The 110430-nt window shown below is 67.9% G+C and carries 113 protein-coding genes and 2 tRNA genes (2 of these 115 cut by a window edge); 78 read left to right on the top strand and 37 right to left on the bottom strand.

Annotation, left to right across the window (positions count from 1 at the left end):
• Together EL288_RS16360 and EL288_RS16355 are read right to left on the bottom strand one after the other, a co-directional pair.
• Positions 1-341, bottom strand: the 5' portion of a protein-coding gene (locus EL288_RS16360) for a YbaK/EbsC family protein (protein ID WP_033458846.1). 202 nt of this gene lie to the left of the window's left edge; the window shows 341 of its 543 coding nt (coding positions 1-341); it begins with the start codon at positions 339-341; its stop codon lies beyond the left edge, outside the window.
• Positions 342-385: 44 nt separating this feature from the next.
• Positions 386-2218, bottom strand: coding sequence for an ABC transporter ATP-binding protein (locus tag EL288_RS16355; protein WP_033447642.1), 1833 nt, complete (start codon positions 2216-2218; stop codon positions 386-388).
• A 398-nt stretch (positions 2219-2616) separates the two neighbouring features.
• On the opposite strand from EL288_RS16355, the gene EL288_RS16350 reads away from it, so the two are divergent.
• The 3 genes from EL288_RS16350 (at position 2617) to EL288_RS16340 (ending at position 3792) form a co-directional block, all read left to right on the top strand.
• Positions 2617-3276, top strand: coding sequence for a thiopurine S-methyltransferase (locus EL288_RS16350; protein ID WP_003809767.1), 660 nt, complete (start codon positions 2617-2619; stop codon positions 3274-3276).
• 93 nt (positions 3277-3369) lie between these two features.
• Positions 3370-3516, top strand: a complete 147-nt coding sequence (locus tag EL288_RS16345; protein ID WP_162835026.1) for a hypothetical protein — start codon at positions 3370-3372, stop codon at positions 3514-3516.
• Between the two features lie 108 nt (positions 3517-3624).
• Positions 3625-3792: a hypothetical protein gene (locus EL288_RS16340; RefSeq protein WP_003809770.1), complete on the top strand. Its 168-nt coding sequence runs from the start codon at positions 3625-3627 to the stop codon at positions 3790-3792.
• 11 nt (positions 3793-3803) lie between these two features.
• On the opposite strand, the gene EL288_RS16335 is transcribed toward EL288_RS16340, so the two are convergent.
• Positions 3804-4484, bottom strand: coding sequence for a DUF3313 domain-containing protein (locus EL288_RS16335; protein WP_003809772.1), 681 nt, complete (start codon positions 4482-4484; stop codon positions 3804-3806).
• A 281-nt stretch (positions 4485-4765) separates the two neighbouring features.
• On the opposite strand from EL288_RS16335, the gene EL288_RS16330 reads away from it, so the two are divergent.
• Complete coding sequence (locus EL288_RS16330; protein ID WP_003809774.1) at positions 4766-5482, top strand: flagellar brake protein; 717 nt, start codon at positions 4766-4768, stop codon at positions 5480-5482.
• A 15-nt stretch (positions 5483-5497) separates the two neighbouring features.
• Here EL288_RS16330 and EL288_RS16325 read toward each other — a convergent pair whose 3' ends face one another.
• On the bottom strand, positions 5498-6799 hold the full coding sequence (locus tag EL288_RS16325) for a phospholipase A (protein WP_033458836.1): 1302 nt from the start codon (positions 6797-6799) through the stop codon (positions 5498-5500).
• Between the two features lie 134 nt (positions 6800-6933).
• Positions 6934-8436, bottom strand: coding sequence for an L-piperidine-6-carboxylate dehydrogenase (gene amaB / locus EL288_RS16320; RefSeq protein WP_010926191.1), 1503 nt, complete (start codon positions 8434-8436; stop codon positions 6934-6936).
• 181 nt (positions 8437-8617) lie between these two features.
• Here amaB and EL288_RS16315 point away from each other — a divergent pair.
• The 22 genes from EL288_RS16315 to EL288_RS16210 all read left to right on the top strand — a co-directional run bounded on the left by EL288_RS16315 (position 8618) and on the right by EL288_RS16210 (position 32073).
• Positions 8618-8694, top strand: a tRNA-Arg gene (locus tag EL288_RS16315).
• Between the two features lie 260 nt (positions 8695-8954).
• Positions 8955-11843, top strand: coding sequence for an HD domain-containing phosphohydrolase (locus EL288_RS16310; RefSeq protein ID WP_003809780.1), 2889 nt, complete (start codon positions 8955-8957; stop codon positions 11841-11843).
• A gap of 223 nt (positions 11844-12066) precedes the next feature.
• On the top strand, positions 12067-13419 hold the full coding sequence (locus tag EL288_RS16305; RefSeq protein WP_003809783.1) for an MmgE/PrpD family protein: 1353 nt from the start codon (positions 12067-12069) through the stop codon (positions 13417-13419).
• A gap of 28 nt (positions 13420-13447) precedes the next feature.
• Positions 13448-13960, top strand: coding sequence for an acetyl-CoA carboxylase biotin carboxyl carrier protein (accB, locus tag EL288_RS16300; protein WP_010928404.1), 513 nt, complete (start codon positions 13448-13450; stop codon positions 13958-13960).
• On the top strand, positions 13957-15411 hold the full coding sequence (locus EL288_RS16295; RefSeq protein WP_003819989.1) for a carboxylase: 1455 nt from the start codon (positions 13957-13959) through the stop codon (positions 15409-15411). The genes accB and EL288_RS16295 overlap by 4 nt, the downstream gene beginning before the upstream one ends.
• 34 nt (positions 15412-15445) lie before the next feature.
• Positions 15446-15754 (top strand): DUF4286 family protein, encoded by a 309-nt coding sequence (locus EL288_RS16290; RefSeq protein ID WP_003809789.1) that lies wholly within the window; start codon positions 15446-15448, stop codon positions 15752-15754.
• A 45-nt stretch (positions 15755-15799) separates the two neighbouring features.
• Positions 15800-16675 carry an amidohydrolase family protein gene (locus tag EL288_RS16285; RefSeq protein ID WP_003809791.1) on the top strand — a complete coding sequence of 292 codons (876 nt, stop codon included), beginning with the start codon at positions 15800-15802 and terminating at the stop codon, positions 16673-16675.
• 25 nt (positions 16676-16700) lie between these two features.
• Positions 16701-17756 (top strand): SDR family oxidoreductase, encoded by a 1056-nt coding sequence (locus tag EL288_RS16280; protein ID WP_003809793.1) that lies wholly within the window; start codon positions 16701-16703, stop codon positions 17754-17756.
• A 12-nt stretch (positions 17757-17768) separates the two neighbouring features.
• On the top strand, positions 17769-18560 hold the full coding sequence (locus tag EL288_RS16275; protein ID WP_003809795.1) for a GntR family transcriptional regulator: 792 nt from the start codon (positions 17769-17771) through the stop codon (positions 18558-18560).
• Between the two features lie 32 nt (positions 18561-18592).
• The gene (gene accC, locus EL288_RS16270; RefSeq protein ID WP_003809797.1) at positions 18593-19963 is read left to right on the top strand and encodes an acetyl-CoA carboxylase biotin carboxylase subunit; all 1371 of its coding nucleotides are present in this window, start codon (positions 18593-18595) and stop codon (positions 19961-19963) included.
• Between the two features lie 15 nt (positions 19964-19978).
• Positions 19979-21514 (top strand): acyl-CoA carboxylase subunit beta, encoded by a 1536-nt coding sequence (locus EL288_RS16265; protein WP_003809800.1) that lies wholly within the window; start codon positions 19979-19981, stop codon positions 21512-21514.
• 45 nt (positions 21515-21559) lie between these two features.
• Entirely contained in the window at positions 21560-21781 is a 222-nt protein-coding gene (locus tag EL288_RS16260) for an acetyl-CoA carboxylase biotin carboxyl carrier protein subunit (RefSeq protein ID WP_003809801.1), read from the top strand.
• On the top strand, positions 21778-22503 hold the full coding sequence (locus tag EL288_RS16255; protein WP_003809803.1) for an acetate--CoA ligase family protein: 726 nt from the start codon (positions 21778-21780) through the stop codon (positions 22501-22503). Before EL288_RS16260 ends, EL288_RS16255 begins: the two co-directional genes overlap by 4 nt.
• Before the next feature lie 7 nt (positions 22504-22510).
• Positions 22511-24007: an acetate--CoA ligase family protein gene (locus EL288_RS16250; RefSeq protein ID WP_010926194.1), complete on the top strand. Its 1497-nt coding sequence runs from the start codon at positions 22511-22513 to the stop codon at positions 24005-24007.
• Between the two features lie 38 nt (positions 24008-24045).
• A complete protein-coding gene (locus EL288_RS16245) occupies positions 24046-25053 on the top strand; it encodes a TRAP transporter substrate-binding protein (protein ID WP_003809807.1) in 1008 nt (335 codons plus the stop codon).
• A 102-nt stretch (positions 25054-25155) separates the two neighbouring features.
• A complete protein-coding gene (locus tag EL288_RS16240; protein ID WP_003809809.1) occupies positions 25156-25713 on the top strand; it encodes a TRAP transporter small permease in 558 nt (185 codons plus the stop codon).
• Between the two features lie 17 nt (positions 25714-25730).
• Entirely contained in the window at positions 25731-27017 is a 1287-nt protein-coding gene (locus EL288_RS16235; RefSeq protein WP_003809811.1) for a TRAP transporter large permease, read from the top strand.
• A gap of 12 nt (positions 27018-27029) precedes the next feature.
• Positions 27030-28268 (top strand): MFS transporter, encoded by a 1239-nt coding sequence (locus EL288_RS16230; protein ID WP_033451983.1) that lies wholly within the window; start codon positions 27030-27032, stop codon positions 28266-28268.
• Positions 28269-28368: 100 nt separating this feature from the next.
• On the top strand, positions 28369-29601 hold the full coding sequence (locus tag EL288_RS16225; protein ID WP_003809817.1) for an NAD(P)/FAD-dependent oxidoreductase: 1233 nt from the start codon (positions 28369-28371) through the stop codon (positions 29599-29601).
• A gap of 104 nt (positions 29602-29705) precedes the next feature.
• The gene (locus tag EL288_RS16220) at positions 29706-30110 is read left to right on the top strand and encodes a nuclear transport factor 2 family protein (RefSeq protein WP_226376534.1); all 405 of its coding nucleotides are present in this window, start codon (positions 29706-29708) and stop codon (positions 30108-30110) included.
• Between the two features lie 26 nt (positions 30111-30136).
• Positions 30137-30946 (top strand): 2-oxo-hept-4-ene-1,7-dioate hydratase, encoded by an 810-nt coding sequence (hpaH, locus tag EL288_RS16215; protein WP_003809822.1) that lies wholly within the window; start codon positions 30137-30139, stop codon positions 30944-30946.
• Positions 30947-31128: 182 nt separating this feature from the next.
• On the top strand, positions 31129-32073 hold the full coding sequence (locus EL288_RS16210) for a LysR family transcriptional regulator (RefSeq protein WP_003809824.1): 945 nt from the start codon (positions 31129-31131) through the stop codon (positions 32071-32073).
• On the opposite strand, the gene EL288_RS16205 is transcribed toward EL288_RS16210, so the two are convergent.
• Positions 32070-32969, bottom strand: coding sequence for a DMT family transporter (locus EL288_RS16205; protein ID WP_003809826.1), 900 nt, complete (start codon positions 32967-32969; stop codon positions 32070-32072). The genes EL288_RS16210 and EL288_RS16205 overlap by 4 nt on opposite strands.
• A gap of 184 nt (positions 32970-33153) precedes the next feature.
• Here EL288_RS16205 and EL288_RS16200 point away from each other — a divergent pair, with 184 nt between their 5' ends.
• From EL288_RS16200 to EL288_RS16145, 12 genes are all read left to right on the top strand, one after another.
• The gene (locus EL288_RS16200; protein WP_003809828.1) at positions 33154-33477 is read left to right on the top strand and encodes a non-heme iron oxygenase ferredoxin subunit; all 324 of its coding nucleotides are present in this window, start codon (positions 33154-33156) and stop codon (positions 33475-33477) included.
• A 121-nt stretch (positions 33478-33598) separates the two neighbouring features.
• Positions 33599-34462, top strand: coding sequence for a fumarylacetoacetate hydrolase family protein (locus EL288_RS16195; RefSeq protein ID WP_003809830.1), 864 nt, complete (start codon positions 33599-33601; stop codon positions 34460-34462).
• A gap of 11 nt (positions 34463-34473) precedes the next feature.
• The gene (locus tag EL288_RS16190) at positions 34474-35472 is read left to right on the top strand and encodes an ornithine cyclodeaminase family protein (protein ID WP_003809832.1); all 999 of its coding nucleotides are present in this window, start codon (positions 34474-34476) and stop codon (positions 35470-35472) included.
• 27 nt (positions 35473-35499) lie between these two features.
• Entirely contained in the window at positions 35500-36618 is a 1119-nt protein-coding gene (locus tag EL288_RS16185; RefSeq protein ID WP_003820013.1) for a cupin domain-containing protein, read from the top strand.
• 28 nt (positions 36619-36646) lie between these two features.
• On the top strand, positions 36647-37144 hold the full coding sequence (locus EL288_RS16180) for an aromatic-ring-hydroxylating dioxygenase subunit beta (protein WP_033458834.1): 498 nt from the start codon (positions 36647-36649) through the stop codon (positions 37142-37144).
• 15 nt (positions 37145-37159) lie between these two features.
• A complete protein-coding gene (locus tag EL288_RS16175; RefSeq protein ID WP_003809837.1) occupies positions 37160-38401 on the top strand; it encodes an aromatic ring-hydroxylating dioxygenase subunit alpha in 1242 nt (413 codons plus the stop codon).
• A 74-nt stretch (positions 38402-38475) separates the two neighbouring features.
• A complete protein-coding gene (locus tag EL288_RS16170; protein WP_003809839.1) occupies positions 38476-39696 on the top strand; it encodes an ABC transporter substrate-binding protein in 1221 nt (406 codons plus the stop codon).
• A 67-nt stretch (positions 39697-39763) separates the two neighbouring features.
• Entirely contained in the window at positions 39764-40627 is an 864-nt protein-coding gene (locus tag EL288_RS16165; protein WP_003809840.1) for a branched-chain amino acid ABC transporter permease, read from the top strand.
• Positions 40628-40650: 23 nt separating this feature from the next.
• Entirely contained in the window at positions 40651-41631 is a 981-nt protein-coding gene (locus tag EL288_RS16160; RefSeq protein ID WP_223851092.1) for a branched-chain amino acid ABC transporter permease, read from the top strand.
• Positions 41628-42371: an ABC transporter ATP-binding protein gene (locus EL288_RS16155; RefSeq protein ID WP_003809845.1), complete on the top strand. Its 744-nt coding sequence runs from the start codon at positions 41628-41630 to the stop codon at positions 42369-42371. Before EL288_RS16160 ends, EL288_RS16155 begins: the two co-directional genes overlap by 4 nt.
• Positions 42371-43066 carry an ABC transporter ATP-binding protein gene (locus EL288_RS16150; protein ID WP_003809848.1) on the top strand — a complete coding sequence of 232 codons (696 nt, stop codon included), beginning with the start codon at positions 42371-42373 and terminating at the stop codon, positions 43064-43066. Before EL288_RS16155 ends, EL288_RS16150 begins: the two co-directional genes overlap by 1 nt.
• Before the next feature lie 8 nt (positions 43067-43074).
• The gene (locus EL288_RS16145) at positions 43075-43818 is read left to right on the top strand and encodes an SDR family oxidoreductase (protein ID WP_003809849.1); all 744 of its coding nucleotides are present in this window, start codon (positions 43075-43077) and stop codon (positions 43816-43818) included.
• A gap of 35 nt (positions 43819-43853) precedes the next feature.
• Here EL288_RS16145 and ggt read toward each other — a convergent pair whose 3' ends face one another.
• Both ggt and EL288_RS16135 read right to left on the bottom strand, forming a co-directional pair.
• On the bottom strand, positions 43854-45449 hold the full coding sequence (gene ggt / locus EL288_RS16140) for a gamma-glutamyltransferase (RefSeq protein ID WP_003809852.1): 1596 nt from the start codon (positions 45447-45449) through the stop codon (positions 43854-43856).
• Between the two features lie 22 nt (positions 45450-45471).
• Positions 45472-46443 carry a Bug family tripartite tricarboxylate transporter substrate binding protein gene (locus EL288_RS16135; protein WP_003809854.1) on the bottom strand — a complete coding sequence of 324 codons (972 nt, stop codon included), beginning with the start codon at positions 46441-46443 and terminating at the stop codon, positions 45472-45474.
• A gap of 187 nt (positions 46444-46630) precedes the next feature.
• Here EL288_RS16135 and EL288_RS16130 point away from each other — a divergent pair, with 187 nt between their 5' ends.
• Complete coding sequence (locus tag EL288_RS16130) at positions 46631-47287, top strand: GntR family transcriptional regulator (protein ID WP_003809856.1); 657 nt, start codon at positions 46631-46633, stop codon at positions 47285-47287.
• A gap of 115 nt (positions 47288-47402) precedes the next feature.
• Complete coding sequence (locus EL288_RS16125; RefSeq protein ID WP_010926196.1) at positions 47403-48680, top strand: hypothetical protein; 1278 nt, start codon at positions 47403-47405, stop codon at positions 48678-48680.
• 1 nt (position 48681) lies between these two features.
• On the opposite strand, the gene EL288_RS16120 is transcribed toward EL288_RS16125, so the two are convergent.
• The 5 genes from EL288_RS16120 to EL288_RS16100 form a co-directional block, all read right to left on the bottom strand.
• Positions 48682-49245, bottom strand: a complete 564-nt coding sequence (locus EL288_RS16120; RefSeq protein ID WP_003809859.1) for a hypothetical protein — start codon at positions 49243-49245, stop codon at positions 48682-48684.
• A complete protein-coding gene (locus EL288_RS16115; protein WP_015039308.1) occupies positions 49242-49823 on the bottom strand; it encodes a hypothetical protein in 582 nt (193 codons plus the stop codon). The genes EL288_RS16120 and EL288_RS16115 overlap by 4 nt, the downstream gene beginning before the upstream one ends.
• The gene (locus EL288_RS16110; protein WP_003809863.1) at positions 49820-50410 is read right to left on the bottom strand and encodes a hypothetical protein; all 591 of its coding nucleotides are present in this window, start codon (positions 50408-50410) and stop codon (positions 49820-49822) included. Before EL288_RS16110 ends, EL288_RS16115 begins: the two co-directional genes overlap by 4 nt.
• A gap of 172 nt (positions 50411-50582) precedes the next feature.
• Complete coding sequence (locus EL288_RS16105; protein WP_003809865.1) at positions 50583-51959, bottom strand: RidA family protein; 1377 nt, start codon at positions 51957-51959, stop codon at positions 50583-50585.
• 70 nt (positions 51960-52029) lie between these two features.
• Positions 52030-53094: an alkene reductase gene (locus EL288_RS16100; protein ID WP_033447663.1), complete on the bottom strand. Its 1065-nt coding sequence runs from the start codon at positions 53092-53094 to the stop codon at positions 52030-52032.
• Positions 53095-53193: 99 nt separating this feature from the next.
• Here EL288_RS16100 and EL288_RS16095 point away from each other — a divergent pair, with 99 nt between their 5' ends.
• On the top strand, positions 53194-54120 hold the full coding sequence (locus tag EL288_RS16095) for a LysR family transcriptional regulator (protein WP_010926200.1): 927 nt from the start codon (positions 53194-53196) through the stop codon (positions 54118-54120).
• A gap of 241 nt (positions 54121-54361) precedes the next feature.
• Positions 54362-54817 carry a CesT family type III secretion system chaperone gene (locus EL288_RS16090; RefSeq protein WP_033450449.1) on the top strand — a complete coding sequence of 152 codons (456 nt, stop codon included), beginning with the start codon at positions 54362-54364 and terminating at the stop codon, positions 54815-54817.
• Positions 54818-54853: 36 nt separating this feature from the next.
• On the opposite strand, the gene bscF is transcribed toward EL288_RS16090, so the two are convergent.
• Genes bscF through bopN form a run of 8 tightly spaced genes read right to left on the bottom strand, consistent with a single transcriptional unit; the run spans position 54854 to position 61074 of the window.
• Complete coding sequence (bscF, locus tag EL288_RS16085) at positions 54854-55120, bottom strand: type III secretion system protein BscF (protein WP_003809869.1); 267 nt, start codon at positions 55118-55120, stop codon at positions 54854-54856.
• A complete protein-coding gene (gene bscE / locus EL288_RS16080) occupies positions 55110-55409 on the bottom strand; it encodes a type III secretion system protein BscE (protein ID WP_003809870.1) in 300 nt (99 codons plus the stop codon). The genes bscF and bscE overlap by 11 nt, the downstream gene beginning before the upstream one ends.
• A gap of 40 nt (positions 55410-55449) precedes the next feature.
• Positions 55450-56730, bottom strand: coding sequence for a SctD family type III secretion system inner membrane ring subunit BscD (bscD, locus tag EL288_RS16075; RefSeq protein WP_033456420.1), 1281 nt, complete (start codon positions 56728-56730; stop codon positions 55450-55452).
• On the bottom strand, positions 56727-58826 hold the full coding sequence (gene bcrD, locus EL288_RS16070) for a SctV family type III secretion system export apparatus subunit BcrD (RefSeq protein WP_010926201.1): 2100 nt from the start codon (positions 58824-58826) through the stop codon (positions 56727-56729). Before bcrD ends, bscD begins: the two co-directional genes overlap by 4 nt.
• Positions 58823-59191: a hypothetical protein gene (locus EL288_RS16065; protein WP_033458832.1), complete on the bottom strand. Its 369-nt coding sequence runs from the start codon at positions 59189-59191 to the stop codon at positions 58823-58825. Before EL288_RS16065 ends, bcrD begins: the two co-directional genes overlap by 4 nt.
• Positions 59188-59598, bottom strand: a complete 411-nt coding sequence (gene sctX / locus EL288_RS16060; RefSeq protein ID WP_033458830.1) for a type III secretion apparatus assembly protein SctX — start codon at positions 59596-59598, stop codon at positions 59188-59190. Before sctX ends, EL288_RS16065 begins: the two co-directional genes overlap by 4 nt.
• Positions 59599-59602: 4 nt before the next feature.
• Entirely contained in the window at positions 59603-59980 is a 378-nt protein-coding gene (sycN, locus tag EL288_RS16055) for a type III secretion chaperone SycN (protein WP_003809878.1), read from the bottom strand.
• A complete protein-coding gene (bopN, locus tag EL288_RS16050; RefSeq protein WP_003809880.1) occupies positions 59977-61074 on the bottom strand; it encodes a SctW family type III secretion system gatekeeper subunit BopN in 1098 nt (365 codons plus the stop codon). The genes sycN and bopN overlap by 4 nt, the downstream gene beginning before the upstream one ends.
• Before the next feature lie 163 nt (positions 61075-61237).
• Between bopN and bsp22 the strand changes: the two genes are divergently transcribed.
• Genes bsp22 through bscC form a run of 21 tightly spaced genes read left to right on the top strand, consistent with a single transcriptional unit; the run spans position 61238 to position 76856 of the window.
• Complete coding sequence (bsp22, locus tag EL288_RS16045; protein ID WP_003809882.1) at positions 61238-61855, top strand: type III secretion system needle tip complex Bsp22; 618 nt, start codon at positions 61238-61240, stop codon at positions 61853-61855.
• Positions 61856-61877: 22 nt separating this feature from the next.
• Complete coding sequence (gene btc22 / locus EL288_RS16040; RefSeq protein WP_003809883.1) at positions 61878-62153, top strand: type III secretion system chaperone Btc22; 276 nt, start codon at positions 61878-61880, stop codon at positions 62151-62153.
• A gap of 15 nt (positions 62154-62168) precedes the next feature.
• The gene (gene bcrH1, locus EL288_RS16035; protein WP_126621987.1) at positions 62169-62654 is read left to right on the top strand and encodes a SycD/LcrH family type III secretion system chaperone BcrH1; all 486 of its coding nucleotides are present in this window, start codon (positions 62169-62171) and stop codon (positions 62652-62654) included.
• A gap of 47 nt (positions 62655-62701) precedes the next feature.
• Positions 62702-63643 (top strand): type III secretion system translocon subunit SctB, encoded by a 942-nt coding sequence (gene sctB / locus EL288_RS16030; RefSeq protein WP_003809886.1) that lies wholly within the window; start codon positions 62702-62704, stop codon positions 63641-63643.
• Between the two features lie 23 nt (positions 63644-63666).
• Positions 63667-64875, top strand: coding sequence for a type III secretion system translocon subunit BopB (gene bopB / locus EL288_RS16025; protein WP_010928432.1), 1209 nt, complete (start codon positions 63667-63669; stop codon positions 64873-64875).
• 23 nt (positions 64876-64898) lie between these two features.
• Entirely contained in the window at positions 64899-65360 is a 462-nt protein-coding gene (gene bcrH2, locus EL288_RS16020; RefSeq protein WP_003809889.1) for a SycD/LcrH family type III secretion system chaperone BcrH2, read from the top strand.
• Positions 65361-65364: 4 nt separating this feature from the next.
• Positions 65365-65892, top strand: coding sequence for a type III secretion system protein Bcr4 (bcr4, locus tag EL288_RS16015; protein ID WP_033450435.1), 528 nt, complete (start codon positions 65365-65367; stop codon positions 65890-65892).
• A complete protein-coding gene (sctI, locus tag EL288_RS16010) occupies positions 65889-66317 on the top strand; it encodes a type III secretion system inner rod subunit SctI (RefSeq protein WP_003809891.1) in 429 nt (142 codons plus the stop codon). Before bcr4 ends, sctI begins: the two co-directional genes overlap by 4 nt.
• The gene (gene bscJ / locus EL288_RS16005; protein ID WP_010928434.1) at positions 66314-67138 is read left to right on the top strand and encodes a SctJ family type III secretion inner membrane ring lipoprotein Bsc; all 825 of its coding nucleotides are present in this window, start codon (positions 66314-66316) and stop codon (positions 67136-67138) included. Before sctI ends, bscJ begins: the two co-directional genes overlap by 4 nt.
• Positions 67131-67793, top strand: coding sequence for a SctK family type III secretion system sorting platform protein BscK (gene bscK / locus EL288_RS16000; protein ID WP_033451990.1), 663 nt, complete (start codon positions 67131-67133; stop codon positions 67791-67793). Before bscJ ends, bscK begins: the two co-directional genes overlap by 8 nt.
• Positions 67763-68401, top strand: a complete 639-nt coding sequence (gene bscL / locus EL288_RS15995; protein ID WP_080561917.1) for a SctL family type III secretion system stator protein BscL — start codon at positions 67763-67765, stop codon at positions 68399-68401. The genes bscK and bscL overlap by 31 nt, the downstream gene beginning before the upstream one ends.
• 4 nt (positions 68402-68405) lie before the next feature.
• A complete protein-coding gene (gene bscN, locus EL288_RS15990) occupies positions 68406-69740 on the top strand; it encodes a SctN family type III secretion system ATPase BscN (protein ID WP_003809898.1) in 1335 nt (444 codons plus the stop codon).
• On the top strand, positions 69740-70249 hold the full coding sequence (bscO, locus tag EL288_RS15985; protein WP_010926206.1) for a type III secretion system central stalk protein BscO: 510 nt from the start codon (positions 69740-69742) through the stop codon (positions 70247-70249). The genes bscN and bscO overlap by 1 nt, the downstream gene beginning before the upstream one ends.
• Complete coding sequence (gene bscP, locus EL288_RS15980) at positions 70246-70794, top strand: type III secretion system protein BscP (protein WP_003809901.1); 549 nt, start codon at positions 70246-70248, stop codon at positions 70792-70794. The genes bscO and bscP overlap by 4 nt, the downstream gene beginning before the upstream one ends.
• Entirely contained in the window at positions 70791-71870 is a 1080-nt protein-coding gene (bscQ, locus tag EL288_RS15975; protein WP_010928436.1) for a SctQ family type III secretion system cytoplasmic ring protein BscQ, read from the top strand. Before bscP ends, bscQ begins: the two co-directional genes overlap by 4 nt.
• On the top strand, positions 71867-72538 hold the full coding sequence (gene bscR / locus EL288_RS15970) for a SctR family type III secretion system export apparatus subunit BscR (protein WP_003809905.1): 672 nt from the start codon (positions 71867-71869) through the stop codon (positions 72536-72538). The genes bscQ and bscR overlap by 4 nt, the downstream gene beginning before the upstream one ends.
• A gap of 5 nt (positions 72539-72543) precedes the next feature.
• Entirely contained in the window at positions 72544-72810 is a 267-nt protein-coding gene (gene bscS, locus EL288_RS15965; protein ID WP_033447679.1) for a SctS family type III secretion system export apparatus subunit BscS, read from the top strand.
• Positions 72811-72821: 11 nt separating this feature from the next.
• Positions 72822-73622, top strand: a complete 801-nt coding sequence (gene bscT, locus EL288_RS15960) for a SctT family type III secretion system export apparatus subunit BscT (RefSeq protein ID WP_003809909.1) — start codon at positions 72822-72824, stop codon at positions 73620-73622.
• A complete protein-coding gene (gene bscU, locus EL288_RS15955) occupies positions 73619-74668 on the top strand; it encodes a SctU family type III secretion system export apparatus subunit BscU (protein WP_003809911.1) in 1050 nt (349 codons plus the stop codon). Before bscT ends, bscU begins: the two co-directional genes overlap by 4 nt.
• Positions 74665-75063, top strand: a complete 399-nt coding sequence (bscW, locus tag EL288_RS15950; protein ID WP_003809913.1) for a type III secretion system protein BscW — start codon at positions 74665-74667, stop codon at positions 75061-75063. Before bscU ends, bscW begins: the two co-directional genes overlap by 4 nt.
• Positions 75054-76856: a SctC family type III secretion system outer membrane ring subunit BscC gene (bscC, locus tag EL288_RS15945; RefSeq protein ID WP_033447666.1), complete on the top strand. Its 1803-nt coding sequence runs from the start codon at positions 75054-75056 to the stop codon at positions 76854-76856. The genes bscW and bscC overlap by 10 nt, the downstream gene beginning before the upstream one ends.
• A gap of 19 nt (positions 76857-76875) precedes the next feature.
• Here bscC and EL288_RS15940 read toward each other — a convergent pair whose 3' ends face one another.
• Both EL288_RS15940 and bspR read right to left on the bottom strand, forming a co-directional pair.
• Positions 76876-77478 (bottom strand): RNA polymerase sigma factor, encoded by a 603-nt coding sequence (locus EL288_RS15940; protein WP_003809919.1) that lies wholly within the window; start codon positions 77476-77478, stop codon positions 76876-76878.
• 174 nt (positions 77479-77652) lie between these two features.
• Positions 77653-78351: a type III secretion system regulator BspR gene (gene bspR, locus EL288_RS15935; RefSeq protein ID WP_010928439.1), complete on the bottom strand. Its 699-nt coding sequence runs from the start codon at positions 78349-78351 to the stop codon at positions 77653-77655.
• 36 nt (positions 78352-78387) lie between these two features.
• Here bspR and EL288_RS15930 point away from each other — a divergent pair, with 36 nt between their 5' ends.
• Positions 78388-79872, top strand: coding sequence for a glutamate-cysteine ligase family protein (locus tag EL288_RS15930; protein ID WP_003809921.1), 1485 nt, complete (start codon positions 78388-78390; stop codon positions 79870-79872).
• A 41-nt stretch (positions 79873-79913) separates the two neighbouring features.
• Here the strand turns inward: EL288_RS15930 and EL288_RS15925 are convergent, their stop codons facing one another.
• Together EL288_RS15925 and EL288_RS15920 are read right to left on the bottom strand one after the other, a co-directional pair.
• Positions 79914-81101, bottom strand: a complete 1188-nt coding sequence (locus EL288_RS15925) for an ABC transporter substrate-binding protein (RefSeq protein WP_003809924.1) — start codon at positions 81099-81101, stop codon at positions 79914-79916.
• Positions 81098-83119 (bottom strand): SpoIIE family protein phosphatase, encoded by a 2022-nt coding sequence (locus tag EL288_RS15920; RefSeq protein WP_003809926.1) that lies wholly within the window; start codon positions 83117-83119, stop codon positions 81098-81100. Before EL288_RS15920 ends, EL288_RS15925 begins: the two co-directional genes overlap by 4 nt.
• An 84-nt stretch (positions 83120-83203) precedes the next feature.
• On the opposite strand from EL288_RS15920, the gene EL288_RS15915 reads away from it, so the two are divergent.
• Positions 83204-85651, top strand: coding sequence for an MFS transporter (locus EL288_RS15915; RefSeq protein ID WP_126621986.1), 2448 nt, complete (start codon positions 83204-83206; stop codon positions 85649-85651).
• On the opposite strand, the gene alr is transcribed toward EL288_RS15915, so the two are convergent.
• Both alr and EL288_RS15905 read right to left on the bottom strand, forming a co-directional pair.
• Positions 85648-86811 (bottom strand): alanine racemase, encoded by a 1164-nt coding sequence (gene alr / locus EL288_RS15910; RefSeq protein WP_015039330.1) that lies wholly within the window; start codon positions 86809-86811, stop codon positions 85648-85650. The genes EL288_RS15915 and alr overlap by 4 nt on opposite strands.
• An 83-nt stretch (positions 86812-86894) precedes the next feature.
• Positions 86895-87323: an ATP-binding protein gene (locus tag EL288_RS15905; protein WP_003809933.1), complete on the bottom strand. Its 429-nt coding sequence runs from the start codon at positions 87321-87323 to the stop codon at positions 86895-86897.
• A 143-nt stretch (positions 87324-87466) separates the two neighbouring features.
• Between EL288_RS15905 and EL288_RS15900 the strand changes: the two genes are divergently transcribed.
• Positions 87467-87817, top strand: a complete 351-nt coding sequence (locus tag EL288_RS15900; protein WP_003809935.1) for an STAS domain-containing protein — start codon at positions 87467-87469, stop codon at positions 87815-87817.
• On the opposite strand, the gene EL288_RS15895 is transcribed toward EL288_RS15900, so the two are convergent.
• Positions 87814-89271, bottom strand: coding sequence for a phospholipase D-like domain-containing protein (locus tag EL288_RS15895; protein ID WP_033447682.1), 1458 nt, complete (start codon positions 89269-89271; stop codon positions 87814-87816). The genes EL288_RS15900 and EL288_RS15895 overlap by 4 nt on opposite strands.
• Positions 89272-89429: 158 nt before the next feature.
• Between EL288_RS15895 and EL288_RS15890 the strand changes: the two genes are divergently transcribed.
• Positions 89430-89505, top strand: a tRNA-His gene (locus EL288_RS15890).
• A 170-nt stretch (positions 89506-89675) separates the two neighbouring features.
• On the opposite strand, the gene EL288_RS15885 is transcribed toward EL288_RS15890, so the two are convergent.
• Positions 89676-90143, bottom strand: a complete 468-nt coding sequence (locus EL288_RS15885; RefSeq protein ID WP_033453850.1) for an acetyltransferase — start codon at positions 90141-90143, stop codon at positions 89676-89678.
• A 153-nt stretch (positions 90144-90296) separates the two neighbouring features.
• Between EL288_RS15885 and bapA the strand changes: the two genes are divergently transcribed.
• Together bapA and EL288_RS15875 are read left to right on the top strand one after the other, a co-directional pair.
• Positions 90297-93008, top strand: a complete 2712-nt coding sequence (gene bapA, locus EL288_RS15880; RefSeq protein WP_033453852.1) for an autotransporter BapA — start codon at positions 90297-90299, stop codon at positions 93006-93008.
• 262 nt (positions 93009-93270) lie between these two features.
• Positions 93271-93543, top strand: a complete 273-nt coding sequence (locus tag EL288_RS15875) for a hypothetical protein (protein WP_003809939.1) — start codon at positions 93271-93273, stop codon at positions 93541-93543.
• 69 nt (positions 93544-93612) lie between these two features.
• Here the strand turns inward: EL288_RS15875 and EL288_RS15870 are convergent, their stop codons facing one another.
• The 3 genes from EL288_RS15870 to ypfJ form a co-directional block, all read right to left on the bottom strand.
• Positions 93613-94377: a hypothetical protein gene (locus tag EL288_RS15870; RefSeq protein ID WP_003809941.1), complete on the bottom strand. Its 765-nt coding sequence runs from the start codon at positions 94375-94377 to the stop codon at positions 93613-93615.
• On the bottom strand, positions 94374-94973 hold the full coding sequence (locus EL288_RS15865; RefSeq protein ID WP_015039333.1) for a hypothetical protein: 600 nt from the start codon (positions 94971-94973) through the stop codon (positions 94374-94376). The genes EL288_RS15870 and EL288_RS15865 overlap by 4 nt, the downstream gene beginning before the upstream one ends.
• 104 nt (positions 94974-95077) lie before the next feature.
• Positions 95078-95929, bottom strand: a complete 852-nt coding sequence (ypfJ, locus tag EL288_RS15860) for a KPN_02809 family neutral zinc metallopeptidase (RefSeq protein ID WP_010928448.1) — start codon at positions 95927-95929, stop codon at positions 95078-95080.
• Between the two features lie 61 nt (positions 95930-95990).
• Between ypfJ and EL288_RS15855 the strand changes: the two genes are divergently transcribed.
• The 4 genes from EL288_RS15855 (at position 95991) to bamC (ending at position 99451) form a co-directional block, all read left to right on the top strand.
• Positions 95991-96617, top strand: coding sequence for an L-threonylcarbamoyladenylate synthase (locus tag EL288_RS15855; protein WP_126621985.1), 627 nt, complete (start codon positions 95991-95993; stop codon positions 96615-96617).
• Positions 96618-96673: 56 nt separating this feature from the next.
• Positions 96674-97321, top strand: coding sequence for a site-2 protease family protein (locus EL288_RS15850; protein WP_033447056.1), 648 nt, complete (start codon positions 96674-96676; stop codon positions 97319-97321).
• An 85-nt stretch (positions 97322-97406) separates the two neighbouring features.
• Entirely contained in the window at positions 97407-98312 is a 906-nt protein-coding gene (gene dapA / locus EL288_RS15845) for a 4-hydroxy-tetrahydrodipicolinate synthase (RefSeq protein WP_003809954.1), read from the top strand.
• Positions 98313-98323: 11 nt separating this feature from the next.
• The gene (bamC, locus tag EL288_RS15840; protein WP_003809956.1) at positions 98324-99451 is read left to right on the top strand and encodes an outer membrane protein assembly factor BamC; all 1128 of its coding nucleotides are present in this window, start codon (positions 98324-98326) and stop codon (positions 99449-99451) included.
• An 87-nt stretch (positions 99452-99538) separates the two neighbouring features.
• Here the strand turns inward: bamC and EL288_RS15835 are convergent, their stop codons facing one another.
• From EL288_RS15835 to mutS, 4 genes are all read right to left on the bottom strand, one after another.
• A complete protein-coding gene (locus tag EL288_RS15835) occupies positions 99539-100165 on the bottom strand; it encodes a fimbrial protein (protein WP_003809958.1) in 627 nt (208 codons plus the stop codon).
• Positions 100166-100409: 244 nt separating this feature from the next.
• A complete protein-coding gene (locus tag EL288_RS15830; RefSeq protein ID WP_049806325.1) occupies positions 100410-100622 on the bottom strand; it encodes a hypothetical protein in 213 nt (70 codons plus the stop codon).
• A gap of 280 nt (positions 100623-100902) precedes the next feature.
• The gene (locus tag EL288_RS15825; RefSeq protein WP_010926219.1) at positions 100903-102090 is read right to left on the bottom strand and encodes a ribosomal protein uL16 3-hydroxylase; all 1188 of its coding nucleotides are present in this window, start codon (positions 102088-102090) and stop codon (positions 100903-100905) included.
• Positions 102087-104738: a DNA mismatch repair protein MutS gene (gene mutS / locus EL288_RS15820; RefSeq protein WP_408609281.1), complete on the bottom strand. Its 2652-nt coding sequence runs from the start codon at positions 104736-104738 to the stop codon at positions 102087-102089. Before mutS ends, EL288_RS15825 begins: the two co-directional genes overlap by 4 nt.
• Positions 104739-104938: 200 nt before the next feature.
• Between mutS and EL288_RS15815 the strand changes: the two genes are divergently transcribed.
• The gene (locus EL288_RS15815) at positions 104939-105154 is read left to right on the top strand and encodes a dodecin (protein ID WP_003809966.1); all 216 of its coding nucleotides are present in this window, start codon (positions 104939-104941) and stop codon (positions 105152-105154) included.
• 455 nt (positions 105155-105609) lie between these two features.
• Here EL288_RS15815 and EL288_RS15810 read toward each other — a convergent pair whose 3' ends face one another.
• The gene (locus EL288_RS15810; protein ID WP_003809968.1) at positions 105610-106164 is read right to left on the bottom strand and encodes an NADPH-dependent FMN reductase; all 555 of its coding nucleotides are present in this window, start codon (positions 106162-106164) and stop codon (positions 105610-105612) included.
• A gap of 266 nt (positions 106165-106430) precedes the next feature.
• Between EL288_RS15810 and EL288_RS15805 the strand changes: the two genes are divergently transcribed.
• The 4 genes from EL288_RS15805 to EL288_RS15790 all read left to right on the top strand — a co-directional run.
• Positions 106431-106991 (top strand): antibiotic biosynthesis monooxygenase, encoded by a 561-nt coding sequence (locus EL288_RS15805; protein WP_080561920.1) that lies wholly within the window; start codon positions 106431-106433, stop codon positions 106989-106991.
• 111 nt (positions 106992-107102) lie between these two features.
• The gene (locus EL288_RS15800) at positions 107103-108407 is read left to right on the top strand and encodes an imelysin family protein (RefSeq protein WP_010926278.1); all 1305 of its coding nucleotides are present in this window, start codon (positions 107103-107105) and stop codon (positions 108405-108407) included.
• Entirely contained in the window at positions 108404-109915 is a 1512-nt protein-coding gene (locus EL288_RS15795) for a di-heme oxidoreductase family protein (protein ID WP_003809974.1), read from the top strand. Before EL288_RS15800 ends, EL288_RS15795 begins: the two co-directional genes overlap by 4 nt.
• Before the next feature lie 29 nt (positions 109916-109944).
• Positions 109945-110430, top strand: the beginning of a protein-coding gene (locus EL288_RS15790) for an imelysin family protein (protein ID WP_126621984.1). Its footprint extends 603 nt past the window's final position; 486 of the gene's 1089 nt are visible here — the first part of the coding sequence; its start codon is at positions 109945-109947; its stop codon lies beyond the right edge, outside the window.

Below are 110430 nucleotides of genomic sequence, written 5' to 3'. Positions count from 1 at the left end.
TCTTCGCGCCCGGCGAACGACAGGCGCTGCGCGCCCAGCCGGGCCTTGACCGCGCCGTTGACATCCAGCCGCCGGTCGCCCAGCGCGACCACGGCCGCGTAGTGTTCGCCCCCGTCCTTCCTGTAGCGCAGCACCAGGGTGTTGGCGCAGTCCTGCAGGCCGAAGCCGTAGCGTTCGCTGAACTGCGCGGTGTCGGAGTGCGCGTCGTCCACCGCGAACACCAGCAGGCCGTCGGGCAGCCCCGCGGCCACGCAGGCCGGCAGGCGCGCGGCGCGCTGCTCGGCGGCGATGATGTCGAAGCTGAACTTCTCGGCGTGGTCGGACAGGGACATGGCGCGCATCGATACCAGGAAACAACGATGCGCGCCATTGTAGCGGCGCGGCGCTAACTGGCCGCCGCGCCGCCCAGCTCCCATTGCGACAGGCCGCGCGTCAGCTCCAGCGCCTGGCGTTCGAACAGGCGCCGGTACACGCCGCCGTGCAGGCGGATCAGCGCTTCGTGGCTGCCTTCCTCGATGACGCGGCCCCGGTCCATGACCAGCAGGCGATCCAGCGCGCGGACGGTGGACAGGCGGTGCGCCACCACCAGCGTGGTGCGGCCCTCCATCAGGCGCTCCATGGCCCGCTGGATGAGCACCTCGCTTTCGCTGTCCAGGCTGGAGGTGGCTTCGTCCAGGATGAGGATGGGCGCATCGGCCAGGAAGGCGCGCGCGATCGCCACGCGCTGGCGTTCCCCGCCCGACAGCTTGACGCCGCGCTCGCCCACCAGCGTGTCGTAGCCCTTGGGCAGCGCCATGATGAAGTCGTGCGCGCTGGCCAGCCGGGCGGCGCGCTCGATCTCGGCCTGCGTGGCCCCGGGCCGCCCGTAGGCGATGTTCTCGGCCAGCGAGCGGTGGAACAGCACCGGGTCCTGCTGCACGATGGCGATCTGGCTGCGCAGCGACGCCTGCCGCACCGCGGCGATATCCTGCCCGTCGATGGTGATGCGCCCGCCGTCCACGTCGTACAGGCGCTGGATCAGCTTGATGAACGTGGTCTTGCCCGAGCCGGAGTGGCCGACCAGGCCGACCCGTTCGCCCGGCGCGATGCGCACCGAGAAGTCGCGGTACAGCGGCTGCTCGTGCGGGCCATAGCGGAACGTGACGTTCTCGAAGCGGATCTCGCCCGCGCCGATGTCGATCGGCCCGGCGCCGGGCAGGTCCTCGACATCCAGCGGCTGGCGCTGCAGCGAGACCAGCTCCTCCATGTCGTTGATCGAGCGCTGCAGGTTGCGGATGTTCATGCCCACGTCGCGCAGGTAGCCCTGCAGCATGAAGAAGGTCGTGAAGGCGAAGGTCACGTCGCCCACGCTGGCCTGGCCGCGCTGCCACAGCAGCAGCGCCACGCCGAGGATGGCCGCCTGCATGGCCACCAGCATCGCGCCCTGCACGCCGCCGTTGATGGTTCCGCGCACCCACCCGCGCCGGGTGCGGTGGCGCCATTTGCCGGTGACGCGGGCCAGCCGGGCTTCCTCGCGCCATTCGGCGCCGAAGGCCTTGACCACGGCGTTGCAGCTCACCGCGTCGGCCAGCGCGCCGCCCATGCGGGTATCCCACGCGTTGCCCAGGCGCGCCGCGGGCGCCACGTAGCCCAGCGACAGCGCCATCGTCACCGCCACGTACAGCAGCGAGCCCAGTCCGACCACCAGCCCCATGAGGGGCCAGTGCCAGCCCAGCAGAGCGGTGGCGCCGGCCAGCATGGCCAGCGAGGGCAGCAGGGCGATCAGCAGCGTGTCGTTGAGCAGGTCCAGCGCCCACATGCCGCGCGTGATCTTGCGCACGGTCGAGCCGGCGAAGGTGTTGGCGTGCCAGTCGGACGACAGCCGCTGCACCTGGTGGAAGGCCAGGCCGGCGATGTCGTGCATCATCTTCAGCGTCAGCGCGATGATGTTCATGAAGATGGCCTGGCGTAGCAAGGTGGCGCCCACGCCCAGCGCGATCAGCAGCCAGAAGGCGCCGAGCGCGGCGTTGCGCGCCACCGTGTCGGCGGGCGCGCCGCCGGCCACGGCGTCGATCAGCCGGCCGACATACAGGGGCGTGAGGATGTCGGCCAGCGCCGAGAGCAGCGCCAGCATGGCGATGAGGCCGATGCGCCAGGGTTGCCTGGCCCAGTGCCTGAAAGTAAAGCCGAGAACGGCCTTGAACGCGGATCCGCGCAAGTCGAGTTTATTGCGAGCCATTTGCCAGGGTCCGGCCACGCGGCGCGCGCCAGGACGTCAGTAGAAAGTGAATGCCAGCCAGCGCGGGCCGCCCATGGGGGGCCGGCAGGCTACGGATTGCGTAGGGGAGGGCGCGTGGGCCGCGATGCGGCCCGGCGCGGGCTGCGACCTAATGGCGCGGCGGGGTCACGCGCGGAGTGGCGATGTGCGGTACGAGCATGGGGCGCCTCCGGGTGAGTGATCGTGGATGGGAACGAGGGCCCGTGAGCAGGGCCCGAAGTGCGATCCTAGCAGCGAGCCCGGAGCGCGCGCAAGATTCGCCGCCGCCGGCGTTGCGTAATCGACACGGAAGGCGCGTGCCGGGCCGGGCGCGCCGGGTCTCTACAATATGTCCCGACATGATCGATGGAGGATGAGGCATGGACGCGGATTTCTGGCTGGATCGTTGGCGCGAAGGGCGCACGCATTTTCACCAGACGCGGGTGACGCCGCTGCTGCAAAAATACTGGCCGGCGCTGGACGTGCCGGCCGGCGGCCAGGTGCTGGTTCCGCTGGCGGGCAAGTCGCTCGACATGGTGTGGCTGGCCGGGCAGGGGCTGCGCGTGCTGGGCGTGGAGCTGTCGCAACTGGCGGTCGAGCAGTTCTTCGACGAGAACGGCCTGCGCCCAGAGATCCACCAATCGGCGCAGGGCCGCCACTATGTGGCGGGCAACCTCGAACTGATCTGCGGCGACGTGTTCGCGCTGGAAGACGCCACGCTGGCCGCCTGCGCCGGCGTGTACGACCGCGCCGCGCTGGTGGCGCTGCCCGAGCCCATGCGCAAGCGCTATGCGCGCGAGGTCTATGGCCGCCTGGGCCGGGGCTGCCGGGGCATTCTCATCACGCTGGACTATCCGCAGGACCAGATGGAAGGTCCGCCCTTTTCCGTGGACGACGCCGAAGTGCAGGCGCTGTATGCCGGCCATACCGAGGCCCGCCTGATCGACCGGCGCGACATTCTCGACAAGGAGCCCAAGTTCAACCAGCGCGGCGTGGCGCGGCTGGACACGCTGGTATACCGGCTCGAACGCCTGGGCTGAGCGCGGCGATGCTGCGCCTTGTTACCGACATCCATGCCTGGTTGCGATGGGCGGGCCTACACTTGCGCCGTCTCCCACAACAGGAATATGGGCATGAAATCGATACTCGGGCTGTTGCTTGCCGCGGCGCTGCTGGGCGGCTGTGCCGTCTATACCCCGCACGGCGCGGTCGTGGTGGATCCGCCCGACCGCGGCGGCGGCTTCTGTCCGCCCGGCCAGGCCAAGAAGGGCAACTGCTGACTGCGCACGGCTGAGCGCGGCGCGCCGCATGCGCGGCGCCGAAATCGCTACACTGGACGTACGGGCGCGCGTCGGCGCATCGGCCGCGCCGCGCCCAAGGAGGCGATCATGAAATTCTGCATGGCGACATTGATGCTGGCGGCCAGCCTGGCGCTGGCCGGCTGCGCGGGCGGGCAGGGTTCGCAGCCGGGCCCGCCGCATCCCGGCGCAGTCAACCCCTACAGCAGCGGCGGTTTCCACGACGCCGGCCCGGACTACCCCGATACCGGCCGTTGAACCGCGCGGCCTTATTTGCTGCGCACGTAGTTGCGTATTTCACGCGCGACGTTATCGGTCCATTCGTCGATCAGCGGCTTGAGCGCCGAGGCCGGCACCGAGGCCTGGCCCTGGGCGATGGCGCGCACGCGCTCGCCAGTGCCCCCGCGCACCGACGCCCACAGCAACTGGCCTGTCTGGCTGTCGGTGACCTTGCTTTCGATCGCGATGGTGGCCTGCTGCGGCCGGCCGCCTTCCAGCACGGCCCTGGCGCCGGTGATGGCCAGCGCCACGGGGATGTACTGGTAGGCCGCCAGCGCCTCGCTTTCGCTGCCGACCGCCGTGATTGCGATGCGCGCCTTGGCCACGCCCGGGCCGGGGCCGTTGACCAGGCGGATCTCGCGGCCGATCTTGCGGCGCAGCGACTGGTCCAGGTAGTTCTGCAGTTCGGTCAGCGTTTCCATCGACACCTGCGCCGACGGTTGCGGGCTGGGATAGTACTCGACCGGCGACAGCCACATGGCGGTGTACTGGCGCGGCTTGAGCGCGGCGTCGCGGTAGATCAGCCGCGCGCCGCCGGGCACTTGCTCCTCGCGCAACTGCGAGTAATCGCCGAGAAAGCCCGACTCCTTCGGGGCGCGCTGGCTGGCGCAGCCGGCCAGCAACAGGGCAGCGGCGCTGAGCGCTGCGATTCGATACAGGGACGACTTCATAGCGGGTTTCCCTACAAAAGAGACGTTGGCCTAGGAGACGGGTGGCCCAGCATACGCGGCGCGGCACCCCCCTGCAACGCGGGCACGCACGCAACGGCGCCGCTCATCCGTCGGGACGGCTGCCGATGGCCGAGCCCGGCCAGGCCCGGCGCCGGGATCCGCGGCATGGTCTGGTAAAATAATAAAGATTTCGTAACAAATCGGCAATTTTCGGCGCTGCCCGGCGCCCCGCCAGCTTCCCGGCTGCGTGCCGGCAGTCCTGCCTTGCCCCGACATTCCCTATGCCCGATGCTCACGACCCGTACCTGGTAAGCGGCAGGTTCGAAATCGCCAACCTGCTGCAGACGCTCCAGGCCCGCCAGTGCCTGCTGCTCATGCGCATCCCGGGCCGCCCCTTCAACAGCGTGACCTCCGTGCTGCACGTGGATGCGCAGGCAGGCCAGGTCGTGCTGGACGCGGCCCAGGACGACACCCTCAATCAGCGCCTGGCCGATGCCGGCGATGTGGCTTTCGACACCTCGCTGGATAACATCAGCATTTCGTTTGCCGCCGCGCGCGTGACGCGCTGCGAGTTCGAGGCGCGGCCGGCCCTGCTGGTCGATCTGCCCGAAACCCTGACCAGGGTGCAGCGGCGCGATACGTTCCGCATCGCCGTGCCGGTGGCGCAGCCCGCGACCTGGGTGCGCGAGGCGGGCGGGGCCGAGCCGCTGGCGCTGTGCGACATCAGCCCGGGCGGCCTGGCGCTGGCCGACCCCCAGCAGACGCTGGACCCGGCGCCGGGCAAGATCTACCGCGGCGTGCTGGCCTTGCCGGAGCTGGGCGCGTTCGCCGCGGCGATCCGCGTGGTCCATCACCTGGACGAGGTCCTGGCCAAGGGCAAGACCAGCCGGCGCATCGGCTGCGCGTTCGTCGAGCTCGACAAGGGCACGGGCATCCGCATCCAGGCCTATGTCAACGCCTTGCAGCGCGACCAGATCGCGCGCCAGCGCGGCCTGTAGGCCCGCCGCGCCCGCTCAGGGCACCAGCGACAGGCCGATGCGGAACTGCGAGTCGTGGCGCTGGTCGTAGCCCAGCAGCGTCTCGCCGTAGCCGTTGAAGTACTGCAGGTGCAGGTAGCCGTTCATGTCCAGCCAGGTCCGCTTCAGCGGCCAGGCGAAGTCCAGCTGGGTGGTGCGCCGGCTGCTGGCGCCCTGGCGGTACATGGCCGACACCACCGCGCCGCCGTCCTGCGCCCAGCGCAGGTTCCAGTCCACATAGCCGGCATAGTCGGCGTAGTCGCGGTTTTCGCGCGCCACGCCGAAGTAGGTCTTGACCTTGGGCGCGAAGGTCAGCGTGCTGCCGCTGTCGAAGCGGTAGTTCAGCGCCGGCTGCACGTAGGCGTCGTTGAGCGAGCGCGAGTCGTTGCCGCTCTTGCCGTTGGACTGGTGTTCGACGCCGGTGTTCAGGCCGACGCGCCAGTTCTGGCTGGCCGACGACCAGATATTGTCCGATAGCCAGAATGCGCTGGGGTTGAAGGTGGTGTCGATGAAAGGCTTGGAGTCGCCTTCCAGGTCCCACAGCGAAGTCTGGGTGTAGCCCAGGTAGAAGTTCTCGCCGAAGGTGGCCGGACGGTCGCCCTTGGGCGAGAACAGCCGGTATTTGGCGCTGATCTGGAAGCGCGCGGTGGTCTGCTCGCGCGTGCCGATGTCGAAGTACATCGGCTGGTACTCGCTGATGGCGCTGCGGAACACATCGAACGCGCTGGCCGGCTGGAAGGTCTGGCTGACGGCCACCTGCGCCGGCGCCGGGCCGGAGTCGGGCGAGACGCCGGCCGCCGTCACGGCCGCCGGCGGCAGGGGCTGCCCGGTGCGCGCATCGGTCACCGGCATATCGGCCGGCGTGCTGGCCAGCGTATCCTGCTCGCGGCCGGTGGCGTCCAGCGCCAGCATGGTGGACTCGCCCTCGATCGACACCGCCTGCAGGCCGCGCGCGTGCACCGGCACCACGGCGTCCCAGCTCATGCGGGCGAAATTGTTGACGGGGATGTTCAGCGCCGCCTCGCCCGCGGGGCGCTGCGCCAGGCTGCGTATGGTCTGGCCGTCGGCGCCGCGCCACTGCAATACCAGCTGCTGCGGCGCGTTCCACGCCGCGCTGGCCGAACCATCGTTGAAGAACACGGCCTCCAGGCGCACCGTCTCGCCCGGCGCCGCCGCGGGGCGGTCGAGCCGGTAGGAAATGCCGGCGAGAGCGGGAAGCGACATTCCCGCCAGCGCCAGCGCGAGCGCGCCAGCCAGGGCGGGGCGAATGAACGGGGATCGGGGGTCCGGCACTTGCATAGGAAACGACCAGCTATGGTGACGGCGAACTGTAGCATTCGACGCTGTAGCCGTTGAAACGCCATGTAAGGCAGGCTTGCATGCCGCTGGTGAAAAGGCCGAGCCGCCGCGGGCAGGCGGCGGGCTACAAGCGGTTACTCGCCGAACCGGATGCCTTGCGCCAGGGGCAGCGCGCGCGAGTAATTGACGGTGTTGGTGGCGCGCCGCATATAGTGCTTCCAGGCGTCCGAGCCGGATTCGCGGCCGCCGCCGGTTTCCTTCTCGCCGCCGAAGGCGCCACCGATCTCCGCGCCCGAGGTGCCGATGTTCACGTTGGCGATGCCGCAGTCCGACCCGGCGGACGACAGGAACGCCTCGGCTTCGCGCAGGTCGTTGGTGAAGATGGCGGACGACAGGCCTTGCGGCACGCCGTTGTGCATGGCCAGCGCCGCCGGGAAGTCGCCGTAGCGCATGACATACAGGATGGGGGCGAAGGTCTCGTGGCAGACCACGTCGGTCTGGCCCGGCATTTCGACGATGGCCGGGCGCACGTACCAGGCGTCGGGATATCGCTCGGCCAGCAGGCGCTCGCCGCCGCTGACCTGGCCGCCCTGTTCGCGCGCGGCCGTCAGCGCGGCCTGCATGGCGTCGTACGCAGCGCGGTCGATCAGCGGCCCGACCAGGGTGCCGGGCTGCAGCGGGTCGCCCACCGTCGCGCTGGCGTAGGCCTGCTTCAGGCGCGCGACCAGGGTATCGGCGATATCGGTGTGCGCGATCAGGCGGCGCGTGGTGGTGCAGCGCTGGCCGGCCGTGCCGATGGCGCCGAACACGATGCCGCGCGTGGCCATCTCCAGGTCGGCGCTGGGCGCGACGATGATGGCGTTGTTGCCGCCCAGCTCCAGCAGGACGCGGCCGAAGCGCTGCGCCACGCGCGGGCCCACCTGCCGGCCCATGCGGGTCGAGCCGGTGGCCGATACCAGCGCCACGTCATGCGAATCGACCAGCGCCTCGCCAAGCTGGCGCCCGCCTATCAGTACTTCGGCCAGCCCGGCCGGCGCTTCGCCGTAATCCTGCAGGGCGCGCGCCAGCAGCGCCTGGCAGGCCAGCGCGGTCAGCGGCGTTTTTTCGGAAGGCTTCCAGACCACGGCATTGCCGCACACCAGCGCCAGCGCGGCGTTCCAGGACCAGACCGCGACCGGGAAGTTGAACGCGCTGATCACGCCGACCACGCCCAGCGGATGCCAGGTTTCCATCATGCGGTGGCCGGGGCGCTCGGACGCGATGGTCAGCCCGTACAACTGGCGCGACAGGCCGACGGCGAAATCGCAGATATCGATCATCTCCTGCACTTCGCCGGCGCCTTCGGCGAGGATCTTGCCGGCCTCCAGCGAGACCAGCCGGCCCAGCGCCTCCTTGTGCTCGCGCAGCACGTCTCCGAACCGGCGCACCAGCTCGCCGCGCCGCGGCGCGGGCACGTCGCGCCATTGCTGGCTGGCCTGGCGCGCGCGGGTGATCGCGGCATGCGCCTGCGCCACGCTGTGCTCGGGAACGCGGGCCAGCAGCGCGCCGTCGATGGGGCTGCGGGCCCGCAGGCTGCCCTGGGCCAGGGCGGCGGGGTCCAGCCCCAGCTTGCGCAAGAGATCGGAAGGCGTATCCATGATTGCTCCTGTAAGCGTGGCAACGGCGGCATTGAAGCCGGAAAAACAGACACCGTACTACGTCGCCGGCATGCCGTGGGCATCGATCGGCGGGGGCGATTGGGCCGGCCTGCGCCTTCCGGGGTAAAATGCGCGCCCGGCCATGCGCCCGCCGGCATCGCCGCGCCGCGCGCATTCCGTACCGCCCTTAGCTCAGTTGGATAGAGCACAGGTCTTCTAAACCTGGGGTCACAAGTTCGAATCTTGTAGGGCGGGCCACAGCTTTCCCGCGCATTGCGGCCAGACCGGAAATCCCATGCAGATCACTGATTTGCATGGGATTTTTTTGCGCTTCGGCGCCGTGGCCGCCCTGGGTTGCCCACCCTGAAGATAATAATGGTTACTTCGAGTTTTATTTAATGGCATATTGACGCCAGTCCTTCAGGCTTGCCGGAGGGGCCGGAGGGCTTCGCCGGGGCTGCCCGCGGCGGTCCGCTTCCCCGATCCAATCGCCGTGCGGCGGCGCGCAGTCCTGCCGCATGGCTCCAGCGAGGGTGTGCAAGATGGGAAATGGTGCTCGACGCTTGCGGGGCTGGCCGGTGCGCCTGCTCATCGCGGGCCTGGCCGTCGCCGCGATTTTCCTGGTCGCGGCCGTCCTGATCGCGCTGAGCTGGATGAACTCGCGCAACCTGCTGCTCGACGCGGCCGCGCGCACCGCCAACGATGCGGCGCAGATCACCTTCGAGCGCACGCGCCGGATGATCGAGCCGGCCTCGGCCACCTTGCGCACCCTGTCGTTCGATCCCATCGTGAGCGCGCCGCGCCTGCAGGACCGCCTGGAGCGCATGCGGCTGCTGGCCGAAGAGCTGGCTGCCAATCCCTTGATTTCCGCGCTGTACGTCGGCTATGACAACGGGGATTTCCTGCTGGCCCGCATGCTCGACGACCCGGGCATCCGCCAGCATTTCGGCGCGCCCGGGCAGGCCCGCTTCCTGGTGCAGACGGTCACCCGCGCGGCCGACGGCACGGCCAAGGGAGATTTCCTGTTCTACGACGGCGGGCTGAGCCCGATTACGCGCCGCAGCGAGGCCGATTACCGGTACGACCCGCGCGAGCGGCCCTGGTATGCGAACGCCGGCGAGGGCGCGGCCTTGACCATCTCCGCGCCCTATGTGTTTTTCTCGACCCGCCAGGTGGGCGTCAGCCTGTCGCGGCGGGCCGAGGGCGGCAAGGCCATCGTGGGCCTGGACATCGTGCTGGACGACCTGGGCAGGATGCTGGACGAACTGCGCATCACGCCGAGCGCCGAGCTTGCGCTGGTCGACGGCAGCGGCGCGGTGGTCGCCTACCGCGACCCGCAGGTCCTCACGGCCAGGGCCCAGGCCGCGGGAGATACGCACCTGCGGCCGCTGGACGACCTGGGGGTCGAGCCCTTGTCGGATCTGCGCCGGATCGCCCGCGACGGCCGACCCGTCTCGTATGACGTCGCAGGACATGAGTGGCTGGGGGTCATGCTGCCTTTCGACGGCTTCGACAATGTGGACCTCCGCCTGCTGTTGACGGCGCCGGCCGACGAACTGCTGGGCGACCTGCAGCACGACCGTCAGCGCATGGTCCTGATCACCGGGGGCCTGATCCTGCTGTTCCTGGGCCTGGGGTGGTGGGGCGGCAGCCGCATCGGGCGGGCGCTGGAGCGCACCACCGCGCAGGCCAAGCGCATGTCCGCCTTCGATTTCAGCCGGCCGCCGGATGCGCCGGCATGGCTGCGCGAGACCAGGGAGCTCAATGGCGTCATGGACAACGTCAGCAACACGGTCGAGGCCTTCCTGGCGATCAGCGACGTGCTCGGCGCCGAGCCCCGCATCGAAACCATGCTGGCCCAGGTGCTGGAGAAGTTCGTCCATGCCACGCGTTGCCGCAGTGGCGCCATCTACCTGCTGCAGAAGGACTCGCGAACCATGGCCCGGGCGGCCGTTGCCGGCGATGCGCACGGCCTGGAGGAATCGCTGCCGTGCGCTGGCGGCGGCGATGCGGCGCCCGCGGCAGGCGCCGCGGACGGCCTGCAGCGCGTCCAGTTCGAGCTGCGCAGCCGCGCCGGCCGGGTGGAGGGCCTGCTGGTGCTGCGCCACGCCCAGGACCAGGACCATGCCGCGCCGGGGTTCCAGGCCTTTGCGTTTCGCCTGACCGGCATGTTGAGCGCGGCGATCGAGACGCGGCAGTTGATCGAGTCGCAGAAGCAGTTGTTCGACGCGGTGATCCGGGTGCTCGCCGATGCGATCGACGCCAAGAGCCCCTATACCGGCGGCCACTGCGAGCGGGTGCCCGCGCTGGCGATCATGATGACCGACCGCATGTGCGCCGATACCAGCGGCCCCTACGCCGACTTCACGTTCACCGAGGACGAGCGCTACGCGTTCTACCTGGCCGCCTGGCTGCACGATTGCGGCAAGATCACCAGCGCCGAGCACATCGTGGACAAGGCCACCAAGCTGGAGGTCATCTACAACCGCATCCATGAAATCCGCATGCGTTTCGAGGTGCTGTGGCGCGACGCGGAGATCGCGCACCTGCGCGCGTGCCTGGACGGGCAGCCGGCCGCGGCCAGCGCCCAGGCGCGCGACGAACGGCAGGCGCAACTGCAGGACGACTTCCGGTTCGTCGCCGAATGCAACCTGGGCGGCGAGTTTCTCGCCGACGAGGCAATCGAGCGCCTGCGCCGGCTGGGGCAGGCAACCTGGCTGCGCCATTTCGACGATGGCCTGGGCCTGGCCGCGGCCGAGCGGCGCCGCCTCGAGGGCAGCCGCGCCGGCGCGCCGGCGCTGCCGGCCATCGAACCGCTGCTGGCCGACAAGCCGCAGCACCGGGTGGAGTGGGGCGACAACAAGCCCGCCGTCGAGCGCGACGATCCGCGCAACGCGCTGGGCTTCGACATGAAGCTGCCGGCGTACCGGCAGGACATGGGCGAACTGCACAACCTGAGCATCCGGCGCGGCACCCTGACCGACGAGGATCGCTTCGCGATCAACGACCACATCGTGCAGACCCTGATCATGCTCAAGCAGCTGCCGTGGCCGCGCCACCTGGAGCGGGTGCCGGACATCGCCGCGAACCATCACGAGAAAATGGACGGCACGGGCTATCCGCGCCGCCTGCCGGGCGAGGCGCTGCACCTGACCGAGCGGGTGATGGCGGTGGCCGACGTGTTCGAGGCGTTGACGGCCGCGGACCGTCCCTACAAGCTGCCCAAAACGCTGTCCGAATCCCTGCGCATCATGGCGGTCATGTGCAAGGAGCGGCATCTCGACACCGAGCTCTATCTGTATTTCCTGCGCCACCGCATCTGGCTGGCTTACGCGCAGCAGCACATGAACCCGTCGCAGATCGACGACGTGGACATCGAAGCGCTGGCGCGCATCGCCCAGGGCTGACCCGCCTCTTTCATCCCCTGTCCTGAAGCCGGCCATCCGGCCGCCGCGGCGCAAGCCGCGGGCGGCCGGATGGCCGCGCCCATTCCGTTCTCCTCCCCCTGTGCCAGTCTCGCGCCGCCGGCGATGCGGGAAAACACCTAGTCATCTTAGTTAGATATCTATCTTGTACAACTTATATATAGAAGTTTAGAATTCATCGAAACACACCAACAACGGAGACGTCGTGAACATCACGCAAGAAATCGCCAAGCGGGTCGTGCAGACTTCGATCCGGGACCTGCCGGCCGATGCAGTGGGTTACTCCGAAACCTTGGCCATGAGCGCGCTGGGCGCGATGGCCGCCGGCCACCGCAGCGCGGGCGGCCGGGAAATCGTCGATTACGTCAAAAGCGCCGGCGGCGCCGCCCAGGCCACCGTGCTCGGCCACGGCCTGAAGACCAGCATGGAAATGGCCGGGCTGGCCAACGGCACCTTCGCCCACGCGACCGAATACGAGGACGACAGCTTCCCCGAGGCAGTGTCCAGCTACACCCTGTTCCCGGCCATCTTCGCCGTGGCCGAGCACGCCCAGGCAAGCGGCGCCCGCGTGGTGGAGGCCTTCGCCGCCGGCTACGAAGCGCAGGCGCGCATCGGCCTGGCGTGCCGCCAGGCGCGCCGCAACGGCTTCATGGTGCTGAGCCTGGCCGGGTCGATCGGCTGCGCAGCGTCGGCCGCCAAGCTGCTGGGCCTGGACGAGCGCCAGACCACCATGGCGCTCAGCCTTGCGGCCTCGCAAGGGGCGGGCATCGGCTACCAGACCGGCTCGATGGCGCACATCGTGGAAATGGGGTTCGCGGCCCGCAACGGCATCGCCGCCGCCCTGATGGCGGCCCAGGGCATGACCGGGCAGCCGGACGTGCTGGAAGCGCCGCGCGGGCTCATGAACATGATCACCGGCGACCAGGTCGAAGCGCCGGCCGCCATCATCGAGCACTGGGGCAGGCCGTACCGCCTGATGGAAATCGGCATCAAGTCCTATCCCTGCTGCTATCACCTGCAGCGCATCATCGAGACCACCGTGGACCTGCGCCACGCCGAAGGCCTGGCCGCCGCCGACATCGAGGAGATTTCGGTGGAGGTCAACGCGTTCTTCCCCACCGTTGTCCAGCACATGGAACCGCACGACGAGATCGAGGCGCAGTTCAGCCTGCCGCACGTGCTGGCCATCGCCATGCTGGAGGACCAGGTGGTGCCGGCCGGATTCTCCCAGGCGCGCATCGACGACGCGGCGTTCCAGGCATTCCGGCGCAAGGTCAAGCAGGTGGTGCGGGAAGACTGGGGCTGGACCCCCACGGGCTGGACGCCGCGCATCACCTACCGCCTGGCCGACGGCCGGGTGATCGTGCGCGAGCCCGAGCAGGCGCGCGGGCAGCCGCCGGCGCTGCTGACGTTCGACCAGTGCGTGCCCAAGTACCTGGGCTGCGTGCAGGGCATCTATCCCGAACAACAGGTCGAGCGCTCGATCGCGCTGCTGCGCGGGCTGGCCGGGCTGGACAGCGTCGCCGAGCTCATGCGGTGCCTGGCTACGCCCGCCTGATCCGCCGTCTTCCAATCAAAGAGCAAGGATGCTTGTGGTGAAAACAAAATTCTCCGATTTGACGCACGAAGACATTGATCGGATTCTCGAAATCGTGAACCGGGTCGACGACATCGACCTGCAGATCCAGGTCGACGGCCTGGGCCTGCGCGTACGCAAGGGCAATGTCGGCGCGCCGGTCGCTCTGCCGGCCGTGTCCGCGCCGGCCGCCGCCGAGGCGCCGGCTCCCGCGCCATCCCCCGCGCCGGCGGCGCAGCCCGCGGTCGCCGCGGCGGCCGCGCCCGCCGCGGCGCGGCAGGACCTGCTCAGCATCACGGCGCCCATGATAGGCCGCTTCTATGCCAAGCCATCGCCCAACGATCCCGCGTTCGTGGCGCTGGGCAGCCAGGTCGGGCCGGACGACAGCGTCTGCATTCTCGAGGTGATGAAGCTGTTCAACACGGTCAAGGCCGGCGTGGCGGGCGAAATCGTCGAGATCCTGGTGCAGGAGGGCGACATGGTCGAAGAGGGCGATGTGCTGTTCCGGGTGAAGCCGCAATGAGCCGCCGCATAGGAATCATCGACACGACGCTGCGCGACGCCCAGCAATGCCTGTGGGCGACGCGGATGACGGCCGGCATGATGGACCCGATCGCCCAGGCGCTGGACGAGGCGGGGTTCGACATGATCGATTTCATGGCCCCGGTGCAGTTCGATGTGTGCGTGCGCTACCTGCGCGAAGACCCGTTCGAGAAGGCGCGCCACTTCCGCAAGCGCTTTCGCAACACGCCCATGCGCAGCTATTGCCGCAGCAAGAGCCTGGTCGGGTTCAGCATGGTGCCCGACGACATGGTCGAGCTGTGGATCGATTGCCTGGCGGCCAACGGCTTCAGCGCGGTCGGTACGCTCGATTCGCTGCTGGACGTCGACAACATGAAAGTCAGCGTCCGGCGCGCCAAGAAGATCGGCATCAAGTCGATCGGCGCGCTGGTGTTCTGCGAAAGCCCCCTGCATACCGACGCGCTGTATGCCGGCACGGCCGCCGAGCTGGTGCGCTGCGGGGTGGACGGCATCATGCTCAAGGACTCCGGCGCCCTGCTGACGATCGAGCGCATCCGCACGCTCATCCCGGCGCTGCGCGCCGCCGTCGGCGACATCCCGATCGAGGTGCACAGCCACAGCAATACCGGCCTGGTCCAGCGCGTCTACCTGGACGCGGCCGACCTGGGCATCGACCAGCTGCATACCTCGATCGCGCCGCTGGCCGGCGGGGTGGCGCAGCCCTCCATCCAGAACATGACGCGCAATCTCGCGCAGCGCGGCTACCGCACCGACGTGGACATGGCGCGCGTCGAGGAGATCAGCGCCTATCTGCACCGGCTGGCGGCCCGCTACGACTTCCCGCTGGGCAAGCCGATGGAATACGACGAATTCCATTATCGGCACCAGATGCCGGGCGGCATGACGGAGAACTGGCGCTTCCAGTTGCGCCAGGCGGGGCTGGAGAACCGCTTCGAGGAAATCCTCGAAGAGATCGGCCGCGTGCGCGAGGACCTGGCCTGGCCGATCATGGTGACGCCGTTCTCGCAGATCATCGGCGTGCAGGCCATGCTCAACGTGGTCAACGGCGAGCGCTACCGCGCCGTGCCCGACGAAGTGAAGATGTACGCGCTGGGCCACTTCGGCAGGCTGCTGGGGCCGGTCGAACCCAACGCCCTGGACCGCATCGTCGCCAACGGCTCGCCCGATGTCGGCCTGACGCCGCAACCGAAGGACCCCGCCTTGCCGGGGCTGCGCAAGGCCAATCCCGGCATGACCGACGAAGAACTGCTGCTGCGCTACATGTTCCCGGCCGACGACGTCGAGGCGACGCTGGGCTGCAAGCCGCTGAAGCTGACCGTTCCCGCCGGCGGGCCGATCGTCAGGCTGATCGAGGAAATCCTGCCGCGCGCCGGCATACGCCATTTCGAATTGCGCAGCCAGTCCGAACACATTTCGTTCACGCGACCCTGAGCCGGTCCCGGTTTCGTTGCCACGGAGAATCCGCATGACACAGCCCGCCGCTTCCTCCCACGCCGTCATCGTGATGTACGACGCGCCCGCCGAACTGGACGCCTGGATGCACGGCGACCACTACCGCGAGGTGCTGGCCACCCCGGGCGTGACGGGCGTGCGCCGCTACGAGGTGCTGGACGGGCCGCAAGCCTGCCGCAAGTACCTCGCCGTGATCGAGACCGACGACCTGGACGCCACGCTGGCGTGGCGCGACAGCGAAGCCGGCGCGCGCTCGCAGCAGGACGCCAACCAGCGCGGCGTCGCCAACCGCCTCGGCCTGACCTGCCGGCGCATCTATTGAGATGCCCGCGACGCGCCCAACCCACCTGACCCAAGGACCACAAGAATGATCATGCCTCCCATCCTCGACATGCGGCTGCGGCCGCCCGTTCCGGCCTGGACCAAGGGTTCGGTGTTCCGCACGGCCATGCACTATCCGCGCCATAACCTGACGTTCAAGGGCGCGCGCTCGGCCTGGCTCGAGGACGTCGGGCTGCTGTTCGAGGAAATGGACTCGGCCGGCATCCGCTACGGCGTGGCCATGGGCCGGGCTTCCAGCGGGGCCGGCAATCTGGGCGGCGTGGCCAACCAGGACATCGTCGACCTGCTGGCCACCTATCCCGACCGCTTTCTCGGTTTCCTGGGCGTGGATCTGGACAACATCGCAGGCAGCCTGGCGGAGATCCGCGAGCTGGCCGGCGCTCCCGGCGTCAAGGGGATTTCCATCGAGCCCGGCTCGGCCCGGGTTCCGCGCTGGTCGGACGACAAGACCCTGGATCCGGTCTACGAACTGGCGCTGGAGCTCAAGCTGCCGGTGTCGATCTCGCTCTCCGGCCTGCTGTCGGCGCTGGCCGGCCACGATATCACCTGGTCCAGCCCGGTGTCGATCCAGCGGGTGGCCCAGCGCTACCCCGACCTGAAGATCGTGGTGTCGCACGCCGCCTGGCCCTATGCCGACGAGATGGTCGTGGTGGCGCTGGCCTGTCCCAACATCTATGTATCGCCGGACCTGTATGCGTCGACGCGCGGCATGATCTGCGCCGACAGCTACGTCAAGGGCGCGAACATGTTCCTGGAGGACCGCACCCTGTTCGGCACCGCGTATCCGGTCAAGGACATCCAGGATTCCCTGCGCGACTTCCTGCAGCTGGGCTGGCGCGAGGACATCATCCACAAGGTGCTGTGGACCAACGCCGCCCGCCTGCTGGGCGTGGACAAGTAACGCGGCGGCCAGGACGGAGGACGACGTGAAGAGGACAGCGCTGATCGCCGGACCGTACGGCATCGTGGGCAACGCGCTCGTGCAGCATCTGGCGCGCGACGCGGCCTGGGATGTCGTGACGATCTCCCGACGCCAGGAAGCGACGCTGCCCGGCGTGCGGCATATCGCGGCCGACCTGCTGGACGCGGCCCAGGCCGAGGCCGCGCTGGCCGCCTTCCCCGGCATCACGCACGTCTTCTATTGCGCCTACGCGCCGCGCCCCACCCTGGGCGAGGAGGCCGCGCCCAACCTGGCCATGCTGGCCAACCTGGTGTCGGCGGTGGACAGGCACGCGCGCGGGTTGGCGCGCGTCGTGCTGGTGCACGGAACGAAATGGTACGGCAATCACCTGGGGCCCTTCCGCACCCCGGCGCGCGAGGACGATGCGCGCCACTGCCCGCCCAATTTCTATTACGACCAGCAGGACTGGATCGCCGCGCGCCAGCGCGAGTCCGGACGCTGGAGCTGGACCGCGTTCCGGCCGCACGGCATCTTCGGCTACGCCCTGGGCAGCCCCATGAACCACCTCATGGCCCTGTCCCTGTATGCCTCGGTCATGAAGGCCGCGGCGACGCCCTTGAAGTTCCCCGGCACGCCGGCGGCCTTCGCGGCGCTCAACCAGTGCACCGACGCCCGGCTGCTGGCGCGCGCCATGGCCTGGTCGGTGGATGTCGCGGCCTGCGAGAACGAGGCCTTCAATTTCCACAACGGCGAGCCCGAGCGCTGGGCCAATCTCTGGCCGGCGGTCGCCGAGGCGTTCGGCATGCAGGCGGGGGGCGTGCAGCAGATACGCCTGGCCGCCATGATGCCGGCCAACGAAGCCGCCTGGCAGGCGATCTGCCAGCGGCAGGGGCTGCGCCATTTTCCCCTGGAGGCCTATGTCAACTGGTCGTTTGCCGATTGGGTCTATTCCAACGGCTTCGACCAGGTCTGCAGCCTGTACAAGCTCCGCCGCGCGGGATGGACGGAAATTCTTTTATTTGACGATATGCTCAAGTCTATGCTTTCGGATTTACGGCAACGGAAGCTGCTTCCAGCATAACCAGGACCCACCATGGCTCAAATGAAAGATAACAACGTCTCGAATCGCGCGACCCTCGTCCTGTATGAGAACCGCTCCATCCCGCTCTATCGGATGATCAAGGAGGAGCTGATCCGGTTCGTGCAGAAGAAGGGCATCAAGTCCGGCATGGCGCTGCCCGGCGACAACGAGCTGGCCAGCCAGTTCGGCGTCAGCGTGGGCACCGTGCGCCGGGCCATTGCCGAGCTGGTCTCGGAGCGCATCGTCATCCGGCAGCAAGGGCGCGGCACCTTCCTGGCTCCCTACGACACCAGCCGCATGCTCAATTCGTTCTGGCACATCGAGCGGCGCGATGGCGTGGTAGACGTGCCGCTGGTGTCGACGCACGGCTTTTCCCAGGCGTCGGCCACCGAGGAGGTGGCGCAGAAACTGGCGCTGCAGCCTGGCGACCCGGTCTTCGTCATCAAGAACTCGATGACGATGCAGGGCACGCCGGTGCTGCTCGACACGATTTATGTTCCGGTGCGCACGTTCGAGGGCCTGACCCGCGAGAAGCTGAGCGCGCGCGACGCCACCATCTATGACTTCTACCGCGAACAGTACGGCATCAATATCGTCAAGACGATAGACCGCGTCAGCGCGACCGTTGCCGACAAGGACACGGCCAAGCGCCTGGGTTGCAAGCTGGGCGCGCCCATGCTGCGCATCCTGCGCGTGGCGTACAGCTTTGGAGATACGCCGATCGAGTATCGCTGCAGCCTGCTCGATTCGGAGAATCACGAATACGTCGATGTCACCGGCGGAGACACCAGCCGCTACGGTTGACATCGGGAACCCTTCATTCAAGAGGCTAATCCATGAGACTGAAAAAGGTATTGATTGCGAACAGGGGAGAGATCGCCCTGCGTATCGTCCGCGCGTGCCGGGAGATGGACATACGGACAGTCCAGGTCTACTCCAGCGCGGATGAGGATTCATTGCCTGTCAGGTTGGCCGATGAAGCGGTCCCCATCGGCGGCCCCGAGCCGTCGGCAAGCTACCTGAACATCGCGGCGCTGATCGCCGCCGCGCGCGAGCATGGCTGCGACGCCATCCATCCCGGCTACGGCTTCCTGTCCGAGAACGAAGACTTTGCCCAGGCCTGCATCGACGCCGGCATCGTCTTCATCGGCCCGGACCCCGGCGCGATCCGCATGATGGGCGACAAGGCGCAGGCCCGCAAGATCGCCAAGGAGGCGGGCGTGCCCATTGTGCCGGGCTCGCCCGAGCCGGTCAGCGACGTCGAGGAGGCCATCAAGGTGGCCCGCGAGGTCGGCTATCCGTTGCTGGTCAAGGCGGCGGCGGGCGGCGGCGGGCGCGGCATGCGCGTGATCCAGGGCGAGGCGCAGCTGCGCGAGGGGCTGGAGCGCGCGTCGATGGAGGCCAAGTCGGCCTTCGGCGACGGCTCCGTCTATATCGAACGCTATATCTCGCCCGTGCGTCACGTCGAGATCCAGGTGTTCGGCGATGGCGAGGACGTCATCCACCTGGGCGAGCGGGAATGCTCGATCCAGCGCCGCCACCAGAAGCTGCTGGAGGAAAGCCCGTCGCCGGTGCTGTCCGAAGAAACGCGGCAGCGCATGGGCGAGGCGGCCTGCGCGCTGGCGCGCGCGGTCAAGTATCGCGGCGCGGGCACGCTGGAATTCGTCATGGACGGCAAGAGCGGCGAATTCTTCTTCATCGAAATGAATACGCGCATCCAGGTCGAGCATCCGGTCACGGAAGCCGTCACCGGCGTGGACCTGGTCAGGCTCCAGCTGGCGGTGGCCGCTGGCGGCAGGCTGGGCCTGCGCCAGCAGGACATCGTCATGAAGGGGCACGCGATCGAATGCCGCATCAACGCGGAGGATCCGCAGAAGGCGTTCATGCCCAGCCCGGGCACGGTCAACGATATCCGGCTGCCTTCGGGGCCGGGCGTGCGCATGGATTCGCACGTGTACCGCGGCTACAAGCTGCCGCCGTACTACGACTCGCTGCTGGGCAAGCTGATCGTCTGGGACGAGTCGCGCGAGAAAGCCATCGCCCGCATGCTGCGCGCGCTGGGCGAGCTGGAGATCGTCGGCGTGAAGACGACCAAGGAATTCCACGAACGGCTCATGCGAGACGAGGATTTCATCGCCGCCAATGTCAGCACCCAGTTCGTCAAGGAAAAGCTGTACGCCGACCACCCCATGCGCCATTTGCTCTGAGAAGGTAAGCCTCACATGTCACACGAAGAACTGCTTGTCGATTATGCCGCCCGCAAGGACCATGCGCTGGGCATGGGCGGCCCGGCCAAGCTGGAGAAGCGCCGCGCCGAAGGCGTGCTGAACGCGCGTGAACGGCTCGAGCTCCTGCTCGATCCGGGCACCTTCGAGGAAAGCGGCCTGTTCGCGGTGTCGCACCGCAAGGAAGTGGCCGAGCGCACCCCGGCCGACGGCAAGATCGCCGGCTACGGCAAGGTCCAGGCGCGCAAGGTGGCGGTGGTGGCCAACGACTTCACCGTGATGGGCGCATCCAGCTCGGTGGTCAACGGCAAGAAGATCCGCCATATGCGCGAAGTCGCCACCAAAAACGGCCTGCCGCTGATCTTCCTGGGCGAATCCACCGGCGCGCGCATGCCCGACCGCATGGGCGCCGAGGGCCGCGCGATCCTGGGGCAGGATCCCTACGAGTACCGCCGCCTGCGCGAAACCCCCTGGGTGAGCGCGCTGCTCGGGCCGTGCTACGGGTCCTCCACGTGGTACGCCTGCCTCTCGGATTTCGTCGTCATGCGCCGCGGCGCCACCATGGCGGTGGCGAGCGGGCGGGTCACGTCCAAGGCCATCCGCCAGGAGATCGACTCGGAGGAGCTCGGCGGCTGGCGCATGCACACGCAGTCCACCGGCCTGGTCGACGCGCTGGCGGAAACCGACGAGGAAGCGCTGGAGATCGTCAAGAAGTGGCTGGCCTATTTTCCCAGCAACCAGAACGAGCCGCCGCCGCGCCAGGCCGTCACGCCGGAAAGCGTTCCCGACACCGGGGCGATCCTGCAGCACGTGCCGACCGACAGCAACAAGGTCTATGACGTGCGCAAGGCGATCGACTGCATCGTCGACCGCGACAGCGTGATGGAGCTCAAGGCCAGGTTCGGCCGTTCCATCTGCACCATGGTCGCGCGCCTGGACGGCCATCCGGTCGGCATCCTGGCGAGCAACCCGATGTTCAAGGGCGGGGCGATCGACGTGGACGCCTGCAACAAGGCCATCTCGTTCCTGGTGCTGTGCGACTCGTTCAACATCCCGCTGGTGTTCCTGGTCGACCAGCCGGGCTTCCTGATCGGCATCGAGGGCGAGCGGCGCGCCGCGCCGGGCCGGATCATGAACTGGATGAACGCGATCTCGCTGGTCACCGTGCCCAAGATCTCGGTGATCATGCGCAAGAGCTATGGCCAGGCCTACCTGAACATGGGCGGCGGCAGGAACTCCGACGAAGTGCTGGCCTGGCCCAGCGCGGACCTGGGCTTCATGGCGCCCGGCGTCGGCGCCAACGTGCTGTTCGGCGTCAACGAGCAGGACGACCCCGAGCGCTATCGCGAACTGGTGGCGCAACTGTCCAAGGACACCTCGGCCTGGGGGCTGGCCGCCCTGTACGAAACGCATGCGGTGATCGATCCGCGCGAGACGCGCGCGCATCTCATCCGCCTGCTGGACATCCATCGCGGCGCGCAGGGCCGCCGCATCGGACAGCACCTGCTGTCGAACTGGCCCACTACCTATTGAGCGACCGGCGCGCCGGTCCAAACCTTATCGAGAGTCGAGCACATCATGGCCAATGTAGAAGTGATTTCGGAAGTCAGCGGTTCCGTGTGGAAAGTGCTGGTGGCGGCGGGCGACACGGTCGCCGAAGACCAGGAGATCGCCATCCTGGAATCCATGAAGATGGAGATCCCGGTGCTGGCGCCGTGCGGCGGCACCATCGGCGACCTGCGCATGGAGGTGGGCGCGCCGGTGGGCGAAGGCGACGTGATCGCGGTGATCAGCGAATGAGCCCCGCGCCCATGGACCAGCGCGAGCTCTCGTCCATCCTGCGCCAGGCCCTGGAGGCGGGGCGCGGCGCGCTCGACGAACCGACCGGCAAGCGCATCCTCGCCGGCCACGGCATCGCCGTGCCCAAGTCCGTGGTGCTGCCCGCCGACGCGTCGTTCGCGCAGGTCGAGGGCCAGTTGGCCCAACCCTATGTCCTGAAGCTGGTCTCGCCCGACGTGATCCACAAGACCGAGATGGGCGGGGTGCGGCTCAACCTGGCCAGCCCGGCGGCGCTGCGGCAGGCGGCCGACGAGATGCGTCAGCGCGTCGAGCAGGCCGGCGCGCGGGTCGAGGGCTGGCTGGTCGAGGAAATGGCCGAGCCCGGCGTGGAAGTGGTGGTGGGCGGACTGCGCGATCCCGAGTTCGGTCCGATGGTGATGATCGGCCTGGGCGGCATTTTCGTCGAGATCTTCAAGGACGTGGCGTTTCGCATCTGCCCGGTCACGCGCGAGGACGCGCTCGACATGATAGGGGAGTTGCGAAGCAGCCCCTTGCTCGCGGGCGCGCGCGGCAAGCAGGCGGTCAGCATCGACGCGCTGGTCGAGACCATCCTGCGCGTGGGCGGCGAAGGCGGCGTGCTGCTGGCCGGCCAGCCCGAGGTGGCCGAGCTGGACATCAATCCGCTCATCGTATCGCCGCGCGGCGCCGTCGCGGTCGACGCCCGATTCATCCTGACGCAGTGAGAGCAGCATGACTGAACCCAAGATTCTCGATTCGCTTTTCCAGCCGAAAAGCATCGCCGTTGTCGGCGCGTCGGCCTCGACGGTGTCCGGCGGCAACCGCTTCATCCGCAACCTGCGCGCTTTCGGCTATGCCGGGCCGATCTATCCGGTGCACCCCAGCGCCGGCGAGATCGAGGGCCTGCCGGTCTTCGCGTCGCTGGAGGCCTTGCCGGAGACGGTCGATTACGCCTACGTGGCGACGGCCGCCGAGCGGGTGCCCGGGGTGATACGCAGCGGGCGCGGCAAAGTGCGCGTGGCCCAGGTCATGTCCAGCGGGTTCGGCGAGACCCAGGAAGGCGACGCGCTGCAGCGGGATCTGCTGGCCGCGGCGCGCGACGCCAACGTGCGCGTGGTGGGCCCGAACTGCCTGGGGGTGTATTCGCCGCGCGCGCGCGTCAGCTTCACCCGCCGCGTCACCGACGAGGCGGGCCATGTCGGCGTGGTCTGCCAGAGCGGCGGGCTGGGCACCGACATCATCCGGCGCGGCCAGCAGCGCGGCCTGCGTTTCAGCGGCCTGGTCACCATCGGCAACGCCGTCGATGTCAGCGCCTCGGAACTGCTGGAGTATTTCCTGGCGGACGAGCAGACGCGCGTCATAGGCATGTATCTCGAAAGCGCCCGCGATGGACGCCGCCTGTTCGAGGTGCTGCGCCAGGCGGGATGCCGCAAGCCGGTGGTCCTGCTCAAGGGCGGCGGCACCGCGCAGGGACGGCGCGCCGCGTCTTCGCACACCGGCGCGCTGGCCGGCAGCGAACAGGCGTGGGCCGCGCTGGGCAAGCAGACCGGCATGCCCATCGTCGACACGCTGGACGAGTTCCTCGACGTGCTGCTGCTGTGCCAGTGCCTGCTGCCCCGCTCCCAGCCGACGCGCACCGTCGCCTTGTTCGGCAACGGCGGCGGCACCAGCGTGCTGGGCACCGACGCCTGCGGCCGCGCCGGCTTCGCGGTGCCGCCGTTCGCGGCGGACACGCTGGCGGCATTGGAGGCGCTCAAGCTGCCGGCAGGCTCGTCGGTGCTCAATCCGGTGGACGTGCCGGCCGGCGCCCTGCAGCAGAACGAGGGCAGGGCGGCGACGGATATCGTGCGCATCCTCGCGCAGGACGACAGCATCGACGCCGTCATCATCCACGCCAACATGACGGTGATCACCGACTTCCAGCACGTGGACATGCTGAAGAACATCATCGCCGCCGTGACGCAGGCCAGGCAGCACGGCCGCGGCGTGGCGCACCTCATCCTGGTGCTGCGCTCGGACGGCGACGCGGAGATCGAGGAAAGAAAACGCGGTTACCGGCGCGATTCCGTGCAGGCGGGCATTCCCGTGTTCAACGAGATTGCCGAGGCAGCCAAGGCCCTGGCCTGCCTGCGCGTCATCGAGGCCGTGCGTTGCCGGCGTGCGCAACCGTCGATCCCCGTGGATGGACGGTCGCGGTCCGCGCCGGAGTCTGCCAGTCAGGCGTCCTGACCAAACGGACCCAATACATAAAAACCTAGGAGACAAACATGAAGCTCAAGATGTTGGCCGCGGCCTGCGCCGCGGCGGCGGTGTCGTTGCTTACGCCGGCCTCGGCCGTCCATGCCCAGGGCAAGCCCGCCAAGGTGCTCAAGCTGGCACACGGCGCCACGGAGAACCAGGCGGTGGGCATGGCCTTCCTCAAGTTCGCCGAGCTGGTCAAGGAGAAGTCCGGCGGCACGCTGGCCATCGAGACCCACCTGGCCGGCTCGCTGTACAACGAGCGCACCTCCATCGAGGCGGTGCTCAATGGCGCGGTGGACCTGGGCGGCGGCTCGAACGCCAACTGGGGGGCGTTTACCCGCACGCTGATCTTCATGGACCTGCCGTACGTGTTCAAGGACGAGGCGGCGTTCGAGAAGGCCATGGCGGGCCAGGTCGGCGAGGAAATCCGCCAGCGCTTCGAGCGCGACGGCTTCAAGCTGCTGATGCTGCTGAACAACGGCGGCTTTCGCCATGTCGTCAATACCAAGAAGCAGCTCAAGGTGCCGGGCGACCTGGCGGGCCTGAAGATCCGCACCACGGCGTCCCCGGTCGAAATCGCCATGTTCAAGAACTGGGGCGCCATTCCCACATCGGTGGACTGGGCCGAGGTCTACAACGCCCTGAGCTCCGGGGTGGTGGACGGCGAGTTCGTGATGCCGACCTGGCTGGCGACGGCCAAGCACTACGAAGTGCTCAAGTACGCCACCGCCAACGACGCGGTGATCGGCGTACAGACCCTGGTGATGCGCAAGGACAGGTTCGCCAAGCTGCCGGCCGAAAGCCAGAAGGCCATCCTGGAGGCGTCCCGCGAGGCCGAGGCATACGGCAACCGGATCGACCATGACATGGCGGCCAAGGCCCTGGCCTATGCGGAAAGCCAGGGGGTGAAGGTCTACCATCCGAGCGCCGAGGAAATGACGCAGTGGCGCACGACCGGCCAGCAGATCTGGAAGCAGTTCGAGGGCCAGCTGGACAAGACGCTGTTCCAGCAAGTCCTGGATGCGCAGAAGTAGCGCCTGGCCCGCCAGGCCTTGCACAGGCATCCCGCCAGGGCGCCGTGGCATGCGATCCGGCATGCCGCGGCCGGCCCAGACCGCTGACGAGGAGACAAAACCATGGCTGAACTGTCCGAACGACGGGAGTACCAAACCATGAACCGCAAACAGGGCGCCGCCGCGCTGACCACCAGGGTGCTGGTCGGATTTCCCAGGATGGTGCTGGCGGGCCTGCTGGCACTGCTGATCATTTTCCTGGTGATGTCCGTCATCAGCCGCTATTTCATGCAACTGGGCACGCCCTGGTCCGATGAGTTCGCCCGCATCCTGTTTGCCTGGATCGTGATGGTGGGCTTTGCCGTCGCCGTGCAGCAGCGCGCCAACGTGGCCGTCGACATCCTGGTCGAACAGGCCGGGCCGCGCATGAAACGCGCCCTCTACATCCTGCAGGACGCACTGATCCTGGTGTTTTCGGTGGTGTTCACCTACGCCGCCTACCAGACCGTGCAATTCGCAAGCATCCAGACGCTGCCCGGCCTGGGCATCACGATAGGCTGGCTGTACAGCAGCTGCGTGGCCGCCGGGGTGCTGATGGTGGTCTACGCCACCCTGATGCTCATCCAGACGCTGCGGGGCCAGCGCCAGCCGCCCCATTACGAGGCCGGCGGAGATCTCTGATCCCCGGAGGACATCCTATGACTATCGCCATTCTCTCGTTCTCCTTCGTACTGCTGGTACTGGTCGGCATGCCGATCAGTTTCGCCATGGGCATTTCGTCGCTGCTGGCGATGCTCTACCAGAGCGACCTGCCCATCAACCTGCTGGTGCACCGCACCGTGATGGGTATCGATTCGTTCGTCCTGCTGGCCATTCCGCTGTTCATCTTCGCCGGCTCCATCATGGAGCAGGGCGGCATCTCCGAGCGGCTGGTCCGTTTCGCCTATACCTTGCTCGGCCGCTTTCGCGGCGGCCTGCCCATGGTGGTGGTGGGGTCCACCATGCTGCAGTCCGGCATTTCGGGCTCGACCGTCGCGGACGTTTCCGCGATGTCGGCGATGACCCTCAAGCCGCTGGAGAACGAAGGCTATCCACGCCCGTACAGCCTGTCGGTGATCGGCGCATCGTGCGCGTTCTCCATCCTCATCCCGCCCTGCATCCTGATGGTGGTCGTGGCGGCCGTGGCCAATACCTCGGTGGTCGCCGTGTTCGCCGCGGGCGTGGTGCCGGCCGTCGTCATCGGCCTGATGTTCTTCGCCTTCATCCACATCCAGGCACGCCTGCAGAACATGCCGCGCGGCGAAGCCTACTCGTTCGTGGCCATCCTCAAGGGCCTGAAGGACGCGCTGTTCGCGCTGGGCGTGCCCATCCTCATCTTCGGCGGCATACGCATGGGCGTGGCCACCGTCACCGAGATGGCGGCCTTCGCCGTGGTGTACTCGCTGCTGGTGGGCGGGCTGGTCTACCGCCGGCTGAGCTGGCGCGGCATCTACCAGGCGCTGGTCGACACCTGCGTGGCGACCGGCGTGATCTGCCTGCTGATGGGGTTCGCCATGATCTTCGGCTACCTGCTGGCGACCGAAGGGGTGCCGGGCGCGGTGGCGCAATGGATACGCGACAACCACATCAGCCCCTGGGGCGTCATGCTGATCACGGCGCTGATCTTCGTGTTCATCGGCGCGGTGCTCGAGGGCGCGCCCGCCGTGCTGATCTTCGTGCCCATCCTGCTGCCCGTGGTGCGCGAGCTGGGCATCGACGTGGTGCATTGGCTGACCGTCGTGGTGCTGGCCTCGGGCATCGGGCTGTTCGTGCCGCCCACCGGGCTGGCGGTGCTGGTGGCATGCAGCGTGGGGCGGGTCAGCATGCAGGCCATCATCCGGCCGCTGATTCCCTTCCTGCTGCTGCTTCTGGCCGGCCTGGCGGTGATCATGGCCTTTCCGGTCATCTCGATCGGCCTGCCGCGCGCCATGGGCATTCCGTGGTAGGGCGCCGCGGCCATGCGCGCGGCTGATCCGGACAGCCCGTACAGCTGGGCGGTGGCGGCGGCCACGCTGGTGCTGGCCTCGCTCAGCTTCGGCGCCGCCAACTCGCTGCCCATGCTGTTTCCCGAGCTCTCGGCCGAGTTCGGCTGGGACGGCGGCAGCGTGGCCTCGCTGTATGGCGCCACCATGGCCGGCGCGGCGGTGTCGTCCCTGCTGATGGGGCGGCTGCTCGATCGCATCGGTTTCTTTCCGATCGGCGTGGTGGCGACGCTGGCGATGTGCGGCGGGATGGCGCTGGCCAGCGTGGCGACGGCGCGCTGGCAGTTCTACCTGATCTACGCGGTGCTGATAGGCGGCCTGGGCCAGGGGGCGTTTCTCAGCACCGTCGCCGCGGCGGTGTCGCAATGGTTCCTGCGCAGCCGGTCGCTGGCGGTGGCCATTGCCCTGTGCGGACAGGGCGTGGGCGGCCTGCTGGTGCCGCCGCTGCTGCGCGCCGTCAGCGGCGGGCACGGCTGGCGCGACGCGCTGCTGGCCTACGCGGCCGTCGCGGTGGTCGCGATGCTGGCCGCCATGGCGCTGTACATGCCGCGCCCGCCGGTCGGCCTGGGCAGGCCCCGGTCCCTGGCCGGCCCGCCTGCCGGCGCGGCCGCGCCGGATGGCGGCCGGCTGATCGTGTGGCTGGCGCTGGCGCTGCTCCTGGCCAATTCGGCCGCGGCGGGCGTGGCCTCGCACCTGGTTTCGTACGGCGCGCAGGCCGGCCTGTCGCCGGTGCGCGCGGGCGCCCTGATGTCGGCGCACTACGGGCTCGTGCTGGTCGCCCGGCTGGCGATCGGCTATTCGCTCGACCGCCTGGACAAGTACGCCGTGCTGCTGGCGACCACCGCCATCCAGATCGTGGGCGCGCTGCTGCTGCAGTTCACCGACTCCATCGCCATGGTGGTGACCGGCGCGGCCGCCATCGGCATCGGCTTCGGCGGCTACTACCCGGCCTACGGCGCGCTGGTGCAGGGCCATTATCCCAAGGAGCAGGTCGGCCGGCGCCTGACCGAGCTGTATCTGGCCAGCTTCATCGCGGCCGGCTTCGGGACCTGGCTGGTGGGCACGCTGTTCGATCTGCGCGGCGGCCGTTTCGACCTGGCTTTCTTTGCCGCCTTGCTGCTGAGCATGCTGGCGCTGGGCATCGTGCTGGCGTGCAAGTCACGCATTGCCGGGCACGGCGGCGCGAAGCGGCTGGCGCTGCCCGCGCAACGCTAGGCCGCGGGAACAACAGCTGTTCCCGCGGCGGGCTTGCGCCGCAGGCGGCGCGCGCGGCACGATCGCTTCCACGTCGCACGACAGGCACGGGAGGCCAGCCATGGAGCAGCAGCACACCATCGTCATCATCGGCGCCGGGCAGGCCGGCGGCTGGGCCGCGCGGACGCTGCGCGCCGAGGGCTATGCCGGCCGCGTGCTGCTGTGCGGCGACGAAACCGCGCCGCCCTACGAGCGGCCGCCCTTGTCCAAGGAGCAACTGGCGGCGCAGGCGCCGGCCTTGCCCAGCCTGATGGACGCGGCGCAGCTGGCCGAGCTGCATATCGACTGGCTCGGCGGCGCGGCCGCCACGCGGATCGACCGCGCCGGCCGCCGGGTGCTGCTGGGCGACGGGCAGGCGTTGCGCTACGACGCGCTGATCCTGTGCACGGGCGGGCGGCCCAGGCTGCCGCCGCTGCCCGGCGCGGACCTGCCCTGCGTCCATACCTTGCGCACCATCGACGATGCCGCCCGTCTGCGCGCGGCCTTCGACGGCGCGCCGCGCGTCGCGGTGCTGGGCGGAGGGTGGATAGGGCTGGAAGTGGCGGCCGCGGCGCGCCAGCGGGGGTGTGCGGTGGTGCTGCTCGAAGCCGCCGACCGCCTGTGCGCCCGCAGCGGCCCGGGGCTGCTGTCCGAGACGCTGGCGCGGCTGCATGCCGGCCAGGGGGTGGACCTGCGCCTGAACGCCCGGGTCCAGCGCATCGACGCGCATGGGCGCGGCTGCCGGCTGGCGCTGGCCGATGGCCAGGGGATCGAAGCCGACATCGTGGTCGCGGGCGTGGGGTTGGTGCGCAACGACGAGCTGGCAAGACAGGCCGGGCTGGCCTGCGATCACGGGGTGATCGTCGACGGCGCCTGCCGCACGTCGGACCCGGATATCTACGCCGCGGGCGACGTCGCGGTGATGGCGCGGCCGGATGGGAAGCTGGCGGGCCTGGAATCCTGGCAGAACGCGCAGGACCAGGGCATCGCGGCGGCCCGCGCCGCGCTGGGCCAGGCGGTGCGCTACGCGCCGCTGCCGTTTTTCTGGTCGCAGCAGTACGACACCTTGGTGCAGATGGCCGGCGCCAGCGAACCGGGCGCCGCGCTGGTGCTGCGCCAGGGCGGGCCGGCGCAGCTGCTCTGCGTGGAGATGCGCGCCGATGGCAGGGCGGCGGCCGTGCTGGGCGTCAATGCGGCGCGCGAGTTCCGCCAGCTGCGCAAATACATCGCCGAAGGCGCGCGCCTGGATGCGCGGCGTCTGGCCGACCCGCGCTCGCCGCTGGCCGGCGCCGTGCTGGGCGAGGCTGCCGCATAGCACCGCCGGCGGGAATAACACCTGTTCCATGGCGATGCTTGCCGCCGGGCGGCCGCTGCCCCAACATCCCTTGCCAGACATCCCTGGGGAGACGCGCAATGAACATGGACGAGACCCAAGCGCTGGTTGCCGTGGTCTACCGATTTTTCAGCGGCCTGGACCGGCGCGACAACGAGGCGGTGGCCGGCCTGATGGCCGATGACGGCGTGTGGAACCGCCAGGGGACGGAACTGGTCGGCCCCGACGCGGTGCGCGCGGCCCTGGCGCAGCGCGACCCGCGCCGCCAGACCGCCCATATCGTCTCGAACCTGTGGATCGAGCAGGCCACGCCGGACAGCGCGCGCGTGCGCTTCTACATGACGGCCTACGAAACCCTCACCTCGCCCGACGGGGTGGTCGGCGAGCCGCGCATGCTGGGCGTGCGCGACTGCGTCGACGAGCTGGCGCGCGTCGGCGGCGCCTGGCGCATCGCGCGCAAGCAGAGCCGCCGCCTGCTGCCGGCGGAATGAATCCCGAACAACCCCGCACCGGAGACATGGCCGTGCTTGACGACGCCCTGCTGGACACGCTTGCGCGCGAACTGTACGAAGCCGAGCAGACGCGCACCCCGATCCGCCAGCTGTCGCTGCGCCACCCGGCGCTGACGATCGAGGATGCCTACGCGATCCAGCGCAAGTGGGTGGCGCTGAAGATCGCCGCGGGCAACCCGCTCAAGGGCCACAAGATCGGCCTGACCTCGCGTGCCATGCAGGCGGCGATCGGCATCGACGAGCCGGACTACGGCGCCTTGCTGGACGACATGTTCTTCGCCGACGGGACGACCATCCCGGCCGGCCGTTTCATTGCGCCGCGGGTCGAGGTGGAGCTGGCCTTCATCATGGGCAGGCGGCTGGAGGGGCCCGACGTCACGCTGTTCGACGTGCTGGAGGCAGCGCGCTATGTCACGCCGGCCCTGGAAATCCTCGACGCGCGCGTGCAGATGGTGGACCCGCAGACGCGCGCCACCCGCAAGGTGACCGACACCATCTCCGACAACGCGGCCAATGCCGGCGTGGTCCTGGGCGGGCGTCCGGTGCGCGTGGACGAGGTCGACCTGCGCCGCGTCGGCGCGATCCTCATGCGCAACGCCGTGGTCGAGGAAACCGGGCTGGCCGCCGGCGTGCTCAACCATCCCGCCAACGGCGTGGCGTGGCTGGCCAGGAAACTGTCGGCGCATGGCATCGCGCTGGAAAAGGACCAGGTCATCATGGCCGGCTCGTTCACCCGGCCGGTGCACGCGGCCAGCGGCGATACCCTGTCGGCCGATTACGGGCCGCTGGGCACGGTCAGCTGCCATTTCGCCTGACGGCAAGCGCCGATCAGGGGAAACCATGAGGCGCGGCCGAGCGTTGCGCGCTTGGGCTAGACTGTGCCCAGACCGGCGCGGCGCATTCCATCGCAGCCGACCCCATCGCGCTTGAGATGCAGGCGCGCGCCGCTGGCGCGCACCCGGCGCGTGGGCGGCCGGGACACGTACAGGAGACAGGCATGGGAGGCGCCTCGACGGAGTTCATCGGGCTGCGGCAGCCGTCGGCATTGGCATTCGAAGACTTGACCACGCTGCGCATCTTCGTGCGCACGGTGGAGATCGGCAATTTCTCCGAGGTGGCGCGCCGCATCGGCGCCAACCCGGCGATGGTCAGCAAGCGCATCGCCAACCTGGAGCACAAGATCGGGCAGCGCCTGCTCAACCGCAATACGCGCCGGCTCATGGTGACCGAGGCCGGGCAGCGTCTCTACGACCATTGCATGCGCGCGCTGATCGAGCTGGACCAGGCCGCCGAGGAAATGTCGAACATGCAGGACAAGGCCAGCGGGCTCTTGCGCATGACGGCACCGGCCATGCTCGGCGAGGCGGTGATCGCGCCGCAGCTGCCGCAGTTCCTGCAGCAGAACCCGCTGCTGTCGCTGGACATCAATTTCTCGCTCGAGAAGGTCGACCTGTTCAAGGCCCGCATCGACGTGGCGGTGCGGATCGCCGATTCGGTCGATCCCGGCCTGGTGGCCATCAAGCTGGCGCCTTACCGGCGGGTCTTCTGCGTTGCGCCGCAATACATCGAGGCCAAGGGCACGCCCGAGCTGCCGGCCGATCTCATGGACCACAATTGTTTGATCACGCGCGGCTCGGTGCTCAACACCCGCTGGCCGGTGCGCCTGGATGGGGAGATCGGCAACGTGCCGGTCAAGGGCAACCTGGTGACCGACAACGGCCATGCCGCGCGGCTCGCCTGCCTGGCCGGCCTGGGCGTGATGATGGCGCCGCGCTGGCTGCTCGACGAGGACATCCGCGCCGGGCGCCTGGTGGAGGTGCTGGCGGACTACGTGCCGGACAACCGCTCGGTCTATGCTTTGCTGCTGCAGCGCACCGGCTTTTCGGCCAAGCTGCAGATCGCGATCGATTTCCTCAAGCGCTGCTTTGCCTCGATGAACTAATGCGAGCCGTCGCGCGCGGCGCGCGGCATGGCCGGGCGCCGCCGCTCGGCCAGGATGCTGTACAGATTGCCGGCCAGTATCATGCCGGCGCCCAGGAACAGCAGCGGCTCGATGGCCTCGCCGTAGAACACGGCGCCCACCACGGCGATGAGCGGCAGGCGCAGGAAATCCAGCGGCACCACGACGGTGGCGTCGGCCAGCGCCATGGCCCGCGCCAGGCAGTAGTGCGTGGCCAGCCCCATGGTGCCCACCACCAGTATCCACGGCCACACGTGCGGCGGCGGTGAACTCCAGTTGGCCAGCGCCGGCGCCAGGCCCAGCGGCAATTGCACCAGCGTCATGTAGAACAGGATGCACAGCGGCGTCTCGGTGCGCGCCAGCATCTTGGTCATGATGTAGGCCAGCGCGAAGGCGACCGCGCCCAGCAGGACCGCCAGCGCCGCGGGGTGGATCATGCCGCTGCCCGGCCGCACGATGACGAACACGCCCGCCAGCCCCAGCGCCACCGCCAGCAGGCGCGCCGCCGTCAGGCGCTCGCCCAGCAGCACGGCGGCCAGCAGGGCGGTCCAGACCGGCACGGTGAATTCGATCGCGAACACCTCCGCCATCGGGATGAAGGCGATGCCGTAGACCCAGCCGTACTGGGCCAGGAAATGGGTGGCGTTGCGCAGGACGTGCAGGCCGGGGCGCGCCGTGGCGACCTGCCGCCAGCCCGCGCGCCAGACCAGCGGCACGATGATCAGCAGCCCGCAGGCGCTGCGGAAGAACAGGATCTGGAATACCGAGACGTGGGCCGACAGCTCGCGCGTGGCGACCGCCATGGCCAGCAAGGAAACCAGCGCTCCGCTCATCCAGCATGCCGCGCGCGTGGTCGGCTGCCAGTTCGATATCCCCATTTTCTGTCTCCGGGCGCCCGCATGGCGTGATGGATTATGGCATCGCGTGGCCGGGCCCGGCTGTCGCGCCGGGAACAGCAGTTGTTCCGGCGCGCGCCTTGTTGGCCGGGCCCGCCCCGGTGCACGATGGGCGGCCGGACGGCGCTGCCGCCCGCGAACAACCAGGCAAGGAGGCATGCAGGCAATGAGCGAACAGTGGACCGATGTCGGCGGGGAAGACATGCTCACCGAAGAGGAGCCGGTGGCGGTCAGGGTGGCCGACCGGGAGATCGCGCTGTATCTGGCGCACGGCGAGGTCTATGCGACCGACAACCTGTGCACCCATGGCAACGCCCGGCTGTGCGACGGCTTCCAGGAAGGGCACGAGATCGAGTGCCCGCTGCACCAGGGGCGCTTCGACATCCGGGACGGTCGCGCGCTGTGCGCGCCGCTGACCCGCGACATCCGGACTTACCCTAGCCGCGTCGAAGGCGGCCGGGTGCTGGTACGGGTGGCGGGCGCGGATTGATCTTGGCGGGAATAGCTGCTGTTCCGGGCGTGCCATTGTCCCGCCGGACGCCGCATCGCACACTTTCCCGCATCGCACACATGTATGTCCTGGGCGGCCGCGCCCGGGCACGGAGATCCGGATGAAACTAGTCAGTTACCTCGATCGCACGCAGCGCGACCCCCAGCCCTCGTATGGGGCGGTGGTGGGCGAACGCATCATCGACCTGGCCACGCCGCAGGCGCCGACGCTGCGCGCCGCGCTGGCCCGCGACGGCGTCGACGGCCTGGCGGCGCGGCTGCGCCAGGCGGACGGTGCCGCCGGCCTGGCGCTGGCCGACGCGACCCTGCTGGCGCCCATTACCGACCCCGACAAGATCCTGTGCATCGGCCTGAACTACCGCCTGCACGCCGAGGAGGCCGGCATGGCCATTCCGGCCAGGCCGTCGACCTTCGTGCGCTTTGCCGGTTCGCTGGCCGCGCAGGGGCAGCCGGTGCTGCGCCCGGCGGAGTCGGACCAGTTCGACTACGAGGCCGAGCTGGCGGTCATCATCGGCAAGCCGGCCCGCCGCGTCAGCCAGGCGCGGGCCATGGAGCACGTGGCCGGCTACGCCTGCCTGGCCGAGAACTCGGTGCGCGACTGGCAGCGCCACTCCACCCAGGCCACGCCGGGCAAGAACTTCGTGCGCTCCGGCGCCTTCGGACCGTGGCTGGTGACGGCCGACGAGGCCGGCGCGCCCGAGGCCATGACGGTGATCGGCAGGCTCAATGGCGAAACCGTACAACACGACAGCGTCGCCAACATGATCTTCACGGTGGCGCAGCTGGTCAGCTATCTCTCGACATTCGCCGAGCTGCTGCCCGGCGATGTCATTGCCACCGGCACGCCGGCCGGCGTGGGCATGTCGCGCAAACCGCCGCGCTACCTGCGGCCGGGCGATGTGTTCGAGGTGGACATTTCCGGGGTGGGCGTATTGCGCAACCCGGTCGACGACGATTCTAGATAAAGGGACCACCCATGCTGTCATCGGCAATCTGGCTCAGCGAAGAGAACATTACGGCACTGGTTTCCCTCAAGGAGGCGATAGGCGTGCTGGAGACCGGGGTGCGCGCCCTGGGCACCGGCGAGGGTTTCAACATTCCCAAGGCGCTGGGCGCCTATGGCGACGCATCCTCGATGCACTCGCTGGGGTCGGCGCTGCCCGAAGCGGGCTTCTGCGGCTACAAGAACTGGATCAATACGCCGCGCGGCGCCAAGGCGGTCTATGTCCTGTTCGATGCGCACGAAGGCCGCCTGCTGGCCATCATGGAGGCCAACGCCCTGGGGCAGATGCGCACCTCGGCCATGACCGGGCTGGGCACCAAGTGGGTGGCGCGTCCCGGCGCCGACGACATGGCCATCATCGGCACGGGGCGCCAGGCCCTGGCGCAGGTGGCGGCCGTGCATGCGGTGCGGCCGCTGGCGCGCATCCGCGTCTGGAGCCCCACGGCCGAGAACCGCCAGGCGTTCTTCGAGACCTTGCGCGCGCAATTCGATACCGAGGTGGTGGTCGCCGATTCGCTGGCGCAGGCCTGCGATGGGGCCACCATCGTCACCACCGTCACGCGCGCCCGCGAGCCGTTCCTCGATGCCGGCGTGCTGGGGCGCGGCGTGCACCTGAACGCGGTGGGCGCCATCCTGCCGCACAGCGCGGAGTTCAGCCAGGACGTGTTCGCGCGCGTGGGCTTCATCGCGGTCGACGATGTGGCCGGGGCCCAGAAGGCCTCGCGCGAGTTCATCGACTATTTCGAGAAGGGCCCCGGCAAGGGCGACTGGAGCAGGGTGCGCCCGCTGGGCGAAGTCATCGCCGGCGGCGAGACGCCGGCGCCCGATTGCGACATCAGCCTGTTCAAGGCCATGGGCATGGGCATATCTGATCTGTCGGTCGCCGTGCTAGCGTATCAGCGCGCAAAAGATGCGCAGATCGGGCAATCCATTTCACTGATGGCCAACGCTCCGATCCGGCTGCCCGTCTGACGGGGTCGGATCGGGGGGCGGACCGGTATGGAACACAAGGAGACAACATTGGACAACAAGATCAAACTGGTGGACGTCAGCGGCCGGCCGGCCCGCGAACAGACGTTCTGGCCCACCGTGGTGCTGCCCAGGGCAGCCATCGAATCGGAGATCGAACGCCTGGCGTCCATCCCCGCGCCGGCCGACGGCCTGCGCGCCGCCTCGGTGGATCATCCGTCCAATACCGGCCCCATCCCGGCCTACGCGCCCGGCATCGACGTGCAGATCGTCGTGCTCAAGCCGGGCGAGCAGACCGAGCCGATGCTGCGCAATTCGAGCTGTGTCGATATGTGCATCCGCGGCAAGGGCCAGGTCACGACAGGCGCGAAAACCTTCCAGGCCGAACGGTTCGATGTGTGGAACACGCCGTCGATGACGCCGGTGGTCTACCGCAACGACGGTTCCGACCTGTTCGTGCGGCTGTGCTACAGCAACGCGCCGCTGCTCGAGCGCCTGGACGTGCACTATGTGGGCCAGGTGGCCAACGCCACGCGCCCGGGCTCCCAGGATGCCGCGCTGGCGGCCAGCCAGCGGCGCGCGCGCGACGCCGCCACCCCGATACCGATCGGCGAGGACGGCGCCCAGATGCTGGGCTACGAGTGGCTGGTGGACATCGATACCGTCGATTCGCGCATGCTGCACTGGCCCTGGAAGGATGTTTCGCCGCATCTGGAAACGGTCTACGGCATGGACCTCGCGTACACGGGACGCCATCTGTACGTGCTGTACAACCCGGCCACCGAGCGGCGCATCGGCACCTCGCACAGTTTCTTCGCCACCATCGCCAAGCTGCCGCCCGGCAAGGTCGACCAGCCGCACCGCCACACCTCGGCCGCCATCAACTACATCATGTGGGGCAACGGCAAGAGCGTGGTCAACGGCGAGAAAATCCAGTGGCAGGAGGGCGACCTGCATTTCTCGGCGCCGGGCTGGTCGGTGCACAACCACGCCTCGCGCGACCAGGGCTTCGTGGCGCTCACCATCCAGGATCATCCGCTGCATATCGCCATGGAGTCGCTGCTGTGGCAGGAAACCCTGAAGTCGCCGATCCTGAAGCTGGGCTCGGAGCAGGGGATCCAGACCAACCTCTCGCGCGTCGCCGCGTAGGCCCGCCATGAGAGACCGAATCGTTCCCATGGTGGCGCCCGTGCCGCGCGACCCGGCGTTCTTTGCGCTCGAGGCATCGGTACGCCGGCTATACGACGAGATCGCCGACATGCTCGACCAGGACCTGGTCGAGCGCTTCCCCGATTATTTCGTCGAGGACTGCCTGTACCAGGTCGTCTCGCGCGAGAACTACGCCGAGGGCCTGCCCCAGGCCAACATCTATTGCGACGGGCTGGGCATGGTGCGCGACCGCGTCACCGCCTTGCGCGAGACGCAGGTCTACGTGCCGCGCATCTGGCGTCACTTCATCAGCGGCGTGCGCATCACCGCCATCGATGGCGAGGATATCCACGCACGCGCCAATTTCCTGATCACCGAGGCGATGTCGGATGCCGATCCGACCATTTTCCTGGTCGGCCAGTACCTGGACGTGCTGGTGCGCGACGGCGACGAGCTGAAGTTCCGGCAGCACCTGGCCGTTTTCGACAATCACCACGTCAGGCGCTCCCTGATCGTGCCGGTCTGAGGGAAGGAGCATCCGATGGATCAACGAGTCAATCCGGCGGCCGAGGCCGGCCGGCAATGGCCGGCCGAGGGGTGGACCCGCGTGCCGTTCTGGGTCTATACCGACGCGCAGGTCTACGAGCGCGAGCTGGAAGCCTTCTACTACGGCCCGACCTGGAACTTCGTGGCTCTGGAGTGCGAGATTCCCGAGCAGGGCTCGTACAAGCGCGCCTGGATCGGCGAACGCCAGGTCGTGGTGGTGCGCGGCGAGGGCGGGCAGGTCCACGTCTGGGAGAACCGCTGCGCGCACCGGGGCGCGAGGCTGTGCTGGAAGAACAAGGGCCAGGAGACCTCGTTCACCTGCCCTTACCATCAGTGGAACTTCAACCTGGCCGGCCAGCTGCAGGGCGTGCCGCTCAAGCGCGGCGTGCTGAAGAAAGGCGGCATGCCGGCCGATTTCGATACCTCCGCGCACGCGCTCAAATCCTTGCGCGTGCATGTCGAGCGCGGTTCGATATGGGCCAGCTTCAGCGACGAGGCGCCGCCGTTCGAGCAGTACTGCGGCGCGGAGGTGATGGCCGGCCTGCACCGCCAGTTCGACGGCAGGCCGCTGCGGCTGCTGGGCTACAGCCGCCAGCTCATTCCCGGCAACTGGAAGCTGTACTTCGAGAACCTGAAGGATCCCTACCACGCCACGCTGCTGCATTCCTTTCTCATCACCTTCGGGCTGTGGCGCGCCGATACCCAATCGGAGAGCATCCCGCTCGACGACGGGCACAGCATGATGGTGTCGCGCAACGTCGGCAAGAAAAAGTCGGACGCGACCGCCGAGATCACGCGGTTCAAGGACGCGCTGGAGCTCAACGACCTGGACACGGTCACGCCGCGCACCGAGTTCGAGGACGGCAAGGTGGTCGCCATCTGCCTGTTCCCCAGCGTGATCATCCATCAGCAGGCCAACACCTTCGGCGTGCGCCACGTCATTCCCAAGGGCGTGGATTCGTTCGAGCTGGCGTGGACGTTCTTCGGCTATGCCGATGACGACGACGAGATGCAGCGCCTGCGCGTGCGCCACGCCAACCTGTACGGCCCGGCGGGCTTCGTCGCCATGGAGGATGGCGAGGTCCTCAGCGAATCGCAGCTGGGCGCGCACCACTACGGCCATCGCAGCGCCGTGGTGGAAATGGGCGGACGGGACGTGGAGCGGCAGGATCACATGGTGACCGAGGTATTGATCCGCGCCTTCTACAAGCACTATCGCGAGGTCATGGGCCTGTAGGCGGGGCCTGGTTTTCAAACCGGCAGCAAGGTTCCCGGCGAGGATACGCCGGCACGACAAGGACAGGAGGAGACATGAACAAGATCCAAGGGCAAAACGCCGCGCCGTCGCGCCGGCGCTTCATCAAGGGGGCCGGGGCGTTTGGGGCGGCCGCGCTGTTCGGCGGCGCCGCCCCGGCCGTGCTGGCGCAATCGCGCCAGCCGCTGCGCATCGGCGCGCTCAATTCGTACTCGAAGGTGTTCGCCGCGCTGGGCAATGCCAACCTGAATGGCATGAACATGTACTTCGACCAGATCGGCAACACCATTGCCGGACGCAAGGTCGAAGTGATCCGCGAAGACGACGAGATCAACCCCCAGGTCGGGCTGCAGAAGCTGAAGAAGCTGGTCGAGAGCGACCGCTGCGACATCGTCACCGGCATCCAGGCCAGCAACGTGGCCATGGCGGCGGTCGAGTACCTGCGCCAGAGCAAGGCCTTCATGCTGTGCTCGGGCGCCGGCGTGGCGCAGCTGTCGTATACCGGCATGCCGTACTTCTTCCGCTGCTCGATTTCGACGGTGCCCATCCATGCCACCATGGGCGAATGGTTCTATGACAACGTGGCCAAGGAAGCCTTGCTCACGGCCTCGGATTTCGCCGGCGGGCGCAACACCCTGGAAGAGTTCAAGGCCGGCTTCTCCCGCAAGGGCGGCCGGATCATCAAGGAGATCTATCCGCCGCTGGGCAACAACGATTTCAGCCCCTACCTGGCCGACATCCGCAGCATGAGCCCGCAGGCCACGTTCAGCTTCTACGCCGGCACCGACGCGGTGCGCTTCGTCAAGCAGTACGACGAGTACGGCCTGAAGGCCAAGTCGCGGCTGACCGGGTCGGGCTTCATGCTCGACAGCGACACCATTCCGGCGCAGGGACGCGCCGCCCTGGGCGCGCTCAATTCGCTGCATTACGCCGATACGCTGGACAACCCGGCCAACCTGAAGTTCGTGGCCGATTACCGGGCGCGCTTCAAGGATTATCCCAGCGTCTACAGCGAGTACGGCTACGTGGCCGCACGCATCATCCATCTGGCGCTGGAGGCCGTCGACGGCAACAGCGAGGACAAGGACAAGCTGCGCGCGGCCATGCGCGCCATCAAGCTGGACGCGCCGCGCGGGCCCTTCCGCTTCAACGAGGAAACGCAAAGCCCGATCCATAACGTGTACATCCGCGAGGTGGCCGAGGTCGACGGGCGGCTCACCAACAAGGTGATCCACACCATCCCCGACGCGATCGAGCCGCCGCGCCGCGCCGGCTGAGCGGATCCGTGCCGGCGGCCCGCTGCGGGCGGGGCGCCGGCGTGCTTGCATCGACTACGAAGGCGCTATGGATTTCGTCATTACACAATTGCTCAACAGCCTGGTCCTGGGCGTGTTGCTGTTCATGATGTCCGCCGGCCTGTCGCTGATCTTCGGCCTGATGAACGTCGTCAACATCGCGCACGGCTCGTTCTTCATGATCGGCGCGTTCACGGCCTACACGCTGGCGCAGTTCTCGGGCAACTTCTGGTTCGCGCTGGGCGTGGGCTGGATCCCGGCGGTGGCGGCGGCGGTGCTGATGGAACGGGTGTTCATCCGTCCGCTGTACAAGCGCGGCCACCTCGACCAGGTACTGCTGACCTTCGGGTTCATTTTCGTCTTCGGCGATATCTGCAAATACCTGTGGGGCGCCGATATCCGCAACGTCGCGCCTCCGGAAATGCTGGAGGGCAGCCTGGAGCTGGCCGGCGCCATCGTTCCCAAGTACCGCCTGTTCCTGGTGTGCTTCGGCGGCGTGGTGGCCGCCGCCCTGTGGTGGTTCCTGGAGCGCAGCCGCATCGGCGCCATGGTGCGGGCCGGCGTCGACGACGCCGCGACGGCGGCGGGCATCGGCATCAACGTGCCCCTGCTGTTCGGTTGCATCTTCGCGCTGGGCGCGGCGCTGGCGGCCATCGGCGGCATCGTCGCCAGCCCCATCCTGGGGGTATACCTGGGCATGGATGTGGAGATCCTCATCCCCGCCTTCATCGTGACGGTGGTCGGCGGCATGGGCAGCCTGCGCGGCGCGCTGGTGGCCGCCATGCTGGTCGGCGCCATCGACACCTTCGGCAAGGCGTATTTCCCCGACTACGCGCTGTTCCTCGTTTACCTGCTCATGGTGGTGGTGCTGCTCACCCGACCGCAGGGTTTGTTCGGCATTGCGAGAGCCTGACCATGAAGACCGCATCCAGACCTATGCTGTTCGCCCTGCTGTGCGCCGCGCTGGCGGCCGCGCCGCTGGCCAGTGACTATACGCTCGGGCTGATCTCGGAGATCCTGATTTTCGCCATCTTCGCGATGAGCCTGAACCTGCTGGTGGGATACACCGGCCTGATGTCGCTCGGACATGCCGCGTTCTTCGGCATGTCCACCTATACCGTGATCGCCCTGGGCGTGCACCTGGGCATATCGGGCTGGTGGGGCATCCTGGCCGGCGTGGCCATGGCCACCGCGCTGGCGGCGGTGATCGGGGTGTTCTGCATCCGCGTCAGCGGCATCCCCTTTCTCATGCTCACCATGGCGTTCTCGCAGCTGCTGTACGCCGCTTCGCTGAAATGGCGTTCGCTCAGCGGCGGCTCCGACGGCCTGGTCGGCTTCGTGCGGCCGGCGCTGTTCGGCGTCAGCCTGTCCGAGAGCGCGGTGGCGCGCTACGCCGTGGTCGCGGTCGGTTTCGCGCTGGTGCTGGTGTTCCTGTGGTGCCTGGTGCGCTCGCCGCTGGGCAGCATCTTCATCGGCATCCGCGACAACGAACAGCGGATGCGGGCCATCGGCTATCCGGTGCAGCGCTTCAAGCTGCTGTCGTTCATCATCGCCGGCTTCCTGGCCGGCGTGGCCGGGGCGCTGTACGCGCTGTTCAACGCCTATGTCTCCACCGACATCCTGCATTGGCACCTCTCGGGCGACGTCATGATCATGATGATCCTGGGCGGCAGCGGCACGGTGCTGGGACCGGCGATCGGCGCGGCGCTGTTCCTGCTGCTGAAGAACTTCATCGGCTCGTACAACGACTACTGGTCGTTCTGGGTCGGCGCGGTGTTCATCTTCTGCGTCATGTTCATGCGCGAGGGCGTATGGGGCTACGCGGTCGCGCGCTGGCGCGCGGCGCACCGCAGCGCGCCGCCGCAGGCGCCGCCCGAACCGCCGGTGGCCAAGGCCGTGCTGCGGGAGGCCAAATGACCATGCTCCAGACCGAGAACCTGTGCAAGGCCTTCGGCAGCGTCGTGGTGACCCGCAACGTCAGCCTCAGCGTGCGGGCCGGCGAGCGCCATATCATCATCGGCCCCAACGGCGCCGGCAAGACCAGCCTCGTGCACCAGCTGACCGGCCAGTTGAAGCCCTCGTCGGGGCGCATCCTGTTCAAGGGGCGCGACATCACCGGCGCGGCGCCGGACGCCATCTGCCAGATGGGGGTGGGCCGCACCTTCCAGAAGAACAACCTGTTCATGAACCTGAGCGTGCGCGAGAACGTGCGCCTGGCCGTGCAGGCCAAGCAGGGCGGCTGGTACGAGGCGCTGCGCGGCATCGAGACCCGCCATGCGCAATGGGAGCGCGCCGACCAGCTGCTCGAACAGGTGCGGCTGGCCAGCGGCGCCCGCCAGCGCGTCGGGGAGCTGTCGTACGGCGAGCAGCGTCAGCTGGAAGTGGCCATCGCCATGGCGGCCGAGCCCGAACTGCTGCTGCTCGACGAGCCCACCTCGGGCATGTCGCCGGCCGAGACCGACCGCATGATAGACCTGGTGCGCAGCCTGCCGCCGTCGCTGGCGGTGCTGATGATCGAGCACGACATGAAAGTGGTGTTCTCGCTGGCCGACACCATCACCGTGCTGTATTACGGCGAAGTCCTGGCAAGCGGCGCGCCCTGCGACATCCAGGGCAACCAGCGGGTGCGGGACGTCTACCTGGGAGGGAAGCACTGATGCTGGAAGTCAGCGGTATCAACACCTACTACGGCGCCAGCCACGTGCTGCGCGACGTGTCGCTGCAGGTGCGCGACGGCGAGGTCACCTCCATCCTGGGACGCAACGGCGCCGGCAAGACCACCACCGTGCTGTCCATCATGGGCTACCTGAAGCCGCGCAGCGGCCGCATCGCCTATCGCGGCCGCGATATAGGCGGCGCGCCCTCGCACCGCATCTCGCGCCTGGGCCTGGGCTTCGTGCCGCAGGAACGCGGCATCTTCGACAGTCTCACCGTCGAGGAAAACCTGACCGTGGCGGCGCGGCCCGGGCGCGACGGACGCTGGACCCTGGAGCGCATCTACGCGCTGTTTCCGCGCCTGAAGGAGCGTCGCGCCAACCGCGGCTTCCAGCTCTCGGGCGGCGAGCAGCAAATGGTGTCCATCGCGCGCGCCCTGATGCTCAATCCGTCCGTCATCCTGCTCGACGAACCTTCCGAAGGCCTGGCGCCCCTGATTGTCGACGAGATCGTCGAGATCCTGCGCAAGCTGAAATCCGAAGGCATGGCGGTCCTGCTGATCGAACAGAACCTGAGCGTCGCGCTGGACCTGGGCGACACGCATTACGTGCTGTCCAAGGGGGAGGTGTGCTTCACGGGCGACAGCGCCGCGTTGCGCGGCAACGAGTCGGTGCTCAGCACCCACCTCAGCGTCTAGGGGGCGCCATGGACCAGCGCGGGCTGTTCGTGGTCACCGGCGGCAGCCGCGGCATCGGCGCGGCCATCGCCAGGCTGGCCGCGCGCGACTATCCGGTCGCCATCCTGTATCGCGCCGACGCGGCCGCGGCCGAAGCGGTCGCCGGCGATATCGCCGCGCAGGGTGGCCGCGCCGTGGCGCTGCAGGCCGACGTCGGCGACGAAGCCTCGCTGATGGACGCGTTCGCGCGGCTGGACCGGCTGGGCCGCATCGCGGTGCTGGTCAACAACGCCGGCGTCACCGGTGGCGTGGCGCGGGTCGAGGACGTGGCGCGCGGCACCCTGGAAGAAGTGTGGCGGGTCAATGTGCTGGGCGCCTTCCTGGCCGCGCGCGAGGCGGTGCGCCGCATGTCGAGGCGCCGTGGCGGGGCGGGCGGCGCCATCGTCAACGTGTCTTCCGGCGCCGCGCAATTGGGTTCGGCCGGCAGCTGGGTGCACTACGCGGCCACCAAGGGCGCGCTGGATACGATGACTGTGGGCCTGGCGCGCGAGGTGGCCGGCGAGGGCATACGCGTCAACGCGGTGCGGCCCGGCGTCATCGATACCGAGGTGCATGCCCAGCGCACGCCCGAACAATTGCGGCGCATGGTCGGCGCCATTCCATTGGGCCGCATGGGCACGGCCGGGGAAATCGCCCAGGCCGTCGTCTGGCTGGCCGGCGAGCAGGCCTCGTACGTTACCGGCTGTCTGCTGGACGCGCGCGGCGGCTTCTAGGGGCGGCGCGTGGCGCCGCCCCGTGCGGCACGGCCTTAGAAGCCGACCGCCTGGCCGTCGCGGCGCGAGTCGGAGGCGGCCAGGTAGCCGCCTTCGGGCAGGCGGCAGATCAGCTGGGCCGAACCGAACTCCAGGCTGTCGGCCGGCGCCACCGCCACATTGTGGCCGCGGTCGCGCAGCGTCTGCACCACGTCGGCGGGCAGGTGCGCCTCGACGTTGACCACCGGCCCGTTCTCGACCCGGAAGCGCGGCGCGTCGCTCATGGCCTGCGGGTTCTGGCCGAAGGCGGCCAGGCGGGTCGCCATCTGCAGGTGGCCCTGCGCCTGCATCGATCCGCCCATCACGCCGAACGACATGGCCGGCTGGCCCTTGCGCGTCATGAAGGCGGGAATGATGGTGTGCATGGGCTTCTTGCGCGGCGCCACCTGGTTGACGTGGCCCGGCGTGAGCACGAAGTTCATGCCGCGGTTGTGCAGGCTGATGCCGGTGTCGGGCACCACCACGCCGGAGCCGAAGCCGTGGTAGTTGGACTGGATGAACGACACCATGGTGCCGTCGGCGTCGGCCGCGGTCAGGTAGACCGTGCCGCCCGTGGCCGGCGCCCCGGCGGCCGGGACGCTGCTGCGGTCCATCGAGATCAGGCGCGCGCGCTCGGCCAGGTAGGCGGGGTCGAGCAGGGCGGCGGCGTTCACGCGCATATGGCGCGGGTCGGTCACATGCTGGTGCAGGTCGGCGAAGGCCAGCTTCATGGCCTCGATGCTGACGTGGTAATAGTCCGCGCTGTCGCGGCCCATGGCTTCCAGGTCGAACTGCTCCAGCATGCCCAGCGCCATCAGGGCCGCGATGCCCTGGCCGTTGGGCGGGATCTCGTGCAGTTCGTAGTCGCGGAACGACTGCGAAATCGGCTCGACCCATTCCGGGCGGTGCTCGGCCAGGTCCTGCTCGCGCAGCGCGCCGCCGGTCTGGCGCGCGAAGTCGGCGATGCGGCGGGCCAGTTCGCCCTGGTAGAAGCTGGCGCCGCCCGTCTCGGCGATCTCGCGCAAGGTGCGCGCCTGGGCCGGGAAGCGCCACCACTGGCCGGCCTGCGGCGCCTGCCCTTGCGGCAGGAAGGCGTCGGCGAAGCCCGGTTCGCCGGCCAGCTTGGGGGCCTGCGTGGCCCACTGGCGCGCGATGGTGGGCGAGACCGGGAAACCCTGCTCGGCATAGGCGATGGCCGGCTCGAACAAGGCGGCGAACGGCAGCTTGCCGAAGCGCTCCGACAGGGCCTTCCAGCCCGCCACCTGGCCCGGCACGGTGACCGCGCCCCAGCCGGTGGGCGGCATGGTCTCGCGGCCGGCGAAATACTCCGGCGTCCAGGCGGCCGGCGCGCAGCCGCTGGAGTTCAGGCCGTGCAGGCGGCCGCCATGCCAGACCAGCGCGAACAGATCGCCGCCGATGCCGTTCATGACCGGCTCGACCACGGTCAGCGCAATGGCCGTGGCGATGGCGCTGTCCACCGCGTTGCCGCCGGCCAGCAGCATGCGCAGGCCGGCCTGCGCCGCCAGAGGCTGGCTGGTGGCTACCGCATTGGATGCCAGCACGGGCATTTTGCGGCTGGCGTAGGGGAAGGACCAATCGAAAGGAAGTGACATGGCTGCTGCCGTAGGTTGGAGATTACTGGGGCGTGATGCCGGCCTGCTCGACCAGCTTGCGGGTGCGCGGCAGTTCGGCCTTGATGAACGCGGCGAACTGCTCGCGGCTGCCGCCTTGCGGCTCGGCGCCGGTTTCGGCCAGCTTGTTGCGCAAGGCCGGGTCGGCCAGCACCTTGTTGACCGCCTGGTTCAGCTTGTCGAGGACCGGCGCGGGCGTGCCGTGGGGGGCGACCAGACCGTACCACGGCGCGATATCGTAGCCGCTGTAGCCTTGCTCGGCGATGGTCGGGATCTGCGGCGCCATGGCCGAACGCTGGGCGTTGGACATGCCCAGCGCCACCAGCGCGCCGCTGTTGACCTGGGGCAGGCCGGTCATGATGGTGTCGAAGTACATCGAGACCTGGCCGCTGAGCAGCGCCGGAATGGCTTCGCCGGCGCCCTTGTAGGGCACGTGCAGGATGTCGATGCCGGCCACCGACTTGAGCATCTCGCCGGCCATGTGCGAGGTGGTGCCGGTGCCGAACGAGGCATAGGTCAGCTTGCCCGGGTTGGCCTTGGCGTAAGCCACCATCTCCGGCAGGGTCTTGAACGGCTGCGACGGGTTGGCCAGCAGGATATTGGGCGTATAGGCCACCATCGACACCAGTTCGAAGCTGTCCGGGTCATAGGACAGGCGCTTTTGCAGATAGCGGTTGGTCACGATGGCCGCGGGGCCGCCCATCAGCAGGGTGTAGCCGTCGGGCTCGGCGCGCGCCACCGCGGCGCTGCCGATGGCCGCCGCCGCGCCCGGGCGGGCCTCGATGACGAAGGGCTGGCCCAGCTCCTTGGCCAGCGCCGCGCCCAGCTGGCGCGAGATGAGGTCGGTGGCCGAGCCGGCCTGGAACGGTACGACGATCTTGACCGGGTGCTGCGGCCAGTCGGTGCCGCTGGCGCCGGCCTGGCCGGCAAATGCGATCGAAACGGCGGCCAGCGCCTGCAAAAGACGGAATTTCATGGTTTCCCCTGGAAGTGGATGCGGCGTGTCGCGCGGGCGGCCGGGCCGCCCGCGTGGCAAGTGCTGCCCGGATTAGACGGGACGCGGACCTGGCACGACATTAGGTATTGTATCAATGGATCATTGGATCCAATTCATGTTATGGTCGCCGCTAACTATCATTGCGGTTTAACCGTCCGAGATCCCGATGCTGCAATTCCAGAAGACAGCAGTCAGCGCCGAGGAAGAGGCCTACCAGTACCTGCAGCAGGAAATCCGCCTGGGCCGCTACGCGCCCGGCCAACGCCTGGTGCCCGAAGCCATCGCCGGCGAGATCGGCACCAGCCGCATGCCGGTGCGCGGCGCGCTGCGCCGCCTGGCCTCCGAAGGCCTGGTCGAAATCCGCGCCAACCGCGGCGCCGTGGTGCGCGGCCTGAATCGCCAGGAAATGCTGGAAGTCTTCGAGATGCGCTCGGTCCTTGAAGGCCTGGCCGTGCGCAACGCCCTGGCCAACCTGGGCGACGAGCACATCCGGCGGCTCTCCAGCATGCTGGACCAGATGGAGGCCGGCTCGGGCGACTACCTGGACTGGACCACTGCCCACCGCGAATTCCACGAATACCTGTGCAGCTTCTGCCGCCAGCCGCGCCTGCTGCGCCAGATCTCCGAGCTGCACTCGGTCGTCGAACCCTACATGCGGCTGTGGGCCGCGCAGCCCGGCCGCAGCCTGCGCGCGCGCGAATCCCACCAGGAACTGATCGACGCGCTCAAGACCCGCGACGCGGCCCGCGCCGAAGCCGCCGCGCGCCAGCACGTGCTCAATACCGTGCCGGTGCTGCAGGATTTCCTCGCCCAGGCGGGCTGACTGCATGCGCGGATCGCGCTGACACCCTGTGCCGGGTTGTCCCCAGCGGTAACAGTCTGGCGCGCGCGCCGGCGCTAAGATCGGGCGCTTGCGTTGCGCAACGCCGGAGGCAAGCATGCTCGATTCCGTCCTCGCGCCGTGGGCATTGACCGGCCGCTTGTGGCTGAGGTTCTGGCCGCAATTGATGGCGCTGGTGGCGGCCGGCGTGCTGGCGCACGGCCTGCTGATGTGGCTGGCCGTGCACACGGGCTTCGCCAACCATCTGGCCGGCCTGGCCGTGCTGACGCTGGTGGCGCTGAGCCAGCTGGTGGTCACCGTGGCCATGTTCCTGGTGGTCCTGCCCGGCCTGCCGGCGCTGCGGGCCGCGCAGCAGGCCGCCCGCGCCGGCGAGGACAGCGCGCGTCCGGGCATGGCCCGCCTGGCCCGCATCATCACGGTGGCGCTGCTGCCGTTCTTCGCCTATTACGCGGCCTGGGGGTTCCTGGGCAACACCGTGCGACAGTACTCCCGCCTGGCCATCCACCTGGATCCGCTGGGCACGCATGGCAACGTGCTGGACGCGCTGGACTCGCGCTGGCTGCTGGTCTCGGTGGCCGTGTCCTGGCTGGTGCGCAGGATCGCCCTGCGCGCCCGCGACCGCACCCGGCAGCCCGGCTGGCAACTGCTGGTCGTGCTGTGCGAGACCAATTGGATCCTGGTCGGCCTGTACGTGATCAGCCGCTGGAAGGACCAGGCCTGGCAATGGCTGCTGGCGCAGCGCGACTGGAGCGCGGTGCTGGATTTCTGGCAGCGCCTGCTCACGCCGCTGGCCAATGCCTGGTCGGCGGGCATGGTGCCGGCCGAGGCCGAGGCCGTCGGTTGGGGCGCCACGCTGGTCAACCTGTTCTTCTACGCCTTGCTGCCCGTCGTCTGGCTGGTCATGGTGGCGCTGATCTACGGCTACGACGTGCGCGAGGATGCCGAGTTGCGGCGCGTGCGCCGGCTCGAGCGGCTGGGCCAGCGCTACCAGTCCGTGCCGCGTTTCCTGCGCGATTTCGTCGAGCATTTCATCGGCGGCTACCGCAAGCGCTATCTGCCGCTGGCCAATGGCGTGCGCCTGGCTTTTCACAGCGGCGCCGTGTTGCTGGTCACGCTGATCGTCGGCTACCGGCTCATCGACTGGGGCGCGGCGTGGCTATGGTACGGCGCCGCGCGCCTGATCGGGCCGCACCCGCTCGACTCCTGGCAGATCCTGGGCGACGCGCTGTCGGTCCTGTTCGGCAGCCCGTTCCGGGACTCGTCCACCGGCCTGTTGATCGAGCCCTTGCGCATCTGCTTCCTGGCGGCCGTGCTGGAGTGCGCTTTCTCGCCCTGGCAGGCGCGCCGCGCCGCCAGCCCCGCGCTGGCGGCCTGAGTCAATCGGCCGCGGGAACCGCGAAGCGCAGGTAGGCGGGCCGTTCGCTGCCGACCGAGACCGACAGCGTCAGCGGCCTGGCCACGTCCGGCGGCAGCATGAACACTTCCATGATGGTCAGCTTCGAGCCAGGCGGCACGCCGCGATGGGCCGCTGCCAGGCAGCCGCGCGCCATGTGGGGCGCCATGCGCAAGACCGGTTCGGTGGCGGGCCGCCACACGCGGCCGCGCGCGTCGTGCAGCGCGATGCGGCAGGCCTGCCAGCGCCTGGGCAAGTCGTCGGCCTGGACCTGCACTTCGAAGGCCGCATAGGATGCGCGCGACCCCGGCAGCCAGCCGCGCCGGGCCGGCGCGTCGATGATGCCGAATTCGAGCAGCTTCCACTGCGCCCCGCCCAGCGCGCCCTGCGCCTGCGCGGGCACATCGCGCGGCCGCAACTCGCGGTTGACCAGCCATTGGGGCACGTTGTCGTCGTTGCGCCAGGCCAGCGACAGCGCCAGCACCGCCGGCAGCAGCCACAGGCTGCGGCGGCGCCACGTGCGTTCGGCCGTGCCGGGAGCGTTCATGGGATGGCGTCCTGGTCCAGGTCGTGGCTGGCTACGGTTTCGGGCCGCCCGTCGGCCGCTACCGGCACGTCGTCCAGCGCGATGCGCGCCTGCGAATCGAGCCGGGGCGAGTAGCGCTCCGACAGCAGCAGCGTGGCGCCGCGCGCCTGGTCGGGGCGGATTTCGAACACCAGCCGCACCGTGCGCGGCAGGCCGGGGTCCAGCATGTAGGGCGGCACGCCGGGCGCCAGGCCGAGGCGGTCGGTGTGCCGATAGGTCAGCGCGTCCGGGCCCAGCCAGGCCGCCTCGCCCACCTGGGTGGAGGCGTCCAGCGCGGCCAGCCGCACCCACACGACGGCCCACACGCCGGCGGTCTCGCGCACGCGCTCGCGCCCCAGGCTGCGATAGCGCAGCTGGCGCGCGAACTGCACGCGCTGCACCGTCGCGTCGAACTGGCGCGTGCGCACCGCCTCGCCCATGGCGCCGCGTTCGACGATGGGGCCGGTCAGGTCCAGGTAGCGCGGCGTGCTGCGCTGCATGCCGTACAGCGCCAGCGCGGCCAGCAGCAGCAGGGCCAGCGTGCCCAGGCGCGCGCTCATCGCGGATCCTGCGGCGCGTGCGCGCGCACCGGCAGCTCGACGCGGCCGATCAGCACCGGGTTGTACCAGCCGGGCGTGCCGTACAGATTGTCCACCGGCTTGTAGGTCTTGCTTTCCACCGCGAAGGCGGCTTGCGGCGGCGGCGCCACGCCGGCCGGCAGGGGCCAGACGAAGGCCACGCGTTCGGGCAGTCCGGGGTGCAGGGCGGGGCCCTGCTGCGGGTCGCGCACCGACACCACGGCGGGCTGGGCGGGCGTGACGCCCGGCGGCGCCCGCCATTGCAGCAGGTCCAGGTAGTCGTGGGAGGATTCGGCGGTGCGGTTGGTCAGTTCCGCCTCGACCACCAGGGCCGAGTGCCCGGGCTTGACCCACACCTCGTACACCTTGCCCGATGCCAGCCAGGCGGCGTGCGGCACCAGGCGCCACTGGCCGGTCTGCACCGTCGAACCGGCGCCGAACACGGGTTCGGCCGCCGCCCGGGTGCCGTCGTACGCGCCATACAGGGCGACGCTGGCGGCGGCAGCCAGCGAGCCGATGCCGGCCACGCCGGTCACGACACGGGCTTTGAGCGAGTGCAGAACGCGCATCCGGCCTCCTGGCGCGCCGCGGCGGCGCGCTTCAAGCCCCACATGGTAGGCGGCGCGCCCGCGCGCGGCGCCGGCGGGATGTGTCCAAGCGTGTCGGAGGCAGGCGTGGCGGACCGCTGGGCCAAATCTTGAAACAAACTGGGCGCCTGCCGCCCGGCAGGCGCTTGGCGCATCACGGCGCGTAGGCCGTGATATCCAACAGCGTATGCGCGCCGCGCACCGCCAGCGGTCCGCCCAGTACCAGCGTGGTCGACACCGGTTTCAGGCCGGGAAAGTGCGCGGCCCATTCATCCATCGCCTCGGCGAAGTGCTCGCCCTGGTCATGGAAGCACACGCGCCGCACCACATTGTCCAGCGTCGTGCCCGCTTCCTCGCAGATGGCCGCCACGTTCTTGAGCATGTACGCCATTTGCTGGCGCGCGGGCAGGCCGTAGTACGGGAAATTGGGATGGCGGGCCATGCCTTCGGCCAGGGCGCCGCTGGCATCGGCGGGCATCTGCTGGCTGAAGAACAGCAGGTTGCCGGCCTTGACGGCCTGAGGCTCGTGGCTGAATGGCTTGGGCGCCTTGCTGGTGTAGACGGTCTCGATCGTCTTGCGACTGTCCTCGGCCAGCAGCGTCAGCGCGATTTCGACGCGGCGTCCCTGGCCGCCGGCCAGGCCCATGTAAGGCATGACCACGCGCGCCGGCGGATTGTCGGGGAACCAGCGCTTCCAGGCGGCCTCCATGGCCGCGTACTCGGACGGATGGCCGATGTACACCTCGGCCTTGACGGCGCGCCGCAGCGACGAGCCGGCGGCCTGCGCCAGCCTGGCCAGATGGCGCAGGACCTGGTCGGTCTGCTGTTGCGTGCCGGCGCCGGCCGGCATGCGTTGCCAGGATTCGCTCGACAGGAAGACCCAATCGCCGCGCCGCACCGCGCCAGCCTGGCCGGGCTGGCGCGCGGGCTGCTCGACGCCGACATTGCGCCCGCCATCGTCCACGCACAGCAGGTCGATTTCAAGCAGCGTGTCCTTGACCATCAACGCCTTCACGCCCATGGCGGTCGAGGCCGGGCCGGGCGCCGCCAGGAAGGCGTCGCGCTCGGCGAAATGGGCCTGGACGGGAATGCGCGGCCAGTTGTTGCCGCGCGCGAACTCGTCCATGGTCGGGTGCGGCGAGGTCAGCCACTGCCACAGGCGGGCGGTATCGCGGCCCAGGTCCAGGCCGGCGGCCGCCACGGTGCGGGCCACGTTGGACATCACGAAGCGCGACTGCAGCGTCAACTGCTCGGCGAACGTGCCGTCGCTGCGGACTTGCGGCGCCACGCCAGTCTCGAAGTCGCTGGCCAGCTGGCCGGCGATGAACAGCCAGCCCGCCGCCTTGATCGCGGGCGTATACGGCATCAGCGGCTTTTCCACGCCGCCGGGCCAGAAGCCCTGGGGCGCCAGCGTGCCGCGCGCGGCGGCCTGGCCGGCGGCCTGCGCGGCCAGGCCGAGCGGCGCGGCCAGCGTCATGCCGGCGGCGGCGGCGCCCTGGATAAAGCGGCGGCGATTCATCATGGTGGTCATAACGGTTCCTTGAAAATCCAGTTTTGGGCAAGCGGGTAGTCAGCGCGTGGCGGCAGGGGCCGGCGCGGCATCACCGCATCGCCAGGCGCGGGTAGTCGGTGTAGCCGCGCGCGCCGCCGCCGTAGAACGTGGCGTGGTCGGGCGGGTTCAGCGGCTGGCCGGCGCGCAGGCGCGCCACGAAATCCGGGTTGGCCAGCGCCCAGCGGCCGACCGGCGCGATGTCGGCCAGGCCCGTCTCGACGTCCTGGCCGATCAGCTCGATCGGCCGGTTGACGCGGTTGACCAGCAGGGGGCCGCGCCACAGCTGCCGGAGATCCTTGAGCAAAGCCTCGTCGCCGTTGTGCGCGATGTGCAGGTACGACAGCTTCAGCTGCGCCAGGCCCGCCACCAGGTGGCGATACATGTCGCCGTAGTGCGGGCCCTCGTCGATGCCCCCCAGGCGCGAGCCGGGCGAAAGCCGGATGCCGGTGCGGTCGGCGCCGATTTCCTCGGCTACGGCGGCCGCGACCTCCAGCGCGAAGCGCGTGCGGTGCGCGACGGGCCCGCCATAGGCATCGTCGCGATGGTTGGCGTTGGGAGAGAGGAACTGCTGGATCAGGTAGCCGTTGGCGCCGTGTATCTCCACGCCGTCGGCGCCGGCCTCGATGGCGCGCGCGGCGGCATGCCGGTAGTCGCGCACCGTGGCCTGGATCTCGTCCGGCGACAGCGCGCGCGGCGCGGGCACCTGCTGCATGCCCGTGGGCGTGTGGATCTGGGCCTCGGGCGCGATGGCCGAGGGGGCGACGGCCTGCCGTCCATGCGGCGTATTGGCCGGGTGGGACATGCGGCCGGCGTGCATGACCTGGATATACAGGTGGCCGCCTGCGGCGTGCACCGCATCGGCCACTTTGCGCCAGCCGGCGACGTGGGCCTCGCTGTAGATGCCCGGCGAATTGAGAAAGCCCTGGCCGTCGGCCGAAGGCTGGGTGCCCTCCGAGATCAGCAAGCCCAGCGATGCGCGCTGCGCGTAGTACTCGGCCGCCAGCTCGCCGGGCGTGCCGTCGTCTTGCGCGCGGCTGCGGGTCAGGGGAGACATCGCCAGGCGATGGGCGAGATTCATGCGGCCGATCTGGATCGGATCCCAGAGAGAGGTCATGGCGTATTCCTACCGATTTGAGGTGAAGGGGCTGCACGTCGAGTGCGTGATCGGTAAGGTAGTTCGTTCCAATAATTGTCGGAAGACTGTATTATTTGTATGGTTTGTCTCAAAAATGGATCAAACATGGATTTGTCCGCGCTTGCCGACTTCAACCTGGTTGCCGCCCATGGCGGCTTCGGCAAGGCCAGCCGCAGCAGCGGCAGGCCCAAGGCCACGCTGTCGCGGCGGGTCATGGACTTGGAGCAAAGCCTGGGGGTGCGCCTGCTCGAGCGCGGCGCCCGTTCGCTGCGGCTGACCGAAGAGGGCCAGGCGCTGCACGAGCGCACCTGCGGCCCGCTGGGTGAAATCATCGAAGCCGGCGAGTCGGTGGCGGCCGGCCTGTCCGCCCCGCGAGGGCGGCTGCGCGTCAGCGCGCCGGTGCTGTTCTCCAGCACCTTGCTGGGCCGGATCGCGGCCGGTTTCGCGCAGGCCTACCCCGAGGTGCGCCTGGACGTCGTGGCCGAAGACCGCAACATCGATCTGGTCGACGACGGCTACGACGTGGCCATTCGCGTCAATCCCCGTCCGGACGCCGCGCTGGTGGGGCGCTGCTTCGCCCGCGACGACATGCTGCTGGTGGCGCCGCCTGCGCTGGCGCGGCCGGCGGCCGCCGCCGATGGGCAGGCGCCCACGGTGCCCGCGGTCGCCCTGGCCAATGTGTTCGACAGCGGCGCCTGGCACTACCAGGACGGCGATACGTTGAACACCGTCATGCCCGATGTGCGCCTGCGCCTGTCTTCGCTCCTCATGATCCGCGATGCCGTGCAGGCCGGCGCCGGCGCGGCGCTTATCCCGCGTTCGCTGCTGGCGCAGGGCGGGGCGCACGCCAGCCTGGCGGTGTGGGGGCGCATCCCCGACCGGCCCGTCGAACTGTGGGTCCTGCACAACTCGCGCCGCCTGGTCAGCACCAAGGTGGCGGCATTCGTGGAATACCTCTGCGCGGCGTTCCCCGCGCGCACCCTGACCGGCAGGGCCGCAGCCTAGCGCGCGTGGCGCGGAAAGACCAGCAGGTCGGCCGTCACCGGTTCCCTGTTGTCGAATAACAGGTAATGCGTGGCGTCCGGATATTCGCCGTGGCGCGCGCCGGATCCGCATGCCCTTGGCGGGGTCCTGCGGCCGGACGTCCGAAAACCGGGATATTCCGAGAAGCAATCGGCTGGCGCCTTCCAGACTGTGCGCATACCATTGCCCTCTTTTGCCACGCATTTCGAGCGTATGGATTCCCTTGCGCCCGACGCAGGCTCGCCTCGCCATGACCGACACGGCATACCACCAACTCATCGCCGATTTCGGCCGCCTCATCGGCATCGACTCGCTCGACCCCGGTGCCGGCGGCCTGTGTCAGTTGATTTTCGAACCGTGCGCACCGGTCTTCATCGCACCGGTGCACGCCCGGGCGGAAATCATGATTTCCTGCGTGCTGGGCACGGCGGACACGGTCAACCCGGCAAGCATGGCCCGAGCCAACTTCATGCAGGCCGGCAGCGGCGTCGTGGCCTGCATCGGCGGCGATGGGTTGTCCTATCTGCAGCAGGCCATACCCCTGTCGCGCGCCACGCCCGCAATCCTGCTCGATCACTGTGAGCGTCTGCTGCAGGAAGCCTCGCGCTGGCGCGTCGGCGACCACGACGGCTGCGCCAGCTCGGCCCCGAATATCGCCGCGCTGACGCGCGGCGTCTAGGTCGGCGGCGACTTGCCGGGCGCCGCTGCGGCAGGCTCAACTCGCCTTCTGTATGACGCCCTTGAGCGAATCCGCGACCTGCTTGACCACCGTGCTCTGTAGATCGATCATGACGACCCACGATTGCATTTCCTGTTGCACGATCAGCAGGTCCGACGTGCTTACCGCGCCGTCTCCGCGCGCGCTGAGCGCCTCCAGGCGACTGCGCAGGTCGCGTTCGTGAGCGTTCAGCCGCGTATTGACCGCCTGGTTGACGCTCTGCATGGTCACTCGGCCTGCATCGCCGCCCAGGTTAATGGCCATGCTTGTCTCCTTCGGCGCATTGTTCATTGCTCAGGCGCGTCAAGACTGACGCCGGAGGGTTGTCCGGCCCGGTCGGGCGCTGCAGCAATACCTGCCGGGCCGCGGTGGCGGCCGCCAGCGCGTCGCGCCATACGGGATAGGTGTCGCGCCCCACGCCATCGTGCAGGCGGACGCGCAAACGTGTCTCCAGTTCGCCGAGCTGCGACAGCAAGGTGTCGCGCAAGGCGGAACCGCCCGGCGATGCCAGGCGCACTTCCAGTTCGGTCAGGGCTAGAACAGATGTATTCATATGATGTTGCAGGCGAGGGTTGACGGCTACCGAGGCGATTTCATCGCGTCACGATGACCGGTTCGGGACCATCGAAGACCAGGCGGCCGGATTCGATGGCGGTAAGGCGATACTGGTCCCGCAGTCCGCCCACCAGGAGGCGGCTGCCATCGGCCAGCATCAGGTACGGTTGCGGGCCGCTCACGACACTGCGTATCTCGAACGGCACGTGATCCCGCGTCGCGCGCGCGGCGGTGGCCGGCAGCCGGACGACGTCGTAGTTGCGCTGGTTGAACGCGGCCACCAGCTCGCGCAGGCGCGCCATGCGGCCTGCCGCCAATCCGCCGGGATCTGCGTCGAGGCGGTCGGCGTGCCAGCTGAGCTTGACGCCGTCGAGGCGTTCGTCGGCCAGCTGGGCCGCGAACTGGGCCGAGACCTCGTCGGCCAGGCGCACATCGCGACCGAGGATCGTCATGCCCGGCAGGCGCATGCGCACCGCGTGCAGCGCCGCGGCGCGTTCGTGCGCATCGCTGGCGATGCCCGAGATCGCCAGGCGGCCATTGCCGTACGGGCGCGCCATGTAGCGCACTCCGAATGTCGCCAGGACATCGCAGGCCAGGGTCCTGGCCTCGTCCTGCCTGCTTACCTGCATGGCAGGCCGTGGCGCAAGTTGCGCCAAGGCCCGGGCGACCCGAGCGAATTCCGTCTCGTCGTGCACCCATCCGGTCACGGTGAGCACGCCGCCACGGCCGTAGGCCGCTTGTAATTGCTCAGCAAGGCCCAGGCTGTCGATGAGCGCCGCGGCGCGGATCAGCGGCGCGGCGGACGTTGGGGGCGGCGCGGCCGGCGGCGCGGCGGGTGTGGTCACGGAAACCAGCGCCGTGGCCAGGCCGACCAGCAGGACGGCCGCGGCCGCGCCCAGCGCCAGCCAGGGCCGTCCTGCACGTCGGCGCGGCATGAGGGCGTCGACGGACGGCGGGCTTGTCGAGCCAGGGGCGTCGTGCAAGGCTGTGGCGCTGCCGTCGGGGCCGCGCGGCTCTGGCGGCGCGGGCCACGGCGCGGAAGGGGCGGCCACGGTGATCCAGGTCGCTCCCAGCTGTACGGGTTCGTTGAAGGCCGCGGGCGGGCACGGCGCCTGGGCGTCCAGGCCGGGCGTCATGGCGCCGGCCAACCGCCAGCCGGACTGGTCGATCTCCAGCCATCCCGCCACTTCGGGCATGTCCTCGCCGGTCAGGACGATATCGCAATGCGGATTGGCGCCCACGCGCGCGCCATGCACGGCCGGGCAGCGCGCCCTGCACTGTGCGCCTGAAAGCACGCGGAATTCCAGCGCCGCCGTCATAGATCCACCCTGCCCAGGGGCTGTACATTGATCTCCGGCGTCAGTTCCTGGTAGGACAGCACCGGCAGGGCGTAGAGATCGGCTTCGATCATCTTGCGCGTGTAGCGCCGGATGTCCATCGACGTCAGCAAGACGGGACGGCTCGCGCCGGCGGCCAGATCGCCGACACATTGGCGTATGTGCTCGACCAGCCGGCGTGTCGTGTCCGGATCGAGGGCGAGATAACTGCCGGCGGCGGTCTGCCGGATGGCGGCGCGCACGGTTTCCTCGACCTTGGGGGCCAGCAGGTAGGCGGGCAGGATATTGTGGCCGCTGGTGTACTTGTAGCTGATATAGCGCTTGAGTGCGATTCGGACATACTCCGTAAGCAGGACGGTATCCTTTTCCTTCTGGCCCCATTCGACCAGCGCTTCCAGGACGGCGCGCAGGTTGCGTATCGACACTTCCTCGGAAACAAGGCGCTGCAGGATTTCGGCAATCTTCTGCACCGGCATGACGCGCAGGCACTCCTTGACCAGATCGGGAAATCGTTCTTCCATGGCCGAAAGCAGAAACCGGGTTTCCTGGATGCCGATGAAATCGGCTGAATATTTTTTCAGTACATATGCCAAGTGCCAAGTCAGGATCTGGCTGATACCCAGGTAAGGAATACCTGCATCGCGCAAGGCGCCGGTCAGACTGGCTGCAACCCAGATCGTGGGCGTATCGGGCAGAAAGGCCGCGCCCGTTTCGTATGCGATCCGCAGGGCCTGCAGGTTCTGCTCGGTGTCCCGCACCAGCACGGCATCGTCGCGCAACATCCCCTGCGCCACCGGGATCTCCGACAGCACGATGGTGTAGGTATTGGCGGCCAGCGCTTCGGTGAAGCGCAACTGGATGCCGGGAAATGGCACGCCCAAGTCGAAATAGAGCGCCCGCCGGATCTGCAGCAGATCGTCGGTGAGGGTGGCCGGCTCGAACCGGGGCTGCAGCCGCGCGGCCACGTCGATGATCAGCGGGACGGTGGGAGCGAATTCCGCCTGTCCATCCGCCGGCGCGCGGGTGCGGGGCAGGCCGTCGGCAGCCATGCCGGCGAGCGCGGGCCCGGCGCCTTCGGGCGGACGCTGGGATGCGCGCAGCAGTACGAAACCGATGGTGCCCACCACGGCGGCCAGGGCGAAGAAGACCAGCGTGGGCATGCCGGGAATGAGGCCCAGGCCTGCCGAGATCGCGCCGGCAATGACCAGGGCGCGAGGCTGCGCCAGCACTTGTGCGCCGATGTCGGTGCCTACGTTGGAGGGGCCATCCCCGGTCTGCACCCGCGTCACGATGATTCCCGCGCAGATGGCGATGAACAGCGCCGGGATCTGCGCGATGAGCCCGTCGCCTATGGTCAGGATGGCATATGTCTGCACGGCCTCGCCGGCGCTCAGGCCGCGCTGCAGCACGCCGACCAGCATGCCGCCAAGCAGGTTGACGGCAACGATGATCAGGCCGGCGATGGCATCGCCCTTGACGAACTTCATCGCGCCGTCCATGGCGCCATACAGTTGGCTTTCCTTCTCGACCGTACGGCGTCGGCGGCGGGCTTCGTCCATGTCTATGGTGCCCGCGCGCAAGTCCGCGTCGATGGACATCTGCTTGCCGGGCATGGCGTCCAGCGAGAAGCGCGCGGCGACTTCGGCCACCCGCTCCGCGCCTTTGGTGATGACCACGAACTGCACGATCGTGAGGATGAGGAAAACCACCAGGCCGACGATCAGGTTGCCGCCCACCACGAAGTTGCCGAAGGTCTCGATGATGTGGCCGGCATCGCCTTGCAGCAGGATCAGCCGCGTGGTCGCGATGGAGATGCCCAGCCGGAACAGCGTGGTGACCAGCAGGACCGAAGGGAACGAGGAAAACGCCAGGGGCGAAGGCAGGTACATCGCGACCATCAGCAGGACCGCGGACAGCGTCATGTTCGCACCGATCAGCACGTCGACCAGCGTCGTGGGCAACGGCAGGATCATCATGAAGACGATCGCCACGATGAGCACGGCCAGTACGATGTCGTTGCGGCTGGTGGCCAGCGCCACCGCGCGTTGCAGGCGGAGAATGGATTTCTTGCTCGTCATGGCGGGGGCGCGCTCGCGCAAGACGCCGCCCGTAGCGCCATATAGTCACGCATGGCCTGGCGGGCGTCGTCGGGTCGGTTCAGCGCCTGCATGGCCTGCGCCCGGACCAGATGGCCGGCGGCATCGGGTGTGGCGCGCAGCGCGCGCTTGTCCAGCGTGACCAAGGCCATGCGCGGTTCGTCCTGGTGCAGATAGCCCAGCGCCAGGGACAGCAGGGACTGGCTGTCGATCGCGTCCAGGGCATCCAGGGCCGCCAGCAGGGCAACCGTCTTGCTCCATTGGCGCTGCAACTGGTAGTGGTGCGCAAGCAATTGCAGAAGTTCGCGTACCTGAAGGCTGGGGTAGGGTAGGGTATGCGGCATCATCCCTGGTAGAGCGCGCTGCGATACATGGCAGCCAGGTCACGCAGCTTTCCGGCCTCGTTGAGGACGTGCAAGGCGCGGCTCAAGGCCGGCGCGGTGTTGCCGGCGTGCAGTTCCATGGCCCGGGACAGTTCGTCGCGCGCCTGCGCCAGGGCGCGCTCGAACTGCGCGGGCTGGAGCAATGCGCCATCCGTCAGGCGAGGCCGCGCCGACTCGTCGAGCATCGCGCTCAGGTCAGGGCGTACGAGCAGGGCTTTCAGATGATCGACCGCGCCGGTGGCGGGCGGCTCGAGCCAGCGCTCGGGTGGCAGGGTGGGGGCGGGCTCGCAGCGGGGGCCGGGAACGATGTGGTCGACGCCGCGCTCCAGGCCAAGGTGCATGGCATGCATGCCGGGTACGGCGCTGGACATGGCGTCACGCCTCCAGGCGGTCGAGCCAGTTCGTCAGGCCCAGCACCGCCAGGCGCAACGCCGCTGCGTCGAGCGAGCGTTCGGGCAGTCGTGTCTGCGCGACGATCCAGTCCTCGCTGTCCTCCGACCAGAGTGACGTCTGGATGGATGCGGCGCCGCCGCGCTGTCCATGGGCCCGTTTCCATGCCGCCAGCAACACGGAGGCGGCGTCGCGCTCCGCCCGCTGGGCCAGGTGGACCAGGGCCGCGCCGGCGACGCATTCGACGCCCAGGCGGCGCCCGTTGGACAGCGCCAGCGACGCCGATCGGGACGGCCCGAATGCCAGGCCCTCGATGCCGATATCCTGGCCGAACTGATGCAGCGCCTTATCGGCAGTATTCATGCGTTCTCCATTGCTATCGCGTTGTCCAGCGCATCCTGCGCAGCCGCCAGGACGGTGGCGCGCACGTCCATGTCGGCGTAGATCTGCGTGGGCAGGTCTTTGAGAATCTGGCGTACGCCGCCGAGGAATGCGATGCGCTCGGAGAGGGCATTCGCGCCGTGGCGCTCTGCCAGCTTCTCGAAGCGCGCGGGCGCAATCCATTTGTCCTCGCTGATTCCCACAAGATCGCGCATCAGGCCCTGGGCGTCCGCACACTCCTGCGAGCCTGCGTTGCCCAGCCGTTGTTTCAGGGCATTGCATTCCTCCAGTACCGTGGCGGCCACCTCGACTTGATAGAGATCGCTCGCCAACACTTGCAGCCTGACGCCGTCCGTCGACGGTGTCGCCGCGGCCAGGTCGTGTCCCAGCGCCTGAATCAGCGCGCCCAGCGCGCCGTGGATGTCGTCGTTCCCATAGCGTTCCAGCACCAGGTCCAGCGTGCGCGCCAACGACAGCTGGCCCAGGGCGATGTCGCGGTACGCGTGCTGGAAGCCGGCCAGCTCGTCAGCGGAACGCGCGAACGCGCTGGCCGTGGGCAGGGTGTTGATGCCGGCGCGGATTTCGGGGCCATGGGCGAGCTCCAGGTCGGCCAATGCATCGCGCAGGGCTTCGAGCGCGTGCGGCGCGGCGTCCTCGTGCTCGCCGCGCTGCAGCGCGTGCTGCAGCGCGAGGTATTGCTGCGTGACACCGGTAAACGCTTGCGCGGCCAGTTGCATGGGGGCGCCCCGGCCGCGCAGCAGCTCGGCGGTCAGGGCTTCCAGTTTTGCCTGCGCGTCGGGGTCGTGGGTGTGGGAAAACAGTTCCGCAAGCTGCGCCGCGTCCAGCCAGAGCATCGGACGTTCGGCCGTGACCTTGCGTTCGGAGTGATGCTTTTCCTCGGCAGCCTGCGCCATGTGCAGGCTGAGCTCCTCGGCCGCGTCCGCCAGCGATATGCCGGTGGGCGCCGGTGCGATGCGCTGGCCTTGCAGCCAGCCGGAGGAGGTGTTGGCCGAGGCGTCGTGGCGCCCCTGCATGGCGGCGTGGAAGGGATTGGGGGCGGCATCGATACGAGTCATGGGGAGTCCTCGGAGAAGGAACCATTTGCCTACTGGTGCAGTGAGTGTCGCGCGCGCGGCCATGGTTCCCGGAAACGGGCGCGATATTGGGCAATTCGCAGCCTGGAACTTGCCGCGGGCGCAGGGTTACTCAGCATGCGTCTTTCAACTCGAAGGAGCCCTCATGACCATTGATCTCGGAGTTTCACTCACGTCGCAGGCCGGCGGCCTGCAAGGCATCGACCTCAAGAGCATGGATATCCAGACTCTCATGGTGTATGTGCAGGGTCGTCGCGCCGAACTCCTCACGGCTCAAATGCAGACCCAGGCCGAAGTGGTGCAGAAGGCCAATGAACGCATGGCGCAGCTCAACGAGGTCCTGTCCGCGCTGTCCCGGGCCAAGGCCGAGTTTCCGCCCAATCCGAAGCCGGGCGACACCATCCCGGGCTGGGACAACCAGAAGGTCAGCCGGATCGAGGTTCCCCTCAATGATGCGCTGCGCGCTGCCGGCCTGACGGGCATGTTCGAAGCGCGCGATGGCCAAGTGACCGCCCCCGGCGGCCGGGGTACGCAGGTCGTGAACGGCACGGGCGTCATGGCCGGTTCCACGACCTATAAGGAACTCGAAAGTGCCTACACCACCGTAAAGGGGATGCTGGATACGGCGTCCAATACGCAACAGATGGACATGATCAGGCTGCAGGCCGCCAGCAACAAGCGCAACGAGGCTTTCGAGGTCATGACCAACACCGAGAAGCGGCGCAGCGACCTGAACAGTTCCATCACCAACAACATGCGCTAAGCGCTGCACAAAGGGGTATTCCATGCAGGAGCAAGACATCCAATCCATCATGCGTGCCGCGGAAGAGCTGGTCGAGCAGACCCGCAAGGCGTTGTGCAGCGTCGACGAGATCTACGCCCACGTTGGCGTCGACCCCGCCCGCCTGCGCAACCTGGCGGTCGAGCAGGCAAGGATAGAGGCCGAGGCCCAGGCGGCGTTCCGTGATGACCTCGCGGACATCGAGCGCGAGGCGGCGCGCGTCAAGGCGGCCAGCACCGATGCGCCGCAGGCCCGCAGGGTGCTTCACAACCACGTCTGAGCGCGGAGGCCTTCCATGCCAAAGTCAGTCGAGCAGGGCGGCTCCCCGGCGTCAGCTTCGCATGAGGCGTTGCGCCATATTCTCGACGCAGGCGCTTCGATGGGCAGCTTGCATGGGTTGGACGAGGCGCAACAGCAGGCGTTGTACGCGATCGCTCATGGCGCCTACGAACAGGGCCGCTATGCCGACGCGTTGAAAATGTTCTGCCTGCTGGTCGCGTGCGATCCGCTGGAAGCCCGTTATCTGCTGGCCCTGGGCGCCGCGGCCCAGGAGCTGGGGCTGTACGAGCATGCCTTGCAGCAATACGCGGCCGCGGCGGCTTTGCAGTTGGACTCCCCCAGGCCCCTGTTGCATGGCGCCGAGTGCCTGTATGCGTTGGGTCGTCGCCGCGACGCCCTGGATACGCTCGACATGGTGCTTGAGTTGTGCGGGTCGCCGGAGCATGCGGCCCTGCGCGAACGGGCCGAGTCGCTGCGCAGGAGCTATGCACGTGCCGACTGAAACGGCGCCATGTCCGCCGTCAAGATTTCAATTCGAGGAGGTTAGATATGTCTGTTTCTCCGACTTCGCCCGGCTCTTTCGGGGCCGGCCCTGTCTTTGACTCCGAATTGCAGGCCCCGGCCCCGTCGGCGCAGCGTCGCGGCGGTGCGGCGCCTGTGCCGCCGCCCGTCGATCGGCGCGGCGTCGAGCCGGGAGATCCCACGCTGGGCATGCTGCCCGCGCCCGATTTGCTCGCGGGGGGCGCCGTCAGCCGCACCCGCGCGGCGCTCGACGATCTGGACGCAGCACGGCTCGGTGAAGACATCTACACCTTGATGGCGGTGTTGCAACAGGCCAGTCAACAGATGCGGGAGGCCGCCCGTATCGCTCGTGATGCCGAGGCCACGCGGCAAACGCAGGCTCTCGGCGATGCGGCCAGCCAGATGCGCCAGGCGGCCAACGAGCGCATGGCCGGAGCGATCGTGGCGGGCGCCATGCAGATAGCGGGTGGTTTCGTGCAGCTGGGGGCGGGCCTGGCAGCGGGTTTGCAGGCCATGGGTGGCGCAGCTGCGCAAGCCAAGGGCGCCGCATTTTCCGAGCAGGCCTCGACAAGCCGCAAGGTGGCGGCCGGCTTGCACGATGCCCCCGAGCTGCAGGCAACGGTGCAGGCCCGCGCAACCCAGCTCGAAGCGCAAGCGGCCTCGTTTGGTGCTGACGCGGCTCGTTCGTCGGCAAAGTCGCAGCGCGTATCGAGCGTTGCCCAGGCCGGCGCCGCGACGGCCGGCGGTATCGGCGGCCTGACCAGCGCCGCCCAGGAACGCCGCGCCGCCGAGCACGAGGCCAGGCGCGCGGAGCTGGACGTCGAAGCGAAGGTGCATGAAACGGCCTCGCGGCGGGCCGACGAAGCCATGCAGCAGATGCTCGACATCATCCGCGGCATCAGGGAAAAGCTGGCCGGAATGGAGCAGTCCCGCAGCGAGACCGCCCGTAGCGTGGCCCGCAATATCTGAGTGTCCGGCTCCAACCTTCAATCTTGAGGATGACCGTCATGAGTACGACCATATCCACAGCCCCGAGCGGCGCCGCGCTTGCGCCGTCTCGCATAGATATGCGGGCACCGGAGCCCGGGAGTGCCGGCGAAGGCGCCGGCATCCTGGCGCCGGTGACGACGCTGGCTCTGGCGGCGGGCCGGCCGGCTTTTCCAGCGTCACCGTCGCTGCGCACCGCGCCCGTCCTGGATCCGCCAGTGCGCGATCTCAGCCCCGCCGACTTGGCCGACCTGCTGCGCGTCTTGCGATCCAGGGCGGTGGACGGGCAGTTGGCCACGGCGCGCGAGAACCTGCAGGACGCGCAAGTCAAGGCGAAGCAGAACACCCAGGCCCAGCTCGACAAGCTGGACGCATGGTTTCGGAAGGCCGAAGAGGCCGAGAGCAAGGGATGGCTGAGCAAGGTGTTCGGCTGGATCGGCAAGGTGCTGGCGGTCGTGGCATCGGCCCTGGCGGTGGGCTTTGCCGCCGTCGCCAGCGTGGCCACCGGCGCGGCGGCCACACCCATGCTGCTGCTCAGCGGCATGGCACTGGTCAGCGCCGTGACGTCGCTGGCCGACCAGATATCGCAAGAGGCGGGAGGCCCGCCTATCAGCCTGGGCGGGTTTCTCTCCGGGCTGGCCGGACGTCTGCTGACAGCGTTGGGGGTGGATCAGTCGCAGGCCGACCAAATTGCCAAGATCGTCGCCGGCCTGGCCGTGCCCGTCGTCTTGCTGATCGAACCCCAGATGCTGGGCGAAATGGCGCAAGGCGTGGCCAGGCTGGCTGGCGCCAGCGATGCCACCGCGGGGTACATAGCCATGGCGATGTCCATCGTGGCGGCGATCGCGGTCGCCGCGATCAATGCCGCCGGTACAGCCGGCGCGGGTAGCGCTTCGGCGATCAAGGGGGCCTGGGATCGGGCCGCCGCGGTAGCCACCCAGGTCCTTCAAGGGGGTACGGCAGTGGCGCAAGGCGGCGTCGGCGTGTCGATGGCAGTCGATCGCAAACAGGCCGATCTCCTGGTCGCCGACAAGGCGGATCTGGCGGCGAGCCTGACAAAACTGCGGGCGGCCATGGAGCGTGAGGCGGACGATATCAAGAAGATCCTGGCTCAATTCGACGAGGCCTATCACATGATCGCGAAGATGATCAGCGATATGGCGAGTACGCACAGCCAGGTCAGCGCCAACCTCGGGCGGCGCCAGGCGGTGTAGCGCCGGGCGCTCAAGGAATTTTCATGACTGTTCACGACGACGCGGCCGCGGCGCTGCGCGCCCGGCTGGATGCGCTGCCGGGCAGCCGGCGCCTGACGGCCGAGCAATTGGAAGTGATTTACGCGATGGCGTATGCGCACGTCGCCAGGTGCGAGTACGGCAAGGCGCTGCCCATCTTCGCCTTCCTCGCGCAGTATGGTCCCACGCGCAAGCATTACTGGGCCGGGCTGGCGCTATGCCTGCAGAAGACCGACCGTCCCGACGAGGCGCGCAATATCTATGCGTTGATCCTCACGCTCTATCCCGATTCCGCGGACGCCGTGTTGCGCACGGCCGAATGCGAGCTGGCGTTGGGTGAGAACGAACGGGCACAGGCGGCCCTGTTCGGCGCAATTGCCATCGATGCAGAAAGTGGGCAGCCAGGTCCGGTCTCGCACCGTGCGCGCGCTTTGCTCGATCTTATTTCAGTTTCACATCCGGAGTAACTCCATGCATTCAGACTCAGGTTCAGATTCAGGCTCAGACTCAGGCTCAGGCTCAGGCTCACCCATGGCCTCGTCGATACATCCATCGGAACCGATACAGCCGATGGAGCATGTGCTCGAGGAGGCCGACGCCCGCCTGCTTACCGAAGTGGGCTTTCTGGCGGCGGCCGTCAGCGATCTGACGCGCGCGGACGCCATTTTCAATGCATTGCAACGTGTACGGCCGGGCCGGACGTATCCCTGCATCGGCCTGGCGGTCGCCCGCATGAACGCCGGGCTGCCCGACGAAGCCGCCGAGATCCTGGCGAATTTCCAGCCGGCACAGGCGGAGGACCGCTCGGAACTGGACGCCTGGTGCGGGTTCGCCCTGTTGCTGGCCGGCCGCTCGGACGAGGCGCGCCGCATGCTGCAGCGAGCCATCGATGCGGGTGGCGAGGCGGCAAGGCTGGCGCAGGTCGTGTTGGACAGCGGACCCGCCATGATGCGGCCCGCGCCGTTGCAGTCCGAGCCATTACCTGGAGCTCCTGGATGAATTTGGATCTGACGGCGATCAACGCCGTGCAGGAACGGCTGCTCGCTCGATCGTTCGACATGCCGCGGTCTCCCGCGATGGCGGATCAGGCGCGCTTTGAGTTGGCGCTGGGCGAGATGCCCGGCGCATCGGCCCCGAACGGGGCGATCGCCCCGGCACCGGCCGAAGGCCCGGCGGCGCCGGTCGCGCTCGGCGAGCCGCTGGGCCGCCGCATTCTTGGACAGTTGCGCGGCGGCCTGGCCGATGTGGCAGGAAAATGGCGGGCGGTGCAGACGGGCTTGGCCGAGGTAAGCCAGGCGCCTACCGTGGTGGGTATGCTCGATCTGCAGGCCAGGTTGCTACAGGCATCCGTGGAGTACGAGTTGGTGGGCAAGGCAATAGGGCGCGCCACCCAGAACGTCGACACGCTGGCGAGAATGTCATGAACGCCATCGGGGCGATCCAACGGTATCGGCGCGGCGCGGGATGGGCGGCCCTGGCGCTCGCCCTGGCGCTGCTGGCCGGCTGCGGCGCCCGCGTCGAGCTGTTGGGCGCGGCGCCCGAGAACGAAGCCAACGAAGTATTGGCGGCGCTGCTCGAGGCAGGCATCGCTGCGCAGAAGCAGTCCGGCAAGGCCGGCTACGCGGTTTCGGTGCCGGCCGAGGCGGTGGCCCGGTCGCTGGAGATCCTGCGCGCAAGCGGCCTGCCCCGCGAGCAGTTCGACGGAATGGGGCGCATATTCCGCAAGGAAGGCCTGGTTTCATCGCCGCTCGAAGAGCGCGCCCGCTACATTTATGCGCTATCTCAGGAATTGGCCGACACCCTGTCGCAGATCGACGGCGTGCTCAGCGCCCGCGTGCACGTGGTGCTTCCCGAGCGCGGCGCGGTCGGCGAGCCGGCCACCCCTTCGACGGCAGGGGTGTTTCTCAAGTACCGCGACGGACAGAGCCTCGACGCGCTCGTGCCCGAGATCCGCAAGCTGGTCACGCATGCCATCCCGGGCCTGGCCGAGGACCGTGTATCGGTTGCCCTGGTGGTGGCCCAGCCCGTTCAGGCCGCACCCGTGCCGGTCGCGTGGCGCCGCGTGCTTGGCGTACAAGTCGCGGACGGATCGGTCCTGAGATTTTCGCTGTTGCTGCTGTTGTTGCCGGTGCTGTGCCTGATAGTGGCGGGGGCCGCGCTCTACGCCTGGCGCACGCGCTGGTCCCGCGGCGAAGGGCGCGGCGGCGCTGGCGCCGGCGCCACGGAAGGAGCCGGGCATGACTGAGAAGAGCGTGCTGCTTTCCGAGCGGCTCATGATATTCAATCTCCTGCCCAGCCTGACCCTGCATGCCAGTCGCCACGACGAGACGTTTCCAGCCGATTGGGTGCGCGCGTTGTGCAATGCCGACGCGGCGTTGGCCAACGCATGGCATCGCCATTGGTCGCGCTGGATCTTGTGCGAGCTGGGCCTGCTGGACCAGCCGGTCCTGAGCCTCGATCCGCCGCAGTTGAAGGTCGCGCTATTGTCCACGGACGCCTTGCGCACCTGCGCCGCCCATGCGGGAGCGCTGCTGTGCGCGCCGCGCCTGCGACGCGCGATAGACGGCGCCGAGGTCCGTACCTTGCATGCCGCGCTCGGGCGCGATGTGATGAATTTCGCCGTGTCTTCCGCGGCGCGGGCCCTGCATGACGGGATCGCCGCCAGTTCGGACTGGACCCTGGCCGCCACGGTCCAGGCGGCGCAGAAACTGGGCTGGGCCCTGCTGCGCGACGCCGTGCAGGGCGCCGCCGACGAGATAGCGCTGCGTTGCGCGTTGAAGTTGCCGCGCGACCTTGATCCCGCGCCCGTCCTGCCGCCCGAGGCGGCGCTTGCGCTGGTGCTGTCCATGCTCGAAATCCTGGATGCCGAATGGCTTTCCTCGTTCCCCGCCCAAGCCTGATCCAGGCGGTACGGCCCGGCCGTGCGGATCCCGCGACCGACGTCTTGCGCGCCGAAGACTACGCCGAGCTGCTCAGCGCCGCGCAGATCGTTGCCCAGGCACATCGGCGGGCCGACGAAATCGTGGCCGAGGCGCGAGAGGAGTTCGAGCGCGAGCGCAGGCGAGGCTATGAGGAGGGGCGCCGCGAAGCGCTTACGGATCAGGCGGAGAAGATGATAGAAACGGTAAGCCGCACGATCGACTACTTCGCGGGTATCGAGAACGAGATGATCGAACTGGTCATGAGCGCGGTCCGCAAGATCGTCGACGGTTACGACGACCGCGAGCGCACCGTGATCGCCGTGCGCAACGCATTGGCGGTCGTGCGCAATCAGCGCCAGATGACCTTGCGCCTGCACCCCGACGAGGTGGATGTGCTCCGGGAAGGCATGAACCAGCTGCTGGCGGCCTATCCGGGCGTGGGCTACCTGGACCTGCTGCCCGACGCCAGGCTGACGCCGGGAGCCTGCATACTGGAGAGCGAGATAGGCATGGTCGAGGCCAGCCTCGAGGACCAGCTGTGCGCCTTGCGGGCGGCCTTCGAACGTACATTCGGCCGGCGCGGATAGGGGCATGCGTCAGTACCACTACATCACGGAGATGATGCGGGTGGCCCTGCAGGATCTGTCCACGTTGCGGATAAAGGGCCGAGTGGTGCAAGTGGTGGGAACGATCATCAAGGCCGTCGTTCCGATGGTCAAGATCGGCGAAGTGTGCCTGCTGCGCAATCCTGGCGAGGACTTCGAGATGCACGGCGAAGTGGTGGGCTTTGTTCGCGACGCCGCCTTGCTCACGCCCATCGGCGACATGTACGGGATTTCCTCGGCGACCGAGGTGATACCGACCGGACGCACGCATATGGTGCCCGTCGGTCCGGGCTTGCTGGGACGCGTGCTGGACGGGCTGGGACGTCCGCTGGACGTCGCCGAGTCAGGGCCGCTGCATGCCCACAAGTTCTATCCGGTCTTCGCCGATGCGCCGGATCCGCTGACGCGTCGCATCATCCATGCTCCGCTGGAGCTGGGGGTGCGCGTACTGGACGGTTTGCTTACATGCGGGGAAGGCCAGCGTCTGGGAATTTTCGCAGCAGCCGGCGGCGGCAAGTCGACCTTGCTGGGCATGCTGGTCAAGGGCGCCGCGGTCGACGTGACGGTGGTGGCGCTGATCGGCGAGCGTGGGCGGGAAGTTCGCGAGTTCCTTGAGCACGAACTCGGTCCGGAGGGCAGACGCAAGAGCGTGATCGTCTGCGCGACCAGCGACAAGTCCTCGATGGAGCGTGCCAAGGCGGCATACGTCGCAACCGCCATCGCCGAATACTTCCGCGATCAAGGGCAGCGTGTACTTTTTCTGATGGACTCGGTCACCCGCTTTGCGCGAGCCCAGCGTGAAATCGGCTTGGCGGCAGGCGAGCCGCCGACGCGGCGCGGCTATCCGCCGTCGGTGTTTGCCACCCTGCCCAAACTGATGGAGCGCGCCGGCATGAACCAGACGGGTTCGATCACGGCGCTGTATACGGTGCTGGTCGAGGGGGACGACATGAACGAACCGGTGGCCGACGAGACGCGTTCGATACTGGACGGCCACATCGTGCTCTCGCGCAAGCTGGGAGCGGCGAATCACTATCCTGCCGTCGACGTGCTGGCCTCAGCCAGCCGGGTCATGAATGCCGTGGTGTCGCCACGTCACAAGTACCTGGCCGGACGTATGCGCGAACTGATGGCCAAGTACCAGGACGTCGAGCTGTTGGTGAAAATCGGCGAGTACAAGCAGGGCGCCGATGCGTCGACCGATGAGGCGATACAGAAGATCGGACAGATCAATGCGTTTCTCAGACAACTAACCGACGAACGCGAAGCATTCGAGGATACCGTACTGCGCATGGCTGAAATCATCGGACCCGAATCCTAATGGACCTGGAAAGCCTGCTTGCCATCAAGCATTTTCGCGCCGACCAAGCCCAGCTTGCGCTGAAACGCCAACAGCAGGCCTGCGCGGTTGCTGCCGCGGCGCAGCGCCAGGCGCAAGGCCGCCTCGACGATTGTCGCCTGTGGGCCGGGCAGCTCGAAAACCGTCTTTATGCCGAGCTGTGCCGGCGCATCGTCAAGACACGCGACATCGACGAGGTGCTGCAACGAGTGGGCCACGCCCGCGACCGCCAGGCCAGCCTGGCGCTGCAGCTCGACGACGCCGTGCGCCGCCACGAGCATGAAATCCAGCTGCTCGCGCAGCAGCGCGAGCAGCACCGGGAGTGCTTCCAGGCGCAGCAACGGATCGCCGAGTTGGTGCGCCTGCAGCAGGTCGAGGCGGCGGCCTTGCGCGAGAGCCTGGAGGATCGCGAAATTCAGGAAGCCATCGAATTGTCGGCGCGTGGGCGCGACGATGCATCGCGAGCCGGTGACGGCCTGGCGCGGCTATGAACCAGCCAGACGGGCTGGGTTCGCCCATGGCCGGCGGCGGGCAGCGCATGGGCGTGGCGCGCACGCCGTATGCGCGTCAGCCGGATCGGGATGCGCAGCGTGCCTTCGAGCGGGAAATGGAACAGGAGAAAGCGAAGGAAGAACTGTCCGGGTCGCAACGCCTGGCGCCGGGGCCGGCCTGCGTCGGCTGGCTGGCGTCGGTGGAACCTGCGGCCGGCCGTCCGCCGGCCAGTCTGGCCCAAGCGCTGGCAAGCGTGGCTGCGGGGCTGGCGGTAGGCGACGTGCTGGAGGGGCATCGCGAAGCCCGTATCGTTGTGGACGATACGCTGCTACCCGACACCACCTTGTCGGTACGGGAGGACGGCGGCTGGATCGTGGTCGCTTTCGCGTGCCGGCAGCGGGACGCTTGCGAGCGCCTGCACGCGTGCGCCGACCGGTTGGCCATGGAGCTCGCGCTGGAGCTGGCGCGCGATGTCGAGGTTACGGTGGCATGCGACGGCGAGCCGCACGAGCGGGTGGCGCGCGCGCAGCGGCCGTGGCGATGAATCGAGTGGCCGGCGGGGCGGCGGCGCAGGCCGCTGGCATGGTGGATCTCGCGGTTCCGCGGTTGAGCGCCGGCGAGGCCCATGCCCTGTCGAGGATTGCATGCCATGGCGCGCGATTCGACGTTCGGCTTGGCGAGCCGGCCGTGTGCTGGCACTGCGCCCTGACGCCTTGCGTGCATGGCGACCTTGCCGATGGCGAGATGGAAAGCCTGCAACTGCAATGGGCCGGGACGTACATCGGCCTGACGGTTCCGCGCGCGGCCGCGGCGGGATGGCTGGCGGCGCGCCTGCCCCGGTTTTCCGGCGTGGAGTTGCCGGAACCCATTGCGGCGGCGGCCCTGGAGGCAATGCTGGAGGAGGTCTGTCGAGGCATGGCCGGACTCGACCAGCAAGGCCCGGTCCGCGTGGCGCGGCAAGGCGGGAAGCCACCGGTTCAGCCGCATCGCTGGACCCTGACGGTACGGGCGCCTGACGGTAGCGTCTGGCGCGCGGTACTGGCATGCGACGCATGGGCCTTGCAAGCGGTCGCGGCGGCGTTGGATTCCGTTGCGCTTGCCGATGGTCCGGTCAATCCGGAGCGCGTGCCGGTCAGGTTGCGTGCCGATGTCGGCGCGGCGTCCGTGGCCGCAGGCCAGCTGCGGACGCTGCGAGCGGGCGACGTCGTGCTGCTCGCGCAGTACCGGGTGAACGATGCCGGAGAACTATGGTTGTCGGCCGGACCCAGCGCGATCCGGGTACGGGCCGAGCACGCGTCTTTTCGTGTAACTCAAGGTTGGACTCCCATCATGACGGAACCCGCGACACCTGACCCTGGCGAAACCCCGGCACAGGCCGAGGCGACGCTCGACACCGATCAGATACCCGTGCGCCTGACGTTCGACCTGGGCGAGCGCGAGTTCACGCTTGCGCAACTGCGCAGCCTGCATCCGGGCTGCACGTTCGACCTCGAGCGGCCCATCGCCGACGGGCCGGTCATGGTGCGGGCCAATGGCCTGTTGCTGGGCAGTGGCCGGCTGGTCGACATCGACGGCCGCATCGGCGTGGTATTGCAGTCGGTCAGGCCTGGACTCGCATGAGCGATACCGACCCCTTCAGCCTGGCCCTTTTTCTGGCGCTGCTGGCGCTGGTACCGCTCATCGTCGTCATGACCACGTCGTTCCTGAAGATCGCCGTCGTGCTTGCCTTGGTGCGCAACGCCCTGGGAGTGCAACAGGTACCGCCCAACATGGCCCTGTACGGCCTGGCGCTTATTCTTTCCGCGTATGTGATGGCGCCGGTCGTTCACAGGATAGGCACCGAGGTCCAGGCCTTGACCGCGCAAGCCGGGGAGTCCGGCACCGCCGCGCCGATGGCGCTGGACGCCGTGCTTGGCGTGGTCGAGCGAGGAGTGGCGCCGCTGCGGGCCTTCATGTTGCGCAACAGCCAGCCGGCCCAGCGTGATTTCTTCCTGCGCACAGCGCGTCATCTGTGGGGCGAGGAGGCATCGCGGGACCTGTCGGAAGACAACTTGCTGGTACTGACGCCCGCATTTCTGGTTTCGGAGCTGACCGCCGCATTCCAGCTTGGCTTTCTGCTGTACCTGCCGTTCATCATCATCGACCTCATCGTATCGAACATTCTTCTTGCCATGGGAATGATGATGGTTTCTCCCGTGACGATCTCCATGCCGTTGAAGCTGTTCCTGTTCGTCATGGTGGACGGCTGGACGCGCCTGATCCAGGGCCTGGTGCTTTCCTATCGGTGACCAGCATGCAAACCCAAGACCTGGTTTCGTTCATGACACAGGCGTTGTACCTGGTGCTCTGGCTGTCGTTGCCGCCCATCGCCGTGGCGGCGATCGTGGGAACGCTGTTTTCCCTGTTGCAGGCCTTGACGCAGGTGCAGGAGCAGACCCTGTCCTTCGCCGTGAAGCTGATAGCCGTGTTCGCCACGCTGATGCTGGCGGCCCGGTGGATAAGCGCGGAAATCTATAACTTCACGATTGCGGTGTTCGATGCCTTTCATCGGATCCACTGAGCGGCCAGTCGATGCACACGGAGTTCAATTTCGTCGAGGCGAAGGTTTTCCTGGGAACGCTGGCCATGACGCAACCGCGGATACTCGCGGCCATGCTCTTTCTGCCGATGTTCAACCGTCAGTTTCTGCCTGGTCCGCTGCGTTACGCCGTCGGCGCCTGTCTCGGGCTGATCGTGGTTCCCCAGCTGGCGCCGCAGTATGCCGCGCTGGATATCGGCTGGCCCCGGCTGCTGGCGCTGCTGGCCAAGGAGGCGATGGTGGGCATGTTCCTGGGTTGGCTGGCTGCCTTGCCATTCTGGATCTTCGAGGCCATCGGCTTCGTCATAGACAACCAACGGGGCGCCAGCCTGGGCGCTATCCTCAACCCCGCCACGGGCAACGATTCGTCGCCCCTGGGCATTCTCTTCAATCTGGGATTCATGGTGTTCTTCCTGACGGCGGGCGGATTCGGGTTGTTCGCCACGATGCTGTATGACAGTTTCGGGTTGTGGAACATCTGGGCGTGGTGGCCATCCATGCCCGCGCAAGGCGCCGTGCGGATGCTGGACCAGTTCAGTGGCTTTGCCGCGCGTGTCCTGCTGCTGGCCTCGCCGGCCATCGTGGCCATGTTCCTGGCCGAGCTGGGCCTGGCCCTGATCAGCCGCTTCGCGCCTCAACTGCAGGTGTTCTTCCTGGCTCTGCCGGTAAAGAGCGCGCTGGTGCTGCTCGTGCTGGTGCTGTACATGGCAACGTTGTTCCAGTATGCAGGCGAAATCCTGGGTTCTGTGGGCCGGATCGTGCCGTTCCTGCATTCAGCGTGGCCCGGCTCATGAGCGGCGAGAAAACCGAGCAACCCACCCCGAAGCGCCTGCGCGATTCCCGCGAGAAAGGCGAGGTCGCACACAGCCGGGACTTTACCCAGACGGCGCTGATATGCGCCTTGTTCGGGCACTTTCTGATCAATGCCCCGTCCATTCTCGCATCGCTGCGAGCGCTGATACTGGCGCCGGCGGCCTTTGCCGACCAGGCGTTCGCCGTCGCATTGGGGCCCGTGCTGACGGAAATCCTCGATCAGGCCGTCCGCGTGCTCGCTCCGCTGATTCTCATCGTGCTTGGGGTGGGGATGTTCGCCGAATTCCTGCAGGTAGGCGTCGTGCTGGCGTTTCGAAAGCTCAAGCCTTCGGCGGAGAAACTGAATCCCGCCGGCAATCTGAAGAATATCTTCTCGGCGCGCAACCTGATGGAGTTCATCAAGTCGGTATGCAAGATCCTGTTTCTGGCGGTGCTGGTCACGTTGGTGATACGGGATTCCTTGCAGCCGCTGATGGCCGTTCCCCATAGCGGGCTGGACGGGTTGCGAACGGGCGTAGGCCGCATTCTGCAGGTCATGGTCTGGAACATCGGACTGGCGTACGGGGCGATTTCGCTGGCGGACCTGGCTTGGCAGCGTTACCAGTATCGCAAAGGCTTGCGGATGAGCAAGGACGAAGTGAAGCAGGAGTACAAGGAGATGGAAGGCGATCCCCATATCAAGCAGCAACGCAAGCACCTGCACCAGGAGCTGATCATGCATGGCGCGGCGGCCCAGGTTCGCCGGGCGACGGTGCTGGTGACCAATCCGACGCACCTGGCCGTGGCCCTGTACTACGCGGCGGGCGAGACGCCCCTGCCGCGCGTGCTGGCCATGGGGCAGGGAGCCGTGGCCGCTCTCATGGTCGAGGCCGCGCGCGATGCCGGCGTGCCGGTCATGCAGAACGTCGCGCTGGCCCGCGCCTTGCACGACCAGGCGGAGGTGGACCAATACATTCCCGGCGAGTTGGTGGAGCCGGTGGCCGCGGTGTTGCGGGCGGTGCGCCAGGCACTCAAGGAGCAGACATGACAGCAACCATTCATCCCGATATTGCCGATTATGCGCGACGCCATGGCCTCGATCCGTCGGTCGACGCCGATGGCGGGCTTGCCGTCCGGATTGACGGACGGCATCGCGTCAGGTTGATCCCCGCCGAGGACGGCATGCTGATGTTGCGGGCGCGGCTGGCCGAGCTGCCCGATGGGTGGCAGGCGCGCGCGGCGCAGTTGCGCCAGGCGGGCCTGCTGGCCAGCGCCATGGCCCCTGCGACGGATGCGTACTGCGGCATAGACCAGGGCGAAACCGCGTTGTACCTGCACCAGCGCGTCGCACCGGCCGGCAGTGCGCTGGCGGTGGACGAGGCGGTGGGCGAGTTCGTCAATGCCTTGGCCACTTGGAAAAGGGCGATGGCGCAATGGCAATAGGTCGGCTTGGGTATCTTGTCCGCGGCGCATGGGCCGGGGGTGTCATGCTGTTGGCGGCCGGTAGCGCGTGGGCGGCGCCGAACTGGCCTTTGGCGCCGTATAGCTACTACGCGCAGCAGCAGAGCCTGTCCGATGTGCTGCGCGAGTTCGCCGCAGGCTTCAGCCTGGCGTTGCAACAGGGCAAAGGGGTGCAAGGCGTGGTCAATGGGCGTTTCAATGCGCGCACACCCACGGAGTTCATCGAGCGTCTCAGCGGCATCTATGGGTTCAACTGGTTCGTGCATGCCGGCACGCTGTATGTCAGCCGCACCAGCGACGTGGTTACCCGCGCGGTGGATGCAGCCGGAGCTTCGCCGTCGGCGTTGCGCCAGGCCTTGCTGCAACTGGGCATCCTGGACGAACGTTTCGGGTGGGGAGAGCTGCCGGCGCAAGGCGTGGCCATGGTGTCAGGGCCGCCGGCCTATGTCGCGCTGGTCGAACAGGCGGTAGCGGCGTTGCCCAAGGGGGCCGGCAATCAGCAGGTGGCGGTGTTTCGCCTCAAGCATGCTTCCGTGAGCGACCGGGTGATCCGTTATCGAGACCAGCAGGTCGTTACGCCGGGGATGGCCACCATGCTGCGCCAATTGATCCTGGGGGCGGGGCCGGGCAACGACGCGGCGCTGGCCGCGGTGGCGGCGCCGCTGCGGGAAAATCCGCCGGTGTTCGGCGATGCGGCCGCTGACGGGAAAGCGCCGCTCGCTGGCGCGGCCCAGGCAGCTGGCCGGCGCCTGAGCGAGCCCAGCGTGCAGGCCGACACGCGCCTCAATGCCTTGATCGTGCAGGATATTCCCGAACGGATGCCGATCTACCGTGCCCTGATCGAGCAGTTGGATGTGCCCAGCACCCTGATCGAAATAGAGGCCATGATCGTGGACGTCAATACCGATCTGGTCAACGAGCTGGGTGTCACCTGGGGGGCGCAGATCGGAACCACCAGCCTGGGGTATGGCGATCTGGGGCTGCGTCCCGGCAACGGTCTGCCCGTGGACGGCGCGGCGGCCGAGCTGGCGCCCGGCACCTTGGGGATCAGTGTCAGTACCCGGCTGGCGGCGCGCTTGCGTGCGTTGGAGTCGGACGGGCAGGCCAATATCCTGTCTCAGCCGTCCATCCTGACCGCCGACAACCTTGGCGCCATGATAGACCTGTCGGATACCTTCTACATTCGCACCCTGGGCGAGCGCGTAGCGACGGTCACGCCTGTCACGGTGGGTACGTCGTTGCGTGTGACGCCGCGCTATATCGCCGCCAAGGGAGGACGCCAGGTGGAATTGGCGATCGATATCGAGGACGGACGGGTCTTGCAGGAGTATCCCATCGATGGTCTGCCCCGGGTCCGGAAAAGCAGCATCAGCACGCTGGCGGTGGTGGGGGACGAGCAGACGCTGCTGATCGGCGGCTACAACAATCGCCGTGACGAAGAGCAGGTCGAGAAAGTGCCGCTGCTGGGAGATATCCCCGGCCTGGGGTTCTTGTTCTCGAGCAAGTCCCGGGCGGTACAGCGCCGCGAGCGGCTGTTCCTGATCCGGCCGCGTGTCGTGGCCATCGAGGGCAAGCCGGTCTTCAGCCCCGTTGCGGGCACGTCGCAGGTGTTCATGAGCACGGGCTGGGGCGGGCATGGCAGCAGCCTGAGCATTGCACCCGGCGAGAGCGGGCATACACAAGTGCGTCATGATGCCCGGGCGGGCAGGCGGGTCCGGCTGGTGCCGGATGCATTGCATGTGGAGTATGGCGAGGCGGGGGAGGCGTCGCCCTGAGCGTGGCCCGGGCAGGGGGCTACGGCACGCTGTCGTAGCCTCGTTCGCGCAGTGCTTCGCGCAAGGCACAGCGGGCGCGGGAAAGTCGGCTGCGAATGGTTCCTACAGGAACCGAAAGCAGTGCGGCAGCCTCTTCATAGGAGAGTTCTTCCACGCCGACCATGAGGATCACGTCGCGCATGCTTTCGGGGAGCTGCTCCAGCGCTTCGCGTAGCAAGCGCATGCGTTGACGCTGCTCGGTCACGGCTTCGGGGTTGGGCGCACTGCATGGCATGACACCCAGGCTGGCGTCGGAGGTGAATTCATAACGGCGCTCTGGCGCACGCGACAAGTGATTGCGGACCAGATTGAGCGCGATGCCGTACAGCCAGGTGGAAAGCTGGGAGTCGCCACGAAACGATTGATACGCGCGGGCCGCTTCGGCGAAAGCCTGTTGCGCAAGGTCCTCGACGTCGCTGCTGTGGCCGATGTGCTTGGCGATGAATCTCTGCAATCGGCCGGCATGTTCGGCTACCAGGCTGCTCAGCAACTGCTGGTCCGATCGCTCGGTGGCGATATCGGGATATGCGTTGTCCGGTTTTTCGAGAGAAGCGGGAAGACCGGATGACGGGGGAGAAACCATGCAAAGCGATACCAAGTGAAAGGGTGATAATTCACGTCACCAAGATACTGACTGCCGGTTTTATCCGGCAGTTGTTAACTTCCGAAACTAATGTCGGATCGCGGTCGCTACCGGAGCATTCAGATACAACGCGCTGAATGCCTTCCGTAAAACTTACGATGCGACGTATGAGGACTACATCAGGTGGTGCGCAAGGACCTCGCGCAACCATTCTTGCGCCGTATGGGCGGATACCGGCGCCTTACCTGATTGTGCGGCGGATGCGAAGCGCTGCTGCATGCTTTCGTCGATCGTGGCACGCAACGTTCCGGATATCTGATCGGGAGAGACACCGGTGTCGTGACAGACTTGTCGGAAGCCGGCGGTGTCGGCGCGCGCCGACCAGGACAGGAAGGTAAGGAAATCCACGCCCTGCAGGGCGTGGCGTGAGGTTTCCGCCATGTCGACGGCTCGCGTGACGACACGCGCCGACAGCGATGTCGTCGGGGCCGCGTGCAGATCGAGCTCCTTGGCGACGGCGCGGGCGATTCCCGTGCCGTAGGCCAGCGCCAGCGCGCTGGAAAACATGACAAGCGTGTCCTCGTCGGTGGCGACCCAGGATACGTTGCGCCCTGATGGCGTCGTGCCGGATGCGATGACCTGGAACTGCTCGCCTGCTTTGGTGACATAAAGGGTCTCTCCTTGGCTGGCGGCGCGCGCAAAGACATCAAGCTCCAAAGCAGGTAAAGCGGGTGGGATCTGGAAGTTCATGCGGTGGGCCGTTGTCTCGAATCCTTGGGTGTATCGCGTTCTACGGAGCGGGAACATGGAATATGCACTGTGTGACGCTTTCGGCTCTTCGGTTCCATGCCGGCATGACAAACCCGACGGCATGCATGCCTCGCTCCCGTCCGGCCATCGAGGCTCGCCTTGAACGCTGCGCAAAGTGTCGGCCATACGCTGGGCCTCGAGCTGGAAATGGTGGTGGCCTGTCGTGCGACCGGGGCCAGCCATCCGGTGGCGCGTCATTTCGAATCGCTGCGCAACTTGCGCCGTCAACGCGGAGAGTCCGTGCAGGAGTGCCGGCTGGGCGCGCGCCTGTGCGGGGTGGGCGGTCCCCATGGCCTGAGCGGGCTTGATAACGGCTATAACCTGCTCGAAACCGCATTCGCGCCTGTGAACGGCGGCGCGGGAGGGCTGCGCCGATTGGCCGAAGCGGTGCGCCGCGAGCTGCGCGACACGCAGCTCGCCTTGGCCGCGGAGGGGGCGATGCTGATCAACGCGGCCGAGCATCCCGCCGCCAGCCTGGATGCCGACTGGTACCGGCGAGTGCGGGTGCCGCGGCCCATCTACGAGGAGCTCGTCGGCCAGCGAGGCTGGCTGCACCGGATCGGGATAGACGCCAAGGCACAGAACAGCCCCTGCACGTCGGTTCCCGTGGCCATTGCCGCGCGCTGCCTGAACGTCGTGCTGGCGCTGGCTCCCGCGCAGATCGCCATGTTCGCCAACAGCCCGCTGGAGGCAGGGCGGGTGACCGGTCTCAAGGAAAACCGCCTGACCCTGTGGCCGCGCATGTTCCGAGGCGCGCGCTACCTGGGCGACGACCTGCTGCATCGCCTGCCTGCAAGGCCGTTTCGCGATCTCGGCGATTATTTCCGCTGGATGTTCGGCGGATTGACCTCCAGCCGGGCGCTACCGCCGGGCGATGCTTGCGACTACAAGAACGCCGATGTGGCCTGCCTGGTGGGAGCTCCTTCGCTGGCAGAGTTCCTGTATGCAGGCGCGTGGCCGGCGCGAAACCTGAATGATGGCGGTTCCGTGCGTCTGGCCGCGCGCAGCGAACATTTCGTCTATTCGCAGTTCGCGCAGTTCCTGGACGCGCGTTGGCGCTACAGGATGCCGATCGTCCCCGCCTTGCCGGCGCTGTTGCGAGCCTGGGACAGGCAGGGCGGCCTGGAAGCGCTGTTCGAGCAGGCCGGCGCGCAAGGTTACATCGAGGGGCGCGCGCCGGGCGCGGTATTTGCCGATGCCGACTTGCTGCGCTCAGCCGGCGATGCCGTCGCGGCCAGCGCGCCGATGGCGGCGTCGGCGCTGCAATTGGGGCTGTTGCGCAATCTGCACGACGCCGAGGCCCTCGTGAGGCGATGGGGCTGGCTGCGCTTGCGCGCGTTGCGCGATCGGGCCATCGCTTTGGCGTTGGACGATGCGCAGGTGCGCTGCCTTTGCCAACAGGTCGTGGCGGTAGCCGAAGGCGGACTGGCCGGCGACGAACAGCAATGGCTCGATTATGTGCGCTACGTGGTGGAAACCGGCGAGACCGCCGCGGACCGCATGCTGCGCTTGTGGCGCCAGGCGCGCGGCACGCCTGAGATGCGCCGCGCACAGGTATGCCGGCAGCGCGCGGTGCTGTCCTAGGATCCGGCACATTCTTTTCCAGGTCTCGTTGGCCAGGCCCGTCAGTGCTCCGCTTCGTACACCTCGTCGGCCGCCAGCAGAATATCCACCGGTGGGTCGAAGCCGATGCGCCGCGCCGTTTCCAGATTGATGGCTATCTTGGCGGGGGCATTCCAGACCTGGCTGATGCTGCGCGGCTTTTCCCCATTGAAAATGCGGGCAATGGTCTGGGCGTGGAACATGCCTACGCTGGAGTAGTCCGCCTTGGCCAGGCTCATCAACAGGCCGGCCTTGACCTCGTCGGAGCCTTGCATCGAGAAACTGGGTACGCGGGCGGCGCGCAGCAGCGCGGCGAGCTGCTTGACGGACTTCGAGGTGATGCCCCGGTGCTCGGTGACGTAAAAGGCGTCGACTTCGCTCGACAGCTTCTGGTAGCAATTCAGAACGTTCTGGGTTGCTGTGGCGATGGGGATGCCGGTCGCGCGTGCGTCGCAACGCTTGACGGAGAAATCCAATGTCGGCATTAGTGCAGCGACCTTATCGATGGCTGCGTAAGTGCGGCCTGCTTCGGTGTCTTCGTAGACCAGTCCAAGCGTCTTGAACGGCACGATGTCATGGAGCAGCTGGATCTGCCGCTGGTAGTGGTCGGGCTGTACCCGGGCATGCAGGTTGTCCTGGCCGCTGTCGGCTGCACTGGGTATGATCCGGGCGCTTATCGGGTCGGTCGACGAGACGACCACGGTAGGTACCGGCGTGCCCAGTTCGACCATGTCCTGTCCGGCCCAGGTGCCCATGGCGATGATCAGGTCGATGTCCTTGGCGCCACGCAGGCGTGCCGCAACGGCTTCGCGCACGGCGGGCCGCAAGGCGGTGTCGAAGTTGCCGGGCTGCCACCACGCATCGGGCACGAACTCGATGTAGTTGCTGCGGGCATGCGTGGCCAGGTAAAGCCAGGCCTTTCGCATATCGGTTATCTCAGGCATGTCGTCGATATGCAGCCATCCGAGCTGTTGCAATGCGCGCGCGATCGCGTAGAGCGTGCGCGGATACTCTTCGTACTCGCCGCTACCCACATAACCGATGCGCCATTTCCGGCCGGAGGTATGGGAGGGAGGCGGAAGGCGGGGCGAGGTAAGGGCGACGTCGGAGCTCAGGGCCGCGACAGGGGGAGGGCTGGATGCCGCCGCGATGGGCCACGCGAGGCCAAGAAGCAGGGCGAGCGGGGCGAGTATTCCGGGGCGAAGGGTCATGGGCGATGAATGGCGATGATAGTGAGATCGTCGGATTGTTCGGAATCGGCGGCGAATTCGCGTAGGTCGTGCAGAATGTGCTCGATGAGTTCGGCCGCTGCGCGCGGCGCGCCCTGCATCAGGGCGACCAGCCGCGGCAGCCCATACTGGGCGCAGCCGCCGTGGATGGCTTCGGTGACGCCGTCGGTAAACGCGACCAGCGAGGTGCCGTTCGGCAAGGTGGTGCTCAGGGTGGAATACGCTTCGTTGTCCAGCACGCCGCAGGCCGCGCCGCTGCTTCCTTGAAGCAGGCGAACCTCGCCTCGTTCGTCGATGAGCAACGGCGGCGGGTGGCCGGCGTTGACCCAGGCCAGGGCGCCTGTTTCCGGGGTGAAGACGCCTATCAGCAAGGTGACGAACATCAGCTTGGGGTTGTTCTCGGCCAGACGGTGGTTCACCTTGGTGGCGATGGCGCCCGGGTCGTGCTCTTCTTCCGCCACGCTGCGTATCAAGGTCCTGACGATGGCCATGAACAGGGCCGCGGGCACGCCTTTTCCGGATACGTCGCCGATGGCAAAGCACAGACGCCCGTCTGCCAGCACGAAGTAGTCGTAGAAATCCCCACCGACCTCCCGGGCCGGGTACATGACGGCACGCAACTGGCTGCCGCGCGTGGCCGCATCGGACAACGGCTGGGGAAGCAGGCCAAGCTGGATGGAGCGGGCAATGCTCAATTCGCTTTCGAGGCGTTCGCGGTTCGATATCTGCGCCATCAGGGCCCGCACATTGTGGTGCAGCTGTTCGTTCATGAACAGGAACGATTCGGCGAGTTGTCCGACTTCGTCGCGCCGCCGGCGCGGCAGGCATGCCACCGACGGCGGAACCCGGATCGGCTCGGTGAGGTCCTGGTTGGGAAGCTGGCGAGCGTAGTTGCTCAGTTGCGCCAACGGCCGGGCGATGCGCACCGCCACCACCCATGCCAGCATCAGCCCGGCCAGCAAGGTGGCGGCGAAGATCAGTGCCTGCCGGCGCACCAGGTTCTGTGCCGGGTCGGTCAGGTCCGGCTCGGGAACGACACCGATGATGGTCCAATGCAGCGGCTTGTATCGCAGGGCGTCGATCTGCCAGGCGCTTTCGCCGTTGGTAAAGCGCAACGTCAGGCCGCGGGTAGACGAGATTTCGGCAAGCATCGTATGCAATACCCGTCCTGATTCGACGTCTGTCGAGTCCAGCAGCCGGGCGGCCGACGGGGGCGGCGGCACGATCACCGTGCCATCGTCCGCAACCACGAACACGAAACCATGGCGGCTGAGCCGCAGCTCCGACAGGTTCCGGTCTATCGCGGCAATCATGCTGGCTTTCTGGGCGGCAACCTTGTCGATGATGGCTTGTGAGCTATCGGAGATGGCGAGAACCCACTTCCACGCGGGGAAGTACACGAAATAGGCGTGCCGCATCTGGGCGGACTCGTCCAGGGGAGACGGATAGATGGCGAAGCCGCGACCGCCGTTGCGGCTTTCCTCGTACATGGCGGCGGCGAGCGGCCGGCCCTTGAAATCGCGGATCCCGGAGAGGTCCCGGTCGATCATCCGGGGGTTGGTGCTGGCCAGCACGGTGCCTTCCGCGTCATAGGCGAAGGCGACGCGGCGTGGCCCCAGGTCGAGATGGTTCAGCCAGACACGCGCCATGCCCTTGGCGGCGCCGGTAGTGACGTGTCCGCGCTCGGCCTGCGCGGCATAGGCGTTCAGCACCGATATCACGACCGCGCTGAGCTGGATCAGTTGCCTGCGGCTTTCCCGGATGGTGCGGATCTTGTCGTCGAGCAGCGTGGACCAGCGCGTGTCGGTGTCACGAACTACCAAGTCCATGATGTTACTGACGGCATGCAGTTCGTTCTTGATGATGTTGTTCGTGACATCGCGCTGGGTCACGAGCATCACGACGATGCCTACGAGTAGCAGCGTGGATGCAATGAGCAGGAGGAACTTCCCACGCAATGAAAGCGGCAGCTCTAGCCGGGGAGTACGGCGCATGAACATGAAAGGGTTTCGTACTACGTGCGGGCAGCGCGCGTTGGATTGCGTGACATGCCGTCACGGGCTGCCGCATGGTTGGATTCAGCCATGAGTACGTGGTTCGATCGCGGAAAAGGGGCGTTGCGCAAGCTGAACTCGCGCCCATTGCTGGGCGTGACGCTGGCATGCGTGGCGTTGCTGTGGCTGGCGCAGGGCCTGACCGGATTGTTGACGCTGAGCGCCCTGCAGCGGCAGATCGTCGACGCGACCGCCGCGCGGGTCGAGGCGAGCGCGCGGCAATCGGCGATAGTCATCGAGAACGGCGTGCGCCTGGGCAAGCCGCTGGAGCAGTACTTCGGCCTGCGCGACCTGCTGGACGGGTTGCTGGAGGAGTCCCATGGTGTCACCGGAGTAGCGGTTGTGCTGAAAGACGGCCGATTAGTGGCGTCGGCCGGAGTGTTGGTTCCGCATGCGGCGCGGCTGGCGCGCGCTTTGGCCTTTCCCGATGATGAGCCGGACGTGCAGCGCCAGCCGTCGGGCAGCGTACGCCTGGTCGGCGACGAAGCGGTTTCGCTGGGTATTCCGTTGGCCGGAAGCGACGGCATCGTGCGAGCCGCGCTGGTGCTGGGCTGGCCGCGCGATCCCGCCTTCATGCATGCGCTGATGTGGCGCAACCTGCAGGCCCTGGCCTTGGTCACGGCGGCCGTTGCGCTGGCCCTGGCGCTGGCGCTGGCGTTGGTCCTGCGCCGCGGCGAACGGCGCAGGCGGGAGCGCGGCGGCGCCCGGGCCCGTTTCGTGCTGCCCCTGGTCGCGCTGTTGCTGGCGCAAGGCGTGTACGCGGGCTACACGATAGACATGTTCCGGGACGTGTGGCTGGATGTTGTCCGCCACAATGCCGTCGTGCTGGCCACGGGTTTGCAGCGCGGCCTGGATCGCGTATTGGGCTACGGCCTGGAACTGCACCAGTTGCGCGGCGTGGACCGGCTGTTTTCCCGCACCATACATGCCTATCCATTGATCGGCTCGATCGCGCTGGTGGCAAGCGATGGCAGGGTGCTGCAGGAAGTGGACGCGCGCGGTAGCGTCACCGGCGACGCGCAGCGGCGATTTGCGGACGACCCGGGCTACACGGTGTCGCTGCCGCTGGGCGGCCCCGACGCCAGCCGTGGCGCGCTGGCCCTGCGGCTGGACGGCGGCGCGGTCGCGGCGGCCTTGCGTGATCGCGCCCTGGACGCGGCGACGGTGGCGGTCGTGGCGCTGGTGGTGGCGGTCGAGTTGTTGCTGCTGTTGGCGGTGGTCATGAACCGGGCGTTGCCGAACGGACAAGGCCGGCAACCGTCTGCTGACGGTACGGACGTGGGCGGATTGACGCGCCCCGTGATGTTCGGCTATCTGTTCGCCTGCGCCATGCCGGCCAGTTTCTTGCCGCTGTTCGCCCGCAGCCTGCCCGCCGCGAACCTCCCCTTGCCGCCTGGCCTTCTGATAGCCTTGCCGATCTCCCTGGAGATGGGGTGCGGGTTGCTCGCGGCCTTGATGGCGGGCAGATTGAGCGAGCGCAAGGGTTGGCGCCATGCCGTGCTGCAGGGCTTGCTGCTTTCATGTATCGGATTCGTGGCCAGTGCGTTGGCGCCCAATCTGGCATGGTTCGTGTCGGCGCGTGGCGTCGTCGGCCTGGGATACGGCTTGACGTGGATGGGCCTGCAGGCATTGGTTGTCAGCCGCAGTCCGCCGACGCATCGCGGCCGCAGCATGGCCGGTGTGGTCGCGGGCCTGTTCGCCGGGCAGCTCTCGGGCGTCGCCGTGGGCGCAATGCTGATGGAGCAGCTCGGTTTCCGCGCCGTCTTCGCGATCGGGGCGGTCTTGCTCTTGCTGCCCTTGGCCGGCGTTGCCTCGCTGTTGCGGGCCTGCGCGCTCCCTCCCGCAATGGCCGCCTCGACCTCCGCCCCGCAGGGCAGGCGCGCGCCCTTGGGGCCCCTGCTGCGCGGGCGCGGCTTCGGCATGTTGCTGCTGACGAGCGTGATTCCATTTTCGATAGCCCAGGTGGGCGTGATGTCGTTCGCCTTGCCCCTGTACCTGGAAGCCGAAGGGGCGGCGCCGGCGAGCATCGGGCGCATATTCATGATCTATGGGGTTTGCGTGGTCTACCTGGGGCCGCTTGTGGCCAGGTGGGTCGACTGGTCCGGCGTGCGCTGGCCGTGGATCGTGTTGGCGGGAGCGCTCGGGACCGCCGGCTTGCTGGTGTTCCGGCTGCTGCCTGACGGATTGCTCGCCGCTGGCGTGGCGCTCTCGCTGCTTGCCTTGGCCGGCTGTTTCGCGGGCGCCTCGCAAATGCCCTATATGCTGGAGTTGCGCGCTGTTCGCGAGCATGGCGCCGCGGGCGCGGCCAGCGTGATGCGCGCGGCCGACAAGCTGGGGCAGATGCTGGGGCCCTTGCTGATCGGGGCGCTGTCGGGTCCGCTCGGAATGGGCGCCGCCATGGCGGCGCTGGGGATGATGTACCTGGGCGCCACGCTGTGGTTCGTGCTGGCGTGCCCTTGGCGGCAGGGCGGCGGCTAGGCAAGGGGGCCGCGCAGCAGCGCCGCGTGGTCGGCTCGCATCAGGGGTACGCGCGCCGTCAGCCCGGTGAGCAACTCGGCGGCGATGGTGTCCGCCGCGTGCGCGATGTGTTCGACCGGCAGCTGCGGCGAGCCCCACAGTACGACGGGCGCGCCCCGGGCCGCGGCGGGGATCGGCCGCAGATCGACAGCCATCAGGTCCATCGAAATCCTGCCCACCGTCCGTGTCAGCACGCCGTCTACCTGGACAGGGAAGCTGGCTCGTGGATTGTGCGGGTAGCCGTCGCCGTACCCGCAACGCACCAACCCCAGCGCCATCGGCTGGTCGGCCACGAACGCGCAACCGTAGCCGACCGAGGCGCCGGCAGGCAGTTTCTGCGTCGCGCACAATGTGCTGCGCAAGGTCATGGCGGGGCGCAGGCCCAGATCGCGCCCGACGCGGTCCGGAATGGGGCTTACGCCATACAGTGCCAGACCGGGACGGACCCAGTCGGTTCGCGCCGCCATCGTCGGCATGACACAGGAGGCCGCCGAATTGCAGGTGGAAACCGGCCCCGGCAGGCCCCGGATGCAGGCCTCGAAATCGGCGTGCTCGCGTTCGAGATCGCCGACGCTGGCGGCGTTCGCGTAGTGGTTCAGATGGCCCACGCCACGCAGCGCGCCATGCTGCTGCAGCTCACGGCAGCGCGCATAGGCGCGCCGATACTCGCCGGCGTCCAGCCCGCCCAGCCGCGTGGCGCCGATGTAGCGCAGCCATACCCAGGGCGCGCACGCATACAAGGGCTTGCCTGGCAGCCATTCGAGTTGCGTCATGTCGGTGATGACCAGGTGCAGCTGTTGCAGCGTCAGGAGCGCGGCCTCGCGTTCGTGGGTCAGCCCGGCATAGACCATGATGGGACCGCGCCAGCCGACACGGCGGCACTGGTGGGCTTCGTGCAGATGCCGGACGGCGATGCCGTCGGCGGCGCGCAGGCCCGGCAGAACATTGTGCAGTCCGTGCCCATAGGCATCGGCCTTGACGGTGGCCCATATGCGCGGACCATCGACGCCCACGCCCAGCCGTTGGCGCAGGACTTCCAGGTTGTGGGCCACCGCAATCGGGTCGATGCAGGCATGGAGGCCGGGAATCGGAGCGTCGAAGGGATCGGACGCGAGGGGCATGGCTGTGGCCTCGTCGATGTCGATGGGTGCAGGACTGTCACGCCGGGCATGGCATGCGCAGCGGGCGGCGCATGGCGCGGCGATCAGGATTCAGGCGCTGAGTGTGATGTCAGGGTGAGATGGTTCCATCCGTCGCGGCGCTGGTAGCTGAGCGCGTGCATGAAGTGGCGCATCAGCCGCAGGCCGTGCCCGCCCGGCTGCGCGTCGTCCAGGCTGCGGGCCAGAGGGGGGGAAAGGGCCTGAGTGGGGTCGTAGGCGGCGCCGTTGTCGGCAATGTGCAGGCTGACTTCCCGTCGTGTCTGACGTAGCGTCAGGTGTATCGCGGCCGGGTGGCCGGGCGTGAACGCATGGGACACGATGTTGTTCAGCGCCTCGTCGGCGCACAGCGTCAGTGTGAAGCGCAGGCGGGCGGACCAGCGGTCGCGCAGGGCGATGTGTTCCAGCCAGTACAGCGCGTCGGTTGCCGTAGTGGCGGTGACGGACAGCTCCAGCGTATCGGTTTTGCTTGACATGACGTATCGCGCAACGCAATGCCGGCAAGTATGCCCGAGTCATGAGAACGCAGAGGATTCGTACAGCGTCGGATATTTCGCGCACTAACGCTGTCCCGTATTATTCGCGCAGACGAAGGTGCGTTAGCGAGCGAGGTCAGCGCATGAAGTTGACGATGGACAAGATAGACGGCATGTTGATTGCGTGCCTGCAAGGCGTGGTGAACAGCGCGAACGCGGAACAGCTCGAAGCCGAGCTGGCGGCGCAGGTCGACAAGGGCGAGCGCCGTGTCGTGCTGGATCTGGGGCGGCTTGACTACATTTCCAGCGCAGGGCTGCGCGTGGTGTTGCTGGTGGCCAAGCAACTGCGGCAGGTCCAGGGCGAACTGGTGCTGTGCGAACTGAAGCCGCACGTGCGAGAAGTATTCGAGATCAGCGGTTTTCTTAGCATATTCCCGGTGGCGAATTCGCGAGAGGCCGCTGCCGCCGCCTTCAAGACGGCCTTGCCCCGCTAGAGATATGGCGTGGCCAGCCAGATCACCTTGTTGCGCAGGCGCTTGATGAACGGCTGCGCGTTCAGGGCCTGCAGTGTTTCCTGCCGTGCGTGGCGGATCTGCGCGTCGATGCGCTGCCCGATCCAGCCGGCCAGTTCACGATCGTAGATTTCGGTGTCCAGCTCGAAGTTCAGGCGCAGGCTGCGCGGGTCCATGTTGGACGAGCCCACATAGGACCAGGCATCGTCCACCGTCAGCAGCTTCGAGTGGTCGAAGGCGCCGGCCGAGCGCCATACGCGGCACCCCGTGCGGATGACCTGGTCCAGTTGTGCGCTCATGGCGTAGTTGACCAGGCGCAGGTTGTTCGAGCCCGGAATCACGATATCGACCCTGATGCCGCGGCGTGCGGCGGTCCCCAGTGCGCCGATCAGCGTCTGGTCAGGCAGGAAATAGGGGGATTGGATCCGCACATGGCGCTGCGCCACCGCCAGCGCGCCCAGCAGCATCTTGTGCGTGCTGCCCAGGGCGCTGTCCGGCCCCGAGGCCACGCAGCGCATCGGCACCGAGCCCGGCGCGCGTTCGGGAGCCGGCGGGAACCAGGTCGGGCCTTCCAGGGATTCGCGGGTCGTGAAATTCCAGTCGTGCGCGAAAACCGCCATCAGTTGCGCCACCACCGGACCTTCCAGGCGGAAGTGGGTATCTCCGTTGGCGGCCTTGCCGGCCAGGGCCGTCACGAAGGCGGCGCGGATGTTCATGCCCCCGGTGAAGCCGACATGTCCGTCGACCACCAGGATCTTGCGGTGGCTGCGCAGGTTCGCGTAGGGCATGCGCATGACGCCCAGCGGGTTGGTCATGAAGCGCGCGGTGCGCACGCCGCCGCGCACCAGCGTACGAATGATCGGCGGACGGGAGTACTTGCTGCCGATGGCATCGATGAGCACGCGCACCTGCACGCCGCGCTGCTGCGCCTCGACCAGGGCCTGCGCCATTTCGCGGCCGATCGGATCGCAGTCGAAGATATAGCTTTGCATGGCGATCGAGACGCGCGCCTCGCGTATCGCCTGCATCATGGCGGGATAGGCCTCGTCGCCGCCGGCCAGCGGCCGCACCTGGTTGCCGCCCAGCAGGCGGAAGCGGCTGACCTGGTCGCCCAGCACGCGCAGCGAGGCGAATTGCGGACCGCTGCAGGGGACCACGTCCTCGACCTGGGCGTCGGGATGGCCCGTGTAGGCCAGCATGGCGTCGTCGTGCTGCTGCGACACCAGCGAGCGGCGGATGCGGTTGATGCCGGCGACGAAATAGAGCAGGGCGCCAAAGAGCGGCGAGAACAGGGCGACCCCGACCCAGGCGATGGCGGCGCGCACATCCTGTTTGGTCATGGCGGCATGCACGGCGGCGCCGGTGCCGGCGACCACGCTGATCGCAAAGACGATATGCGGCCAATAGTCGCGCAGCAATTGTTCCAATGGGTCCATGGCGTCCGGGAGAAAGGCTTGCGTGGCAGCCGGGGCCGCCAGCGGCGGGTCCGGTATGTGGGTACGGATGCGCAAGGATAGCAACAAGATTTGCCCGCCGGAAGCGCCGGGGCTGATGCGTCATTTATTTTGTGCTAGAATCTCGTTTCTTTGCTGCGGTGGCTGTAGCTCAGTTGGTAGAGTCCCGGATTGTGATTCCGGTTGTCGTGGGTTCGAGTCCCATCAGCCACCCCACCCGAATTCGTTGGAAAACAGGCACTTAGGCGCAAGCCGAGGTGCTTTTTTTCTTGGGCGAACGGTGGCAGGATCCCGATTTGGCGGCAAGGCGTTCGCGCAGAACGCCGGCTGCCGCCCTGATCCTGATTGGGTTGCGCAAAACTGCCCGGCCCTCGCAGAGGCGGGACCTAGATGAACGATCCCGGCAAAGGTGGCCTGGCCTGCGAGAGTTCGAGGTGGATCAGCGGATAGGGCTTGCCCTGATCGTCGAGCGGTGAGCGTCCTGTGCGTTGGAAGCCCAGCTTTTCATAGAAACCGATTGCCTGGGCATTTTGCTCGTTGACGTCGGTCGTCATCCTGGGATACAGCATGGCGCCGTGGCGCACCAGGGCGGTGCCGATTCCCCTGCCACGGGCGGCAGGGTCGACGAACAGCGCCTGCATGTGGCCGTCTTCGATGAGCATGAAGGCCATCGGATAGTCGTTGTCATCGACGGCAAGCCAAAGCGGAGCCTGGGGCAGGAAGCCACATACCATCTCGTCGATCGCCAGGCGGTCTTGCGGCGTCAGGAAATCATGGCTGGCGTCCACCGCGGCTCGCCAGATTTCAACGGTGCGCGCGCCGTCTGCGGGGCGGGAAGCTCTGATGCTGGTCATCCTGGCATGATATATCGGTTGGACGTCGGCTACGCCGGGCGACGCCGGCGCGGGGCAGCCCGCGTCCACCTCCTGCGCGTGATGCCTGTTAAGAATTCGTGCACGATGCCGTATTGAGTGTATATATTTCGCGTCTACTTGGGGGGGCTGGTCATGGTCGGCAGGAGTTGTCATCGTGCAGGGTGGTTATACCGGGCGACCTTCCTCTTATACGCCGCAAACTGTGCTTATCCCGCGAACGCCCAGTCGGTTTCTGGTTCCGGCCAGGTGTCGAACGGGCCGATCCAGTCACCGCACTGGGTGGTGGGCGGGGCACTGATCGTCGGGGATACGGGCGCCGGGACCTTGCTCATCGAGGCCGGCGGTACCGTGCTCAACGACTGGGCCTATATCGGCAGTGACAATGGCGCTGTGGGCACCCTGACGGTGTCGGGCCGCGACGGCGCCGGGGCCGCGTCGACCTGGACGACTGTCGACGCTGTGTCGATCGGCGTTGCGTCGGGCAGCAGGGGCACGCTCGAGGTGCTCGGCGGGGCCATGGCGCAAAGCGGATGGGGCACCATCGGCGTCACTGCAGGCAGCGTCGGAAGCGTGACCGTGTCCGGGACCGGGTCGGTGTGGAATATCGCCACGGTCAATTCGTTCCAGATCGGCTCGAGCGGCAGCGGGACGCTGTGGATCGACCAGGGTGGCGCAGTGCATAGCGGGCAGGGCGTCATCGGTTGGAACCCCGGCAGCGACGGGCACGTCACGGTATTGGGCCCGGCAACGGTATGGAACCCGCTGAACAATATCTATGTCGGTCTCGGCGGGACTGGCGAACTGGCTATCCGGGACGGCGCGGCCGTTGCGACGGCAGGGTCGAGCTCGCCGGGCGCCGCGGCATCGATCTACATCGGGACGAGCGCAGGGAGCGCCGGCACGGTAACGGTGTCGAGCGCGACGGCCGACACCTCGACGCTCACGTCGACCGACCGTATCGAAATCGGCTCGGGCGGCGCCGGGGTGCTGACTGTCGCCAAAGGCGGGATGGTGGGCGTCGCCAGCGACGCCTGGATAGCCATCACGGGCACATCCTCCGGAACGCTGAACCTGACCGGCGATGCCAGCGGCCGAGGCGTGCTGGAAACGGGCTCGGTCATCAAGGGCGCCGGCAACGCGACCTTCAACCTGGATGGCGGGGTCCTGCGCGCCAATCGTGACGAGGCCAATTTCCTCAATGGTTTCTCCACGCAGGCGGTGGGAAGCGGCGGCGCCTGGTTCGATACGAATGCCCATGACGTGGGCGTTGTCACCGCCTTCTCGGGTACGTCCAGCTTCAACAAGCTGGGAGCCGGCACGCTGACGCTGTCAGGCAACAGCGCCGCGTTCACGGGGAACACCGATATCCAGGCCGGAACGCTGCAGGTGGACGGCATTCTTGGCGGGCCGGTGGATGTGCTTGCGGGGGCACGGTTGACCGGTACCGGGCGCGTCGGTGCGACGGCCAACAAGGGCACCATCGCGCCGGGCCCGCGCAGCAGCTTTGGCACCCTGACGATCGCCGGGGATTACGCGGCCCAGGGCGGCAACCTGGAAATCCGCACGCAGCTTGGCGCCGACGACTCGCCGACCGACAGGCTGGTGATCACGGGCGCCAGCGCTGGCGTGACACCGGTCACGGTCGAGAATATCGGCGGCACGGGCGCCTCGACCCAGCGGGGCATACAGGTCGTGCAGGTCAATGGCGCTTCGGCAGGCCGGTTCAACCTCGCCAACGGCGATTACGTCATCGAGGGGCGTCCGGCGCTGGTGGCCGGCGCCTATGGCTATGTGCTGCAGCAGGACGCCGCCGACGGCGATTGGTATCTGAGATCGTCTCTGCTCGACCCTGGGGCTCCCCAAGGCGGGGACGGTCTGCCGGGCGCCGGGGAGCCCGTGCTTTATCAGCCCGGCGTGCCGGTCTATGAAGCCTATGCCAACACGCTGCTGCATCTGAGCCGGCTTTCCACCTTGCGCCAACGGGTCGGCAATCGCCTTTATGACCCGGCAGATGTCGGCCGCAACGGCGTATGGAGCCGCGTCGAGGGCTCCGCGAGCCGGCTCGATCCTTCCGCGTCCACGACTGGCGAACGCCAGGACGTCGATAGCTGGAAAGTGCAGTTCGGTGTCGACCGTATCCTGGCCGGCGGGCAAGAGGGCTCCCGCCTGGTGGGCGGATTGGCGCTGCAGTACGGCAAGGCCGACACGCGCGTGTCGTCGATATACGGCAATGGCACCGTCGACACCACGGCCTATGGCCTGACTCCGACGCTGACCTGGTACGGCAGGGACGGCGCCTATGTCGATGCCCAGGCCCAGGCGATCTGGTTCGACAGCGACCTGAGTTCACGGCTGGCCGGCAAGCTCAAGGATGGCCGGAAAGCGCATGGCTATGGGCTGGGTATCGAAGCGGGCAAGGCCTTCGGATTGCGGGAGGGGCTGGCCCTGATCCCGCAGGCGCAATTGTCGTACGCATCGACCCGCTTCGACAGCTTCAATGACAGATTCGGCGCCCGCGTTGAAGACGATAAGGGCGACAGCCTGCAGGGCCGTCTCGGCATCGCGCTGGACTACAAGAGCAGCTGGCAAGCGGGCGGCGCGAACCGGGAGTCGAGCGTCTTCGGCATCGTCAATGTGAAGCATGAGTTCCTGGATGGCATGCGCGTGCGCGTTGCCGGGGTGCCGGTAAGCAGCCGCATGGCGCGCACCTGGGGCAGCGTGGGAGTGGGGGCCGATTACGGTTGGGGAGAACGCTACGCCATTTACGGCGAGGTGGACGCCGATGCAGATTTCGCCGGCAGCTACATCGTCACCGCGACCGCGGGGTTCAGGATGATGTTCTAGATTCGGCAAGCCGCTTGCGCCGGTATGGGGGCGCGCGCGGCCTGCGCGCATGCTTTTGCCGGGTAACTGCCGGGATCTGCGCGCTTTGGCCCGGGACCGGTATGCGGGCGCAAGCCGGCACGCTTGGGGCGAAGGCTGTCCGCCGTCAGGGAAATTACGGGGGGTTCGGCGGAGATGTGTATCTTTTCTCTGCCATAGTTACAAAATATAAAGACCACTGCGCCCGGATGCGGGGTATGCTCAATGAAGAGAGGGCATCCGCGTGTATCAGAACAATTTGATCTACAAGGGATACCGCTTGACCGCCAAAGTAGCCAGACACACTGTCGAGGTTAACGAAGCCGCGCCGAGCGGCCCCTTATTCCAGGCAACCGTTTCGGTGGTTCAGGCCGATTCCATCCAGGATACGGGTGACGAGTACCCCGTACCGTATTTTGCCGACGGCGGTTTCGTATACAGCCCGCGCGAAGCGGTGCACCAGGCAATCAGCCATGGCCGCGAAATCGTCGACGCGCTGATCGGGCTGCCAGCCTAGCGCTCCCCGAGGCCATCCCTGCCGCGTCGTCAAGGCCGCATCCGTGCGGTCCGCGCGTCGGCCGGCCGTTCAGGTCGCGAAGACTTCCTGCCAATCGCGGGTCTTGGCCAGCGTGCGCACGGCCGCCGATTGCTCCAGGATGGCGACCGCTTTCTTGAATTCCTCGGCCGTGGCGCCGTCCTCCAGTATGACCAGGCGGGCGTTGCGCGCATCGGCCATCTTCACATCCGACATCTTGCCGTGGGTCTGGTAGACCTGCGTCCAGTCGACTTTGCGGCCGGCCTTCAGCGCGATGGGTTCGATGTAGGTCATGGAAGTCGAGGTTGCCGAGCGCACCGCGAAGGCGAAGTCGGCGGTGTGCCCGCTGCTTCCCTGCGCCTTGGCGCCCTTGACCATGCGGTTCGCGCCGACGGCTTCGGCCAGGGTGCGTCCGACCTGGGCGCGAAAGCGCAGCCGGCTGAATTTGGGCATCCATTTCGCGCACTGGAACGACAGCGCCATGGCCAGCTTGACGGCGTCCCACAAGGCGTCCTGCAGCTGCTCGTTGGGGCCTTGCGCCACGATGGCGCCGGCCTTGTCGAAGCGGGCCAGGCTGACGCCGGGAGTCTGGTTCAGGACTTCCAGCCGCTTGGCCACCAGTTCGATGCCGAAGGTGGCCGCGTGCAAGGCGGTTTCACAGGCATCGGTGAGATAGAACGTGTGGGCGTCGGGATGGACGATGAAAAATGCGGCATGCTGGCCATCCAGGCCCAGCGTCATGGGAGAGATGGCGCGAATCGCGTGTTCGCCCGCGGGCTGGACGCTCCAGCCCGACGCTTGCAGGAAGTTGCTCATAGGATCAGTTCGATTTGGCGGCCCTTCAGCGGATGGGCGAAGCCGCCGGTCAGCGTCAGGTTTGCGCGCGGCAGGAAATAGTCGACCAGCACGCCGATGCTCTCCAGCGCGGGCACGACCGGTTCCGCGTAGCCTTCGCCGGCCTCGACCCAGATGTGCTGGTGGCTGCGATCGGCCAGCGCCTTGCGGAACTGCGGCAGGTTCTCGCCCACCATGCTGGTGTGGAACGAGTCATCGGTATCGACGCCGAACACGCGGTGCGGGCCGACGAACAGGCTGGCCCCGAAGGCTTCGGGCAGGAAGATGGTGGCCTGGCCGAACACGGCGGTACGCGCGCCGCGGTAGGTGATGCGAAAGAGGATGTCTTCGCGCACATCGCCCTTGAGCCGGCACGCGCAGCTGAATTCCTGCCATTGCGAGTTGCTGGCGGCCGGCTTGTGGGCCCAGCTGATGGGCTTGGTGGTCTCCTTGGGTTCCGCGAGGATTTCCTGCACCTCGTCCGGCGTGATCAAGGGTTCGACGTTGTTGGCCATGGGCACTCTATTGAATTCGAAAATGCGGCGGCGCCCATGTATGGCGCGCGCAAGCAACGGCATATGCGGTTGCGAGGGGGCGTAATCTTACAAGACAGAGGCGGGTAAGATCGAATGGCTGTATGGGCATACAGCCATTCGCGCGCCCGGGGGCGAAGCCGTGCGCGCTAGAGTTGCGCCGCGCCGAAGGTGTCGCACTGGCGCAGGTCGCCGCTTTCCAGGCCGCGCTTGAACCAGCGCACGCGCTGGGCCGACGAGCCGTGCGTGAAGGCGTCGGGCACGACATAGCCCTGGCTCTTCTTTTGCAGGGTGTCGTCGCCGATGGCGCTGGCGGCATTCAGGCCTTCCTCGATGTCGCCCGATTCGAGGATGTTGCGCGCCTGGTCGGCGCGTCGCGCCCACAGGCCGGCGAAGCAGTCGGCCTGCAGTTCCATGCGCACCGACAGGGCGTTGGCCTGGGCCGGATTGCGCTGGCGCAGGCGGTCGACCTGTTCGGACACGCCCAACAGGTGCTGCACGTGGTGCCCCACCTCATGGGCGATGACATAGGCCTGGGCGAAGTCGCCCGGGGCGTTCAGGCGGCGCTCCATTTCGTCGAAGAAGCCGAGGTCGATGTACACCTTGCTGTCGCCGGGACAGTAGAACGGGCCCATGGCGGCCTGGCCGGTGCCGCAGGCCGTGGGCGTGGCGCCGCGAAACAGCACCAGCTTGGGCGGCACGTAATTGCGGTTGAGGCTTTGCGTGAAGATGGCGCCCCAGGTGTCTTCCGTTTCGCCCAGGACCTTGGCCACGAAGCGCGCCTGCGGGTCGTTGGCCGGCGGCGCGCCGGCGGGCGCCTGCTCGTAGGTGGCGGGGCCTTCGGCCATCTGCAGCACCACGGAAGGGTCGATGCCGAAATACATGGCCACCAGCGCAAGCACGATGGTGCCGATGCCGATGCGGCCCTTGCCGCCCAGCCGGGGCCCCGCGGCGCGCCGATCTTCGATGTTCTGGCTTTCGCGCGAGTCGTCCATGCGCATGGGGTGTCTCCTGCCGCGCGCACGTGCGCGCATACTCGATCAAGAGTGTTAGGATAAACCCATGGCCCTGCTTCTGACACTACATCCCGCGAATCCGCAGCCACGCTTGATCAAACAGGCTGCGCAATGGCTGTCCGACGGCGGGCTGGTGGCCGTGCCGACCGACTCCAGCTACGCCGTGGTGGCGCCGCTGGACGACAAGGCGGCCGCCGATGCGCTGCGGCGCCTGCGCGGCCTGGACGAGCGCCACCATCTGACCCTGCTGTGCCGCGACCTGGCCGAGATCGGCCAGTTCGCGCGGGTCGACAACAAGCAGTACCGCCTGCTCAAGGCCGCCACGCCGGGGCCGTGGACGTTCATCCTGGAAGCCACCCGCGAAGTGCCGCGCCGCGTCTCGCATCCGTCGCGCAAGACCATCGGCATCCGGGTGCCGGCGCACGCGGTGGCGCTGGCGCTGCTGGAGCAGGTGGGCGCGCCGCTGCTGTCGACCACCCTGATTCCCAGGGACGAGGAAGACGCGCTCAATGACCCCGAGGCCATCCAGGAGCGCTACCAGCACGAACTGGCGGCGGTGATCGATGCCGGGGCCTGCCCGCAGACGCCCACCACGGTGGTCGACCTGACCGGCGCCGAGCCGGCGGTGCTGCGGCGCGGCGGCGGCGATCCGGCGGAGCTCGGGCTGGACTAGCCCGGGACGGCAGGCCGCCGTCCGGCCTGGCGTTGCGCGCACTACAATGCGTCGCTATGAATGAAATCATCCAGCTCATCGCGATCTACGCGATTCCCGTGATCTTCGCGATCACGCTGCACGAGGCCGCGCACGGCTACGTGGCGCGCATGTTCGGCGACCCGACGGCCTACCAGGCCGGCCGCATCAGCCTCAATCCCATGCGCCACATCGATCCGGTCGGCACGCTGCTGGTTCCCGCCGCCATCCTGCTTGCCTCCAAGCTGATGGGCGGCGCCGGCCTGCTGTTCGGCTGGGCCAAGCCGGTGCCGGTGGATTTCGGGCGCCTGCGCCGTCCCAAGAAGGACATGCTGTGGGTGGCGCTGGCGGGCCCCGCGGCCAACCTGCTGATGGCCATCCTGTGGGCGCTGGCGATCCGCCTGTATTTCGAGGCGGGCGTCCAGGAGGGCTATTGGTTCGAGATGGCCCGCGCGGGCGTCAACGTCAATCTGGTGCTGATGGCGCTGAACCTGCTGCCCATTTTGCCGCTGGACGGCGGACGGGTGGTGTTCAGCCTGCTGCCGCAGCGCCTGGCGTTCCAGTACGCACGGATCGAGCCTTACGGGCTGGTGATCGTGCTGCTGTTGCTGGTGACGGATGCGCTATGGGTGCTGATGCGTCCCGTATTAGGTCTGGGGGCCGAAATCGTCAGCTGGTTTTTATAAGATTCCGGCCAATATCCGGTAAACTCGTTAGTTTGATTGATTGAGGTCCGGCCAGACAGGCGCCGGGCCGCGGAGCCCGATAAACATGGCATCCTCAGCACCTGCCGCAACCGTGCAGTTCCAAGGCAGTTTGGTGGCCCTGGTCACCCCGATGCAGCCCGATGGCAGCCTCGACTACGACGCATACCGGTCCTTGATCGACTGGCACGTGGCCGAAGGCACCGATGGCCTGGTGGTGGTCGGCACCACCGGAGAATCTCCTTCCGTTTCGATGGAAGAGCACGCCGAGCTCATCCGCGTGGCGGTCGAGCACGCCGCCGGCCGCATTCCGGTCATCGCCGGCGTGGGCGCCAACTCCACCGACGAAGCCATCCATCTGGCCCGCCACGCCAAGGCGGTCGGCGCGCAGGCCGGCCTGTCGGTCGTGCCGTACTACAACAAACCCAACCAGGAAGGCATCTACCGCCATTTCCGCGCGGTGGCCGAGGCGGTCGATCTGCCGACGGTGCTGTACAACGTGCCGGGCCGCACGGTGGCCGACATGTCCAACGACACGGTGCTGCGCCTGGCCGAAGTGCCGGGCATCATCGGCATCAAGGAAGCCACTGGCGACATCGCCCGGGGCGCCTTGCTGCTGCGCGAGGCGCCCGCCGGCTTCCAGGTGTTCAGCGGCGACGATCCGACCGCCGCGGCCCTGATCCTGCTGGGCGCGCGCGGTAATATTTCGGTGACGGCCAACGTGGCGCCGCGCCTGATGCATGAACTCTGTACGGCGGCGCGCGGCGGTGACGTGCCGCGCACGCGTGAACTCAATGCACGGTTAGCCCGTCTCAACAAGGCCTTGTTCATCGAGGCCAACCCTATCCCTGTCAAATGGGCGCTGGCCCAGATGGGCCACACAGCGCTTGGTTATCGTCTGCCGATGGTCGAGCTGAGCGAGCAGTACCACTCGCTGGTACGTACCGCCCTGCAGGAAGTGGGTCTGCTCTAAATATCGTGAGGATGCGTATGAACAAACGTCATGCCGGAGCGTCGGCATTGATGGCCCTGGCATTGCTGGCGGGCTGCAGCGATGTCAACCAGTTGCTGGGCAATGAAGAGTCGGTGGATTACAAAAGCACGCGGCGCGGCGACCCGCTCAGCATTCCACCCGACCTGACCCAGGCCAACAACGATCCGCGCTACAAGGCGCCTGCCTCCGGAACCGCGACCTACTCGCAATTCCAGCAGCAGGGCCTGCAGCAGCAGGCCAGCGCCGGCCAGAATACCAACGTGCTGCCGGAGCGCGCGGACATGCGTGTCGAGCGCGACGGCGACCTGCGCTGGCTGGTGATCGAGCGGCCGCCCGAGCAGCTGTTTCCCAAGGTGGTCGATTTCTGGACCGACACGGGCTTCACGGTCTCGGTCAACAATCCGCAGGCTGGCATCATCGAGACCGACTGGGCCGAGAACCGCGCCAAGATTCCGGAAAGCTGGCTGCGCCAGGTGCTGGGGTCGGTGCTGGAGACCGCGTGGGATAGCGGCGAGCGCGAGAAGTTCCGCACGCGGGTCGAGCGCGTCAATGGGCACACCGAGATCTACATCACGCACAACCAGATGCTGGAAAAGCGTGTCGGCTCGGATGGCGGCCAGGTGCAATGGACCCACGGCAAGGAAGACCCGGGCCTGAACGCGGCCATGCTGGCGCGCCTGATGGTGTACCTGGGCACCGACGTGGATGCGGCGCGCAAGCTGGTGGCGCAGGCCGAAGCGGCCCCGCAGGCGCCCAAGGTGCAGAGCGTGCGCGCCGAAGGCGCGATGCTGGTGGTCGACGAGTCGTTCGATCGCGCCTGGCGGCGCGTGGGCGTGGCCCTGGATTCGGGCGGCTTCGCGGTCGACGATCGCGACCGCAGCGCCGGCGAGTACTTCGTGCGCTACGTGGATACCGACACGGGCGCGCAGAACGAGCAGCCGGGCTTCTTCAGCCGCCTGTTCTCCAGCGACAAGAAGGCCCAGGCGCCGCAGTACCGCATCCGCCTGACGGGCTCCGGCACGCAGACGCAGGTCACGGTGCTCGACGCCAACGGGCAGCGCGACAGCAGCGCAACCGCCCAGCGCATGCTGAGCGTGCTGAAGGACAAGATGGTCTGAGTCCCTTCGTCTCCTGACGCCGCGTAGCGGCACAAAAAAACCGGCAAGCCGCAAGGCTTGCCGGTTTTTTTTGGCTGGCGCGAGAACTCAGGGATAGACGACGGAAAAGCCGACGTAGCTGGTGATCTGCGCCGCGTCGACATCTTCGTTGGGTTTCTTCACGTACGAGGCGAGATAGCGCAGGGTATAGCTTTTGGTGGTGTTGCCGCCGTTGGTGACATCAGTGCCCGTGAAGGTTTGCGCGGCTTGCGTGGTTTCGTCGGTGCCCATGCGGATGTGCTGGCCGTTGAGGTTGGCCAGGCGGAATTCCACGCCCTTGGCCTTGGTGGCGGACGACACGGTGCTCAGGTTGCCGTTGCCGGATGCGTTGTAGGCCTGCTTGTAGGCGATCAGATCGCCGGTGTCGTAGTTGGTGGTGATGCCGGGCTCGAAATACAGCTTGAGCGCGCCCAGCGCCTGGGGGCATTCCTTCAGCCTGATGTCGAAGGGCGTGGCGCCGGCGGTGTCGCCGTCGTTCCTGAGCGCGTTCTTGGAAATCTTGGGCAGTTGCACGACCTTGATATGGTTGGGGGCGCTGGGCTCTTCGATGACGCAGGTCTGGTCGGAGATGCTGCCGGTGATGACGATGGTGCCGTCGTTGGCCAGCGCCGGCAGCACGGGCGAGGCGGCAAGGATAAGCGCGGTGCGCAAGGCGGGGTATGAAAACTTGGACATGGTGATTCTGAGACTGAGGGGTGCCGTCATGTGCTTGGCGTCGGCATCAGAATATTAGGTCCGGGGGGGGGGGGGGGGGGGCTGATGGTTGTGTGGGAATTTGCCGGTAATCGCGCCAGATCGGCGGGCGGCTTCGCGCAATGAAAATGGCCTCCGTTACCGGAGGCCATGAGCATGCCTGCCCGCGGGCGAGCATCCCGACGGCGTGCCGGCCGGCACGGGGGCTGGCCGGCGGGGCCGCGAATCAGGACGACGGCGTCGTGGCGCCGCCGGAGCTGCCCGGCGCCGGTTCGGCGGGCGAGGGAGCCGGCGCAGGCGCGGGCGCGGGGGCCGAAGGAGCCGGGGCCGTCGTGGCCGGGGCGCCGTCGCCAGCGGGGGCGGCCGCGTCTTCGTTCTTGTTGCAGGCCGTGAGGGCGACTGCCATCACCGAAGCCAGAATCAAGGTTTTGCTCATCATGGTCGACACTCCTGTTGATGACGATTTCGTGGCCCCATTAGGGGAAACCAGTAGTCAGGCTACAGGAATCATTCAACGGCTGGCGTTTGGAAATTAAAGCGGTCGCATCCCAAATGAAACAACCCTTGCGAGCGTGTGTGTGATCTATCAAGTTGTTTCCGCGGCTACAGGGTTGGGAGCGTTATGTATCGAATAGACGCATTTAGGTGTCCGGATCGTACCGAGAGGCGCCCTGACTGGCGCCCTGACTGGCGCGCCTGCGCAACACTCGCGCCCGCGTTCAGGGCTGATAGCGCAGCCAGCCGGCGTCCAGCCAGTCGGCCAGGCAGCTGCGCGCTTCGTCGCTCAGCCTGGCGCAACGCGGGTCGTCGCAGGCCAGCGCGCGGGCATCCGCCAGGTGGCGCAGCGCGGGTTCGGCCGCGACGCTGGCGGCCTCGCCATTGATGAACAACTGGCGGCCGCGGTAAAGCATGCGGCTGCGCCTATCCAGCACGAGCGCGCCGCTCGCGGGCCAACTGTCTTCCAGGTCGACTTGATCGCCGCCTGTGTCGAACACACTGAGCTGGCTGGGCTCGGTCAGCCAGCAGCCCAGGAAGCGCGCCGCCAGCGCCTCGTCGAAGCGCAGGCGGTCCAGCGTCGCCAGCGTGGCCTCGACCAGACCGTCCGGTACGGCCGCGGGATGCGCGACGGCGGGCTGGCCCGGGTCGCGGTACAGCCCGTCCAGGCGCGCGCCCGGCAGGGGCGGCTCGCCATACGGGCCGCCCAGCAGGCCGACGCGCGCCATGACCTGGTCGGCCGCCGCTTCGAGCAGGCCGCGTGCCAGCATGGCCTGCGACGGTGCGCGAAACCCGATCGAGATCGTCATGCAGTCGCCGCCTTCGGCCACGCCGTCGTGCGCGGCCTGTGGCGGCAGGTAAAGCATGTCGCCCGGTTCGAGCACATGTTCTTCCTCGGGCTCGAACCGGCTGAGGATCTTCAGCGGCAGGTCCGGCTGCAGCGACAGGTCTTTCTGCCGGCCGTAGCGCCAGCGGCGGCGCCCGCTGGCCTGCAGCAGGAAGACGTCATAGCTGTCGAAGTGCGGCCCCACGCCGCCGCCATCGCCGGCCACGCTGATCATGATGTCGTCCAGGCGCGCGTCCGGAATGAAGCGGAACTGCTGCAGCAGGGCGCTGACGGCGTCGTGATGCAGGTCCACGCTCTGCACCAGCAAGGTCCAGTCCGGTTCGCCCGCCTTGGGCAGGCGGGCGAACGGGCCGTTCTCCATGTTCCATTGGCCTTGTTCGCGCCAGATCAGTCGCGCTTCGACGTCGTCGCGGCGCGCCATCTGGCGCAGGGCGGCGATGCTGACCGGCGGCTTGAAGCCGGGGATGGCCTGGCGGATCAGCAAGGGCTTGCGCTGCCAGTAGCGGCGCATGAAGTCGGCGGGGGCAAGCCCGCCCAGCAGGGCGAGCGCGGTGGCAGGGTTCATGTCAGATGCTGTTTGAGGCGGTATAGCGCGTCGAGGGCTTCGCGCGGGGTCAGGCTGTCGGGGTCGATGGCCGCAAGCTGGTCGCGCAGTTGCGCCAGCGCGGCGGCATCCTCGGCCTGCTCGGTCATGGCCTGGCTTTGCACGTCCGCGTCGAGCGCCGCGGCGAACAAGCCCAGCTGCGGGGTGGGCGCGCCCTGGGCTTCGAGGCGTTCGAGTTCGCGCGAGGCCTGGCGGATGACCGCGGCGGGTACGCCGGCGCGCTGGGCGACCTGGATCCCGTAGCTGCGGCTGGCCGGGCCTTCGCGCACTTCGTGCAGGAACACGATGCCGCCGGCCGACTCGGCCGCGGCCAGGTGCACGTTGGCCGCGGTGGGCTGTTCGGCGGGCAGGCGGGTCAACTCGAAGTAGTGGGTGGCGAACAGCGTGAGCGCGCGGTTGTGCGTCAGGAGGCGGTACGCGATGGCCCAGGCCAGCGCCAGGCCGTCGTAGGTGGACGTGCCGCGGCCGATTTCGTCCATCAGCACCAGGCTGGCCGGCGTGCTGGCCGCCAGGATGGCGGCCGCCTCGGTCATCTCCATCATGAAGGTGGAGCGCCCGCCGGCCAGGTCGTCGGCCGCGCCGATGCGGGTGAAGATGCGGTCGAGCCGGCCGACGCGCGCGCGGGTGGCCGGCACGAAGCTGCCGGTGCGCGCCAGCAGGGCGATCAGGGCCACCTGGCGCATATAGGTCGATTTACCGCCCATGTTGGGGCCGGTGATCAACAGCATGCGGCGGGTCTGGTCCAGGCGACAGCCGTTGGGCGTGAAGCGTTCGATGGCGCGCTCGACCACGGGATGGCGGCCTGCCTCGATGTCGATCTCGGCGCCGTCGATCAGCTCGGGGGCGACCCAGTCGTGACGCCGGGCATGTTCGGCCAGCGCGGCCAGCGTGTCCAGTTCGGCCAGGGCGCTCGCGCACTGGGACAGGGGGCGCACATACTGCGCCAGCGCGTCGAGCAATTGCTCGTACAGCCATTTTTCGCGGGCCAGCGAACGGTCCTGTGCCGACAGGACGCGGTCTTCCCAGGTCTTGAGTTCAGGCGTGATGTAGCGCTCGGCGTTCTTGAGGGTCTGGCGGCGCCGGTAGTCCTCGGGCACCTTGTCGGTCTGGCCCTTGGAGACTTCGATGTAGAAGCCGTGCACGCGGTTGAATTCGACGCGCAGGTTGCCGATGCCGGTGCGTTCGCGTTCCCGCGCTTCCAGTTGCACGAGGAAATCGCCGCCGTCGGTGGCCAGCGCGCGCAGTTCGTCCAGTTCGCTGTCGAAGCCGGCGGCGATGACGCCGCCGTCACGGATGGCCACCGCCGGCTCGCTGGCGACCGCGCGTGCCAGCAGCTCGCCGATGTCCGGCGGCATGGCCAGCTGCGCGGCCAGCTCGCGGGCGCGCGGCGAGCCGGACAGGGGCGCCAGGCTGGCGTGCAGGGCAGGCAGGGCGACCAGGGCGTCGCGCAGGCTGGCCAGCTCGCGCGGGCGCACCGAGCGCAGCGCCACGCGGGCGGCGATGCGCTCGATGTCGGGAAAGGCGTTGAGCGCATCGCGCAGCGTCTCGAGCAAGCCCGCCGCGGCAAAGGCCTGTTCGCCTTCCTGGCGCGCGGTCAGCATGGTGGCGATGGCGTGTTGGCGGGCCAGCACCGGTTCGTTCTCGCGCAGGGGGTGGTGCAGCCAGCGGCGCAGCAGCCGGCTGCCCATGGGCGTGCGGCAGCCATCGAGCAGGGAGAACAGCGTGGGCGATTCCTCGCCGCTCAGGGTCTGGGTCAGTTCGAGGTTGCGGCGCGTGACCGGATCGAGCAGCACATATTGTCCCGGGCGTTCGGCCGCGATGGTCTGCACGTGCGCCAGCGCCTGCGACTGGGTGCGCGCGGCGTAGCGCAGCAGGGCGCCTGCCGCGCACACGGCGGCCGGCATGTCCTCGACGTCGAAGCCGCCCAGGCTGTCGGTCTTGAAGTGCGCCAGCAACTGGGCGCGCGCGCCGTCGGCTTCGAAATGCCAATCGGGCACGCGCGTGCGCGCGCCTTCGAAGGCCATGTGCAGCTCGGCGCTTTCGGCCTGGATCAGTTCGGCCGGCGCGATGCGATGCAGTTCGGACTCGAGCTGGCCGGGCGCGCACTCGGTGACATGGAAGGCGCCGCTGGCCAGGTTGAGCCAGGCCAGGCCGGCGCGCGGTTCGCGCTTGCCCGTGACGCAGACCGCCGCCAGCGCGCGGTCGGCCTTGGCCGGCAGCAAGGCTTCGTCGGTCAGGGTGCCGGGCGTGACGATGCGCACGATGCGGCGCTCGACCGGCCCCTTGGCGGCGGCGGGATCGCCGATCTGCTCGCAGATGGCGACCGATTCGCCCAGCGCGACCAGGCGCGCCAGGTATTGCTCCATGGCGTGCACGGGAATGCCCGCCATCGGGATCGGCGTGCCGTTCGAGTTGCCGCGCTTGGTCAGTGTGAGGTTGAGCAGGCGCGCGGCGCGTTCGGCGTCTTCATAGAACATCTCGTAGAAGTCGCCCATGCGGTAGAACAACAGCAGCGGTCCGGCCTCGGCTTTGAGGCGCAGGTATTGCTGCATCATGGGAGTATGGCCGGCCAGGGCGTCGCCGGTCGTTTGCTTTGGTGTGGAAGACATAGGCAGGATTGTATCGGGCCGCCCGCGCTGTCCGCCATGCGGCAGGCGCCGGGCCGCCATGGTGTCGCGCGATGACGCATTGCGCAACATCCGGTGCTGTGCGCCGTTTCTTCCCTGTGCTCAAATGAATCAGCCGGCGGCGCAGTGCGCGCACGAGGCGCGTCCGGTCGGCGGCCAGCAACCGTACAAGGAGCAACGCCATGTCGAGCCACGTCTACAAGCAGATTGAGTTGGTGGGGTCGTCCACCGTGTCGTCCGATGATGCGATCGCCCAGGCCATCGCGCGTGCTTCCGATACGCTGCGGCACCTGGATTGGTTCGAGGTGACCGAGACGCGCGGCCACATCAAGGACGGCAAGGTCGCGCACTGGCAGGTGAGCCTGAAGATCGGCATGCGGCTCGAGGCCGACGACTGATGCCGGCCTGCGCGGCGCGCGGCGCGCGTTGCGCAGTTGTTGCACACGCAGCCTAACCCTATGGCGGGTAAGGCTTTTTTCTTCTTGTCAGAACACTGTCAAGAGGTTTGTCCACATTTGCCGGGGATAACATCGGGCGGTGCCCGGCGGCGCCTTGCAGCCCCGCCGGATGGCCGCGCGGCGCAGCATGCCTGCGCGATTCTTGCCCTGCATGGGCAAGGCCTTGATCGGCAAGGCGTTTTCGGATCTGCCCGCAAGCTGTCCTCACGCTTATCCACAGTTGGCGGGGACAACTATGATGCGGCGCGGGGCAGGCTGGGCCATTTTTGATCACCGTTTGCATGTCGATGATTCGATTGGTGATTTCCAGGCTGCCCCAAGGCTGTCCTCAGTGTTTTCCACATTGGACGGGGATAAGCGGCGGGTGTGTGGGTAACTCGCCGCGCGCGGGGGCCTCAGCCCGCCAGCCGGGTGACCCAGGCCACATAGCGATCGAGCCATCCCTGCAGGAACTTGCGCGTGTCCTCGTTGGTGATGTTGAACTGCTCGTCGATCAGCCCTTCCTTGAATTGCAGGAACACTTCCGGAGTGGTGAGCACGTTCACGCCTTCGGCCGCCAGGATATTGCGCAGGTGCTGCTGCGCCATGGCGGTGCCGGCGGCGCTGGGCGAGGTGCCGACGATGCCGGCCGTCTTGCCGATCCAGCTGTTGTGGCCCCACGGGCGCGAGCCCCAGTCGATGGCGTTCTTGAGGGCGGCGGGAATGGAGCGGTTGTGCTCGGGCGTGACGAACAGGATGCCGTGGGCATCGGCGATCTGCTGCTTCAGCTTGGCCGCCGGGGCCGCCATGTCGTTTTCATGGTCCTGGTTGTAGAGCGGGACGTCGCCCAGGCTGACATGCTCGAACTCGAAGTTGGCGGGGGCCAGTTTCTCCAGCGCGCGCGCCAGGCGCAGGTTGAACGATGCGGCACGCAGGCTGCCGACGAAGACAGCAATTTTGTAGGTACTCATGGCACACGGACTCCAGGGGTGGGGAATCGCCAGTGTAGACCTGTCGATGTGACCGCTCAACGGCAGGCCGGGCGGGCTCGCGCGCTGCACCACGATGGGGCCGGGGCGAGGGTTTTCACCAGGATGGGGGGCCAGGCGGTGCATGGGGGCCGGCGCCTGCCGGGATGTTGGCGCGCTCCGTGGGAGGAAGAGCTGGCACGCCGTTTGCAAGGAGGGGGAGGAGGGCGGCCGAGGCGTTGGGCCGGGCCGCCGCAGCCAGGAGTGCCATGATGTCCGCCGTGCCCGTTTCCCTTCCCGTCACGATGCTGGTGACCCGCCATATCTCGCCTGACCGCTACGGGGATTTCCTGGCGTGGATGCGCCAGGGAGAAATCCTGGCGGCCGGGTTTCCGGGATTCCTGGGCTCGGGCGTGCTGCAGCCGCCCGAAGGCGGCGACCAATACCAGATCGTGCTGCGCTTTGACAGCGAGGCCAGCCTGGCCCGCTGGGAGCAATCGCTGCCGCGTCGCATGTGGCTGGAGCGCGGCGCGGCGCTGGTGCGCGCCAGCCATGCGCGCCGCGTCACCGGCATGGACAGCTGGTTCGGCGCGCCAGCCGGCGCGCCGCCGCGCTGGAAGCAGGCGGTCAGCATCTGGCTGGTGTATTTCCCCATGCTGCTGCTGTTCAGTACGGCGCTCGACGCGCAACTGAGCGCGCTGCCGCTGTTCTGGCGCGTGCTGGCCACGACCCTGTGCATGACGCCGGTGCTGTCGTTCCTTTGTATTCCGCTGGTCACCCGCGTGCTGCGCGGCTGGCTGCATCCGCGCGCCGTCGGCGCGGCCGATTGAGCGCAAACTGACGTTTTTCTGAATCCCAAACGAAAATTGTTTACACTTGCATCCGCAAATGGAACCGTGCGGCCGGCCAGCGGGGCGGCCGGCTGATAAGGGAGAGTGTGGATGCGTAAATTGTTGCGGAAGACCGTGCTGGCGTTGGCGCTTGGCATGGCGACGCCCTTGGCCGTGGCGGCCGCCCAGCCCAAGGCGGTCGTGCAGACCTATTCGGATATCGCGCTGGCGGGCTACCAGGATGCGCTGGCCTCGGCGCAGGCATTGCGCACCGCCATCGACGCGCTGATCGCCGCGCCCAGCGCCCAGACGCTGCAGGCGGCGCGCCAGGCGTGGCTGGCCGCCCGCGTGCCGTACCAGCAGACCGAAGCGTTCCGCTTCGGCAACCCGGTGGTCGACGACTGGGAAGGGCGCGTCAACGCCTGGCCGCTGGACGAGGGCCTGATCGACTATGTCGATGCCGCCTACGGCACCGAGAGCGACGCCAATGCGTTCTATACGGTCAACGTGATCGCCAACGCCAGGATCTCGGTGGGCGGCAAGACCATCGACGCCAGCAAGATCACGCCGCAGCTGCTGTCCGAGGTGCTGCACGAGGCCGACGGCAACGAGGCCAACGTGGCCACTGGCTATCACGCCATCGAGTTCCTGCTGTGGGGCCAGGACCTCAACGGCACGGGCCCGGCGCCCAAGGACCGCACCGGCACGCCGCAGGAACGCCACGCCGGCGATCGGCCCCATACCGATTTCGATCCCCGGCAGTGCACCGGCGGCAATTGCGAGCGCCGGGTGCAATACCTGAAGGCCGTGACCGATCTGCTGGTCGACGATCTGCAGGAAATGGTCGATAACTGGAAGGCCGGCGGCGCCGCGCGCAAGGTGGTCGAGGAGGATCCCAAGGCGGGCCTGATCGCCATGATGACGGGGCTGGGCAGCCTGTCGTATGGCGAACTGGCGGGCGAGCGCATGAAGCTGGGGCTGATGCTGCACGATCCCGAGGAAGAGCACGATTGCTTCTCCGACAACACGCACAATTCGCACTACTACAACCAGATCGGCATCCGCAACGTATACCTGGGCAACTATGCCCGCATCGATGGCAAGACGGTGTCGGGGGCAAGCCTGTCGGATCTGGTCAAGGCCAAGGATGCCAAGCTGGATGCCGAGGTAAGGGCCAAGCTGGATGCCACGGTCCAGGCCATGGAAGCGATGAAGCAGCGCGCCGAGACGGTGGAAACCTACGACCAGATGATCGCCCAGGGCAATAAGGAGGGCAACGCGGTGGTGCAGGCCGCCATCGACCGCCTGGTCGACCAGACCCGCAGCCTGGAGCGGGTGATCGCGGCGCTGGAGCTGGGCGACATCGAGCTCGAGGGCTCGGACAGCCTGGACAAACCGGACGCCGTATTCAAGTGAAATCCGCGCTAGTCGTTGTACTGGCGGCGCTGGCGCATGGCGCCGGCGTCGCTGCGCCGGGCCGCACCGATCTGTCGGCCGAGGACCTGGCGCGAGTGCAGGCCATCACGGCGCCCACCGCCGATTTTTCGGCGGCGGAGTCGTTCGAGACCATGCAGGCCGGCGCCGCGACGGTCAAGAAGCTGCTCAACGCCGATATCTTTTCGCACCCCTCGGCCAACATGACGTTCGAGGGCCGCCAGCGCTTTCAGGTCGGTAACGGGCTGTTCCGCAAGCTGTGGGTGTCGGCGCCGGCGTCCACGCAGGCCTCGGACGGCCTGGGGCCGCTGTTCAACGCGCGCTCCTGTCAGGCTTGCCATGTGAAGGATGGGCGCGGCACGGTGCCGGGCTTCGACCCCGATCCGCTCGAGCGCAGCGACGCCGTGGCGCTGTTGCTGCGGCTTGCGGTGGAGCCATCCAGCGAGGCCGAGCGGCGCCTGCTGGCCGAGGGCAAGGTGCCGTTCCTGCCCGATCCGACCTACGGGTCGCAGTTGCAGAACTTCGCGGTGGCGGGCCTGCCGGCCGAAGGCCGCCTGGAGATCGAATACGAGCCGGTGAGCGTGGCGCTCAATGGCGGCGAGACCGCCACCCTGATGAAACCCGCCTACCGGATCGAGGATCCGGGTTACGGGCCGCTGCGCCCGGATCTGCACTTGTCGCCGCGCCTGGCGCCGCCCATGATAGGGCTGGGCCTGCTGGAGGCCATCCACGAAGCCGATATCCTGGCCAACGCGGCTGCCGATCATGGCGATGGCGTCAGCGGCAAGCCGAACTGGGTGCGCGACGTGCGCACCGGCCAGAAGGTGCTGGGCCGTTTCAACTGGAAGGCCGGCCAGCCTACCGTCGAGCAGCAGAGCGCGGCCGCGTTCTCGAATGACATGGGCCTGTCCACGCCGCTGTTTCCCAGTCATTTCGGCGATTGCACGCCGGCGCAGGCCGAGTGCTTCAAGATGCCGCATGGCGCGCAGCCCCATCTGGGCGAGCACGAGGTGCCGGGGCATTTGATGGATTTCGTGACCACCTATTCGACCAACCTTGCCGTGCCGCAGCGGCGCGACGCCGACGACGAGCGCGTGCTGGCGGGCAAGAAGCTGTTCTACCAGGCCAACTGCGTGGCCTGCCACGTGCCCAAGTACGTGACGCGGCGCGACGCGGCGCAGCCCGAGCACCGCTTCCAGCTGATCTGGCCGTACACCGACATGCTGCTGCACGACATGGGCGACGGGCTGGCCGACGGCGTGTCCGAGGAGCAGGCCAACGGGCGCGAATGGCGCACGCCGCCGCTGTGGGGGATCGGCCTGACCCGGCTGGTCAACCCGTCGGCGACCTGGCTGCACGATGGCCGCGCCCGCACGCTGCTGGAGGCCGTGCTGTGGCACGGCGGCGAGGCGCAGGCGGCGCGCGATCGCGTGGTGGCGATGTCGCCCGGCGAGCGCGCCGACCTGATCCGCTTTCTGGAGTCGCTGTGAGCGCGGCGCAACGTTTGGAGTGTTTGGCCATGCTGCATGGATTGATACCGCATCGCTGGCGCCGAGCGGGCGCCGCGCTGGCGCTGGCCGCTGCCGCAGGCGGCGCGCAGGCCGGCTTGCCGGCCGACCTGGGCACGCGCCTGGCCGATGGCTATGCGCGGCCGGCTTTCGGCCGGTTCGCCCAGGCTACGCAGTCCCTGAACGAGGACCTGGGCAAATGGTGCGCGCGGCCCGACGCGGCCGGGGCCGCGCAGGTCCGCACGGGTTTCGCGCAGGTGGCGCGCGCCTGGGCCGGCGTGGAATTCCTGCGTTTCGGACCGCTGGTGCAGGGCAATCGCTACGAGCGGCTGGCGTTCTGGCCCGATACCCGCAACGTGATGGCGCGCCAGGTGCAGGCCGCGCTGGCCGCAGCGGATCCGGCGCTGCTGGCGCCCGGCGCGCTGGCCGGCCGCAGCGTGGCCTTGCAGGGCCTGCCGGCGTTGGAGTTCGTGCTGTATGGCGAAGCCGGCCTGCTG

This window comes from Bordetella bronchiseptica (assembly GCF_900636925.1).
Classification (GTDB): domain Bacteria; phylum Pseudomonadota; class Gammaproteobacteria; order Burkholderiales; family Burkholderiaceae_B; genus Bordetella; species Bordetella pertussis.
This window is presented reverse-complemented; position numbering and strand designations above follow the sequence as displayed.

Bases quoted from the DNA above. Each gene is read 5' to 3' on its own strand.
- EL288_RS16355 (WP_033447642.1), bottom strand. From the start codon at position 2,218: ATGGCTCGCAATAAACTCGACTTGCGCGGATCCGCGTTCAAGGCCGTT.
- EL288_RS16350 (WP_003809767.1), top strand. From the start codon at position 2,617: ATGGACGCGGATTTCTGGCTGGATCGTTGGCGCGAAGGGCGCACGCAT.
- EL288_RS16345 (WP_162835026.1), top strand. From the start codon at position 3,370: ATGAAATCGATACTCGGGCTGTTGCTTGCCGCGGCGCTGCTGGGCGGC.
- EL288_RS16340 (WP_003809770.1), top strand. From the start codon at position 3,625: ATGAAATTCTGCATGGCGACATTGATGCTGGCGGCCAGCCTGGCGCTG.
- EL288_RS16335 (WP_003809772.1), bottom strand. From the start codon at position 4,484: ATGAAGTCGTCCCTGTATCGAATCGCAGCGCTCAGCGCCGCTGCCCTG.
- EL288_RS16330 (WP_003809774.1), top strand. From the start codon at position 4,766: ATGCCCGATGCTCACGACCCGTACCTGGTAAGCGGCAGGTTCGAAATC.
- EL288_RS16325 (WP_033458836.1), bottom strand. From the start codon at position 6,799: ATGCAAGTGCCGGACCCCCGATCCCCGTTCATTCGCCCCGCCCTGGCT.
- amaB (WP_010926191.1), bottom strand. From the start codon at position 8,436: ATGGATACGCCTTCCGATCTCTTGCGCAAGCTGGGGCTGGACCCCGCC.
- EL288_RS16310 (WP_003809780.1), top strand. From the start codon at position 8,955: ATGGCTCCAGCGAGGGTGTGCAAGATGGGAAATGGTGCTCGACGCTTG.
- accB (WP_010928404.1), top strand. From the start codon at position 13,448: ATGCTTGTGGTGAAAACAAAATTCTCCGATTTGACGCACGAAGACATT.
- EL288_RS16295 (WP_003819989.1), top strand. From the start codon at position 13,957: ATGAGCCGCCGCATAGGAATCATCGACACGACGCTGCGCGACGCCCAG.
- EL288_RS16290 (WP_003809789.1), top strand. From the start codon at position 15,446: ATGACACAGCCCGCCGCTTCCTCCCACGCCGTCATCGTGATGTACGAC.
- EL288_RS16285 (WP_003809791.1), top strand. From the start codon at position 15,800: ATGATCATGCCTCCCATCCTCGACATGCGGCTGCGGCCGCCCGTTCCG.
- EL288_RS16275 (WP_003809795.1), top strand. From the start codon at position 17,769: ATGGCTCAAATGAAAGATAACAACGTCTCGAATCGCGCGACCCTCGTC.
- accC (WP_003809797.1), top strand. From the start codon at position 18,593: ATGAGACTGAAAAAGGTATTGATTGCGAACAGGGGAGAGATCGCCCTG.
- EL288_RS16265 (WP_003809800.1), top strand. From the start codon at position 19,979: ATGTCACACGAAGAACTGCTTGTCGATTATGCCGCCCGCAAGGACCAT.
- EL288_RS16260 (WP_003809801.1), top strand. From the start codon at position 21,560: ATGGCCAATGTAGAAGTGATTTCGGAAGTCAGCGGTTCCGTGTGGAAA.
- EL288_RS16255 (WP_003809803.1), top strand. From the start codon at position 21,778: ATGAGCCCCGCGCCCATGGACCAGCGCGAGCTCTCGTCCATCCTGCGC.
- EL288_RS16250 (WP_010926194.1), top strand. From the start codon at position 22,511: ATGACTGAACCCAAGATTCTCGATTCGCTTTTCCAGCCGAAAAGCATC.
- EL288_RS16245 (WP_003809807.1), top strand. From the start codon at position 24,046: ATGAAGCTCAAGATGTTGGCCGCGGCCTGCGCCGCGGCGGCGGTGTCG.
- EL288_RS16240 (WP_003809809.1), top strand. From the start codon at position 25,156: ATGGCTGAACTGTCCGAACGACGGGAGTACCAAACCATGAACCGCAAA.
- EL288_RS16235 (WP_003809811.1), top strand. From the start codon at position 25,731: ATGACTATCGCCATTCTCTCGTTCTCCTTCGTACTGCTGGTACTGGTC.
- EL288_RS16230 (WP_033451983.1), top strand. From the start codon at position 27,030: ATGCGCGCGGCTGATCCGGACAGCCCGTACAGCTGGGCGGTGGCGGCG.
- EL288_RS16225 (WP_003809817.1), top strand. From the start codon at position 28,369: ATGGAGCAGCAGCACACCATCGTCATCATCGGCGCCGGGCAGGCCGGC.
- EL288_RS16220 (WP_226376534.1), top strand. From the start codon at position 29,706: ATGGACGAGACCCAAGCGCTGGTTGCCGTGGTCTACCGATTTTTCAGC.
- hpaH (WP_003809822.1), top strand. From the start codon at position 30,137: ATGGCCGTGCTTGACGACGCCCTGCTGGACACGCTTGCGCGCGAACTG.
- EL288_RS16210 (WP_003809824.1), top strand. From the start codon at position 31,129: ATGGGAGGCGCCTCGACGGAGTTCATCGGGCTGCGGCAGCCGTCGGCA.
- EL288_RS16205 (WP_003809826.1), bottom strand. From the start codon at position 32,969: ATGGGGATATCGAACTGGCAGCCGACCACGCGCGCGGCATGCTGGATG.
- EL288_RS16200 (WP_003809828.1), top strand. From the start codon at position 33,154: ATGAGCGAACAGTGGACCGATGTCGGCGGGGAAGACATGCTCACCGAA.
- EL288_RS16195 (WP_003809830.1), top strand. From the start codon at position 33,599: ATGAAACTAGTCAGTTACCTCGATCGCACGCAGCGCGACCCCCAGCCC.
- EL288_RS16190 (WP_003809832.1), top strand. From the start codon at position 34,474: ATGCTGTCATCGGCAATCTGGCTCAGCGAAGAGAACATTACGGCACTG.
- EL288_RS16185 (WP_003820013.1), top strand. From the start codon at position 35,500: ATGGAACACAAGGAGACAACATTGGACAACAAGATCAAACTGGTGGAC.
- EL288_RS16180 (WP_033458834.1), top strand. From the start codon at position 36,647: ATGGTGGCGCCCGTGCCGCGCGACCCGGCGTTCTTTGCGCTCGAGGCA.
- EL288_RS16175 (WP_003809837.1), top strand. From the start codon at position 37,160: ATGGATCAACGAGTCAATCCGGCGGCCGAGGCCGGCCGGCAATGGCCG.
- EL288_RS16170 (WP_003809839.1), top strand. From the start codon at position 38,476: ATGAACAAGATCCAAGGGCAAAACGCCGCGCCGTCGCGCCGGCGCTTC.
- EL288_RS16165 (WP_003809840.1), top strand. From the start codon at position 39,764: ATGGATTTCGTCATTACACAATTGCTCAACAGCCTGGTCCTGGGCGTG.
- EL288_RS16160 (WP_223851092.1), top strand. From the start codon at position 40,651: ATGCTGTTCGCCCTGCTGTGCGCCGCGCTGGCGGCCGCGCCGCTGGCC.
- EL288_RS16155 (WP_003809845.1), top strand. From the start codon at position 41,628: ATGACCATGCTCCAGACCGAGAACCTGTGCAAGGCCTTCGGCAGCGTC.
- EL288_RS16150 (WP_003809848.1), top strand. From the start codon at position 42,371: ATGCTGGAAGTCAGCGGTATCAACACCTACTACGGCGCCAGCCACGTG.
- EL288_RS16145 (WP_003809849.1), top strand. From the start codon at position 43,075: ATGGACCAGCGCGGGCTGTTCGTGGTCACCGGCGGCAGCCGCGGCATC.
- ggt (WP_003809852.1), bottom strand. From the start codon at position 45,449: ATGTCACTTCCTTTCGATTGGTCCTTCCCCTACGCCAGCCGCAAAATG.
- EL288_RS16135 (WP_003809854.1), bottom strand. From the start codon at position 46,443: ATGAAATTCCGTCTTTTGCAGGCGCTGGCCGCCGTTTCGATCGCATTT.
- EL288_RS16130 (WP_003809856.1), top strand. From the start codon at position 46,631: ATGCTGCAATTCCAGAAGACAGCAGTCAGCGCCGAGGAAGAGGCCTAC.
- EL288_RS16125 (WP_010926196.1), top strand. From the start codon at position 47,403: ATGCTCGATTCCGTCCTCGCGCCGTGGGCATTGACCGGCCGCTTGTGG.
- EL288_RS16120 (WP_003809859.1), bottom strand. From the start codon at position 49,245: ATGAACGCTCCCGGCACGGCCGAACGCACGTGGCGCCGCCGCAGCCTG.
- EL288_RS16115 (WP_015039308.1), bottom strand. From the start codon at position 49,823: ATGAGCGCGCGCCTGGGCACGCTGGCCCTGCTGCTGCTGGCCGCGCTG.
- EL288_RS16110 (WP_003809863.1), bottom strand. From the start codon at position 50,410: ATGCGCGTTCTGCACTCGCTCAAAGCCCGTGTCGTGACCGGCGTGGCC.
- EL288_RS16105 (WP_003809865.1), bottom strand. From the start codon at position 51,959: ATGACCACCATGATGAATCGCCGCCGCTTTATCCAGGGCGCCGCCGCC.
- EL288_RS16100 (WP_033447663.1), bottom strand. From the start codon at position 53,094: ATGACCTCTCTCTGGGATCCGATCCAGATCGGCCGCATGAATCTCGCC.
- EL288_RS16095 (WP_010926200.1), top strand. From the start codon at position 53,194: ATGGTTTGTCTCAAAAATGGATCAAACATGGATTTGTCCGCGCTTGCC.
- bscF (WP_003809869.1), bottom strand. From the start codon at position 55,120: ATGGCCATTAACCTGGGCGGCGATGCAGGCCGAGTGACCATGCAGAGC.
- bscE (WP_003809870.1), bottom strand. From the start codon at position 55,409: ATGAATACATCTGTTCTAGCCCTGACCGAACTGGAAGTGCGCCTGGCA.
- bscD (WP_033456420.1), bottom strand. From the start codon at position 56,730: ATGACGGCGGCGCTGGAATTCCGCGTGCTTTCAGGCGCACAGTGCAGG.
- bcrD (WP_010926201.1), bottom strand. From the start codon at position 58,826: ATGACGAGCAAGAAATCCATTCTCCGCCTGCAACGCGCGGTGGCGCTG.
- EL288_RS16065 (WP_033458832.1), bottom strand. From the start codon at position 59,191: ATGATGCCGCATACCCTACCCTACCCCAGCCTTCAGGTACGCGAACTT.
- sctX (WP_033458830.1), bottom strand. From the start codon at position 59,598: ATGTCCAGCGCCGTACCCGGCATGCATGCCATGCACCTTGGCCTGGAG.
- sycN (WP_003809878.1), bottom strand. From the start codon at position 59,980: ATGAATACTGCCGATAAGGCGCTGCATCAGTTCGGCCAGGATATCGGC.
- bopN (WP_003809880.1), bottom strand. From the start codon at position 61,074: ATGACTCGTATCGATGCCGCCCCCAATCCCTTCCACGCCGCCATGCAG.
- bsp22 (WP_003809882.1), top strand. From the start codon at position 61,238: ATGACCATTGATCTCGGAGTTTCACTCACGTCGCAGGCCGGCGGCCTG.
- btc22 (WP_003809883.1), top strand. From the start codon at position 61,878: ATGCAGGAGCAAGACATCCAATCCATCATGCGTGCCGCGGAAGAGCTG.
- bcrH1 (WP_126621987.1), top strand. From the start codon at position 62,169: ATGCCAAAGTCAGTCGAGCAGGGCGGCTCCCCGGCGTCAGCTTCGCAT.
- sctB (WP_003809886.1), top strand. From the start codon at position 62,702: ATGTCTGTTTCTCCGACTTCGCCCGGCTCTTTCGGGGCCGGCCCTGTC.
- bcrH2 (WP_003809889.1), top strand. From the start codon at position 64,899: ATGACTGTTCACGACGACGCGGCCGCGGCGCTGCGCGCCCGGCTGGAT.
- bcr4 (WP_033450435.1), top strand. From the start codon at position 65,365: ATGCATTCAGACTCAGGTTCAGATTCAGGCTCAGACTCAGGCTCAGGC.
- sctI (WP_003809891.1), top strand. From the start codon at position 65,889: ATGAATTTGGATCTGACGGCGATCAACGCCGTGCAGGAACGGCTGCTC.
- bscJ (WP_010928434.1), top strand. From the start codon at position 66,314: ATGAACGCCATCGGGGCGATCCAACGGTATCGGCGCGGCGCGGGATGG.
- bscK (WP_033451990.1), top strand. From the start codon at position 67,131: ATGACTGAGAAGAGCGTGCTGCTTTCCGAGCGGCTCATGATATTCAAT.
- bscL (WP_080561917.1), top strand. From the start codon at position 67,763: ATGGCTTTCCTCGTTCCCCGCCCAAGCCTGATCCAGGCGGTACGGCCC.
- bscN (WP_003809898.1), top strand. From the start codon at position 68,406: ATGCGTCAGTACCACTACATCACGGAGATGATGCGGGTGGCCCTGCAG.
- bscO (WP_010926206.1), top strand. From the start codon at position 69,740: ATGGACCTGGAAAGCCTGCTTGCCATCAAGCATTTTCGCGCCGACCAA.
- bscP (WP_003809901.1), top strand. From the start codon at position 70,246: ATGAACCAGCCAGACGGGCTGGGTTCGCCCATGGCCGGCGGCGGGCAG.
- bscQ (WP_010928436.1), top strand. From the start codon at position 70,791: ATGAATCGAGTGGCCGGCGGGGCGGCGGCGCAGGCCGCTGGCATGGTG.
- bscR (WP_003809905.1), top strand. From the start codon at position 71,867: ATGAGCGATACCGACCCCTTCAGCCTGGCCCTTTTTCTGGCGCTGCTG.
- bscS (WP_033447679.1), top strand. From the start codon at position 72,544: ATGCAAACCCAAGACCTGGTTTCGTTCATGACACAGGCGTTGTACCTG.
- bscT (WP_003809909.1), top strand. From the start codon at position 72,822: ATGCACACGGAGTTCAATTTCGTCGAGGCGAAGGTTTTCCTGGGAACG.
- bscU (WP_003809911.1), top strand. From the start codon at position 73,619: ATGAGCGGCGAGAAAACCGAGCAACCCACCCCGAAGCGCCTGCGCGAT.
- bscW (WP_003809913.1), top strand. From the start codon at position 74,665: ATGACAGCAACCATTCATCCCGATATTGCCGATTATGCGCGACGCCAT.
- bscC (WP_033447666.1), top strand. From the start codon at position 75,054: ATGGCAATAGGTCGGCTTGGGTATCTTGTCCGCGGCGCATGGGCCGGG.
- EL288_RS15940 (WP_003809919.1), bottom strand. From the start codon at position 77,478: ATGGTTTCTCCCCCGTCATCCGGTCTTCCCGCTTCTCTCGAAAAACCG.
- bspR (WP_010928439.1), bottom strand. From the start codon at position 78,351: ATGCCGTCGGGTTTGTCATGCCGGCATGGAACCGAAGAGCCGAAAGCG.
- EL288_RS15925 (WP_003809924.1), bottom strand. From the start codon at position 81,101: ATGACCCTTCGCCCCGGAATACTCGCCCCGCTCGCCCTGCTTCTTGGC.
- EL288_RS15920 (WP_003809926.1), bottom strand. From the start codon at position 83,119: ATGTTCATGCGCCGTACTCCCCGGCTAGAGCTGCCGCTTTCATTGCGT.
- EL288_RS15915 (WP_126621986.1), top strand. From the start codon at position 83,204: ATGAGTACGTGGTTCGATCGCGGAAAAGGGGCGTTGCGCAAGCTGAAC.
- alr (WP_015039330.1), bottom strand. From the start codon at position 86,811: ATGCCCCTCGCGTCCGATCCCTTCGACGCTCCGATTCCCGGCCTCCAT.
- EL288_RS15905 (WP_003809933.1), bottom strand. From the start codon at position 87,323: ATGTCAAGCAAAACCGATACGCTGGAGCTGTCCGTCACCGCCACTACG.
- EL288_RS15900 (WP_003809935.1), top strand. From the start codon at position 87,467: ATGAAGTTGACGATGGACAAGATAGACGGCATGTTGATTGCGTGCCTG.
- EL288_RS15895 (WP_033447682.1), bottom strand. From the start codon at position 89,271: ATGGACCCATTGGAACAATTGCTGCGCGACTATTGGCCGCATATCGTC.
- EL288_RS15885 (WP_033453850.1), bottom strand. From the start codon at position 90,143: ATGACCAGCATCAGAGCTTCCCGCCCCGCAGACGGCGCGCGCACCGTT.
- bapA (WP_033453852.1), top strand. From the start codon at position 90,297: ATGGTCGGCAGGAGTTGTCATCGTGCAGGGTGGTTATACCGGGCGACC.
- EL288_RS15870 (WP_003809941.1), bottom strand. From the start codon at position 94,377: ATGAGCAACTTCCTGCAAGCGTCGGGCTGGAGCGTCCAGCCCGCGGGC.
- EL288_RS15865 (WP_015039333.1), bottom strand. From the start codon at position 94,973: ATGCCGTTGCTTGCGCGCGCCATACATGGGCGCCGCCGCATTTTCGAA.
- ypfJ (WP_010928448.1), bottom strand. From the start codon at position 95,929: ATGCGCATGGACGACTCGCGCGAAAGCCAGAACATCGAAGATCGGCGC.
- EL288_RS15855 (WP_126621985.1), top strand. From the start codon at position 95,991: ATGGCCCTGCTTCTGACACTACATCCCGCGAATCCGCAGCCACGCTTG.
- EL288_RS15850 (WP_033447056.1), top strand. From the start codon at position 96,674: ATGAATGAAATCATCCAGCTCATCGCGATCTACGCGATTCCCGTGATC.
- dapA (WP_003809954.1), top strand. From the start codon at position 97,407: ATGGCATCCTCAGCACCTGCCGCAACCGTGCAGTTCCAAGGCAGTTTG.
- bamC (WP_003809956.1), top strand. From the start codon at position 98,324: ATGCGTATGAACAAACGTCATGCCGGAGCGTCGGCATTGATGGCCCTG.
- EL288_RS15835 (WP_003809958.1), bottom strand. From the start codon at position 100,165: ATGTCCAAGTTTTCATACCCCGCCTTGCGCACCGCGCTTATCCTTGCC.
- EL288_RS15830 (WP_049806325.1), bottom strand. From the start codon at position 100,622: ATGATGAGCAAAACCTTGATTCTGGCTTCGGTGATGGCAGTCGCCCTC.
- EL288_RS15825 (WP_010926219.1), bottom strand. From the start codon at position 102,090: ATGAACCCTGCCACCGCGCTCGCCCTGCTGGGCGGGCTTGCCCCCGCC.
- mutS (WP_408609281.1), bottom strand. From the start codon at position 104,738: ATGTCTTCCACACCAAAGCAAACGACCGGCGACGCCCTGGCCGGCCAT.
- EL288_RS15815 (WP_003809966.1), top strand. From the start codon at position 104,939: ATGTCGAGCCACGTCTACAAGCAGATTGAGTTGGTGGGGTCGTCCACC.
- EL288_RS15810 (WP_003809968.1), bottom strand. From the start codon at position 106,164: ATGAGTACCTACAAAATTGCTGTCTTCGTCGGCAGCCTGCGTGCCGCA.
- EL288_RS15805 (WP_080561920.1), top strand. From the start codon at position 106,431: ATGATGTCCGCCGTGCCCGTTTCCCTTCCCGTCACGATGCTGGTGACC.
- EL288_RS15800 (WP_010926278.1), top strand. From the start codon at position 107,103: ATGCGTAAATTGTTGCGGAAGACCGTGCTGGCGTTGGCGCTTGGCATG.